Raw genomic sequence first — 115343 nt, 5'->3', positions numbered from 1 at the left:
GAAGGAGATGGGGAAGAGTGAGAAGATATCAAGTCATCCTTCAGCTGTTCGGAACTTTCTTGAGAATTGGCCCTTCTACGTTCGGTGGAGGCTACGCAATGATTCCAACAATCGAACGAGAAGTGATGGAGAGAAGAAATTGGATCGATGAGCAAGAGATGTCCAATCTTATCTCTTTATCTGGATCTGCACCCGGCGGAATCGGGGTGAACGCAGCTGCTTTTGTAGGTTATCGGAAAGCGGGCCTAACAGGAGCGGTTGCGGCTGTACTAGGCATTACACTGCCTACATTTCTAATTGCCATTGTATTAAGTTTTTTGTATCTTTTTTTCCAAGACAATATCAAGGTACAGGCTGCTTTAAAAGGAATTCATGGAGCTGTTCTTGCTTTGATCCTTATGGCTGCTTATCGCATGTCCAAACAAGCAGTGTTGGATATAGCTACGGCTTGTTTAACCCTTTTACCGGTTTTGATCTTGTTTTCGATCTCCATAAGTCCTTTATATATCATTGGTTTTGGCATTTTGGCAGGTATTCTGCTGATCAAAGGCAAGAAATATCTAGGAATGAAAGTATGCACGGAAAGAGAAAACAAACTAGCTCCAGATGATCCAGACTCAGACTATTCGGAATATTATATTTAGGTCGAAAAGTCTTACAACTAGGAGTGTTTCTTAGATGCTTTGGAATATATTTTTCACGTTTTTAAAAATTGGGTTTGTTTCTTTTGGTGGCGGTTACGCTGTTATTCCAGTCATTCAATATGAGGTGTCAGACCATGCTTGGTTAACCTCCAGTCAATTTCAACAAGCGGTTGCACTTGCCAGTATGGCACCGGGATCTATTGCAACGAACATAGCTACTTTAATTGGGTACAAAACAGCAGGAATCCTTGGTGCAGTCTCGGCTACTCTAGGTATGATTCTCCCCTCGCTTGTCATTATCATTTGTCTAGCATCTTTATTTTTTCGCATCCAGCATTTTACTTGGGTTAACTCCTCTCTGTATGGGTTAAGACCAGTGGTTACGGGACTTATTTTATATGCAGCGATTCATTTCTTTTTGCCAGACCAGACCGAAACTTGGTTGTCTTGGCACATGATAGGAACAGTCCTGATCTGCGGAGCTAGTATTGTACTTCTATATAAGTACAAACTACATCCCCTCATACTTATTGTTGCGGCCGGTGCTGGAGGTATCGTATTGTTTTAAATATTGCTAAATGAATTATAGAAAGTGGGTGTAGATAGCTTGAACCAACAAACTCCCTGTTGCTCGGTTAGTAGAGACAAAGCTAGCTTGACTAGCGGTTACGATAAAACAGAGTTTACGCACACCTTATCCGGCACCACTAGTATGGTCTGGGATCAACTGGTCACGATTCAGGGAGGATCATTTTTGATGGGTACGGATACACAAGAAGGTTTTCGCGCAGATGGGGAAGGACCTATTCGAAAAGTTGAGATCGATTCTTTTCAAATCTCTCCCTATACTGTGACCAACGCTGATTTCCAGCAGTTTGTAGATGCTACAGGTTACCTGACAGAAGCCGAGCGTTTTGGCTGGTCGTTTGTTTTTCATCTATTAGTCTCGGAAGACACCAGACGGCACGTTACAAATGTCCCTGTTGGTGCGCCTTGGTGGCTGGTTGTGGAAGGTGCTAGCTGGAAGTGCCCTGAAGGATTGGATTCTGGCGTACAAGATCGAATGAATCATCCTGTGATTCACATTTCATGGCATGATGCGGCAGCTTATTGTAAGTGGGCGGAGGTTCGACTACCCACGGAAGCAGAGTGGGAATATGCGGCCCGCGGCGGGCTAGCACAGAAAACCTATCCATGGGGGGATCTTCTGAAACCGGGTGGCATACATCGATGTAACATATGGCAGGGGAAATTCCCTACTCATAACAGTGGGCTAGACGGATATATAGGTACGGCACCCGTAAATGCTTATGAGCCGAATGGATATGGTCTATATAATATGGCGGGGAATGTATGGGAATGGTGCAGTGACTGGTTCAGTCCTACTTATCACTTAGAATCTTCTGCCCTCAATCCTCACTACCTACTTCCTACGGGGAAAAGATCCATGAGAGGTGGATCCTACTTGTGCCATCGTTCCTACTGTAATCGTTATAGAGTTGCGGCAAGAAGTTCCAACACACCAGACAGCTCTACAGGAAATTGTGGATTCCGTGTAGCACGCAGTTTGCAAAAGGACTAAAAACGGACCTATTCTATGAATTTAGGGTATACAAAATGAGGGAATTCGGCGGAACTCCCTCATTTTGCCATAGCCATATAGAACTAAATATAGAATGATCATGCAACTATAATTTTAATCGCAGTTCTTCAATAGACACTCTTCGCTGTCCCGCAGACCTGGGCTCGGCAGAATCTATGATGGGAGCTTCTTCTCCTGCTTCAATCATGCGAGTGATAAGTCTCAGCTTAAGCTCATCGGCAATTTCTCGATACGATTCAATTCCAGCCAGATTCGTGAGCTCATAAGGGTCCGCTTGAAGATCGTATAGCATGGTCTCTACATAATGTGTTGAGCTAGGCGCATTCCAACCGTCCAAACTAGGCGCGGTTACGCTATATTTCCAACGCTTTGTTCGGATCGCTCTTCCAACCTGCGATTCACTAATTTGCAAAAATATTTCGTCAGGCCATTGCGTAGGGGCCCTTTGAACAAGAGGCATGAGCGAGTGTCCTTGCATTTCGGCTGGAACTTGAATCCCGGCTGCATCTAATAATGTCGGTGTGAAGTCTAGTAAGCTAACCATCTCACGGATCTGTCCGCCTTGCATAAACCCAGGGCCATATAGGGCCGCAGGGATCCGGATGGAACTGTCATGAGCTGTACGCTTGTATTCACCATTGCGGGTCTTGAAATGATTCCCGTGATCTGACGTGAATAAGATAATGGTGTTCTCTGTCAGATCAAGGCTCTTTAAGGCATCTAACAATCTACCGAGCGCTTCATCCAAGCGTTTTACCATACCATAATATCCTCCTAGATGCTGAGCATGTGAACCTCCTAATGCTTTTAGATCCGGTGGAGTCCAGCGATCTGTGAACATGTCCTCATACCCATCAGGAGCCGGATAGTTATCGGTATGATTCTGATGATGAGGCTCGATGTAGGACAGAAATAAGAAAAAGGGTTGTTCCTGATGACGATCAATATAACGTATAGCGGCATCGGTCTGTGCATCAACTCGATATCCAGGCAACTTTACTTCATTACATGCATTGTCATAGAGGACTGTACTATACGCGTCTGAAGAGAGTTCAAGCAAATTAGCAGCAAGCCAATAATCGTATCCACCACGTTCTTCAGGTGGAACAGGTTCATGTTCAGCTAGATGCCATTTGCCAATATACCCAGTCTGATAGCCAGCCTCATTGAAATAATGTGCTAGTGTACGGCGATCGGGTGGAAGTGGAATTTCATTGCGATAGCAGCCTGTCGTAGTGGCATACATACCGGTCTGGAGACAAGAACGCGCCGGCCCACACACGGGTTGGCAGGTGAACGTGTTATAGAGATGTGTTCCTTCTCTGGCTATACGATCGAAATGAGGTGTCAAACCTAAAGGATTCCCATGAACACCCGTCGTGTCCATGCGCTGTTGATCCGTGAAAAATACGATGACATTCGGTTGATCCTTTGTTACTGACATCCGCTGCACTCCTTGTAATATGAATTTGCAAAGGTGATGATTGTAATCTATGAATAAATATAATGAATAACCCTATTTTTTATTAGTAATTAATCAAAGATATAATATAAAAAAACAAAGATATCGTCAGATTAGCGAAGAAGGTGACCTCTATGAGTTATGATCAAATCCACCATACCGCCACGGAAGAATATGATATATCCTTGTACTTTGTATATGAGTGGAAGCGAGATAAAGAATGGAATTTCCATCAATACCTTATTCCTGTGACAACAATCTGGTATATTCTCAAAGGGAATAGAACGCTTTACATAGGAGATCAAGAATACGTTGTTAAGCCCGGATGCATCGTTATTTTGCCATCCAATCAGAAGGTTACAACCACCCATCTTGATGGTGAAATAGAACCGATTACCTACGTCTCTATGGGAATTCAAGCATTGATAGGGGGGATGGAGTGGTGCGATTTATTTGGTGTTCCCGTAGTAGTACTTGCAGAAGAAGGTCCCACCACTAAGGAATTAAAGAAAGTGTGGTTAGAACTTGCGAAAGTCTATTACAGAAGAAGTGAGCCTAGGCTCGTACTATCCGCAAGTGATATTGAATGTGCCTTATGGTTAGAGGCTAAGACCAAATTATGTCTGTCCATGTTCATTCAGCTTACTCGTCCATCTATGTCTACACCTTCCCCGATCTCTGACAAAAGAGTAAGAGAAATGTGCACATATATTCGCGAACATTATGCTAGCGATCTAAGCTCGAAAGATTTAGCCGCGGCTGTCTGTTTAAGTGAAGGTCATATGCGTGAGCTGTTTCGCCGATATATGTTGATGTCACCGCATCAGTACATTTTGGAAGTTCGGATGGAAAAGGCCAAAGTATTCCTTGGTACATCTATGCTTTCTCTGGCAGAGATTGCCGAACGTGTTGGCTTCGAAGATCTCAGCTATTTCATCTATACGTTTCGTAAGCGTGAATGCATGACTCCGAACGCCTATAGAAAATCTCTTTATCCTTGGAAGGGATAAAGTATTGCCACTACAAAATTTTGAAAAGAAGGTTTGTGCATAAATTGATTAAAAAGAGTATTAAAAACAAAATCATTCTTTCCTTCTTACTAGTGTTAATTCTTCCAACTACATTAATTAGCTATATGTCTTATCGTATCTCGGTGAATATACTTGAAGAGAAATTAAGTGAATCTTTTTTGACGAATCTTAGCTTCATAGGTGAGAATATTGACAGGGAATTAGGACAGTGGGAGCAGATATCGAAATTCATTAATGTTAATCCCGTCATTCGTAATATTTTGATGACTTCTTACAAAAATGATCTCGATTTCTACTATGATATGAAACGTGTAGATGAGCAGCTTGAAACCTATTCGATTAATACGAATATTTTTGCCTATGTTTCTTCACTAGTTGTCATCGGACGAAATGACAGGAATCTTCTATATGGAGAGGATGCTACTAGTCTGGACATCGACCGCATTAAAGAACAACCGTGGTTTAGTGAAGTGAACAAAATGAAAGGTCAAGTGATGTGGCTGGGCATTCATAAAAACATCGCTAATTATCGGGTACAAAATGAAAGCGTTATCGCACTTGGACGAGCGATCAAAGGGGAGAAGAACGATTCCATCATGGGCACGCTCTATCTAACCTTTAGAGAGTCATATTTTACAGGCTTGCTCAAAAATATGAAGTTGTCCGAAGGTGGTAGACTATACATTGTTGATAATCGGGATCATATCGTATTTGATTCGGATAACAAACTCCTGAATGAACCCTTTCCCGGTATAGAACGTATCCGAGAACAACATGACAAGGGGTACCTCACAACGGATGGGAATACAAAGGAACAGCTGATGTTAGCACAAGTACCCATTGCGAAGTATGACTGGAGAGTGATTGAGACGATTCCCTATTCCTCACTCAACCAAGGTACCGATAAAATCTTTCGAAATACGGTAGGTATTTTTCTCATTTCGTTTGTTATCACGTCAGTAATCTGGTTGTTTGTGTCCTCACAAATCGTACGCCCGATCCGAACATTAACGAACTCTATGAAAAAGGTTCAGGATGGAGATTTGACGGTGCGGGTAGATATAGAACGTCCCGATGAAGTAGGGATTATGAATAAACATTTTAATTTCATGATAAGACGAATTCAGGAATTATTTCATTCTAATCTAGAGGCGCAAGAGAAGAAGAAAAATGCGGAGTACAAAGCGCTTCAAGCACAGATCAATCCACATTTTCTATACAATACGCTGAATACGATTCGCTGGATGGCCATTATCCAGAAATCAGATAATATTCGAGAAGTTGTTGAAGTTCTTGGAAGATTGCTGAAAAATACCATCAAACATGATGAGCCTTTTATAAGAGTTGAAGAAGAAATATCAAATTTGAAAGATTACGTGTATATTCAGAAAATCCGATATAATAACCATTTTGATGTGAAATACGATGTTGATGATGAACTACTTGGCATGCCCTGTGTAAAATTCATTTTGCAACCTATTGTTGAGAATGCAATCTTTCACGGCATTGAGCCGAAGGAAGAACCAGATGGAGAAATTATCGTCTCAATGAAGCATCGGGAAGATCAACTTATTATACGAGTTCGAGATAATGGGGTCGGGATGTCCCAAAGTGCATTAGAGGAACTTCAAAGGCGTATGGACCATCCTTTACCCGGAGGCGGAATCGGGATGTCCAATGTAAAAGAAAGATTGAAGCTGACTTATGGGGAAGAAAGTACTTTTACTATTCGAAGTGAACAGAACAAGTTCACTGAGGTTGAAATGATTATACCCGTTACTTTAACCAATACATCATTGCAGGAACAAAGCGAGGTGAAGTAATTCATGTATAAGGTCATGATTGTCGATGACGAGATGTTAGCCAGAGTAGGAATCAAATCCTTAATTCGTTGGGAAGAGAATGGATTTACTGTAGTTGGGGAAGCGGAGAATGGGAAAAAGGCCTATGACAAGCTGATGGTGAATCCCGTAGATATCGTCATCACTGATATCAAAATGCCAGTAATGAACGGAATTGAGTTAATCTCTAATGTTCGACAGCATTATCCAGACATCAAGTTTATTGTACTTAGTTCTTTCGATGATTTTGACTATGTTAGAGAAGCCTTGAAGAATGGTGCAGAAGACTATTTCATTAAATTACAGATGGAACCGGATAAACTGTTAGATCAATTGAAGAAAATTGCGGAGAAATTGGACCATGAAGGCATTCAAAAGAAGCAGATCGCACAGCATGATAGACTGAGGAACAAGGAGATTGACCTATTAAGAGAAAAGCTATTCAAAGATCTAGCCTACGGCTGGATTCATACAGAACCCGAATATCTGCAAAGAACAAAGGAAGCTGAACTTGAACTATTTGAAGGTCTTAAGTTATCTCTGGTATTTCAGACAGATGGTATGGAGATCTATGAGAAATACGGAAATGACGAAATTCACCTGCTGAATTATGCAATTCTGAATATATTACATGAAATTTCTTCAGGTCATAATCAGTGCTACTCTGTATCCATGCATCCAAAGGAATTTTTGATGTTATATTTTGCTCCCCCACATCAAGGAATAGAAGAGACATTGAGACAAGCTTGTCAGCTGGCCGAAACAATAAAATATGCTCTTAAAAAATATCTGAATTTTTCTGTCTGTATCGCCATAAGTGAGCCCGTTCACCATTTTATGAATATCAAGCAAAGCTATAGACAAGCAATGGAGACTTTAAGCTTGCGATATGCGCATTCTGAAGGGACGACCTTCTTATATCGAGAGATTAACTCTCTGAGTGCTACTTCAGAGGCGACAGATATTGCCAAAGAAATACGCAATTTGGAGCTGTATCTCCAGCGACATGAAGATAACCATGTTATTAAAGTTATGGATAACCTTCGGTATTTATTAGCTAATATGAATGGTTATTCGCTGGAGAGTCTGAAGGTGTATTGTGCACCGATTGTATTTCTTTTGTCATCTCGGTGGGGTGAGGAGGCATCGGCTTGGATGGACAATCACCTCAAGGGGATGGATCATTGGAGCTCTAAGAGTGACATGATTAAGTGGCTGGAAAAGGTACAAGAGACATGGGTAAAAGGAATGGGAACTCTCTCCGATGGTTCCCGGCTCATTCAATCAGCCATGCGTTTTATCCAGCGTAATTACTCAAACAGTGTGACACTGGAGTCCGTTGCGGAGTATTTACAGCTTTCGCCCTCTTACTTAAGCAACTTGTTCAAAAAAGAAACAGGGCGAAACTTTATTGACTATGTGACCCACCTTCGCATTGAACAGTCCAAAATATTACTGCGGACAACCGAATTGAAAATTTATGAAGTGGGTCACAAAGTCGGATATGAAAATGAGCATTATTTCAGTAGAGTGTTCAAGAAGATAGTGGGCTGTTCTCCAGTCCAGTATAAGACCGATACCACTTTGTAATAGAACGCGGCTGGGGATAATATCCGGCTGCGTTTTTTGATGGGAGTTTTTTGAGTCATTAATATCTGACCTACAAGAGTTCATATCGTAAATATGTACATGAAATCATTAAAATGTGTATCCTGTTCGGCAGCCAACAAAAACAAATAAATGTAGAACTTAAATAATGACATTAGATCTTTAGGATGTGCATGTTAACAAGCCTGGGTACTCCTTATAATTTGAGGAGAACATGATTATAACGACACGGAGGGGTTATTGTGGGTCCACAGAAAAAGAAAAGTGCATTTGTTGTTCTCCTGGCATCGATGTTGTTAGTTACGGCTTGTGGGAACGGTTCCAAGTCTGATTCGGCATCTACAGATTCTTCAGAGCAGGGCAAGAAAAAGGAAAGAGTCGTAACGGTATACGAAGATGCAAAGCGAGCAGAAAGTGTTGAAGTGAAGAAGAAAAATGAAGATTTCACTAAAGCGACTGGAATTAAAGTTGAAATGAATGTAGTACCGGGCGACGGAATAGAAGTCTACAAGAAAATTGATGTGGATATGATTTCCGGGGAAAAAACAGATGTTATTCGCCTGACCAACCCTATTTTAATTGATAAGTATGGGTCTAACGGCTGGTTGTATTCATTAGATGATCTGATGAAGAAGGAAAATTATGATGCTAAAAAAATCTATGGTGATTATTTACCGAAGTTTGCCGATGGAAAAACCTATGTGTTACCTGACCAAGCGGGCAAATGGGCCGTATACTATAACAAGAAAATTTTTGATGATGCCGGCGTCCCTTATCCTTCAGGCAACTGGACATGGAATGATTATATCGCGACAGCAAAGAAATTAACGAATTCAGCTAAAGGCATCTACGGATCTTATATGTTGGATTACGATAATTATATGTACATGTTAGCCAGACAACATAATGTAAGCGGTTATAAAGCAGACGGAACCTCTAATTATGACGATCCGGCATTCAAAGAGGCACTGAAATTTTTCGGAGATCTGGGCAACGTAGAGAAAATTCAACCTAGCTGGTTAGAGTTCAAATCCAAGAAGCTCTCATGGGACGGTTTCATGTCAGGCAGTTACGGCATGCACTTTATCGGGACTTGGTACACCAATCAGTTCAAAGATAAGACAACTTATCCAAGAGACTGGAAAGTGGGCATCACCCAACTACCTGTACCTGCGGACGGCAAAGGCAATAACAATTTCGGCATTGTAGCGGGTTACGGAATTAACAAAAATGCTGAACATGCTGAAGATGCATACACCTATGTTAAATGGATGGCTGAGAATAGTTACAAATATAATGGGAATCTTCCAGCCCGTGTTGATCTTAGCAAAGAAGATATCAATAAGCTATTCCAGAAAACATCAGATGAATTAGGCGGAGAAATATCTGCGGAAGAACTGAATAAAGCATTGATCTCTAACGATCTTGGCTTTGTAGATGAGAAAATTACAGGTCCTGGATCTACAGAGTACAGCAACATTATATTGCAAGAGGCCGATCTGTATCTGGTAGGGCAAAAATCATTAGATGATACGATTCAATCTATCAAAAAGCGTGCGGACCAAGCGATTAAGGATGCCGGCGGAAAGTAAATTTCATTCTAGAGAAGGATTCCGATGGCGATAAGCCTAGGAGTCCTTCATCCTTCATAAGGAGCTATCAACATGAACCGAAATGCAAAGACAGCTAAGTCTAGTCTATTATCAAGAGTTTCTCAACTTGCCTATCGGGAGACGGGAGCCGCCTTAGTCTTCGTCCTTCCTTTTATAATCGGATTCCTTATATTTAACGTGATCCCTATGGTGTATTCCGTAATCATTAGCCTTATGAATTACAACTCTTTCAAGCCGCTCAGTATGGTGAAGTTCGTTGGGCTGGATAACTACGTACGGGTATTCCATGATCCAATCGCGTTGAATGCTTTTGTGAAAAGTTTTCTTTATACGTTGTTCTACGTACCGGGTCTAATTATTTTTTCTTTTATTTTGGCCAAGTTGCTCAATCGAACTTTTGCTCTACGAGGATTTACACGTACTCTAATTCTGATGCCCTATGTAGCTAATGTAGTGGCCGTATCTATTGTGTGGTCCATATTGCTAGATCCTTTTGGTGGACCCGTGAATCAGATTATCCAAAGTCTAGGCTTTGAACCTCCGCTCTGGTTAAGCGGCATGAAGACTGTGCTACCTACCATTGCCGGCGTGAATGTATGGCAGAGCTTGGCTTTTCAGACGATAGTATTTCTAGCTGCGATACAGGGTGTCAACAAAGATCTATATGAGGCCGCTGACATCGATGGGGCGGGGCGTTGGAGAAGATTGTGGTCCATTACACTTCCGGTGATCTCACCTACTACTTTCTTTTTGGTCATCACAAGCATTATTAACTCGTTCCAAAACTATGCATCTGTCAGAATGTTGACGAACGGGGGGCCCGGTACTTCATCACGAGTCATTTCTCTGAATATCTATGAAGAGGCCTTCACCTTGAATCATTACAGCTATGCATCCGCACAAGCCATAATATTATTTGTTATTGTACTTGTCATCACGATTATTCAATGGAAAGGACAGAAGCGATGGGTACATTACTAAGAAAAAGTCTGTTCAATGTCATGATGCTGCTGATTGGCTTAATCATGGTAGTTCCGTTTGTGTTCATGATTTCTGCTTCCTTAAAAGCACCAGCTGATGTATTTATTAATCCGATGAAAATCATACCTGACCACATCTATACGCTGAATTATGAGACCATTTTTCACCATAAATATTATTTCCAGTGGTATTGGAATTCGTTCAGTACCGTTGTACTGACTGTGGTCATTCGAGGCCTGCTAGTTACTATGGCGGCGTATGCTTTTGCAAGACTTACCTTCCCAGGTAAAAACATTTTGTTCTTATTCCTAATTAGCGCCATGATGATTCCGGCGGATACGACGATTGTAGCCAAATTCATGCTCTATAAGTATCTGGGACTGATTAATACCCATTGGGTTATTATTCTTCCTGCTGCATTTGATGTATTTTTCATCTTCTTACTTCGTCAATTTTTTATGGGTATTCCAAAAGATCTAACAGAATCTGCCTTGATTGATGGAGCCTCTCATTTTGGAATTTATTTCAAAATTATTTTGCCGTTAGCTGTACCTGCCTTAATTACAATGGGATTGTTCACCTTCATTTGGACATGGAATGATTTTATTAGTCCCTTTATTTTCATTAATGACATCCAAAAGCAGCTAGTTACTGTAGGTTTGGAGTATTTCCAACTGGAAGCCGGCAAGAACTACGCTCTGCAAATGGCAGGAGCATGCCTAATTGTCGTTGTTCCCATTTTCATTTTTGCAGTACTGCAAAAGTATTTTGTTCAAGGGATCGCCATGTCAGGAATTAAAGGTTAATACCAACCAGAATTGAGATCACTTTGTGGGGAGGAAAGATGCATGCTAAGTGAAGATTTGCCAAAAATTTGGTATGGCGGAGATTACAATCCAGAGCAATGGGACGCAGCCACAATGGAAGAAGATCTGCGCATGTTCAGACTTGCAGGTATAGATGTCGTTACCATTAATGTATTCTCTTGGGCGAAGTCACAGCGAGATGAACATACATTTGACTTTTCTTGGCTGGATTCAATCATGAACCGTCTTGAGCAAGACCATATGCGGGTGTGTCTAGCTACTAGTACAGGGGCTCATCCCGCTTGGATGGCCAAGAAATACCCAGATATTCTTCGCGTGGATTATCAAGGGAGACAACGCAAATTCGGGGGGAGGCACAACTCCTGCCCGAACAGTCCGACGTATCGCACATATTCAGTAATGATGGCAGCTAAGCTTGCTGAGCGTTATAAGGATCATCCAATGCTTGCTGCTTGGCATATTGCTAATGAATATGGTGGCTATTGCTATTGTGATCGATGTGAGGCGGAGTTCAGAGTGTGGCTGGAGCAGCGATACGGCACACTGGAGAAGCTTAACACGGCCTGGAACACTGCATTTTGGGGCCATACTTTCTATGCATGGGATGAGATTGTAGTACCTAACGAACTTAGTGAAGAGTGGGGTGGCAATCAGACGTACTTCCAGGGCATCTCCCTAGATTATCGTCGTTTTCAGTCGGACAGCTTGCTTGCATGTTACCAACTTGAATATGAGCAGTTGAAAAAGGTTACGCCGAATATACCCATTACAACGAATATGATGGGAACCTACCCAGAGCTGGATTATTTTAAGTGGGCCAAGTATATGGATGTTATTTCCTGGGACAACTATCCTACTATGGATATGCCAGTAAGTATGACCTCTATGACCCATGACTTAATGCGGGGTCTGAAAAGCGGGCAACCCTTCATGCTTATGGAGCAGACTCCTAGCCAGCAGAATTGGCAGGCGTATAATGCGCTCAAACGTCCGGGTGTGATGCGATTATGGAGTTATCAAGCTGTGGCTCACGGAGCTGACACTGTGATGTTCTTCCAACTACGGCGTTCCATAGGCGCTTGCGAAAAGTATCATGGTGCGGTAATAGAGCACGTAGGGCATGAACATACTCGCGTTTTTCGGGAAACTGCAGCGCTCGGCAAAGAACTACAGCAAGTAGGAAATGCGTTAATAGATTCTCGTTCCAGAAACCGGGTTGCGATCATGTTCGACTGGGAGAATCGTTGGGCGGTAGAACTATCGAGCGGACCGAGTGTGGCCTTGAACTATGTGGATGAGGTCCACAAATATTATGATGCACTGTATCAGCTTAATATGGGAACAGATATGATCAGCGTGGAAGAGAGTTTGGATGCTTACGATCTAGTCATTGCTCCAGTTATGTACATGTTGAAGCCAGGGTTTGCAAAACGTATAGAGTCATTCGTGGCACGTGGAGGTACATTTGTAACCACATTTTTCAGTGGCATCGTGAATGAACATGATCTGGTTACACTTGGCGGATATCCGGGGGAACTGCGGAACGTACTCGGTATTTGGGCTGAGGAGATCGATGCCCTGTATCCGGGCCAGACGAATTCCATTGTATTCACGCAAGAGCTTGGAAGTCTTCAAGGAAGCTATCCATGCGGCATATTGTGCGATATCATCCACGCGGAACATGCAGAAGTGCTTGCTGAATATGGCGCTGATTTCTACCGCGGAACACCTGCCTTGACCCGTAATTATTTTGGTAAAGGACAAGCGTACTATGTAGCTAGTAGTCCAAATGACGTCTTTCTTCAAGGATTACTTAAGCAATTATGTACGGAACAGGGGATTAAGCCTCTACTGAACACGCCTTCTGGGGTGGAAGTTAGTGAACGAGTAAAGGGAAATACATCTTATTTGTTCGTGTTGAACCATAATCATGACAACATGACTATTCCATGGAATGATGAGCCACGCCACGATATATTGACGGGCCAGACGATAACTAGTGAGCTTAGCATAGCGGGCCGTGGGGTCATGATTCTTGAAGGTACATTGAATTAATTCATAGTTGTTTTTAGCATTGTAAAAGTAATCAATGTAAAAAAGAATCCATATTCTTGTTGCTACAAGAATATGGATTTCTTGAATAAAAGTAATTTTCATATTGTTTCTCTACACTACAAATTGAAAGCGCTTAATATTTATGAGGGAGACTTTTATGACAAGAAAATATCTACTGCTAAGTATATTCGTTATTTTTATCGTCGTATCCACGTTTACATTCGTTGAAGCTTCAAAACAAAAAAGAGCTGTACAACCTATATCAAAGAATGAACATAACGCTCATAACGATACTAGCCACATTGTAGCTTCCGTTAATGGTATCCCTGTTGAGCAAGAGGAATTCAGTCTGATTAAGCAATTGACTGAAAGGATCGTACCCAATTCAGGTGGTACTGCGAATCAGAAGGTTCTAGATCAGCTTGTGAAATTAAAGGTAGCAGAGCAGATTGCCGTTCAATACGGCCTGTTACAAGACAGTTCGTATGCAGCATTTTTAGCTGAATTTAATCAAGAGAATGAGAGAAGAGCAAATGCAATCAAGAACAAGGAACCCATCTATGGTCCCACACAGTATTCTAAATTAGCATTCTATGATTATCGCAACTCTGTCATGATGAATGCGCTCCAATCCACTTGGTCTAAGCAAAATATGAACATTAATGAACAACAACTAGTAGATTATTACAATCAGCAACGCGAGGCGTTAGCGAAAAAGCAAGACACGATACAGATGTATACCATCATCCAGCCTAAATCTATGGGTAAGCAAGCGAAGCAGAATATGTACGACTATCAGCAAAAAGCTAATTCGAGCAAAGCTTTCACTGATCTTTTTCAGCAACTTGAAAGTAAAAAGGGTATCGCTAAAGTGGAGACCATTCAGGAAGACAACTATAAAGAAATCTCAAAGTATCGCAGTGAATTTTACGATCGTGTGAATGAATTACCTGTAGGAAAGATCAGTCAAGTTATTGAAGAACCAGAAAGTTACGCTCTAGTCATGATTACAGCTCGTCAACCAGGAGGATATAAGTCATTGGCTGAGATCCGAGAGGAGGTGATTCAGAGATATACCGATGCATGCTTTGCATCTTTTCTGGAGCAGCAAGTGAAAAAGGCAAATGTACAAAACCAAGCGAATCTCTAAAGTTTATTACACCATGAAGGAGCGAATGATGAATGATTACTACACTGATACGTAGTTTGGGTCTTACTATGTTTTTAATGTTGTCGGGAGCGGCTCTGTCTGCCGTAACGGCTTCAGCAGCCACTTATTATATGGATTCGGTTAGTGGAAATGATGCCAACGCTGGGACAGAAGCGAACACAGCTTGGAAATCTTTAGCCAAAATTAATGCACTGACTGCTCAGCCCGGAGATAAAATATTATTAAAGCGCGGAGGAAGCTGGACAGGAACCCTCTCTCCAAAGGGTAGTGGGACAGCCAGTGCACCGATTGTTATGGACAATTACGGAACAGGAAATTTACCCTTAATTAATGGAAATGGTAATGAAGCCACCGTATATTTATACAATCAACAGTATTGGGATATTAACAATCTCGAAATTACCAACAGCAATGGAACAAGCTCCAGACGTAACGGCATCTATGTGGTGAATGAGGATGCGGGGACACTCAAGCACATCCATCTAGTAGGGAATAACATCCATGATGTTGCTGGCAATAACGTGAAGGACGGTAATGGTAGCTCAGGAATCAAAGTACGGACCATTGCTGGAAAAGTAAAATCGAACTATCAAGACATCCTAATCGATGGTAACACGGTAGGGCCTAGAGTCGATCGGACAGGAATCGATATCAATACGGATTATTGGTGTCGCCCAGATAGCGGTTGTGGCGGAACGAATAACTGGTATCCAAGTTCTAATGTGATGATCTCTAACAATTACGTCACCGATGTAGGTGGGGATGGCATCGTTCCGATGGGTACGCAAGGTGCTGTCGTTCAGTATAATACGGTCAATGGATTTAACATGAGATCAGGTAGCCCGAATGCTGGCATTTGGGCATGGAATGCAGACAATACTGTCATACAATATAACGAATCATTCAATGGCCACAGTACACAGGACGGACAGGGTTTTGATGTGGACTACGGTCAAACGGGTACCCTCGTACAGTATAACTATAGCCATGATAACGACGGTGGTTTTATCCTTATCTGTCAATCGGGCAGTGCAAAAAATGATAGCGGCATTGTGCGATACAACATCAGTCAAAATGATAAAGCAAGGGTATTTCAATTAGCGGGACCAACTACGAACACCCAAGTCTATAACAATACGATCTATCTTCCACAAGGAAGCACAACTAGCCCTATCTATGTGAACAGTTGGGATGGATATACCAAATCTATTTCGTTCATGAATAACATTTGGATGCTTCAAGGCGCAGGGAATTGGCAAGATCTTTCTAAGATAGGGAATTTTACATTTAACTATAATACGATAGCTGGCGTTCATTCTTCAGGAGAACCTGCGGATGCCAACAAATTAACTTCCAATCCATTACTTGCAGATGCAGGCAGCGGTCAAAGTAGAAATGCGGTAGATGGCTACAAATTAGTCTCAGGCTCCTCCTCAATCGGATCAGGTGCCGTTATTGCTAACAATGGTGGCAAAGATTACTACGGAAACGGAGTATCTTCCACTTCAACACCTAATCGTGGAGCTTATAATGGAGCCGGTGTTAGTGGTCCGGCGAATCTGATGATTAATGGAGGCTTTGAACAAGCAACGTTAACCCCTTGGTCCAATTGGAATACAGCATCCGTAGTAAGTGGCAGCTCTAATAGCGGAGGATATGCAGTTCAACTGTCAGGGGGACCTGGATCTGCGGAGCAACTGGTGTATTTGGAGCCTAATTCTACGTACACATTTACAGGTTACGTCAAGACAGCCGATGTCAGCCAGCCTGTACGAATGGGTGTGAAGAATTATGGGGGTGCCGAGCAATATTCCGTAGTTTCCAATTCAAGCTATACCAAGGCGACCATTACTTTTACTACAGGTTCTAGCAATTCCACTGCAGTCGTATACATCTACAAACCTTCAGGGAGTGCAAAAGGCTATGGTGATGATTTTACGATCACTAAAAATTAGGATAAGGATCAGATGACAATGACAAAACAGCCGAATATATTGTTTATATTGGCCGACGATTTGGGTATGTGGGCGCTTGGAGCCGCAGGAAATCATGAAGTTCTAACGCCGAATATGGACAAGCTTGCCGAGGATGGGGTCTGGTGTGACAACTTTTACTGCACATCTCCCGTGTGCTCTCCGGCAAGAGCTTCCATTTTAAGTGGGAAAATTCCGTCTCAACACGGAGTTCATGACTGGATTCGTTCAGGGAATATGAATAAAGAGAAACTTGAGCCAGCATTTAAGGATCATCCGCTTTTCAAGGAAGAACACAAGGCTATCGATTATTTGGAAGGGCAGACTACTTATCCTCAGCTTCTTGCTGAAGCGGGTTATGTATGTGCGCTGAGTGGTAAATGGCACCTTGGGAATAGTCTCAAGCCGCATCAAGGATTCACCCACTGGTACACGATTGCCCGAGGGGGGTGTCATTATATGCAGCCCGATATCGTAGAGAATGGGAATGTAGATTTTAAAGAGGAATATGTAACGAATCTCATTACAGAAAATGCGATACATTGCATAAATGAATTCTCGCAGGGAGATCGACCCTTCTATTTAAGCGTTCATTATACGGCACCTCACTCGCCATGGGACCGATCCGATCATCCCGAGAAATATATTTCGATGTATGACAATTGTCTGTTTCATTCCGTACCTGAACTTCCGATACATCCGAACCAAATTCCAACAGCTCCTTATGGAGAGGGGGAACGTCGGAAAGAACTACTTCGAGGGTACTATGCTTCCATTACAGCAATGGATGACGGAATTGGTCAACTCATGGCCGAGCTTGAAGAGAAGGATATGAGGAAGAATACGCTTATTATTGTTATGAGTGATAACGGAATGAACATGGGGCATCATGGGGTATGGGGCAAAGGCAACGGAACCTTCCCGCTGAACATGTTCGATACTTCCATTAAGGTGCCCGCTATATTTAGCTATCCTGGGGTGATTCCTTCTGGAACGATTTGTGAGGAACTGATTAGCCAATATGATATTTTTCCTACTCTGCTAGAGTATGCGGGCATTCATTATCCGAATGAAGAGCGATTGCCTGGTAAAAGTTTTGCTGGATTACTAAGAGGCGAAGCAGATTGCTTTCGGGATGATGTCGTCATATTCGACGAGTATGGCCCAGTTCGGATGATTCGTACAAAAGAATGGAAATATGTGCATCGTTATCCTTATGGTCCTCATGAATTGTATCATTTGAAGGATGATCCTGATGAAGAGATCAATAAGATCGATGATACAGATTGTGAAGTCATAGTAGATAATCTTCGTAACCGTCTTGGCGAGTGGTTTAGCACTTATGTAGAGCCTAACAAAGATGGCATATACGCTCCAGTTACAGGGTATGGGCAAGTGAACCTAGCTGTTCCGGGCTTACGAGAGGGTAGCAGTTTTGCTTATAAAGTGGACAAGGAATAGAAGAATCCACACCTACCAGCATCTTCGATATAACCGTATTCTCTAGTGCAGAGAGTACGGTTTTTTCTTTTCTCTTCATTTCTTGGGGCAATCTTTTAGAGGGAAATGGTTCCATTTATGCTGGATTAGGGTACTTATACATATATGATTGACAACCTGTATATACAAGACTATGATTTAGGGTAAGAACAACATGTATATACAAGATGACGGAAAGGTTGGGTTCACATTGCAAATGAAGCCGAACGAGAATCAACCTCAAGACTGGTGGAGACAATCTGCCGTATATCAGGTCTACCCGAAGAGCTTCAATGATACAACAGGGCGTGGAACCGGTGATATACGTGGGGTTACCGAGAAGATTGATTATATAAAGGGTCTGGGAATCGACATTGTGTGGCTTCAGCCCGTATATGTGTCTCCGCAGCAGGATAACGGTTACGATGTTGCCGATTATTACAACATTGATCCAGCTTACGGGACGATGGAAGATCTAGATGAACTCATTCGAGAACTGAAAAAAAGAAATATGCATCTTATGCTGGATATTGTAGTCAACCATTCCTCTACGGAACATCGTTGGTTCCAAGAGGCGAAGTCTTCCCGTAATAATCCCTACCGAAATTATTATATTTGGAAAGACCCTGCAGAAGATGGAGGCCCCCCTAACAATTGGCAATCCAAATTCGGAGGCCCTGCTTGGCAGCTAGAAGAAGAAACTCAGCAATATTACTTAACTTTATTTGATAAGACCCAAGCGGATCTCAACTGGGAGAACGAGAAGGTCAGACAAGAGGTTATAGAGTTGCTCAAGTTTTGGACTAAGAAGGGCGTAAGTGGATTTCGGATGGATGTCATTAATTTGATCTCCAAAGATCCTAATTTCCCGAATGACGACGGCTCTGTGGCTCCAGGGGATGGACGGAAGTATTATACCGATGGCCCTCGTGTGCATGAGTATATTAAAGAATTAAATGAAAACGTATTCAGTCAGTATCACATGGTTACAGTGGGAGAAATGTCTTCCACTACGCTTGAAGAATGTATTCGTTATTCGAGTCCTGCCCAGCAGGAGTTTTCAATGACATTCAATTTCCATCATCTGAAGGTCGATTATCCAAACGGGCAGAAATGGGAGCTTAAGCCCTACGATTTCGAAGAACTAAAATCGATACTTTCTACATGGCAAACAGGCATGCAGGAGGGAGGCGGCTGGAATGCATTATTCTGGAATAACCATGATCAACCCAGAGCTTTATCTCGGTTCACAGATGACGAGGAGTATCGCAACGAGAGTGCAAAGCTGCTAGCTACTACACTCCATGGATTGCAAGGCACGCCTTATATCTATCAAGGTGAAGAAATCGGCATGCCAGACCCGAAATGGAATGATATGAGCGAATTCCGAGATATCGAGTCGCTAAATATGTATGAGATTCTTTTGCAAAAAGGAAAAACGCCCGATGAAGCTGCCCACATAGTACATGTTCGCTCCAGAGATAATTCACGCCTTCCTATGCTGTGGAATGACAGCGATCAAGCTGGATTTACTACGGGTACGCCATGGATCAAGATCGATGAAAGATATCCTATCATTAATGCACAATCCCAAGTGGAAGATCCTAACTCGATATATCATCATTACCGGAAATTAATTGAATTACGTAAGAACATCCCGGTGTTTATTAATGGAAAATACACGCGACTTGATGGAGGCCATCCAGAGGTCTATGCCTATGCAAGAAGCAATGGTCAGCAGTCCCTTGTCGTCATCTCGAATTTCAGCAAAAATAAGGTGGAATTCACACTTCCAGAAGAGTGGATTCAGGATCTTATGAGGAATGCGTCAGCAGAACTCCTGTTAGCAAATACGGAGGAAGTACCGGAATTATCTCCTCTCATTGCAATGCAACCATACGGTTCTTATATGTGGTTAATCCAATCTTAATTTCATAATACGAATAAATAGGAGTGTATGGCTATGGCGAAAATAGATCGCAAAGACGTAGAGCGGATCATTGAAGCTGTCGGAGGCAAAGACAATATCGAAGCTGCTACGCATTGTGTAACACGGTTAAGGTTCGCCCTTGCGGATGAAGGCAAAGTGGATGCCGAAGCGCTGGATAACAATAACCTCGTGAAAGGGCAGTTCTCTTCGCAAGGTCAATTCCAAGTCGTTATCGGACCAGGCATTGTCGATCAAGTATATGACGAAATGATTGCCATTACCGGGGGAGACCGAGCTTCTAAGGATGATGTAAAAACGCTTGCAAGTAAAAAGCAAAATCCGCTTCAACGGGCGATCAAGACACTCGCTGATATATTCATTCCGATTCTGCCAGCTATTGTTATGGCGGGTCTCTTGCTTGGGATCAACAACATTTTAACGGGCCCGGGCATTTTCTATGATGGACAATCACTTATTGATGTACACAAACAGTGGGCAGATGTGGCTTCGATCATCAACTTGATTGCCAGTACAGCCTTTACTTTCCTACCGGTCTTAATCGGTTGGTCTGCGGCTAAGAAGTTCGGGGGTAACCCGTTACTCGGGATTGTTCTAGGTCTGATTCTCGTGAATCCGAGTCTGCTTAGTGCTTATCAATACGCAGATGCAAAGCTAGCTGGTACCGTTCCTGTATGGAATTTATTCGGATTTAGTGTCGAGAAAATTGGTTACCAAGGTCAAGTCTTACCCGTACTTGTGTCAGCATTTATTTTAGCTAAGATCGAGAAATTCCTCGACAAACGGGTACATGACTCTATTAAATTACTTGTCGTGGCGCCTGTTGCCTTGCTGGTTACGGGTTTCCTAGCATTTACCGTGGTCGGCCCTATTACTTTCGCTATTGGTAATTTGCTTACAACCGGCCTAGTTAGCATCTTTAACTCTTATTCAGCAATTGGTGGTCTAATCTATGGCGGATTATATGCTTTACTGGTCATAACTGGTATGCATCACACGTTCCTTGCTGTGGATATTCAATTAATCGGAAGCAAGGGGGGGACATTCCTGTGGCCGATGTTAGCTTTATCTAATATTGCTCAAGGCGCAGCAGCCCTAGCGATGATGTTTATTTTAAAAGAGCAAAAAGCAAAAGGTTTAGCCGCAACTTCTTCCATCTCCGCTTTCTTAGGTGTAACGGAGCCAGCTATTTTCGGTGTGAATATACGCCACAAGTATCCTTTTATTTTTGCTATGGTAGGTTCCGGAATAGCAGGAGTCTTGCTAGCAGTAAATAACGTGCTGGCTTCTTCCATCGGAGTAGGGGGTATTCCTGGATTTTTGTCCATCTTCCCGAACCAATGGGGAATTTTCTTCATAGGTATGGCTATTGTACTAGTGATTCCTTTTACCGCAACGCTGTTGTATGGTAGGCTCCAGTTGTCTAGACATGGTACAAAGGTCGAAGGTAGTAAGAATTCAGTAGTGAGTGACAAGGTACAATCCACTCCAACCGCAAAAAGTCTAGATACAGTCGATACACAATCTGAAAAAACTCTGCATTCGGATCATTCTTCCGTAACTATTGTGGCTCCGATCCATGGACAAATCGTACCTTTATCTGAAGTACCTGATCCTGCTTTCTCGGAAAAACAGATGGGGCAAGGGATTGCAATTCTTCCTTCTGAAGGAAAAGTATATGCGCCATTTGACGGTACGGTAGAGCACCTCATTAAGAAGAGCAAACATGCGCTTATCCTTGCGGGTACGAATGGAATTCAGATTTTAATCCATGTAGGAGTGAACACGGTATCTCTGAAAGGAGAAGGCTTTACCGCTCACGTAGAGAGTGGGTCAAAGATTACCAAAGGTCAGCTGTTGCTTGAATTCGATAAAGAACGTATTGAACAAGCAGGACTGTCCGTAATTACACCGATTCTTATTCCAGATGGTCAAGAAGCTATTGTGGATGTTAAAGAGTATGCTGGGGAAGCGATTCAGGGCACAAGTCCAATACTAGAGGTCACCCTAGATCATTCTAAGGTCCTTACCCCAACCTCTTAAATTAATGGTATAAAACATGGTACACTATTGATGGTGATAAGCGATGACAAACAATATATTTTTGACACTTTACAAAGACTACAAGGAACAAATTGACACGGGAACTCTTAAGCCAGGGAGCAAACTCCCGTCGGAGAATGAGCTTGCGGACACCTATCAGACTACCAGAGAAACGGTACGCAAGGGACTGAATCTGCTCGCACAAAATGGTTATATCAACAAGGTAAGAGGCAAAGGATCATTTGTGCTAGACAAAGGTAGAATGAAGTTCCCTATATCTGGCTTGGTTAGCTATAAAGAGCTTGCTGCACAGTTAGGCAAACACAATCGTACTCTCGTGTATGTAACGGAGTGTATATCGGCAGGGAGCGATATCGCTAAGGAATTGCAGATTACCCCGGATCACTTGGTGTGGAAGATTGTTCGTGCTCGGGAAATTGAAGGGGAACGGATTATACTAGATATCGATTATTTGCTTGCGGATGTCGTGGTGGACATGACCCTAGCTATTGCAGCAGATTCTATTTATCAATATCTAGAAGAGCATCTTCATCTGAACATTAGTTATGCGGAGAAAGTCATATGCGTGGAGAGGACTACAGAGATCGATCGTCAGTATATGGATCTTGGGGAGGATACTCATGTGGTTGTGGTTCGTGGATATGTTCATTTGGATGATACGACTCTCTTTCAATACACCGAGTCGAGACATCGGTTAGACAAATTCCAGTTTGTAGATTTTGCAAGAAGGATAACCATGCCGGAAACCTAATTATAGTTAAGAAGACTTTAAGACCGTTTTCCAGAGAAAACGGTCTTTTTGTGGGCTCTATAGATTCTTTTTTTAATTTATCTTTTATGTTGAGAAGCTCGATATGTGTACTAAAAACACTTAAACTAAACCTTATAAACAACTCAATAATTATTGAATTGAAATTTCAGTGTTTAATGATATAAAAAATGCTAGATAAGAATCATCTAGCATTTTTTATATGATACTAATATTCTAGTTAATTAGAATACTTTCGACATTTCCTGATTTTACATAATCTATTTTACCGCCGTGATCCCAAGTATCTGTATCTAAATCTGCAATTTCACTAGGATATTTAACTGCATTTCCATTATTGTATAAAAATCTCATATTACTCCATACGGCTGCAGTTTGAAAAGGAACTCTAAACTTTTGTAAATTATTCGTTACACCATTCATTGCAATAGTAGTTAGACGCTTAACTGATTTTCCTGTTGATGTTGTTCCTGGAAAGTTAACCTGATAGATTTGTGAACCAATGATATATCTTACACTTAACGTAGCTTCATCGTATTTATAGTAAACTTTATAATTACTGATAGTAGCCCCATTATCATAACGATGTTTACTATCATAATATACTTCTTTAGTATTATCTTGCCCGTTAGTGTCTCCACTTCCTACTTGATGAGCTGCTCTAGCATGAAATATTGGATACCAGCCTGGTGTCATACCGAATGTAAGTTGTCTAGTAGCTACAAGACCTACTTCGGCAATACTAGGATCAATGCCTGTATACAAATAAGCGGCTTCAGTTTTTTTGCCATCAGTTGTATCGAGAGCTGCCGTAACATCATAAGTAGGCAGGGTGATCGAATCGGCAACTACACCCGTATATGAATTTGCTAAACTTTTGCTTGCTGGAGTCTGAATTCGATGAAAAGCTCCAGTACTTGCTCCTGAGGGCACAGTAGTTGGATTCGTGATTGTGCTGAGTGGAGATATATTTAATCCATTAACTTTAGGTTTTTGCAAATCTGATTTAATTGGTTCTGAAATGTTATCGTGAACAAAACGCTTTACCACCTTGCCATCTTTAGAGCTATCTGCATCAACAAGTACTCCGCTGGTATTAAATGTGAGCTCAACTATCTCCGCATTTTCAAGTGTTTCAATTCGATTTTCAAGATCTACACTCTTCATACCCAGAGTCTTGGTATTACCCTGAGAAAATGCGATCTCATCTTGAATAATTGCGTTCCGGTATTTCTCAAACTTGTCTGTTGTAGGTATGGATGTGGATTCTGCAAAAACAGGATTTAGTGCACTTGATAGGAGAGTTGCTGTGGCTGCGATGACAACTGGGAATTTTAGTAGATTGAATTTCAATGATTTCACACTCCGTTTTCAGGATATTAGAGGATCGGCCGATTCTCTTAGGTTATATATTACATATATTTCCCTTTTTTGTCTATAAATATAAGTTAATTACCTTATATTTACTCAAAAACGACTATATTCGACTCTATTAACTGCTGATGTGAAGTTTCATAATGATAACTAGGATTAAGAATACTTAATTCATTGTTTAAACAAAGGCTAAAGTGAATTGCGATTAGAAAGAAATTATAACTTTATGTCTGATCGATTAATCTAGATAAATTCAATTTAAGACATGATTTATAGATTTGCGTATAAATGACTAAATAATGATTCGAGACCAGAAGAATAAAGGACTGTCTCCGGATGAATACCGATTACAGTCCTCTATCGAAGAATATAGTTATTATTTAGTCAGAAATTAATTCTCTAGTAAGATAGTTCCATTAAAAAAGTAATAGTTATTAATAATTAACGGTAAAGGTTCCTGAGAAACTCGAGGTAACATAAATTTTGTGATATCCATATAGTTGTGTTCTTAAAGAACCTGAGCCTTTTATTGTATTTAAATAGTTATAAGAACCACCTGGTGTGATAGCATAAACTACAAAATCGCCACCACTAGGAGCAGTAACATTAACCGTGACAACCCCATTAAAATAGATATCCGTTGTAGGATCTCCGACTGTTCCATAAATTAATCCTCGTGGCGATACCTTCGTATTTGAAGACTGAACTTCCTGAGCTGTGGAGTGATTAGTGCTAGTAATGGCCTCATCAGCGAAAGCGGCTTGCATTGGGGATAAGAGCATAGCAATAGTACAAAATCCAGAAACTGCTAATTTTTGATAACTTTTCACTATTAAACATCTCCCTATTTTTTTTTTTACTAACAATAAATATAATACATTATTTAACTTGTAAAATAAAGTAATTAATTGTAAATTAATTGTAATTTATATTTGTTTATGTATTTTAAATCATAGTTTGTAACAATAAAATCAGAGATAAAGATGGGAAAGAGCACCATTTTAAAAAATATTAGAATTCTCATTGGTATAGAAATATATCACTAGTAAAAGATTAGAGTAATAAGTGCAATCTCAATTTCCCATTATTATTTTATCTAAGACGTTATCATGTCAATGATAAGTGGACTAACATTCTAAGTGAACGTTTTTCGCCTTGACAAGCCGGGAAGTTCCCAGTGGTAATGTCAGCTGACACTTATTGAGAAAGATAATAAATCTTGGTTTGCCTCAATTGGTCTTGAATGGCCTACCTTAGGTGCTATTCCGAAATCGGATTTTAACCGCTCAAGAATCTCCGAACCCTGGTTTCTGGGTTCCAAATGACTATGTGGAGATCAAAGTTGCCTTGCGAGGAAGTGCAAAATCAGAAAGAGGTTTTCGTCCATGGTTTCTACCTGAAGCCGAATACTATTATGAAGTCATTGAATGGGGTGGTGTATAGGAATGGAGCAATGGCAATGTGAGAACAAACGGTGTGTCCTATTTAACAGTTACCCTGTGGTGGGTGTCATCTTTAAATCCTCCTCATCTGAAGGCGATGATTTCTTGAGAAAGGCTCAATGATGTGTACCGAGAATGTGCATTTCACAGTGGAATCCCAGATAAGGGTTTCTTCCAACTTCTGGGTTGAAATTCTTTTGCAAGATGGCGGGAAAATAAAGATCATAAAAACCTGAGAGAAGGGCAAAAAGAACCTCCATTGTTTGATGAATACTGGAATAACAGACAAGTGAAGCTCTCCAATATTTATGTGCACATATTGGTTTGCTAGCTGGTCCACCCAATATATGCATAATTGCGGAGGATTTGGAAGGTTTCAAACAAGCTTCAACCGAAGAGAAGTGGCTGTATGTCCATGGTCGCAAGGAGTGGTAAAATTATTACGCGCGAGAGTCGCTGGAACTTCAGAAAAAGTTTTGGCCAATTTCTCGTAACTAAATGGAAAAGAAATGGCTTTGCAGAACGAACCGTCTATGGATGAGACCAAATTAATATACATAGGCGAGGAGTACGATTCATTCCTGATAGTTCCAGTAATTATCCCCAAAAAAGATTAGTGGAATTTCTAGATTCATTATATAGCTTAACAAAGAAAAAGCTTGAGAAATCAGGCTTTTCTTTGTTATATAGAAACATTTGTTAAGAGATACTAGATTAGTTTTTTTTATATCTAGACACATGTATAAGACTATAGATTTAGGATTAAGACTTAGTCTAGGGTCTGACAATGATGTGTCATAGCTTCGGAATGACCTTCCTTGCGGCAAGGAAAAGCCATGTACATAGAACAAATGGCATCGTTAGAGTGGGGAGCCCAAAGGGAAGAAGCCAAGTATCTATACTGGCCGTAATAGGTATTGTTAAGACAGCAGCAATGATACCCGTCAGAGGAGCTAAGCGGCTCTTCGTATCAAAAACAGCCGCAACTGCAATGATGGTCAACACAGCATTATATCCGTAAAGTCCTAAATTAAGCAGTGTAACTTCTGCTCCTAGACTATAGGCTGTTATCCAAGCAAGGGCTGTTCCTATGATTGCATATAGACCCAGCTTCCACCCAGCCCAAAACACCCCGATTAAAATCAAAATACCAGACCAGATAGTGTCCTGAAAGTAGACTTGCCCCACGCCGTTAATGAGCCCATGCATCAAATTCAATGTACCTTCAGGATGTAACTGCCAATGGGAAAGATCTTGGGGAACCAGAGATGGGGTTAATTGAAACCTGCCCAAGCGGTAAGACGCAAGCAGTAGAAACCAAGTAAGAACAATGTAAGGAAAGGTAAGCACGGGGACTTTCGAATTTCGCATTACATGCATCATAGCAGCGGTGAAAAAAACTGCTACAGCTGATCCCGCTAAAGCGATAACCCAGCGTAAATCCCCTTCCAAATTCAAAAATAGCGCAATTCCCGTTAATACCGAGTTATATCCGAGTAGTCCTTGGTTAACAATAGTTCTATCCGTGCCTCCGAATCTCCCAATCACACTAGCTAACAACGCAGATAGCAAGACAATAATACCGAGTGAAGTAGAGGAGATCATTATAGCAATTAAAATAATAAGCCCCGAAATTGCATTGTCAATTAATATGACTTGGGAGATACCTTTGAGTGAGGCTGAAATAATAGAAAAAAACGTTCCATTACGAAATGAATCCCGATTTTTCGCTTGCATAATGATCTCCTTATTTTGGTATGGTTGTTTGTTTACTCAAGTTCATTAACGACGAAGAAATTTGACTTGTATACTCTGTTTATTATATATATAAAAATGAGTTTACGCCTAAAATTATATATGTAAATCATGATATATTAAAAATTTTAGGCTATCAAATTTATTTTAATGTATTTCTTATGATGTGGCTTAAAACAGCGGAATTAAACAGAAATTGAAAACCAATTTTTTGAAATCTAAGGAGGCTAAACGGTGCAGTTATTACCGCGTGAGGTTGACAAACTATTGATTGTAGTTGCCGCTGATCTTGCTAACCGAAGAAAAGCAAGAGGACTTAAGCTGAATCACCCTGAAGCCATTGCTTATATAACCTATCAAGTATTAGAAGGTGCTAGGGATGGAAAAACCGTAGCAGAATTAATGGAATACGGAGCAACCATTTTGTCTCGTGAAGATGTGATGGAAGGGATTCCAGAGATGATTGACGATATACAGGTCGAAGCGACTTTTCCGGATGGAACAAAACTGGTCACCGTGCATAGTCCAATTAGATAAATAGTAGAGGAGGAATATTTGAATGATACCTGGTCAAATTTTTTTGAAGAAAGAAGATATCGTTTGCAATGCTGGGAAAATGGCCTCAAAAACTACAGTCAAAAATACAGGAGATCGTCCAGTTCAAGTAGGCTCTCACTTTCATTTTTACGAAGTGAATGAAGCTCTCCAATTCAATCGTGAAGACGGATTCGGGAAGCATTTAAATATTCCTGCTGGGGCTGCAGTTCGTTTTGAACCTGGTGATGAAAAAGAAGTTGAATTGATTTGTTATGGTGGAGAACGCCGAGTTTATGGATTTAATAACAAAACAGATGGATCCGTAGAAAGTGGGTGCTCCCAATGAGTTTTAAGATGCCACGAACTCAGTATTCTCAAATGTATGGACCTACAACAGGGGACTCTATTCGGCTTGCTGATACTGAATTAATTATCCAAATCGAAAAAGATTATACAACATATGGTGACGAAGTTGTATTTGGCGGCGGGAAAGTAATTCGTGACGGGATGGGGCAACACCCTTTGATTACTCGTGCAGATGGCGTCCCGGATGTGGTTATCACGAATGCAATTATTTTGGATTACACAGGTATTTATAAAGCGGATATTGGGATTAGAGATGGTCAGATTGCCGGAATCGGTAAGGCTGGTAACCCTTTAGTTATGGATAATGTGGACATCGTCATTGGAGCTTCTACAGAGATTATTGCAGGTGAAGGTAGGATTGTCACTGCCGGCGGAATCGACAGCCATGTTCATTTTATCAACCCTGGGCAGATAGAAACGGCTCTTTCCTCTGGTCTTACTACGCTTATTGGTGGCGGTACTGGACCCGCTGCGGGATCTAAAGCAACTACTGTCTCTCCTGGAGAATGGAATATCCATCGCATGCTGGAAGCAGCGGAAGGTATGCCCATGAACATAGGTTTTACAGGAAAAGGACAAGCAGCAGCGGAAGAGCCATTGGCGGAACAAGTGCGGGCAGGGGCCATTGGGCTGAAAGTCCACGAGGACTGGGGTGCTACAGCATCAGCACTTGACCATGCCTTACGGGTAGCAGATAAGTATGATGTACAAGTGGCGGTTCATGCGGATACTTTGAATGAAGGCGGGTTCATGGAGAACACGATGGCTGCTATTAAGGATCGCGTTATTCATATGTACCATACAGAAGGTGCGGGCGGGGGACATGCTCCAGATTTAATTAGATCAGCCAGTTATATGAATGTTCTTCCTTCCTCTACCAATCCCACGTTGCCTTATACGGTGAACACAATAGATGAACATTTGGATATGTTGATGGTGTGTCACCATCTAAATCCTTCTATTCCTGAAGATCTTGCTTTTGCAGACTCACGAATTCGGCGCGAAACGATTGCGGCAGAGGATGTACTTCAAGACATGGGTGTATTCAGTATGGTTAGTTCGGATGCACAGGCTATGGGACGAATTGGTGAGGTTATTTTACGAACATGGCAAACGGCTGACAAAATGAAAAAACAACGAGGTACGATGGAAGGTGATCATGAATTTTCTGATAATCATCGTGCAAAACGCTATGTGGCTAAATATACAATTAATCCAGCGATTACGCATGGAATCTCAGAATATGTAGGTTCCATTGAAATTGGAAAAATGGCTGACCTTGTCCTTTGGCAGCCTGCCTTCTTCGGAGTAAAGCCTGAAATGATTATTAAGAATGGCATGGTCGTTCAAGGCATCATGGGTGATGCCAATGCTTCTATACCAACACCACAGCCTGTCATCTATCGTCCGATGTATGCACAATATGGAAAAGCACTTTACAAAACCTCTGCAACTTTTATTTCTCAGGTCGCCTTCGATAACAAAGTTCATGAACAGTTAGGCTTAGAGAAAATCATTCTTCCCGTTCGTGGTATACGCAAATTAACTAAAAAAGACATGAAGCTTAATGCTGAAACTCCAGAAATTACGGTGGATCCGCAAACTTACGAGGTTAGAGTGAATGGACAATTAATAACTTGTGATCCTGTCGATGTAGTACCGATGGGTCAACGATACTTCCTATTTTGAGGTGAAACCATGATTATTGAGAAAATTGTAACCCATATTGACAGCTTGCATAAAGATGAAGTCGAAAAACGTCATATGGAAAAAGTGTATCTAGACAGTGCTGATTTAGTAAAGCGAATTCAGAGAGTCAAAACAGATCATGGCAAAGAAATCGGTATTCGTCTGAAAGATCAGCGTGATCTTGTGGCCGGAGATATTCTATTCATCGATGATACAAATATCATTATGATTGATGTTTTGTCTGATGACTTACTCGTAATTAGTCCGCGCAGTCTGAAAGAAATGGGGACCATCGCTCATCAATTGGGGAATCGCCATTTGCCTGCCCAATTTGAAAATGAGGAGATGCTGGTTCAGTACGACTACTTAGTGGAAGATTTACTGAAACAACTGAATATCCCTTTTGCACGGGAAGAGAGGAAAGTAAAGCAGGCATTTCGTCACATTGGCCACAGCCATGAATAATAATACGCTTTCCTTATTTCAGCTGTGTGATACGAACTTTCCAACGGGGGCTTTTAGTCACTCTTATGGACTTGAAAGTTATATTCAAGAAGATCAAGTGCATGATCAAGTGACACTTTCCAAGTGGCTTCATGTGTATGTTCATGAGCAGCTTGTCCATTCCGATGGACTTGCTTCTCGAATAATATTTGATGCCTTAGAGGAAGGCGATTTAGATAAGATATGGAAGCTGGATCGGATGCTAACTGTACAAAATTTGCCCCGGGAAACGAGAGAAGGCACACAAAAAATGGGCGATCGGATGTTAAATCTAGTTAGTTCATTATACGATGTACCTATACTCTCTCAATATAGGGAACGGATTAAACAGAAGCAGAGCTTTGGACATCCTGCGATTGTCTTTACTATAATTGGGCACCATCTCGGAGTTGCTAGGTCAACAACGATTCTATATTACTTATATTCTGTTATCTCGAGCCTCGCGCAAAATGCCGTCCGCGCTATTCCTTTAGGTCAGACAGCAGGTCAACTTGTCATTCAACAATTTCAGGGTGTATTAACGGAAGCAACGGACAAAATTCTGAGTCTGGATGAAGAGGATTTCGGAATTATTTCACCAGGGCTGGAAATGTCCCAGATGAGACATGAACGTGTACACATTCGGATTTTCATGTCCTAAATAACAAAGAAAGAAGTGTATGTATATGGAACCTATTAGAATTGGAGTCGGAGGTCCTGTTGGAGCAGGGAAGACCATGCTTGTAGAGAAATTGACTCGGCATTTAGAGGGACAAATCAGCATGGCTGTTGTAACGAATGATATTTATACCAAAGAAGATGCCAAATTTCTGATGGCTAATGGTGTATTGCCAGCGGATCGGATTATTGGCGTGGAAACAGGGGGATGCCCTCATACCGCAATTCGTGAAGATGCTTCCATGAACTTTGCTGCTATTGATGAATTGAAAGAAAAGCATCCTGATGTTGAGCTTATTTTTGTGGAGAGCGGCGGCGATAACCTTGCAGCTACCTTCAGTCCTGAGCTGGTTGATTTCTCTATTTATATTATCGATGTTGCCCAAGGGGAGAAAATCCCACGTAAAGGTGGACAAGGGATGATTAAATCGGATTTATTTATTATCAATAAAATAGATCTAGCACCTTATGTAGGAGCAAGCCTGGAAGTTATGGAATCGGATACGAAAATATTCCGTGGAAATAAACCGTTTGTATTCACAAACTTAAAAGATAATACGGGTCTTGATCAAGTCATCGACTGGATTAAAGAGAATGCGTTCTTAAAGGGATTGGAATAGAATGAAGGACTGGACAGGGATTCTGCGATTAGAAGCTGAAGAACGAAACGGAAAAACTGTCGCCAAGAATGTGTATTTCCAAGGGGCTTTCAAAGTGATGCGTCCTATCTATCACGACGATTCTGGACAAGCCTGTTACTATATACTGAATCCAGGTGGAGGTTATTTAGACGGGGATCGTTATCAGATGAAAATTGCACTTAGAGAGCAAGCCCGTCTAACCTTAACTACACAATCGGCTACTAAAATATACAAAACACCGACGAATCCTGCATATCAGGAGACAGAAATTACCCTTAAGAAGGGTAGCTATCTTGAGTATATAACTGATCCGCTTATTGGTTATGCACGTGCAAGATACAAGCAAAAAACGGTAGTGAAGATGGAGACGGGAGCTACGTTTCTGTATTCAGATATTATTACCTCCGGTTGGTCTCCAGAAGGGGCAAAGTTTAGTTATGATCTACTCCAATTAATCACTGAAATTTATATTGAAGATGAACTGGTCATGTATGATCATATTAAATTGAATCCGACTTCACAAACTATGAATTCTCTGGGGTTCATGGAGGGCTATTCTCATTTGGGATCGATGGTGGTGGTTGGAGAACAAGCGAGTCATGAACTTCTTGATCAGCTGTATCAAGCCATTCGTGAAGATACGACAGAGTATAAAGTAGGACTGTCCTTTCTTCCTGTGGCTGGAATTATCATAAGAATACTAGCCAATTCGACTCAAACCATAGAAAGAATTCAGACAACATGTCACCATATCATTAATCAACATTTTTTTAATACCACACCTTCTTTTTTAAGAAAATATTAATGCCGACAACCCAGCAATCGTAATGATTGCCGGGTTTTATTAGAGTGCGGAATATTAGAGCTATGAGTAGAGAGGTATATTTGTAGACATCTGCAGATACAATATTTGAGGGCGGAAGTTAAATTGGACAATTGAAAAGACGAAAGGTAGATCGAATGAAATATATATGGAATCGTTATATGTTAATAGTCTTGATCATTCATGTGCTTGGAATTTTTGCTTTACTAACGGTAATTCCTACACATCCATCTTTTGTGGGTATGGGGATTGCTGCATATGCCTTTGGTCTTCGCCATGCATTCGATATTGATCATATTGCTGCTGTGGATAATACCATCCGTAAATTAATTGCCCAAAAGAAAGATTCTAGAGGAGTAGGATTCTTTTTCTCATTAGGACATTCTACTGTGGTTTTCTTATTGGCAGTGTTAACAGCAATCTCTGTTAAGTTTGTTGCTGAATACATGCCTAAGATGCAAAAAATAGGTGGTATTATTGGAGTAACAGTATCAGGCGTGTTTCTAGTCTTTTTAGCTATCTTAAATTTAATGTTATTTATTCAACTATGGTCTATGTTCCGTAAAATGAAGGAAGAACGAGTAAGTGAATCTGAACTTGAGAAAATGTTCGAAGCGAAAGGTTTTTTCACACGTTATTTGGGCTCATTTTTTAAATTAGTAACAAAAAGTTGGCATATTTATCCGATAGGTTTTCTATTTGGACTAGGATTCGATACAGCCACTGAAATATCATTATTAACCATGTCTGCTGGTGCAGCGAACAACCATTTCCCAGTCCTCGGAATCATTGCCCTACCGTTATTATTCGCGGCAGGAATGAGTTTGTTCGATACGCTTGATGGTATGATGATGACACAAAGTTATGCTTGGGCAAACGATAGACCCATTCGAAAAGTCTATTATAATATGATAGTTACTGCGATTTCTGTCATTGCAGCACTAGCTGTTGGCGTTGTTGAATTGGCTCAAATAACAACAGATAAACTTCACCTATCGGGGGGATTCTGGGATGTTATTGCGTCGATCGACTTCGGGAATTTAGGATATTTCTTAGTCGTAGCCTTTTTGTTGATTTGGGGTATAGCCGTTTTTATATGGAAATACTTCAAGATTGAAGAGCGCTATCATGTAAAATAATATGAACTTTAACCGGTAATATACTAGTTCATAGCTCATTTTAGTATTAAATTTCAATCAATTAAATTACTACTATTTCGCAACAAGAAGAAGAGGCGCTCCAAAGGCCTCTTTTTCTTGTTATGAGTGTCTATCAAAATATGGATGAAGTTGGCTCTCCCATCCGAATCTGTCCTTTATATACTTTTGGATATTGGTCAGCACGTATAAGATCAGATCGTACAATCTGATATAAAAATCCTAAAATAAATTGATATACTGAGAAGCTTGATTCATCAAGTTGTTCCGTGAAGCTCTATTATTATGTCTGGTTTGATCTGTAATTTGTTGCAGGGCGGAGAAGAGTAATCGAGAATGAATACTGTCTTCGCGGAACTGATATGCGAACCACTGCAGATCGCGAGGCTGTCTAGCATACAGAATTTTACGTAAGCAACAGGACCACTTTACCCAATCCACGGGTGTCTCCGATGTTTGGAGCCCAATCATTTCACTTGATAGTTCACCATAATCTGTATTTAGAATGAGTTGGACTTGGAAATATATATGTCCTTTTTCCTCTATAGACAAAATAAAGAGTTCCAATTCCGTGATTTGAACGACTTGCACACTGCTGTTAAGAGCGGGTAGTGCTTCTGCTATTTGTCCGAGCATGATTCAATTTCTCCCTTTTTCGCTTACGAGGTTAGCTGTCGGATTCGGACGAGAGAGCCGTCCTACCAGCATATTTTTATTCTGGATTCACCCCTTAACACAATTAGATCTGTGTTCGTGTTGGTTCCCCCGATGCTCTTCTTTTGAAGGCATTCAGCGTAATATTAGGCTATTCATAGATAGCTTTTTGTCCTAAGATCTCGATCTTAAATGTGAACTTTTTTCTTGTAAAACTTAACCTAGGTCTGTCTTTTAGCATTCAGATTGATTTTTGATCAATTCAAATCTAAGGCATGAAGTAATCTTGACCGTATCTTAAGCTTTGTTGCATCGACTGTAAAGTTAACCATTCCTGTAAAAAGGGCATATTCCTTGCTATAGGTTCACCAATGAATTTGTGACATAAGTCATCGCAGATTTACTGGGTATTGCTTCATAATACAGAGAATATCATTGTTTTTTATAGTTTTTTTACGCATTTAGCGTATATATTTTCTCTATATTTACATGCCTTTTAAATCCTTACTAAGAGATTACTCTTGACGAATTTCTGCTATCGCATTTACACTGACGATGATTTAAGGATTTAAAAAGATTGGAGTTGAAACCATTGGAGCCATTGATAAGTATTGTCATGCCTACTTATAATCGAGCGCATATCATTTCTGGTGCAATCGAGTCCATACTGCGTCAGTCCTACGCTAATTGGGAGTTGATCGTCGTTGACGATCGAAGTACGGACCACACGAAAGAGATGATTAAGGAATGGACTACTCGGGAGTTGCGAATTCATTATGTATGCAACGAACGAGAAAAAGGCCCAGGTGGTGCACGGAACACGGGCATGCTGGCGGCGAAAGGCGAATATTTAGCGTTTCTTGATTCCGATGACGAATGGTATCCTAATCATTTGAGTGATAGCCTAAGGACGCATGTGCTGACGAATGCGGAGATCAGTTTTGCGCTTTGGGTGGAGCAGCATGGGGAAACAATATCCTATAATTTCGATCGTCCGATTGAACGGAATTTGCTACAATCGATGGGCGCTACATTCGGAACGGCGGAGGATGGAGCAACAATTATTTTTGAGAAAGGGTTATTTGAGGCTTTCTTATCACATACGAGAAACTTTTTCCAACTGAATACGATGGTATTTCGTAAAAGGCTTCTAGACGAAGTGGGACTAATTAACGAACAATTCTATCTCGGAGAGGATACAACCTATTTGCTTCGTTTTTTTGACAACTACCGAATTGCACTGCAAACCAAACCTCATTCCATATATCGAGAGTCACCCGATAGCCTTTACTTTTTCTGCGACCGCTGGCAACTTGATCCCGATACCATTCATCTTAACCAAGACATCTATAAGAAGATTGAAGGACTAAGCTTCAAATCAATTAAGGTGCGCGAGCATATTCGTAATATGGTAATTCAGTCTAGTTCGATTAGTAAAAAATCGAAACAGCTTTCATATATTGACATGGGCATTTCTAGTAAATATTTTACACTGAGTTATCTCAACCGTTACGACCGCAACACAGCACTGTATTATTGCCGACAATCGCTACGATATAAAATAACTATTTTTAATTTATTTTTGTATGTCAAGCTGCTGAGTTTCAGCAAAAAAGGCCATGTTTTTCTGCATCATGCCCTTAATTTATGGTAGTTCCCAGCACAATATTAAAAGAATTTATCCCTGTATTATAAGATTGTCGCCCTATCTTAAGTAAAGGTTTACCTCTACTATAAGGGTAAGTTAATTGCTATTTTCCGACAAAATACTTTAACTCATTACCGCTACACTTGATCACACAATTGTACTTCCTCCTTCACAGCGCTAAAGCGATTGAACAAGTTTCTGCGTTGTACAAACCACGTTTTTTGATTCTGTAGTTAGATTTGCAACTAACTAGAATTCGCACATTATGTAACCCTGCCTTACTAGTACAACCTCTTCCCTTAGTAATTCGCTTATCCAATCAGCTTGAATCCACATCATCCATGTATATTCCTTAATCACCCTCATCATCAAGACTTGCCCTCAGCCTCTTATAAGACAATATCTATGTTTATTCTCACAAACTACTCCACGAGGAGCGTGTATTCATGTTTAGAGAGATGCATAAGTCTAAAATTCATCGTGCTGTTGTAACGGAAGCCAATCTGAATTACGTAGGAAGCATAACGATCGATCAGGACATTTTGGATGCCTCCAACATATTGGAGAATGAGAAAGTGCAAGTGGTCAATATAAATAACGGAGCTAGACTAGAGACTTATGTCATTACTGGCCCTAGAGGCTCAGGTGTGGTGTGCTTAAATGGCGCCGCTGCAAGACTAGTACAGCCGGGAGATCTTGTCATTATTATTTCTTATGCTCTGATGGAAGAAGCGGTAGCCCGCACATATCGTCCGCATGTTGTCATCATGGACGAGCATAATCGCATCGTAACGGAGGATTATCAAGAACTGCATTCCACAACGGTGTGATGAAAAAGACAGATCGGAGGGCTGCCGACTATGAGAAGCATCCGTAATTTGTCCAGCGTATTGCTGGCACGTAAAGATGATCATGCAGGTATTGTATTCTGTGAAAGTGGTCAGGAGCGTTATGTGTCTTATGGCGAGTTGTTAGCCAAAGCACAAAGGATGCTCCACAAGCTGTATGAACAGGGTCTTACAACAGGAACTTTTGTCGTCATGCAGACAGAAGATAACGAACGTTTTATTACGCTATTCTGGGCATGTATCCTCGGAGGTATGATTCCCGTTCCCATAACGGCAGCACGTACAGACGAAGGACGTAAAAAGTTGATCGCAGTCTGTAAGCAACTTGAAAAGCCAAGGCTGCTCTGCGAAGCAGAGTTCTGGCCCGGAATACAAAGCTACGCCTTGAAGAACGAAGAGACGGAACTACTTGGACTGTTCGAACGAGGTAACATCTCCTTTGCAGATCTCGTTGCTGATGATGCTACAGATCTACCCGATATTGCAGCATATGAGGCTGCAGAGTCGGATATAGCATTCATTCAATTTACATCAGGTTCTACAGGAGATCCGAAGGGGGTTGTACTTACCCACGGTAATCTTTTATCGAATCTGCGAGCTATCAGGCATGGCGCGAAATCGACTGATAAGGACTCTTCATTAAGCTGGCTACCGTTAACGCATGATATGGGATTGATCGGATTTCATCTTACGCCGTTGTTCTGCGGTATGCGTCAGTTGCATCTACCGACTTCAACCTTTGTATTGCATCCAATGAAATGGCTGGAACTAACGCACAAACATCGGGTAACGTGCCTTTCCTCCCCGAATTTCGGTTACGTGCATTTTCTGCAACATTGGAAGCCCGAAAGTGCAGCCGCATGGGATTTATCCTGCGTTAGACTCATTTTTAATGGAGCAGAACCAATCTCGGCAGATCATTGCCGCAATTTTCTGAACACAATGAGACCGTATGGTCTAAAAGAAAATTGTATATTCCCAGTATACGGACTGGCTGAAGCCAGTCTTGCGGTTACGTTCCCTGATACGGAAGAGAACTTAACCACCATTCAGCTTGATCGCCAATCGCTTACTTTCGGACAGCCTGTAACTATAGCTGCGGCAGAAGATAATACGGCTATTGAGATTGTAGAGCTGGGCTTTCCCGTTGAGGAATGCGAGGTCCGTATTTGCGACGAAGAAGGCAATTTGCTCCCAACAGATACTGTAGGCTTGATTCAGATTAAAGGACAGAACGTCACAAAAGGATACTACAAGCGACCTGACGTGAATAAGCAGCTCATTTCACCAGAGGGTTGGCTTCATACAGGGGATTTGGGCTTTATGCTGGAGGGGCGTCTATATGTCACCGGCCGCATGAAGGACGTTATCTTCATCAACGGACAAAATGTGTATCCACATGATCTTGAAGCGTTAATCAGCCAAGTGCAAGGCGCTGAAATGGGCAAAACCGCGATTACAGCTATTCAGAATACGATAACTAAACAAGATGCAATTGCTGTGTTCATTCAGCACCGTGGTAAGACCAGCGGATTCGTTCCTCTTATGATCGAAGTAAAAAAAATATTGAACAAATCGGCAGGGCTCGATGTAGCCTTTGTAGTCCCTGTACGGCGAATTCCAAAAACAACTTCCGGTAAAATTCAACGCTATGTCTTAGCGGAAGCGCTACATGAAGGTGATTTCTTGGTAACGCTTTCAGAGTTAGCTGGATTGGAGTCGGCCGCCACAACCGAGTGGATTCCTGCAGAAAGTACAGACGTGCTCCAACTAGAACAGAAGGCAGAGCCGGCCTCAGAGATAGAGCAACAAATTATATCTATATGGCGCGAAGTATTGAAGAAGGAGCATATTGGCCGCAACGATGGTTTCCTTGAGCAAGGTGGAAATTCTCTTAAAGCGGCTTACGCTGTAGCCAGGCTACAAGAGACACTAGGTATGGAGCTTACGCTTACCGAATTATTTTTGCATGAGACCGTTAGCTCACTAGCTGAATTTATTGTAGATAGCATGCAAAAGGGCAAAAGTAATGACGCTACGCCACCGCCTGTAGTTAAAGTAGAGGAGCGAGTGAAGTATCCCGCAAGTTCAGCCCAAATGCAGCTGTTCCTTTTGGAAGAGCTGAATCCCGGATTGCTCAGTTATCATCTGCCTTTTGTGATCGAAATGAAGGGACCGCTTGATCTTGAACGTTTCAGAGAAGCTTGGGAGGCTTTAATCAAGCGTCATCCTGCACTGCGCACCTCTTTTTTCATGGAGGAAGATCAAGTGGTGCAGTGTATAGAAGAACATGTTGAAATGCCCCTTATCCTCATCGACGGAAGAGAGTGGAGGGATTCAGAGTTTGAATCTCATGAGCGCAATTTTCTGAGATCCTTCTCTCTGAATGAGGCACCCTTACTTCGTATGGAACTTGTACGCAAAGATCAGGAAGCACATGTCCTTTTATTGGATATTCATCACATTATAACGGACGGCACATCGATGGGAATTCTGATGTCTGATCTTGCAGCATTATATGACGGCAATACGCTTAATCCCATGTCTATTCATGGCGGAGATATGGCACTTTGGGAGGCTACTATTGGAAGAGGGTCTTGGCTGGATCGTCAGCAGTTGTATTGGAAAGAAATGTTCCAAGATAGCGTACCTTCAACTGTGATGCCTTCACTATATCCAAGGCCACAAGCACCAACTTATCGAGGAGCTATCGTTCGATTTCAGCTGGAATCCGATCTTTCTCAATCGCTAAGAGATCTGGCTAGACAAGAAGGGGTAACGCTATACGCATTGCTGCTTTCCATCTATTATGTATTGCTTGCAAAATATACAGGGGAGATGGACATTACCGTGGGTACCGCGGCGGCGCGACGTGCACGGCCCGAGATTCAAGGTATAGTGGGAATGTTCGTCAACATGATTCCGATCCGACTTCAAGGGCAAGGCAATATGCGATGGAATCAATGGATGAAGCTGGTTCATGGAAGGATTTTAGCGTCGATTGGTCATGGGGATGTTCCTTTTGAAGACATAGCAGAGCTTGCCAATGTGAATCGGGAATATGGACGAAATCCGTTGTTCGACACGGTATTCACACTTCAGAATATGGAATTACCGGAATGGCGGAGTAAGGACATAATCTATACCCCTAAAACGCTGAATCATGGATTTTCCAAGTTCGATTTACTATGGGAATGTGCGGACCATGGCGATGGTATTTCGTTTACTTTGGAGTATGCATTGGACCTCTATGATGAACAAATACCAATCCAACTGATTCGGCATTACATGACACTTGCTAGAAAAATTGTAGATCAACCCCATAGGTTACTTGAAGATGTGGATCTCATGGATACAGTTGAGCGTAACGCAATATTTCAGCATAGCTGTTCATTGGCTATACCGCAACGGGAGCTGTCTCTACATAGGCTGTTTGAGTTACAAGTAGCAGAGACTCCTCAGCACATTGCTGTTCATATGGACACGGAGACGTTCACATATAGTGAGTTAAATGCACGGGCCAATCGATTAGCACATGGGCTTGTGCACAGGGGAGTTATACCCGGAACTAAAATAGGACTGTTATTGCAACGTTCACCTGAGCTGATTGTGACTATATTGGCTGTGCTTAAAGCCGGAGCGGTCTATGTACCAATTGACCCCCATTATCCCGAAGAGCGGATGCTGTACATGCTACAAGATACGGGAGCCCAAGCTATCGTGATTATGGCCTCAGCGAAGGAAAAGATTAGTGCGTTAGCACAAGGAAGCCTCGATATCATTGAAATGGATGGGCTTGATTCGCAATGGACTGTGGACTCAGATCACAATTTGAATATTGACGGCTCGGCACATGACTTGGCCTACATCATGTACACATCGGGTTCAACGGGGAAGCCCAAGGGCATTATGACTTCGCATCGTAATGTATCTCGAATTGCAACAGATACTGATTACATCCATATTAGCGAACATGATGTAGTTTTACAGCTCTCCAGTTATGTCTTTGATGGATCTACATTTGATATCTATGGAGCACTGTTAAATGGCGCGAAGCTTCGGTTAGTCCGTGAGGAAGAGGCTGCTGATGTCATGCGCCTGAATGAGCTGATTCAGGATGAAGGAATCACGCTATTTTTTGTGACGACAGCACTTTTTAATACCCTCGTTGAACATGGACTTAGTTCAATGCATGGCCTGCGTCATATTTTGTTCGGTGGAGAACGGGCTTCCTTCCCCCATGTCCGCAAAGCATTCCAAGCACTGGGTCCGGGCGTATTATTGCATGTCTATGGTCCTACAGAGACGACGGTATTTGCTACTTGCCACCGAATTATGGACATAGGCAATGAACAAGGAAGGAACTCTATTCCTATTGGCTTACCTATAGCACGTTCCACGACTTTGGTCATGAACAATCAGGGGCAGATGCAACCGAATTGGGTGGCTGGCGAATTGTGGATTGCAGGCGATGGTGTTGCATCTGGTTATGTGAATTTGCCTGAGCAGACCAAGCTTAAGTTCCTCCCTCATCCATTTCTTGAAGGAGCCACGGTCTACAGAACCGGCGATTTAGTTCGACGGCTGCCAGACGGGAGTTTGGAATTTCTGGATCGTATCGACAGTCAAGTGAAGCTAAGAGGTTACCGAATCGAATTGGGGGAAATCGAGAATAGATTATTGGAATGTACAGGCGTTCGTGAAACCTTTGTCATGCGGGTTGAACATGAGGGCGGACCTTATTTATGTGCTTATATCGTAACGCAGCAAGGTGAAAGTATGGCGGGTATACGAAGTGAACTGGCAGACAAGCTTCCGGCATTTATGATACCTACAGCATGGGTGTCGCTGGAAAAATTGCCGCTTAACAGGAACGGTAAGATAGATAAGAACCGTCTACCTGCCCCAGAACGCGTAGTTTCATATGAACGACCTGCAACCCGTACAGAGAGAATTGTAACAGATTTGTGGCAAGACATTTTGCGCGTGAAGCAAGTGGGTGTCCTTGATGTTTTTTATGAGCATGGAGGTCATTCATTAAAAGCCGCTGCATTGTCTTCAGCTGTTTATAAGAAATGCCAAGTGCGGATACCGCTTCAAGACATGTACAAGTTAACGACAGTTAGAGCACAGGCCGCATGGATTGATCAGGCAGTTAAGGAGTTATATGAGCCGATAGTTGAGGCGCCAAAAGCTGCATACTATCCACTCAGTCCATCCCAACAACGAATGTTTTTGGCTGATCATTTGACTGATATAGGAATAACCTATCACATTCCTCTTGTTCTAAAAATTTCGGGGGCACTGAATGAATCCGTATTGGAGCAGTCCCTTCATAAGCTAATTGAACGGCATGAGCCGCTGCGTACTTCATATCAATGGATCGACGGAGCCCCGGCGCAGATTGTACAGGATTCACCACTATTTATTATGCAAAGGACAGCGCTTGCCAAGAAGACATTATCCGAGGTGAGTAACGAATTTTTCAAGCCTCTTAATCTTAACGTTGCTCCGCTAATCCATGCTTGTTATTGCTATCCTGATTCGGATGCAGCAGATGCAGTGGAGGCTTATCTACTGCTTAATATTCACCATATCGCTGCGGATGGGATCTCCGTCATGTTGTTGCTGGAGGATTTAACTGCTCTAATCGACGGTAACGAGCTTCAGCGCTTGACTTTGCATTACAAGGATTATGCCTGTTGGCAGAATCAACACTCGGATACCGAGCGGTCCAAAGCTTCCCAGACGTTTTGGGTTCAGCAGCTCCAAGAGCCTCAAGATTTGCTGGATATGCCGCTGGATAAGCCAAGGGGAGAGCGACAGACGTTTGCAGGAAATACGCATACCTTTCACATCCCGTCTTCATTAATTACACGACTGAACCCGATATCGGTTCAAGCAGGTGTGAGCATGAACAGCATGCTTTTTGCGGCGTATACCTTACTGCTCAAGGGAATGACGCATCAATCGGAATGTACAATTGGCTCATTGGCTGCTGGCAGAACTCACCCGGATACGGATCGAATGATAGGCATGTTCAATCAGTTCCTACCGATTCGAATGAAGGTCGTGGACGAGTTATCATTCCTATCATTTACTCAGGAGACACATAGACGATTGCTTGCATGCTATGAACACGGCGAGATCAGCTTTGAGCAGCTCATGGAAGCGGCCAACTATGCGCATAATCCTTCCCGGAATCCGTTATTTGATACGATGCTTATTCTTCATAATCAGATCGAAGATGAGACGCTTGAGGTGGGCGGAGACGGTTGGAAGATGGAAATTCTACCTGTTAATCATGGCACGTCTAAGCTAGATTTCAAGCTTGATTTGTATCATGACATGGATGGAGGTCTGCGGGGTGAGCTGGAGTACAACACGGGACTGTTCTTGAGTGGAACCATGAAGCGATTAGCGGAAAAACTGGTATACATCTTGGAGCAAGCGGCAGCTAATCCAGACTTGATCTGCGGGGATGTGAGCATAACGACACCCGCTGAAACTGAGGCCATTCATTCATGGAATGATACAGATCATGTCTATCCGGTAGACACGACCATCCATGAGCGATTCGCCGAATCCGCACGCCGTTGGCCAGACCGCACCGCTGTGAAATCTGCGGAAGGATCTCTAACCTATGAACAGCTACATCGTCGCTCCGACCGTATGGCTGTCTTACTTAGAAGTAAGGGAGTAACGACCGAGACCATTGTGCCGATTGTTGCTCAGCGTTCCCTATCTTTAATGGTTGCCATTATGGCGGTGCTGAAGGCAGGTGGAGCTTACCTACCCATTGATCCACAGCATCCAGCCGAACGGAACCATGCCATTCTGGAAGATAGCGGATCTAGGCTGATGCTTGTAGGGGCGAAGTGGTTAGATATGCTACCTGCTTTTAATGGAGAACAACTGGATTTAGATATGCTTGTAGCAGCTACGGAAATGGAGGTGCCCTTAAGTGAAGAGGAATCCAGTATGCCTCAGCAAGGGGGACCCGAACATTTAGCGTATGTCATATATACGTCAGGTTCAACAGGCAAACCCAAAGGCGTGATGATAGAGCACCGAGCGGTAATCAACCGATTGAACTGGATGCAGGTAGCTTATCCGTTGGAAGCACACGACGTCATCTTGCAAAAGACACCCATTACTTTTGATGTATCTGTGTGGGAACTATTCTGGTGGAGCATAGCCGGCGCTTCGCTTTATTTGCTAGAGCCTGGTGGAGAGAAAGAGCCCGCGGTCATGGTACGAACTATAGAGGAGCAGGCCATCACCGTTATGCATTTTGTCCCGTCGATGTTGAATTTGTTTGTGCCCTATGTAGCCGAACGTGGCAAGGGACATCAGCTAGCATCACTCAGGTATGTATTTGCTAGTGGCGAAGCATTGAAGCCTGCTCATGTATCTAGTTTCTATGAACTAATGGAGCGAAGTAACAGCCCAGCTCAACTTGTTAATCTATATGGTCCGACGGAAGCTACGGTCGATGTCAGTTATTACAATTGCTTAGACTCAAGTAGGGCTCTTGTTCCTATCGGCAAGCCCATCCACAATATTCAGCTCTACATTGTAGATAAATATATGAATCTGCAACCCATCGGCGTGTCTGGTGAACTATGTATTGCTGGAGTGGGTCTAGCCCGTGGATATTATAATAGACCAGATTTGACGGAGCAGAGTTTTATTCCAAATCCTTTCGCCCCAGGTACGAAATTGTATCGTACGGGTGATCGTGCACGGTGGCTGCCTGATGGGAATATAGAGTATCTGGGACGTTCCGATCATCAGCTCAAGCTACGTGGACTTCGCATTGAATGCGGAGAAATTGAACAGGCCCTATTGATACAGACGGCCGTTCGCGACGCGATTGTGACAACGGTCATCGACCCTGCCGGGGACATGGCACTTTGTGCATATCTAGTCCCTGTACATGGAACTGATGATCTGGAGCAGATGATTCGTTCCGCACTTCAGACACAATTACCGGATTACATGATTCCTTTGTATTTCATAATTATGGATGCGTTGCCGCTAACAACAAGTGGCAAAGTAGATCGCAGCAAGCTCCCTCAACCTCAGTTTTTTGAATCCGCGGCTGAAGGAGAAGGGCTCAAGGGACTAACGGAACAGCGACTAGGTGAACTTTGGCGAGAAGCGCTCGGTCTCTCTGCAAGCGAGTTAGACTCTACAGTCGTCTTAGGCAGAGAAGCCCATTTCTTCCAGATGGGTGGACATTCTTTACGTGCAGCGCAGCTCGCAGGCTTAATTGAACAGGATTACGGCGTCTTATTTTCCATGAAGGATGTGTTTGATGCTCCCGTACTAAAGGATATGGCAGCAGTTATTGACCATGCGGAGTCAACGTCCTCCTCGGTCCTTACTCAGGCGGAAAGCCGGCCGTACTATCCATTGTCGCTCGCACAAAATAGGCTGTTCGTATTACATCAACTTTATCCTAATTCTACTGCTTACAATCTGCCTCTTGCTCTAAGCCTCAAAGGACCAATCCATTTTGAAAGGTTACAAGGAGCCATTCAGGCACTGATGGAGCGGCATGAACCGCTGAGAACCTGGTATGACTGGGAAGAGGGAAAGCCGATACAACTTGTTAAGGAAGAGATATCGTTCGAACTCGCCCTACATCACGTGCAAGCTGCAGATGATCTGAATTCATTGGCACGCGCAGTCATTCGTCCGTTCGATCTGCGCAAGGCTCCGTTGCTTCGAGCATTCCTTGCGACGGATGGGGAGAACCAGCATACGCTGATGCTAGATATGCATCACATCGCTACAGATGGCGTGTCGATGTCTGTGATGGCGAGAGATTTCGAGCAACTGTATCGCGGGAATACGTTAGAGCCATTGCACATTCAATATAAGGATGTTGCTGTGTGGCAGCAACAATGGATGGCTTCTGAGGCGAGACAGCGGCAAGAACAATATTGGAAGCATCAGCTAGCTGGCCCACTTCCTTTATTGCAGTTACCGACCAATTATGTACGCCCACTTGAACAAAGCTTTGAAGGAGCCAAGCTTGTGATGCAGATTCCAGCAAGGCTGGCTGAAGGCATTCAAGTGACAGCAGCGCGTTGGAACGTTACTCCTTTTCATATTTGGCTGGCAGCATACCATACCTTGTTGCATTTGATGACAGGGCAAGATGACCTCATAGTCGGTACACCTATTGCTGGACGTTTCCATCCCGCCATGGAGTCCTTGGTAGGTATGTTTGTCAATACGTTACCTATTCGGAGCAGACCTTCTAGCGAACTGTCTTTCTATGCATTTGTTGAGCAGCTCAAAAAAACTACGATTACCTCTATGAATAACGGGCTGTTGCCATTTGAACATATGGTAACCATGCTAGATGTGCCGCGCGATGCAAGTCGTAATCCATTATTCGACACGATGTTTGTTATGCAACAAGATGTACCTTCACTCGGTGAAGATACGTTACATTTTGAAGCACTAGTCGTGGATAACCACGTATCCAAGCTCGATCTGACTTTCGAAGTGGTGGATAAAGGCTCACAAGGTGCAGGTCTGACGATTGAATATGCTACTGCGCTTTTCAAAGAAGAACGAATTCATAGGTTGGCAGAATGGTATGTGCGAATTATAGATAGTGTATTAAATGAACCGATGTTGCCGCTTGGACAAATCAGTCTACTTAATCCTGAAGCAGCAAGGGAACAAAGTGAAGCATTCAATCGAACATTTGCGCCTTATGCATGCGAAGATACGATAGAGATGTATCTGGAAAGGCAAGCCACATTTACCCCACATGCTCTTGCGGTCGTAGCAGAAGTAGGAACATTAACCTATGCGGAATTAGATCAGCGTTCGAACCGACTAGCCCATGCACTCAGGAAGCGAGGTATTGAACCAGACGACTGCGTAGCCATTTGGATGGATCGTAGTCTCGAGATGATGATTGCCATCTATGGCGTGCTGAAGGCGGGCGGGGCTTATGTGCCGATTGCACGGGACTTCCCGCTGGAGAGAGTTCGCTATATGCTAGACAATTTTGAGGCTAAGCTTGTTCTGACAAAGGGGAAAGCTTCCGAGGCGCTGGAGCGGATAGGGCAATGTATGGATGTACACGAACTGTTAGCGCAGGAGCAAGCGATTCATCCCGTGGAGAAGATGCACAATGCTCATTCACTCGCTTATGTCCTTTATACTTCTGGATCTACGGGTCAACCCAAAGGGGTCATGATTGAGCATCATTCCGTCGTTAACCGGATTGGCTGGATGCAACATCAATTCGAATTAGATCACAATATGGTCATTTTGCAAAAGACCCCGATTACGTTCGATGTATCTGTATGGGAGCTATTTTTATGGAGTTTCGCTGGAGCAAGACTTGTCCTTCTATCTCCGGGTGGTGAGAAAGATCCTGTACAAATCTTGAATACAATAGCTAAGCATGGCGTAACAACGATGCATTTTGTGCCATCCATGCTACATCTGTTCTTAGAGAATCCAGGTTTGCTACGCGAAGAGACAAGACTTGAAAGTCTTAACCATGTATTCACAAGCGGAGAAGCATTGCTAACAGATCAGGTTCTTCGGTTCCGTGAGCGCATTACCGTTCCATTCGGTACTAAGCTTGTGAATTTGTACGGCCCAACCGAAGCGACAGTAGATGTGTCCTATCACGATTGCACAGAGGATGACGGTCTAACCGATTCTTTGTCCAATCAAGTGCCCATTGGTAAGCCGATCGACAATATTCACATTCATATTCTAAGCGATACTATGCACGTTCAGCCTGTCGGGATTGCTGGGGAACTATGGATATCCGGTGTAGGGTTAGCTAGGGGGTATCGGGGTCGAACGGATCTGACGGAAGAGAAGTTTATTCCACATCCGCTAGCCGCGGGAGGTCGAATGTACCGAACAGGGGATCTAGCTAGGTGGCGTCAAGATGGAACGATTGAATATCTAGGCCGGATGGACCATCAGGTGAAGTTGCGTGGACAACGTATTGAATGCGGAGAAATTGAACATGTCCTACTCGGTCATCCACAAATTACGGAAGTCGTGGTCTTGAAAAAAGTCGCTACTAGCGGAAGCGAATATTTATGTGCTTATATGACCTGTAACGAATATGCAGGGGATCAAGCACTACGAGAATATGCAGCTCAGCGTCTACCTGAGTATATGATTCCTTCTCTATTCATTGAACTGACTTCTTTGCCCTTATCTTCAAATGGCAAAATTGACCGTAAGGCGTTGCCAGAGCCTGAACTTGCAGTAAATACGGACACGCCATGGGTCGAAGCGACAAGCGATATCGAATTAGCCATTACCGCGGTATGGCAGGATATATTGCAAAGAAATGATTTCGGTATTCACCATCGATTTTTTGATATAGGCGGAGAATCTCTTCTATTAATACGTGTGCATCAACAGTTGGAAGCATTATACCCTGGTGCGCTAGGTGTGACGGATTTGTTCACCTATCCGACCATTGCTTCTCTGGCGAATTATCTGGAATCAAGACATCGTGAGCTTGCCTATTGGAACTGGGGTGGCATTGCACTAACAGATGCATTCCTTCCTAGCGGCTATGCCCCTGAACGTACGGGTACTATTCAATTTCAACTGGACCCGAAGGTTGCAAAAGGAATGTCAGAACTTGCCTCCTTCTATGCAGTGAGCATGAGTACTGCGGCGTATGCTGTCTACCTGTACTTCTGGCGAAGCGAGTCAGTGGATACCATGCTTGTGCTTCCGTGCATTTCAGATAATGGACTCATCGTTCCTAATACGATTGACTTTGCGGAAGTAAGTGACCTGCAGGGTCTGGTACAACAGGCTACCATGGAAAAGAATGTACCTGAAAGTTATTCTGCGCGGCAGATCAGATTACAAGTTCAATCCAGCGAAGCAACTACTTTATATCCGCTGTATGCAGGTGCTGTCCAGCATCCATTTAGAGACAAAGAAATACTGTTAGAGACATTCGATATGGTGTTGTATGTGGATGGCGGCACCACACTCAGTGGAACCGACTTACCCAAGATGAGCGGCGCATGGATGTATAATGCCCGTCGTGTAAGTAAAGAGAACATGATGCACTGGGCTTCTGCTTATTTGGAACTGTTATCGAATGTCACGGAGCAATTTCTTGCAACAAGACGTGTAATATCAGCGGATTAGCTGGTGGCGAGAGATAGAATACATGAGAACGAAAGCGTTTTGGTTTTTCTAGTCTAAGTAGAAAGGAGATTTCCTGTGAAAAAGGTAGGGACCATGCTAGGAAATATTGCTATGTATTTCGGCGTTTTTTATGCGCTGCTCTATCTGCTTCGCTCGACTTACAATTTCGAAGTCACGTTGTCTTTCGCTAAGTTTTTAAGTAGAAATCAGGCCATGTTCATGGCCGTTCTGTTCACTTTGATTACGCTTGTGTATCTACTCATTTTTCGAATTAAAGGTTGGATATGGCCCCACGCAGACAACAATCTTTTTCGAGTAGCGGGCTTTAGAAGACTGAGTGCCCCGCGAGTATGGCTTATGGTCGGTATGGGACTGGCTGGAAGCTTATTCAGCATCGGCCTTATCGTGATTGACGATATTGCCCAGCTATTTCCATCCGTACCTGCATTGGTCGACGATCTAATCAAGGGAGACTCCGCAGTCTACGTCATTATGGGAGCCGGTATACTTGGTCCTACGTTTGAAGAGTTGTTATTCAGGGGCCTCCTATTCCGTGAACTTCGCAAAGTTATGCCCGTATATGTAGCTTTAGTGTTACAGGCTGCGGCTTACGCCTATTTTCAGCCAAGTATGGCTTTGTCCGTAATTAGCATCGGTTCAGGAATCATTTATGGATCGTTGTATTTACGTACACGATCCCTGTGGGCTCCTATATTGGTTCAGATTACAGCTATGAGTACCATTTTCTTACTAAAATACGCGGGATTCTATGCGTGGTATGACAAATTAAATGAAGGTGTACTGTACTTTATTACAGCAGTCTGTCTCATGGCCTTAATTGGAGGTTCCATCTATGTCTGGCGGACCTCGGATCAAGGCCATGACTGGATACGGGTAGCTAAAGCACGGATGGCAGATACGCCATCGGCAGCACCAAAAGGAGGTTAGTCATTTGAAGGCTTGGGGAATCATGCTGGCCCGTGTGGCCGTAGTCATCGGATTGTACTTTGGGTGGTTTTTTACAGTGACGACCTTGTTTTTTGATTATGTGTATCCAAGAAGTACTTGGTTCGAGAGAAACACAGTAACCGTCATTATTCTTAACGATATGGTAGGTTTGCCCCTCATGCTGTTGGCTTGGAGATTACTATTCAAAGAAAATCTTTTTAAAGCGGCACAATTTCGTCTGATGAACGGTAAGTCTGTAGCCATCGCCTTATGGATTGGACTTGGAGCGGGTCTATTCACGGTTGCCTTCTCCAGATTACCCGCTATTGCATCGGATAAGTACAAATTCCGCGAATTGTTCGATTATCTGAATCGTGCAGAATGGTACGTATTTCTGATCTTCCTTATCCTTGGAAATATTTATAAAGAAACGTTATTTAGAGGTATTTTGATGAATGAGTTCAGACGTGTGCTCCCTGTCTGGGTAGCTATTATCATTCAAGGTGTATTATACGGGGCTCTGTTTTTTCTAGGTGATATCCCTCTTTCGTTATACGGATTTTTAGGAGCAGTTATTTTTGCACTTTTATATGTCTGGTTCAAATCCATTTGGGCGCCTATTACTGCGCAAATCGCCTGTCAGGGAAGTCAATATGTGTTGTGGCATTACGGTCCACAGACAACGGAGGTCAGCCTTATGTATGCTTGGATGATTCTAGCTGTCGGCATCATTACTGCGGGCATATTCCTTGCAGTGAAGCATCGTCCTTCAGCCTCGGAACCGGTAATGACCAAGGGGGTAACTTCAGCGTGAAGGGATGGAAGATAGCGGGGAATACCTTGTTGTATTTGTTCATATATGCGGCAGTTGTGATGCTTGTGAATCAGATATTATACCATGGGATAAGCAATCCTCAGCTAAAAGACTGGATTACAAATCATTCCGGCATTGTATTGATCGTAGCAAATATCATCGTCCTTGCCGTCTATCTACCCTTACTACGCTGGCAACATATTTCCATGAGCGATTTGGGATTTGTTCCTGCAAGCAACTATGCCTTCCTATTGAGTGCAGGGGCGGGCATCTGGCTCGGCTTGTTCATTGCTGCATTCACCCATCTACCTTGGATCCAAGCCACGTTTCCCGTCCTATCGGATCTGGTCCATTTTGTTGCAGGTGGGTCGTTAATTATTTTTGTAATGGGTAGCTTGATATTGGGCTCACTGCTTGAGGAATGGCTTTTTAGAGGCATGCTGTTCCATACACTACGTCAACGTCTTTCGGTGGGATGGACGGTTTTGCTTCAAGCTTTATTATTTGGTGCAGTATTTATGAATGTAACGACAGGTGCATTTGCAGCATTAGGCGCCATCGTCTATGGAGCTATTCGGGCAGGATCTCAGTCACTTTGGGGGTCACTTCTAGCACACGCATGTAGCACCGCAACTTTGTATATTATGCTGCAATGGGCAGAGCATTGGTCGCCCGGTACGTTAGGTATGTTAACTTTGGTCAGCGGAATTGGAATCGTAGTTCATGTGTTGTTTTTACTGTACGGGAAGCGTCATAGGGGGAGAAAAGAACAGGCAGTCGGCTATTCCATGATTAGCTAGGAGGGAAGGGCGCCATGTTTCAACTCAATTTGCTGGATATGCACAAAGATACCTCAGATCAGAAGGTGAAGAAGGGCGGATCTATATCTAATGTATCACTGAAAGATATTGCCATTGTCGGGATATCGGCCAAGCTGCCACGCGCAGACTCGCATGAAGCTTTCTGGGAACTTCTGCGTAACGGTGAGGATCTAGTAAGTGAATTCCCACAGGTTCGAAAAGAGGAATTGAAACCTTATTTGCGTCATGTGGAGGAGCGGTACAATTCGGTTTCATTTTTTGACGGCGCCTATCTTGAAGATATTACAGGTTTTGACTATTCGTTTTTTCGACTTTCGCCTAAGGAAGCTTCACTTATGAGTCCAGCGCAGCGTCTGTTCCTGCAGACGGCATGGGGAGCGCTTGAACATGCGGGATATGGCGGAGATGCGCTTCATGGATCACGTACAGGCGTGTTCGTCGGTTATAACGCAGATGCGCTTCATGATTACAAACGAATTATCGAAACGCTGGATTCGGATGCTTTGTCCATGGCGGCTCCAGGCAACCTGAGCTCCATGATTCCGAGCCGAATCTCGTATTTGCTTAACCTGCGAGGAGGAGCAATCAGTGTGGACACCGCTTGCTCCTCCTCGCTGGTAGCGGTTCATTTGGCTTGTCAATCGTTACGAAGTGGGGAATGCGAAGCAGCTATTGCAGGTAGTGTCAAAATTAACTTGCTCCCCCTAGATATTGGCATAAGGCTAGGCATAGAGTCTAGCGACAATCGGGCCCGAACTTTCGATGATGCCGCAGACGGAACGGGCATTGGCGACGGGGTCATTGCGCTAATGTTAAAGCCTTTGTCGCGTGCACAAGAGGATGGCGACCATATCTATGCTGTCATTAAAGGCAGTGCAATGAATCAGGATGGTAGCTCGGTAGGGATTACGGCCCCGAACGCCTTAGCTCAGGAAGATGTCATTGTACGTGCATGGCAGGATGCGGATATTGATCCGGAGACCGTTACATATATGGAAGCACACGGCACCGGGACCTCACTAGGTGATCCCATTGAAATCGATGGACTGACACGCGCTTTTCGAAGATATACGGACAAACGGCAATTTTGTGCGATCGGTTCTCTAAAAACAAACCTAGGTCACCTCGATCACGCCGCCGGGATAGCAGGACTGCTAAAGGCTATCCTTTCGCTGGTCCACAAAGAGCTTCCGCCGACCCTTCATTTTCGTTCCCCAAATCGAAATATTTCATTTGTGGATTCTCCAGTATATGTTAATGATGAACTAACGTCATGGGAGATTGAAGGAAGCTCAAGACGATGCGGAGTGAGTGCCTTCGGTATGAGTGGGACCAATTGCCATATTGTACTGGAAGAGGCTCCTCCTCAGTTATCTTCTAATCGTCCCAATGGACCAGAATTATGTTGTCTTTCCGCTCATAGTATGTCTGCGCTTCAGGAGTTAGTCGTGCGCATGCGAGATTACACTTTTGAACATAATGCCAATCTATCTGATCTATGTTATACGCTAGCTACCGGTAGGGGAGCTCATCGCTATCGTCTAGCGATAATCGTGCATAGCTGGGAAGAACTTGCTGAAACGTTAGATATGTTGGTAGGGAAGGGTCTGCAAGACAATATATCACCGAATGTTCGATTTGGAATGGTTCAGATGGATAACTCTACTCACATGCGTCCGTCCGCTATATCTCGTGAACTAAACATCACTTTACATGATATAAGCGAGCATTATGTTCTAGGTGGTGAGATGGATTGGAATACGCTATATCAGGGTCAGTCTCGCTTGCGTATGCCACTTCCAACTTATCCTTTCGATCTTCATCATTGCTGGATCGAGGAATCAGGTGGCGGAAGCAAGCCTACATTCTTTCCTAGTATGGAAGGAGACATTCCAGAGGACTTGAGGCAAGAAATGAACGATACGTTTGCCAGATGGCAAGCAAGGCTGGAGCAGAATGAGAACAACATGATTCAGCATCCTAAGAGAGTTGAGCTAACTGGAGAGCGATCCGGTCATATATGGGAACAACAAGTTGCAGATGTCTGGGGAGAGATGCTTGGATATCATACCCTGCCTGTACACGCTGGTTTTTTTGAGCTTGGTGGAGATTCAATCATTGCTCTCAAAATTGTAAACCGGATTGGTGAGCTTGCAGGTGTCCAAATTCACGTGGCGGATTTACTGACTCATCCAGACCTGTCTTCGTTCTCAGAGTTTATTGAACAGAGACTGAAGCAGAACAACGCAGCAGCGGAGCCCTTTATGAAAGCAACATACGATGCACATGAGGGTACCCAAATGGGGAATTCACAATTGGAACCGTTACTACAAGCTCCTTTGCAAACCTATTATCCAGTTACTTCACCACAAAAACGTATGTATCTACAGCAACAGACGATGCCGGAGGATCGTAGCTACAATTTACCGGAGTTGTTGCATCTGGATGGGAGCCTGGATAGCGACCGATTGGAGTCTGTACTTCAAGCCATTGTGGAGCGCCATGAGACCCTCCGAACGACTTTTCACATTATAGACGGAGAGATTATGCAGTATGTTCATGACGCTATGCCATTTCACTTAACACGTATGGAGGTCACTGAAGACACATTACAAGATGTGTTGCAGGATCTGTTCCAACCCTTTAAGCTCGATACGGTTCCACTGCTCCGCGCAGCCTTGTTAACGCTGAATTCAGAGCGTCATGTACTGTTTTTGGATATGCACCATATTGCATCCGATGGCATGTCAGCCGGCATTCTTTTAAAGGATTTAATGACTTTATATCAAGGCGGTTCCTTACCTCCATTACCGTTGCAATACAAGGATTATGCAGTGTGGCAACAGCATCAGCCACGTTCGCTACATTCCGAGAATTATTGGCGCGAGCAATGCCAAGGAGAGTGGCCGACACTTGAGCTACCGACGGATGCCCCGCGCCCACCTGTAAAAAGTAGTCATGGGGAGACCTTCGACGTATATGTAAACGCGGATGTGCTGGCCGATGTGCATAAGCTCGCCGCCGAATCAGGCGCAACTCCCTTTATGGTATTACTGTCAGCCTATTATACTTTTCTTGCCCACTACACGGGGGCCGAAGATATTGCGGTAGGCACGCCGATTGCAGGCCGCAACAGACGAGAGTTCGAAGCAATCGCCGGGATGTTCACCGGAACGATAGCTTTACGCGCGTATCCGTGTGCGGACAAGCCGTTTCGTATCTTTTTATCTGAAGTTAAGGCATTGGCTACTGGGGCTTATGCTCATGCAGATTATCCATTTGAAGAAATCGTGCAGTGGGTAGATCGAAGGGATGCCAGCCGGAATCCACTCTTCGACACCATGTTCATCATGCAGAATCTTGGGTTATCGTCTACCTCATCCGAGCATTTATCATATCGCCACGAGCGTTTTGCACATCACACAGCGAAATACGATCTGATGATACAGGCTGTAGAGGAGAATGCTCGACTAAGACTTGTTGTGGAATATAACACCGACTTGTATCACAAAGAGACAGCGGAGCGGTTCCTACGGCATTATGTTCAGTTATTGCGCACCATAACCATTTGTCCAGATACCCCGTTAGGCGATATAGATATGTTAACGCAGGAAGAAAGAGGGTATCTCTTGACGCTGGGAAGAAAGGAAGCCGATTTCTCGGCGCCGCGTTGTCTGCATGAATGCTTCAAGGAGCAAGCGCTGGCTCATCCCGATGCGCTGGCCGTGTCTTGTGGGGAATCCTCGCTTACTTATCTTGAATTGGATCGCCGAAGTGATAGGTTAGCGCTGACGCTTCAAACTCAAGGTGTGGGAAGAGGAAGTGTGGTTGCTGTTATGATGGAGCGCTCGATCCCCATGCTGACAGCTATGCTTGCCGTGATGAAGGCGGGAGGCGCTTATATGCCTGTAGACCCGCATTATCCCGAGGAACGCATAGTCTATATGCTGGAGGACAGCGGAGCAAAGCTTGTATGTATAGATGGATTAGATTCGATGAAATCTACCGTCTGTATACCTTCTTTCATACAGAAGATAGATTTGTCGGATGATACCGTTCTCTTGGCCGAAATGGAAGTAGACAGGCTGTCGCTATCCGATCCTACAGATCCGATGTATGTAATCTATACATCAGGCTCAACAGGCCAACCCAAAGGCGTCGTCGTATCCCACCTAAGCTTTTATAATTTCGGCTGTTCCCTTAAGCAATTCTTCCAAGATCAATATGGTCCAAAAGATCGTTGCTTAAGTCTGACTAATATTTCGTTCGACGTCAGCGTAGCAGAACTATGGATGCCACTTATGTACGGGGCTTGCACGGTGCTGTACCCGGAGCCCAAATGGCTTGATCCGCGGCGTATCGCCGAAATAATTACGGAAGAGCAAATTACATTTGCTTATTTGCCCCCATCTCTATTAAAAGAAGTCGCGAGATGTCTAACTGAGTCTCCTGCAGCTCTTCACTTAGACAAAATGCTCGTAGGCGTAGAACCCATCCTAGATGATACGTTGGAACTTTATACGAAGCTTAATCCTTCTATCCAGATTATGAATGGTTATGGTCCTACTGAAGCGACGATATGTTCTACGATGTATCCATACAAGCCCGGTGCTTATCGAGGTGCATACGTGCCAATCGGCGGTCCGATGCATAATGCGGAAATATATATTTTGGGATATGGGGGTCAACTGGCCCCAATCGGTGTTGCTGGAGAGCTTTATATTGCAGGCCGATGTCTGGCTGATGGGTATCTGAATAACCCGGATCTGACTTCAGAACGATTCATACCTCATCCGTACCGAGAAGGACATGTTATGTACCGGACAGGAGATATTGCAAAGTGGTTGCCAGATGGTCATGCAATGTATGTAGCAAGGATAGACCAACAGGTGAAAATTAGAGGGGTACGTATAGAATTAAATGAGGTACGTTCACAATTGTTGTCTCTTCCTGAAATAGAGGATGCGATTGTAGTCGTACATATGCAGAAGGATGAAGACAAAGAACTGTGTGCCTATATTGTCACATCGGGTCAGACATTGTCCTCACGAGAATGGCGAATGAAATTAAAAGAGAAGCTGCCGGAGGCTATGATTCCATCCTTTCTTATGGAGATGGATGCCATTCCTCTTACACCAAATGGAAAAGTGGACCGCAGTGCTTTGCCTGAGCCCATAAAAGGAATGAGCACGCAAGAAAATAAGACGTTACCGACAGATGAGATGGAACAACGCATTGCTGTGATCTGGAGGGAGGTACTTGGAGAGACGATCGAACCTATTGGCATCTATGATGACTTCTTTGAGCTTGGCGGCCATTCTTTGAAAGCGGCCGTGCTTGCAAGTAGATTACAGCAATTAACAGGCGCTGTAATTCCGCTAAGTCTACTATTTGAACGAACGACTATATCAGAGATGGCAACTTGGATCAAAGAGCACAAAGAGCAAGAAGGTGCATCTGGCACGAGTAGGTCGATTCCCAAAGCTGAACCGCGAGCACTATATCCCATGTCGCTGGCCCAGCGGAGACAATTTATGATGCAGATGCTAGCCGGAGATGCCACGATGTATCATGTGCCTTTTGCACTCCGTTTGCAGGGGATCTTAGATATTGATCGGTTGGAACACGCATTCACAGAACTCATCGCTCGCCATGAAATTCTGCGGACAAGCTTTCATATGATTCAGGACGAGTTCAGTCAAAAAATCCATGCTCCTTATGCATTCAAGGTGGAAGTGTTGAATCATTGGATGGACATGCAAGAAGAAATCTTGTCACATACGGAGCTTAATCTCTCTGAAGTGACAAAACGGATGAATACGTTCCAGCGCCCGTTCCATTTAGACAATCTGCCTATGCTGCGAGTGGGTCTAATAGAGCTTTCCGCTAAGGATCATCTGCTGTTATTGGATATGCATCATATCATTACGGATGGTGTATCCGCGGGAATACTGGTAAAAGAGCTCTCGCAATTATATGCAGGTAAAGATGTACCTGAGTTACGTGTGCAATACCGCGATTATGCGGTGTGGCAGATGGATCATTCAACGGATCAGGAACATGAGGAATATTGGATGGACATATTCAAAGGGAATACTTCGGTGTTGCAACTACCGACCGATCGCCCGCGGCCTATGATCCCAAGTTATAAAGGACATCGCCATCGGTTCCGCCTGGACAAGCAGACCACGGCGAATGTAAGAACTTTGGCAAGGGAATCCAAGACGACATTATATACAGTGTTGCTTGGTGCTTTTGCCGCACTGCTAGCTAAATATAGCGGTCAAGATGACATTATAGTAGGGACGCCTGCCGCTGGCAGAACGCATGCAGATACTCAAGACATCATCGGGATGTTCGTCAACACGTTAGCGCTGCGAATTAGACCCGAAAGAGATAAATCGATCGGCGTCTATATTAAAGAGTTACACCACCATGTTATTGATGCACTTTCGCATCAGATTTACCCGTTCGAGGCACTGGTTCAAGGGCTTCATATCGATGTGGACAGTAGCCGTAATCCTTTATTTGACGTTATGTTTATCCTGCAAAATATGGATCGGGTAGCGATGGATGCAGGCGGTCTCACCTTTGCGGAAATACCAATAGATACGGGCACCAGTAAATTTGATCTGACCCTTGAAGCGATAGAACGAGATACAGAGATTGAGCTACATTTCGAGTATGCTACTGAACTATTTCAGGAGGAAACGGTGCTTCGCTTGGCAGAAAGCTACACAATGCTTGTTCAGCAAATGTGTATTTCGAGTATTCGCACAATCGGGGAGCTTGAGCTGCTAAGTGACAGCGAGCGATTACAAATGCTCGCGATGATGAGAGAGAGGAGCTTACCCGTACAGACCACACACCAACAGGGGAGGCAGGCTAGGATGGAGATTCAAGAGGATATCAACCGGACAGACCAGCAAAAAAATGCACTATCTTCCTCAAAAGTTACTACAGCGTGGATGGGCTATGTGCAAGCCGTAGAACTTCAGGCAGCAAGAACCCCAGATGCGATTGCTATTCATTTCGGCGTGGAGACGGTGACGTATGCAGAGCTGAACGAACGTGCTAACCGGCTAGCTCATACATTGCGTGCAAGGGGTGTGGGACCTGAGCGCATCGTTGCACTTATGGCATCCCGCAGTCCATTGTTACTTATTGCCATCTTAGGCGTTCTGAAAGCTGGGGGGGCTTATGTCGCTATAGATCCCTCTTATCCAAAAGAAAGAGTGGAATGGATGCTTGAAGATTGCGGCGAAGCGTTCCTGTTGACGGAAAAAGAATATGCAGGATTTGCAGGACGAGTCGCCAATGAGTGGTATTTAGACGATCCTGCACTATATGGAGCGGACAGAGGAAATCCAGAATCCATTCATCGGCCAGAACACCTAGCTTATGTGCTGTATACTTCTGGCTCCACAGGGCGTCCGAAAGGTGTGATGATTGAACATCGTGGTTTGGATCATTTTCTTAGCGGGTTCAAGAAAAGACTTCCATTTGAAAAAGGTCAAGGTATCTTGGCCATGGCCTCCGTTTCTTTTGATATTTTTGTTGTTGAAAATCTACTTCCCCTCACGATAGGGATGCGAATTGTGCTAGCTAATGAAGAGGAGCGGGGCGATGCCCACCTCTTGCAAAACCTGATTCATACACATGATGTTGATGTATTACAAATTACGCCATCACGATTCAAATGGTGGATGAATCAGTGTAAAGAAAAGGATGGTCTGCGCAAGCTGAGCATCGTCATGATTGGGGCGGAGCCCCTAACGAAGGATGTGCTTCATAGACTTCGTTCTGCTACGAATGCTCGTCTGTTCAATTTGTACGGTCCGACAGAGACGACAGTCTGGACCTCAATCCAGGAAGTTACGGACGGAGAAGAAATTTCAATCGGTACGCCAATTGAAGGCTCCGTTATGATGGTACTAGATGAAGATCTTAGACTGCAACCTCAAGGTGTCACAGGTGAAATATGTATCGGTGGGCCAGGCGTCGGGCGCGGGTATCTCAGTCATTCCGAGTGGGATGTTGCGTTCGTACCGAATCCATATGCCTCAGGTGAACGCATGTATCGCACAGGGGATTTAGGTCGCTGGCTTGAAAATGGACAGTTTTCCTATGGAGGACGAAGAGATTTTCAAGTGAAAATCCGGGGGCACCGGATCGAAATGGGTGAAATTGAGCAGGTACTCCTTCGTCACGAACAAGTACATGAATCCGTCGTTACTGCATTTCAGGAGGAGGATGGAGAATATGCACTTTGTGCCTATATTGTCGTGCAAAATGTGGATTCAAGCGTTGAGGGGAAATTTGATTCAACTTTAGCCGCTTCCTTGAAATTACAATTGCGTGAATATCTCAGCGAAGTATTACCTTCGTATATGGTCCCTACCTTCATAGTCTTTATGGATGCGATTCCGCTTACACCCACGGGGAAAATTGACCGAAGAGCCTTTCCACAGCCAGGACCCACAGATATCCATGAGCTAGTATTGGTGCCATTAGCCACGGATACGGAGCATAAGCTAGCGGAGATTTGGAAGGAATTGTTAGGTGTAGATTCTATTGGCGCCAAGGATAATTTCTTTGAGCTGGGTGGCCATTCTCTAAAGGCCGCAGGTATGATCAGCCGTATTGCTGAACGCATGGGTATTCAGTTACCTCTACGCGATATTTTTAGCAATCCAACGCTAGAAGGGCTAGCTGAACATCTAGATATGAATGGTAGTGTAACAGCAGCAACCATTCCACAACAGCCTGACTCCGGTTATTATCCTATGTCAAGAGCACAGCGTCGCCAATTCATGATGGGACTGATCTTGGGTGAATCCACAACGTATCATGTGCCGTTCGCCGTTCATATGCAGGGCAAGCTCGATGTAGAAAAATTAGAGGAAGCATTTAGAATCATAATTCGGCGTCATGAAACGCTCAGAACTACGTTCCATCACGAGGAGGACGAATTCCGTCAGCGTGTACATGCAGGGTCTGAATTTACACTGGAACGAAATGCCAGACTAAGAATGGCGGCGGGTAAATTGCTTGCTGAAGGCGGAGATCAAGATTTATTTGGTGGGATTAGTCTATTGATGAAGCGCTTTATTCGTCCATTCAACCTAGGGAGTCTTCCGTTATTCCGGGCTGGACTGATTACACTTGGTGAGGAGCGGCATCTATTACTGCTGGATTTTCACCATATTATCACGGACGGTGTCTCTGTCAGCATATTGTTGCACGAACTGACCCATGTCTATGGTGGGGGCCATTTGCCTGAACTTGATATTCAATACCGAGATTACTCCGTATTCCAAGAACAACAAATGGGCAATGAGCATTATCAGGCACACGAACGTTATTGGCTGGAAGCATTTGAAGGAGAACTTCCAACACTTGAACTTCAGAAGACCCAGCCAAGACCCGAAATGCAACATGATGAGGGCGGTCTAATTAACGATATATTAACGGAAGAGAAGACACGGAAGATTAAGGCATTTGCGCAAGAGCGTGGTACGACGTTATATACGGTGCTTCTCGGAGCTTATTCGATGTTATTAAGCAAATGGAGTAAGCAAGAAGATATCATTGTAGGTACGCCCGTAGCTGGTCGTAACCACGCACAACTTGAGGGTCTCCTTGGCATGTTCGTCAATACGGTCGCCATACGCAGCTTCCCTGAATCATACAGGACCGTAAGTGATTATCTGTCTGAGTTACATGAGGATGTACTGCGAGCGCTTGAGCATCAGGATTATCCGTTCGAAGATCTTGTACACAAGTTAGGGATCGAACAAGACCGAAGTCGCAATCCACTGTTCGATACGATGTTCATATTACAAAATATAGATCGTGTTGCTTATCAGACGGGAGGTATCACATTTGAGCCTTTGGCTTTCGATCCGGGTGTAAGCAAGTTCGATCTGACGCTTGAAGCAGCCGAGCAAAATGGCAAAATGGGTCTTTCCTTGGAGTATAGGACAAGTCTTCTCAATGAAGAGATAGCTATGGAGCTGATGAAAGATTATATGGCGATTCTGCATGTGATCGTTGAAGATGGGGCAAGCCAAAAAATAAGTGCCGTGCTTACGAAAGTAATGAATTGACTATTCCTACATTTTAAAGCTTAAGGAGCTGGCAAATGATGAAGACAAAGCTGTCATTAGGAAGGAAACCCTTTAATGAATTCTGGATGAACTGTATGCTTAATCAAGCCTTCTCCATTGCGGTATCGGAGGAGGCAAGTTACAAGGATGCGGCCTATTTGAACATATATCGCTATTATCCTTGGGAAGCTGCAACGGATAAGGATTTCCGCTATCCCACCATCGATGCCTTATATTATATGGACGATCCAGCTCGATTCCCGTTATCTCAAGTAATCCAGACCATCGAGCCGGGAACTTTTCATAATCCAGAGAACTTATTGGAGGAAATTCGAACTACCCTGGATCATGGACGCAATTTAAGCATAAATGTTGATTTGTATGATTGGCTGCCCGGCAGCTTAGCTTGGAAAAGATTTCATTGGTATCATTATTCACTGATTAATGGATACGACAAGGAGCGAGGCGTGTTCTACGTCATTGACGATACGCTGGCTGGTTATGAGGAGTATGAAATACCGGAAGAAAGATTAATCAAAGCTTACACCCATTCGGAATACAACGTTAATCCTAGTTATGATGGTCCCGCTTATTATGTGTATAATCTGCAAGATTCGATTCAGCCTTATGAGTTGAAGCTGACTGAAGTGCTGGACAATGCAGAACGATTAGCGCGGGAACTTCGTAAATTCTCCATGGTGGGCATGTGGAATGTAGATGCCGATCCTGAAAAAAGACAAGCTCATTTAACTTATGGACTTGTAGGCGTCAATATCATCTGTAATCGACATATTGCGAATACGCTTTTGTTCCAATCTTTGCGGGAGAAAGGTCTGATTGATGAGTCTCTGTATGCATCACTGTCCGAACAGGTAGAGTGGGTGAAAGACGGATGGAATGTAGTGAAAGACCGCTTTATCACAGGGGATTTTGTGCGAGATAGAGAGCTCGCCTATGCGGAAGAGTTGTTGGCCAAAGAGAGAGCATTTTGGATTACTCTTTTGGAGGGTGCGTAGATATCACAGGCTTAGTATGTAATCTAGGAGGGGGAGCGAATGTCGGTACCTTTGATTTGTCTGCCCTACGCAGGGGGATCAGCACAAGTCTACAAGCGATGGATGAATAGGCTACATCCTTCCGTGCGGCTCGTCCCAGCAGAATTAGCAGGAAGAGGAAGCCGTATGAAAGAGCCATTCTATATGGACGTGGCGGAAGCCGTACAAGATTTGTTGCCTCTAATACGTCAGACGGCGCTTAACTCAGATAGCTATGCTCTGTTTGGACATAGTATGGGCTGTCTACTAGGATATGAGGTTTTGCATGCTCTGTTCGAGGAAGGAACACCGTTACCTAGTAAGGTTTTCTTTTCCGGCAGAGGGGCGCCGCATTGTGAGCATGAGGGGAGACGCCAGATCTATAGGCTGCCGGATGATGAGTTTCTGAAAGAGTTACAAAAGTTTGGCGGTATGAAAAGCGAACTGTTTGAGCATCCCGAGCTTTTGAAAATATTTATGCCCATCTTAAGAGCAGACATCCAACTTGTTGATGAATATGTATATCACAAGCGGCCCCCTCTACCCCTTCGACTAGATATTTTAAATGGTCAAAATGATGACTGCATAACAGGACCACTCAGTGAATGGGAACTCCATACAACGTTAGGCTGTGAGCAACATGCTTTTGACGGCGGCCATTTTTATCTGGATGAACGTGAGCAAGATGTCATTGCACTCATTAACAAAAGGTTATCCGAAGCGCATGCAACGACTAGATTTTGAGGAGCGTGATGAATAATGTTGAACAAACACGCCATTTGGTTGCCAGGTCAGGGCTCCCAGCATATCGGAATGGGCAGATCCCTAAGTGAACGATATTCAGTTGTGAACGATACGATGGACGAAGCAAGCGAAGTGCTCGGCATGCGCCTGGATAACCTAATGTATCATGGTCCGCTACCCGAACTGACGCGTACAGACAATGCTCAGCCAGCTATTCTAGCCCTAAGTATAGCTATGTACCGCATTTACAGCGAGGAATGGGGATATACTCCAACGATGGCAGCCGGGCATAGTCTGGGTGAGATTACAGCACTTACCTGCGCAGGTTCAATTACATTCCCCGATGCGTTGAGGCTTGTTCGCCGGCGCGGGGAGTTGATGCAAGAAGCCGCTGCTGGTGGAGCAGGTACTATGGCAGCAGTAAAAGGTCTTCATCCCGATATTGTTGCTAGAACATGCTCGGAGATTCGTGCAGAGCAGGCAGAACAAGGATATATCGTTGTAGTATCCAATATTAATTCTGACCTACAAACGGTGATTTCAGGACATACACAAGCCGTGCATCTGGCCTCTGCCAAGCTTACCGCTCAAGGAGCTGTGTTAATTCCTTTGCTTGTAAGTGCGGCATTTCATAGTCCGCTAATGGAGCCCGCGGCATCTGAGTTCGCTGAATTGCTAAGTTCCATTACATTTAAAGAAATGAAATTTCCAGTAGTATCCGCATTAACGGGTGTGCCTTACCACGATTCAACAGAAATCGCAGATCGGTTAGCCAGAGGATTGACGGAGCCCGTTAATTGGCCTGCTGTTCTAGCTTATCAAAGACAACTTGGTGCTAATGATGCTGTGGAGCTAGGCCCCGGTCGTGTATTAACAGGTCTTGCACCAGCTGAAGCATTGCGGGTGTTTACTTTTGAGCATCTAGAAGATGAGACGAAGCGGGCCGCCGTAATTAAACATAATTCCCCGTATTCTATAGATATACTTCATCGCTGTCTAGCTATTGCGACATGTGTTCGTAACCGAAATTGGAATGTGGCCGAGTACGAACAAGGCGTAGTTATGCCTTATCGTGGGGTTCAGCAGTTAATAGAACGCATGAACGAGACCGGAGATTCGTTGGAGGAAAAGCATGTTCAGCAGGCATTAGCGATGCTAGAATCGGTATTTCGAACCAAAGGAGCAAGTATTGAAGAACAGAAGCGACGTCTTTTAAGATTAAAAGAAGAGTTCGGAATACAGGAGCTCGTGAACACTTCAAACCCTTCGTTCTTGGTTACAGTCTAATGGAAAGAGCATGGGTAGGAGTGGAGAACAGAATATGAAGCTGATTGATAAGAAATGGGAATTAGCCAAATGAAGCATTTGCCAGAAACGCCGTCTCCAGCAGAAATTTTACAAGCATTGATCCGCTTCATTACAACCAATCCTCCAGGCGAAGAAGCCGCCTGCATTATGTATATCCGACAGTTGCTTGAGGATGCAGGTATAGAGGCGCAGATCTGTGCGCTTGATCCTGCTCGTCCCAATTTGCTTGCTAGATTAAAAGGGAATTCAGACGAAGCACCGCTCTTGTTATACGGGCATATCGATGTTGTGGGGGTAGACAAGCAAGCTTGGAGCTGCGATCCATTCGGTGGTGTGATGAAGGATGGGTTCATTTGGGGAAGAGGCGCTCTAGATATGAAGGGTGGGGTAGCCATGCTCATATCATCCTTTATTCGTGCGCATAGGAATAGATTGCCCGTTCGAGGTGATGTGATTCTAGCCATTGTGAGTGATGAGGAAGCCGGAGGCGAATACGGAGCTTCTTTTCTGGTAGAGCACTATGCGGATTATTTTTCGGGTGTGAAGTACGCACTCGGTGAATTCGGCGGGTTCTCATTTCATACGCTCGGCAGAACCTTTTATCCCATTATGGTAGCAGAGAAACAACTATGCTGGCTGAAAGCTACGATTCGAGGTGGAGGAGGGCATGGTTCCCTGAGTACATCAGGTGTTGACTGTATGGCGCAATTGGGAGATTTACTTCAATCGCTCAGCAGAACAAATCTACCGATACGTGTAACTCCAGCCACCAAGCTCATGATTGACGGCATGGCTGATGCGCTACCTATACTCCCCAAGCTCTTACTTAAAGGATTGCTGCGTCCTCCTCTGAGCGGTCTTATCTTGAAGTTGCTAGGAGAAAAGGGGGAGACTTTCACCCCACTTTTACGAAATACAATCAGCGCAACGGTCCTTCGCGGCGGTGAGAAAATTAACGTTCATCCTAGCGAAATCACGGTGGATTTAGATGGACGAACATTGCCCGGTGTAACTGTACAGCAATTCATCGATGAACTGCGGCAGTTCGTAGTAGATGAGTCGATCGAACTGGAGGTATTGCGCCACGAATCCTGTAATGCGGTGCCTAACATGGGGTTGTTCCCTTTGCTGTCCGAAGTATTAAAAGAAGCAGATCAGCAGGCCATCCCCATTCCCATGCTGTTGCCTGGCGGAACGGATGGAAGGTGGTTCGCAAGACTCGGAATTCAGACCTATGGATTTCTGCCTATGCAACTCCCTAAGGACATGGCTTTTACCCAATATATTCATGCGGCGGATGAACGAATACCTGTAGAAGCAGTCGAGTTCGGTACAGATGCTATTTACCGGGTGCTGGAGCGGTATGGAGCATAGCTCATGTCAATGGATGAATTATTTGCAGAATGCTAGGAATACGTGAACTTATCTAGCTACATAGATAAATAGATAAGTTCAAGAAAGTACATGCTGTTTTTGACTTCCTATGTGAAGTTATTATTAGAGAACCTTCAATGAACTTCCAAGTCGAAAGACGGGGAGGTACATTGAAGGTATTTTTTTATCTGCCTACTACAATTTAATTTGAAAATTGAGCTCTAGTTATTTCCATAGATTCATTTAGAATTATTTTTGAGTCTTTTGCGAATAATACGATTTAAAAATAAGGGAGCATACCCAGAACATGCATCGCAAAAGAAATTTAAAAATGCAGAAAGTAGATTTGTCGCATCTTGAACAATATAGTCAACTGTTGCGTTATGTATTTCAAGTTACGAACAATGATCTTCACAAACATGGCTGGAAAGAAAACGAGATTCTGAATGAAAAATCACCTGTTTTACAACAAGCTGATGTACTTGGATGGTTCGATGGAGACAAACTAATTTCACAGGTGTCCACGTACCCCTTTGAAGTCCGTATATTTAGCCAGACCTACGCTATGGGCGGTGTAACAGGTGTGGGTACTTTTCCAGAGTATTCGGGTCAAGGCTTAATGAATAAATTACTCCTGCAAGCTCTCACCAATATGCGTGAAAAAAAACAATCCATTTCTTACTTGTATCCCTACTCCATACCATACTATCGCCGTAAAGGGTGGGAGATTATTTCTGATAAAATTGTTTTCGAAGTTCAAGATTATCAATTACCCAAAAACAAACCGGTTCCTGGTGATGTAGCACGTGTTGATCCTGAAAGCCCAGATGTGAAGATGGCTTATGAACGCTTCTCACTGCAAACCCATGGAGCTATGATTCGAAAAGATCTTGCGTGGAGTGAGTATTGGAGGTGGGATTCCGATGATCTGACCGCAGCGGTCTACTATAATGAGGAAGGCCAAGCCGATGGCTACATTCTCTATTGGATTGAAGAAGAAGTATTTCACGTGAAAGATATGATTTTCATTCATGAAGAGGCGCGAAGTGGGCTCTGGAATTTTATTAGTGCGCATTTCTCCATGATCTCTAAAGTAGTAGGTAACATTCATACCGATGAGCAGCTTGCATTTCTGTTAGAAGATGCTGACATTAAGGAGACAATTTCACCTTATTTCATGGCACGGATTGTCGATATTGAGCAGTTTATTTCTAAATATCCGTTCAAACCTGCTACGATGGACAGAGAATGGACATTCACTTTGCATGATCCTCTGCTGTCCTGGAATCAAGGAACAATAACATTACAAATTGAACCGAACGGATGCGGCAGAGTTATTCGAAGTGATAGTCGTCGTTGTGAAGATAGCATAAGTATTCAGACCCTGACAACCATGTTGCTAGGCTATAAGCGCCCAGAATATTTGCATAAGATTGGTCGCATCAAGTGTAATCCGGAAACACTGGATTTATTAGAAGATGCTATTGAACAACAGGCACCATATTTCTCAGATTACTTTTGATGTTAACAACATTGAACTAGCTAATGCACCTTAAATGAAGTACTTGAATATAAAATACACACATACCTAATGGTGAAAAGCTTGATATATCATGCTTTTCTTTTTTTATGGTGGTACATGTATCCTACTTAAATATGCAAAGATTTAGCTTCATATTATGTAGGCGAAATATGGTGGGGATGGATGAACGGCGCGAATTTGAGTGGATTCGTTCTCATTAGCATTCTTATGAGCCGCTTGTCTTACAGGAGTTGGCATCTTGGAGTTATGTTAGCTATAGGTAGCGGATACTCTAAGTATTCAAATGTTATATATTTTTGTATCGGTTGGATTTGCACTATCCTTCTTAAGTGCCCTGATCTATCTAAAGAATATGGCACAAAAAAACAAGTATAAAGATATAGAAGGAACGGTTATGTAGGATTTCAGCAAATCCAAATGTTAGTTGGAGTAGATTAACTTACAAAAAGACTATCCAGAACCTTTAGATAGTCTTTTTGTATTAGTTGTACGAAACAAATGGAACCATGCCTATAATGAAAGACAATATAGACGTTACAAAAAGTAAGATTTTATTTATCCACCACGGAAAGTGTTTTATAAAAAATCCTAGAATCATGTTCACTACTAAGCTTATTAGTAGTCCAAAAAAAGAATCAGATAGGAGAAAAGGTAAATCGAAAGCTGTGTCTAATATTGTGACTTTTTTTTGTTTTTCTTTGTTAAACATCCATCCTGATTTGAACAAGTAGTAACCGAAACCCCAACATCCCAGCAGAATTAAAATTTTAAACCACATAATTTCCCCTTAATCTTGTGCTAAACAACGCAATATGAAAGCTATTATAACTCAAATTGATTGTACAGTTCATTTATGTTCAGTAAAGAGAGGTAGAATATGAAAAAAAATCATCATATTTGTTGCATGGATCAGTACAAAGAAGAAAGAGATCCTTAGCGTTACCCTTATTACCGAATCAAAAAAAATTAATACCTAAACAAAATAAGTAGAAAACAGAGTTCTTATCAGATGATAAGAACTCTGTTTTGTATATACAACAATAACTGGACTTACGAAGCTGTTTAAATTCAGTTCATACAGCTATTTTAGTCTATATAACAACATTATAATTTCACAGATTAAAAAAATAACGGACATGGAGGCGTAAATATGAAAAAGAATATTCTAATTAGCGGAGCAAGTTTCGCCGGTCTTTCAACAGCTTTTTGGATGAAAAAATTGGGTTATCAAGTAACCATTGTTGAGATTGCCAAAGGTCTCAAAAAAGGAGGCACACCTGTAAATATTCGCGGGAATACCGTCGACATCATGAGTCGTATGGGGCTTTTGAAGCAAATCCAATCCAACCAAATTAAGATGGAAGTAATGGAATACAAAAATTCCGACGATGTCACGGTAAGAGTGGATTCCATGCAAAGGGGCAGTGAACAGCTTGCGGAAGAATACGAAATCGAACGAGATGTATTGCTTACAATCCTGTTCGAGGCTGTTGAAGATGATGTTGAGTTTCTTTTCGGGGAAAATATAGTATCTATTCAGCAAAAAAATGACGGTGTCGATGTAGCTTTCAAAGGGGGACAGAGCCGTTCATATGATCTGGTATTCGGTTGTGATGGTATACATTCGGCCGTAAGAAAATATTGTTTCGGTGAGGAGACGCAATTTTCGCATTTTCTTAAAAATTACTTCTCAATCACGATTATAAATAAGTTGTTGATTCCAGAGAACACGTCCCAGTTGTACAATGAGCCGGGTAAGGCAGTTATGTTGAATGCATACAACAATAAAACGGATATCGTGCTTTGCTTTTTTTCAGAAAAAGAGATCCCTTATGACTACCGAAGCGATGAACAGCAGCGTAAGATCATTATGGATCAGTTCTCTGAAGTAGGCTGGCGTACCCCGGAATTGTTGGAAGAAGTAAAGAAATCGACCACGTTTTATTTTGATAAGCTGTGCCAAATGAAGATGCAGTCTTGGACCAAGGGCAGAGTAGCCTTAGTGGGTGATGCTGGATACTGTGCTTCTCCGGCAGCTGGCATGGGTGGGTCGCTAGCTATAGACGGGGCAGCAGCCTTGGCTGATGCCTTTCACACTACGAATGGAGACTTTGAGCTAGCATTTCAAGATTATAATAAGCGTTTTCGTCCTTTCATTGAGGAAGTGCAAGAGAATGTAATCAACTTTGGGATAGATTTTGTTGTTCCACGAACGGAAGAAGCCATCCAAGCAAGAAATGCTCAGCAAGGGTAACACCTTAGCTTTGTGAGGCACATTTTATTTGATTGCGAGTATACCTTTGAATATTAAGATACTAATTAAGATGTAATCAATAATACGTACAACCTACTTAGTAAACCAATGAATAATTAAATTGCTTAATACAAAAACAGCCAATTGATTGATACGGCTGTTTTTGGGTTACAATACAAGACTCAAATTTTAATTTTGATTCATATCCTTGAAGTAGCCATATTGGTAATTTGTGTTCAAGACTTGCTTTTTATTTTAAAAAGATTTATCATTGACCCATCAAACATTGACGGGTCAAACAATTAAGGAGGTCTTCATTATCTCTACTTGTCCTAAGGATGATCTTTTGTATCTGCTCATGCATCTAAACAAGCATATTTCGACCCACTTTGAACGATGCGCTGGGGTTAGCCCTAACCGGTTAGAACTTCTTTGCAAATTAACGGGTGGCCAAATTAGCCAATCAGATCTGCAGAAAGCCGTCTCTATTGATCCAGCCGCGGTAACTCGTCATGTTCAGCAATTAGAAGTGGAAGGACTACTTCTACGAACTAGATGTGAGACCGATAACCGGATTACATTAGTTCAGCTAACGGAAGAAGGCAAAAAAAAGTTAGATATATTTAAAACGGAGAAAGATCGATTTCTGGAAGAATTACAGACAGATCTTACAGAATCCGAACGAATTGGATTTGTTCAAGCTCTACGGAAACTCAATGGCCAAATTCAACACATGAAAGAAACGAGCAAGACCCAATAAGGATAGAGAATAGGAGAGAAACAACATGAATAACGATATCAAAAGCAATGATTTTAAAGAAATTATTTCTTCCCGGCGCTCTGTGCGCGTCTACGACCCTGCTTTTAAGATTAGCCGCGAGGAAATGACTGAGATTCTGGAAGAAGCGACTTTAGCTCCATCATCCGTGAACCTTCAGCCTTGGAGATTTCTTGTAATTGAAAGCCCTGAGGGTAAATCTAAACTTGAAGAACTTGCACCAGGTAACAAGCCCCAAGTTACAACTTCATCTGCTGTGATTGCCGTTTTTGGTGATATGAACGCGTTTGAGAATGCGGATGAAATTATGAGCAATGCTGTGGACAAAGGATTTTTACCTCAAGAAATAAAAGAACAAGTTATGGCTAACTATACGGATCTCTTCGGACGGATGTCACCACAAGTCTTCCGCGAAATGATTGTTATCGATAGTGGACTAGTGTCCATGCAGCTTATGCTTGCTGCTCGTGCTCATGGATATGATACGAATCCGATTGGTGGTTATGACAAATCTAGAATAGCGGAAGCCTTCGGCATGGATAAGGAACGCTACGTACCGGTTATGCTCATCTCGGTAGGTATAGCTGCCAAAGAGGCACGTATGACAACACGTCTTCCAATTGACCGTATTGCGGATTGGAAATAAGCTGAAGTAGACAAAGAGAGTTCTTATCCTTAGGATAGGGACTCTCTTTTTTAATAACAGAACACTAAAATGATAATATTTTAGATATATCAGTCATCTATAACGCCACAAATTTCAAGAAATGAGGAAGCTTTTTCTACAATCTCATAAGATAAGGCAAAATTTTAGATAGGGTCACACTTGCAAAGAAAGATGCAATAGCCAAAAAAGTAAAAAAGAGCAGGTTTGACTTTTGCATATATTTTATGGATGAAACTAAGAAAAATATAAATAGTCCCGCACTAGCCGTAGCGATGATATCCATAACAAACCTCCAATAAAACTAGACTAAAATAGAATTATTTCATAAGGCTAATTAAATAAACAATGTTTACGTAGAGAAGAAATACTCATTCTTTCCAGAGCTGCTCCAGCATAATGACAATTAATGTCCCTACGAGAAGGCCATTGCTTAATACATATTGTAATGAGGCAGGGATACCGTTAAAAGCAATCTCTGGAAGAAACATAATGCCTATGCCGAGCAACAATCCAATACCTAATATCGTTAATCGACGTTGATCTAATGATTCACGCAGCAGGGTCTGAAATGAAATTCCTATCATCTGAACAAATGCGGCTAAAAGTGCAGCATTGGCGATAGGACCAGGGATTAAGGAGATAAAATTAACGATGGAGGGAATCAGCGAAATTCCTGCTAATATAAGGCCTGCTATAAGGAATGACTTTACTTTTTTCTGTCCCGTTAGTCGAATGAATCCTGCGGATGCAGGTAAGGGAACAACGCCAATGGTAGAAAATATGGATGAAATCATATGGGATATGCCTCCAATCCATATACTACGAGTTAGAACTTTTTTCTCACTTTCTTGAGATAATGGAGCTACTTGCTGTACTGCTGAGATAGCAGATATTGTATTTGCAACTAATAGAAATGTAAATAAAATTGCCGTTAAAGTCATACCCAGATCAAACTTAGGTGTACCCCAAGCAAATAGCTCTGGTAATTGAACTAAGGATGTACTGGAAGATCGATGAGATAGATCCCCAAATACAGCATATAGAATCCATCCACATAAGATTCCGAGTAATACCGCATAGCTTTTCACCCACCCTTTTCCCTTAATGGATAGGACGGTAATCATAGCAAATACAAAGAAAGCAATCGTAGCTGTTATGTAATTCGGACGAGAGACTGCCCCTTGTAAGCCCATCATTCCTTTAAGAAATACACCGCTCAGTTGAAGAGCCAAAATTAGAAGAAACGTACCCGTAACCAATGGTGTAAATATACGTAGTATTCGATGCACCAGACCTGTGACACCAAGAAAGAAGAGTAGAAGACCTGCAACAAGGAGACCTCCTTCTAAAATTTGAAGAACATCTGCTGCACGCTGTCCTTGATGCATACCCACTTGTCCCAAGATGACAAATATACTTACCCAGGAACCTGCTGGACCATCTGCAATCGGATAGCGATGCCCTAGCCATGCTTGTAGACATGAACTTACCCCAACAACTAAAAAGGTTCGTTGCATTAATGCGGATATTTCTGCTGGTGATAGCTGGAATATGCCTCCTATAATTATAGGTAATGCTAAAGCATTAGCTAAAAGAAACACAAACCACTGTAAAATACTAACACTATTATCTATATACTTGTTAATCAGAATCATCTCCCTCGCGCAAAAGAATCTATAGTAAAAATCCATCCATTTTATCAATAGATTAAAAAGGATGGACTTATATATTGTAGACGTAGGTTTAAATCTCAAACCAATTCAATATTGTTATTCAAGTATTTTACCACGTACGGAAAGGCAAGAATTTTCCGTTCAGTGTAATCACGATACGAGGGTCTCCACCTTTAGGATCCTCTTGGGTGTCTACACCTAGGTTGAAGTTAATTGCACTCATCACACCTTCGCCCGCTTTTTCCAAAATCAATTCTCTAATGGTAGGTGCATATTGCAACATCATTTCATAGAGACGATACAAGATGGGGTCCGTTGGAGGCATTTTCATGATCTCACCTCGAAGGGGAACCACAGTTAAGGCTTGAGCTACTTCTTCATCTAACTCTAATAATTCAGCGATTTTGTCTGCTTCTGGACGTGTCATGGTTGCTTGTCCAAGCAATGCGGTTACGACCCAAGTCTCCGAGTTCTCACTTACCTTTGCAATTTCTTCCCAAGTTAGACCCTTTGCAATTTTTGCATCCATAATTTGTTGCGTAGCTTCTTGTCTGTTCATATTGTATAACTTCCCTTCGTTTAAAAGTATATATTTACTGTTGCATGTCATGTAGAGCTTTATATCCATCAACGATCAAATCCAATTTACCTGTGTGAGGATCAATTACTAGACCATGTACAGGAACATCTTTTGGAATGAGTGGATGATTTCTTACTAAGTTAACATTAGCTTGTGTTGAATTTTGGACATCATGAAATCCAAATAACCATTTCTCAAGGTCAACACCGGCATATTCAATTGCGGATAAAATTTCTGGTGTAGTCACTCCACGGTCTAACATCTTTTGAATGGTTCCTTTTGGATTCGTCTGACTTGCACCGCATCTTTCATGCCCAATAAGAAAGATTTCATCTGCATTTAGATCATACACGGAAGCTACAACACTTTGCATCACGCTATCGAAAGGAGAGGCAATTTTACCCCCTGCATTTCGGATCACTTTTGCATCCCCATCGTGTATATCCAAAGCTTTGGGAAGTAGCTCAATCAGACGAGCATCCATACAAGAAACAACAACCATGCGTTTTTTTGGCATTTTTGGAGCTTCGTTAGGCAGATACTGCTTGTCTTGTACAAATTGTTCATTGTACTCTAAAATTTCTTGTAATAACATTTCTTTAACCTCCTGTTAATCTTGATGTATTTCCTCTATGCTATAAGTGGTGTGGAAGAGGATAGATTAAGTATAGGGAATCGGAAGAAGAAGCAGAATAAGTTGGCGTAACACTTTTGGACGTTCTGCTTTCGCCATGAAAGGATGAATTACAATCATTGATCAGACAGATATAGAGATCCTAAAAATATTAGGACAAAACTCCAGAATTCAATGGAAAGAACTCGGTCAACGCATTCATTTAACGGGGCAGGCCGTTGGAAATCGAATTCGAAGATTAGAGGATTTAGGAATTATTGAACAATATACAATAGCCATCAACCGAATTAAATTAGGACAAGTGGTAACTGCATTCATCACATTGTTCGTGCAGACAGCAAATCATTCAGGATTTCAGAGTCTGTTTCAAGATGAAGCTATTTCTGAAGTACATCGTGTAAGCGGAGAAGGTTGTTATTTATTAAAAACCCATTTTGCATCCAATGAAGAACTAGATATGTTTCTAGAACGACTATTAAAGTACGGGAATTACCGTGTAAACCTATCTATAGGGAAACTGAAATGAGATAGCTGAAGCTAATTTTTTAGCTATTTGAATTTAATTTCACTTCTAATAGTAAGAGCCTTACTACAATTTATGTAGTAAGGCTCTTTATAATTTGTTGACTAGAAAAAATATGTTCTAGAAAAACAGTAGGGGGCGGAAGCATGTTCTTTCAGATAGTTCGTCATTGTGGTACAGAGTCGCGAACCACCTGTACTTCAGCTTTATAAGTTTTGCCGTGATATTCCGCTGTAATGTGGGTAATTCCAGCGCGCACCCCGTTAATTACTCCATCCTTATCATAATCAACTACGGCTGCATTTTCACTTGTAAATATGGATCCTTTGGTAACTTTATGAACGTTACCATCTTTATCTTTGAAATAAGCAACTGTATCTATTGAGGTACCTACCGTTAAAGAGTATTCCTCAGAGTCCAGATAGAAGGTTCCCTCGGTGTCATCCCTCACTTCAACTTGAAGCTGAGCCTCATGTCCCTGATAAAGAGCATGGATTATAGTGTTGCCTGGCTTGGTACCGGTAATTACACCCTTGGAATCTACAGTGGCTATATTCTCATCTTCTGAAGAGAAGGAGACAAAGTTTTTCAATGCTTTTTCCGTTCCATCGGAATAACGTGCTTTGATATAAACAGTCGTTTGCTCGCCACTAACAAGCTTAGCTTTTGGATTAGGAATGAAGATGTCAGTCACGACAGGATCTGCTGGGGGTTGATCGCTTCCAGCAGTCTTGGTCACTTGCAGCCTGAATTTATCACCACTGACTTTAACAGGACCCATAAGTACGTAATTCCCATCATTCGTAGCCGTTGCTACGTCAAGATTAGCTAGCTGGGTATCCGCAAAATAAATGTTGTCCGTAATCTCTCCGTTGCCATTAAGCTTCAAAGCAATGGATTTAGTCTGTGTATTGGGATAACTTCCCGTGCTTTGCTTGCCAAATAATATATAACCTTTACCATTCGGTAAAATTTTATAATAATACTGGCCATCTAACGTCTCATACGTTTTTTCCCAGATGACTTCACCCGATGCGTCAAGCAAAGTTAAATAATTAATATTATTTGGTCCTCTGCTTGCGACAAGAATTTGGTTCTGCTTGGTTGTAATTACCGAGTAAGCTTCGCGGCCAATGGGCAGAAATTTTTTGGTCCATACCTCATCGCCACTAGGGCTCAGCTTGGTGACAATCGCTCTATCATTTTCGTTATCTCCAATATAATTTTTGATCGTACCTACAGCGACTGCACCCCCGTCTGAGGTGGCTTTGATATCATTGTAGTTCTGATTGCTTTCACTCTCGAACTGAAATTTTTTGTGCCACAATAGTTGACCATTCGCATCCGTCTTAAGTACATAAGCTTGGTCCGCTCCTGAAATGGATAGGGTGGCTCCTGTGACCACAAATCCACCGTCGGTTGTCTCATCTAGCGAATCTCCCGATTTATGTCCTCCACCATCAAATGCTTTTTCCCATTCCAGATGACCTTGTGCTGTTAATTTTGCTAGGTATATCAGATTACGGGTTCTTTCATCTTCAACGGTTGTCACCCCACTGATTACAAAGCTTCCATCTCTAGCCTCAATGGCTTTGATGGGCTCCGTGTATTCAGCAAAGCCATGCTGAATTTTTTGCTGCCATTCTAAATTACCTTGTGCATTCAGTTTAATAATAGAGGCTTTGGTATTTGAATACATTGAATCTTTCGTATCCGCTGTCAGGATATACCCTCCATCTGATGTAGAGAGGATACTTCGTTCTCGGAAATAATAGAGGTCTTTGCCATATTGGTAGGACCAGAATTCGGCATCCCCAAGATTAGGATTTGTAGTGACTTGTATATCTAATTTAGCCTGCTGGCCTTTAAAGTCCGCATAGATCGTAGTATTGCCTGGCTTAATTCCGGTAATAAAATTGTTGGCATCTACTGCAGCTATACTATTGTCATCTGAGGTGAGGGAAATGGAGTCTTTGACCACTTCTTTGGTTCCATCCGAATAAGTTGCGGAAATGATTGCAGGCGTATGTTCTCCCACAGTTATCGACTTTTCTGTTCCCTCAAAACTAATCAATTCCACAGTTCGTTCTCCCGGCTGGCTGTTAGGTCCAGCGAGTTTGGTGACCTGAATAAAGCGTGCTTCATCCGTACCCTTTACTCCACCTAATAACACAATCCCGCCATCCTTTGAAGTGGTGAACGCTGTCATTTCATTAAATCCCTTGACTGTGAAATGGGTCTTGTTCAAGGTTTTCCCGGTAGGGTCTACTTTTAATAATTCGTATCTTCTGGATGCTTGGACATTAGAATATTCAATATATTCTGAGAGAAGCGCATATCCCTCATCAGTGGGATAGATCTTTTTGTAATATTCACTTTCTGGAGTGATATCAAGCTTTTTTTCCCCTAGGATATTTCCGTCTGCATCAATCTGGGTTAAAAATTGATCATCCCTAGACGATTTGCTATAGACGACATATCCGCCTTCCCGGGAAGGGACAATAGAAGAGGCTTCGCGTAGGGAGTTTGGTGTAGTCAACCGTGTGGTCCAAAGCTCATCTCCATTCGCATTTAGTTTGGTGATCAAAGCTCCTTTGTTCGGATCGTTGAAATAATAGTCATATTGCCCGCCTACAGCGATGGATCCGCCATCCGGTGTAGCTATGATATCCGCATAGTGCTGCTCATCGCTATATTTAAGCTTCTTGATCCACACTTGCTTTCCCTCGGCATCTGCTTTAAATACAAAAGCAAACTGACCGTTCTCACCACCAAAGCTTTGTCCTGTAATCACGAAACCTCCATCTTTAGTCTCAGCTGAGGCCAAGGAGTAGGCACTAAAGCCAGGGTCGTATTCTTTTTCCCATTCTATCGCACCTTGAGCAGTAAGTTTGATCAGCAAAATATTGTGCTTTCCGTATCCGCTCTGGCTACTTCCAATCACTAAAAATCCACCGTCTTTGGTCTGCATAGTTGAATCTGCTGAAGTGAATTTGTCTTTATCCTGCTGCATTTTTTGTTCCCATTGGATTTTGCCCGCTGCATTCAATTTCAGTATGTAAATTCTTTCCGATGTAATGCTGAAATTTCCGGTCACGATATAACCTCCATCTGATGACGAGGCAATGTTACTTCCCCTTACAAACTGCTCATCCATGCCGTATTGGCGCGACCATTCAATTGCGGGTGTATCGGTAGTTGAGGCGGCATAACTAACACCGACTGTGATACTAGAGACGAGCGTAAGGAAGAGAATAATAAAAAAGGTTCTACGACTAATGGCATATAGCATGCTTGGACACTCCCTCCATAGTTTTATAATGATGATGTCTGAATATTTGATACTCTACCCTCATTATTTAGGAAGTTGAGGAGATTGAATATCCCTCGAATTTCGTAATTTTTAGTATAATTAGACTGGGGGATTAGAACTAAAAATTAGAAAAAAAGTGCCTGTATGAGGAAAAATTAAGAAAATTGTATATTAAGGAGGATGTGCCATGAAGTCTATATTGCTAATTGGACAATCTAATATGGCTGGAAGAGGGTTCATAGCGGATGTTGAACCTATCTATAATGAACATATTCATATGTTACGTAATGGTCGGTGGCAAATGATGGCTGAACCCCTTCATTCAGATCGTCAAATTGCAGGTATTGGGCCCGCGGCATCTTTTGCTCAAGCTTGGACAGAAGATCATCCCGGTGAATCCATAGGCCTCATTCCGTGTGCAGAAGGAGGAAGTTCTATAGATGAATGGGACATCGAGGGAGTACTTGTCAGGCACGCGATATCTGAGGTTAGCTTTGCTAGGGAGACAAGTGAACTGATTGGCATTCTGTGGCATCAAGGGGAAAGTGATAGTTACGGAGATCGTTACAAGACGTATGAAAATAAATTGATCTTATTATGTAGACATCTTAGAAATGTATTCAATAGACCGGATCTCCCAATCATGATTGGGGAATTAGGTTCTTACCTAGGAAAGCGTGGATGGGGTAAACATGCTGTGCAGTTCAAGGAAATCAATCGTATTTTATCCCAAGTCGCTCACACTGAACACAACTGCTATTATGTATCATCAACAGATTTAACAGCCAACCCAGACGGTATTCATTTGGATGCTCTATCACTAAGAAGATTTGGACTTAGATACTATGAGGCATTCTCAAAACAGCAACATGTATTAGATAGACTGGATGGAGAAGAGGAGTGGATAGAAAAAAGATCAATCCGAACACTATCCAAAAATGAATATATATATATTCAAAACACGAAGCTTGCCTTGGGAGAATTGAGTTATGATGAATATATGTCCAAAATAGCTGAACTAGGGCTCTAATTCATTTTGCTAGAGATAATTGCAATTGTACTAAGTAGAATTTAATCTATTTAGTAGCGTTTCTCAAAGAGAGCCACCTATAAATAAGGTGGCTATTTGTTGTTTGCTTATTGATCCTGCCCAGAACAGATAATAACAAGAGCTAATGAATGTTCAATAAAATTAATGGATCAGAATTTTGGAAATAACACTTAGAAGCTACACGGGTTGTTGGACAGCCAGAAGTGCATTGATTCGGCCCTGTGTCCAGTAGGTTCCTGTTCCTGGTATCGCATCACAGGTATACATAATGCAATCTCTTACATTGGTGTTAGTTCTGCCTTGAGATGCAAGTAGCGCAGCCAATCCAGATACATGTGGAGTGGACATGGAAGTTCCGCTTAAATAAGCGTAAGAGCTAGTCAAGTAAGTCGATAAGATTTGATCTCCTGGAGCAGCAACATCCACCCAATATCCGTAGTTAGAGAAAGATGATTTAACATCAGAAGCATTCGTTGATGCAACGGATACAACACCCGAAAGAAAGGCGGGATACACGGGAGTAGAAGAATTATCATTGCCAGCAGCTGCGATAACGACGGCACCCCGGTCCCAGGCATACTGTACAGCGGCTTGAAGAAATGAATCGTTCGCTGGAGATCCGAGACTTAAGTTAACAACATTTGCACCGTTATTAGCAGCATACACGATTCCATTAGCTACGCTCGAAGTGAGTCCACTTCCATTGTTATCTAGCGAACGAATAGGAATAATAGAAGCTAGTGGAGCCATGCCAGCAATCCCCACGCCGTTATTTGTGGAAGCAGCTGCGATACCGGCCACATGTGTTCCGTGTCCGTTCCCATCAGCCGTATTGGTATTTCCATCCACATAGTTGTATCCGGGCAATAATTTTCCTGCAAGTTCAGGGTGATTTGGTTGAACTCCTGTATCTACAACAGCTATCTTAATAGTCGAGGAACTTTGTGTAATGTTCCACGCGCTAGGGGCGAGAACTCTTTGAGGACCATATTGATAATTTGCGAAGTAAGGGTCGTTTGGAGTGTAGAATGCTTTATATACGTGATTCGGTTCGGCAATTTCAATGTGTTCACTTTCTGAATATTGCTTAAGCATGCTGCGCATGGTTTGATGTGAAGTAATTCGGTGAAAACCTAATTCATGAGAGGATTCTATAACTGAGGATCTTGTTTTTTTGTGCAGAGCGTCTTTAATCTCCTGCGGTGTGCCTTCTTTGAATTTGATGATAAGCTCATTTTCTGCGTGTGGGTGAAACTTACATTGTTCATGTAAATTCATAACCTATTCCTCCTCTAATAAAACTAATAGATTCGGAATAGTGTATTAAAATAATAGAATTCAGCTTGGACTCATTATGAAATTAATGAATTCGTTTAATTATAAATAATTTCAAGCCTTTGTAGAGTCATAGACTTGAATAGAACTTAGGCGTTGAAGAAACGGAAAAGCTCAAAGTTGAAATGAGAACATTAATATTGGTTATTTCAAAGTGTATAAAAAAAGCTAGGCTAATTAGGCCAGCTTTTTTTAGTATCCTAGGTAAAATATTATGAAGCATAGTCTCTTAAGTAGTTAGGGGTTGAGTATACGAACATAGAGATTAGATGTCCAGTTTACGACTGCCGATCATTTTTACCATTTCCGGATCACGATGAGAAAAGAATAAACTTTCTTTGGTATCCATTGTAGCGATTGCAAGCATGTCTTCATCACTTAATTTGAAGTCAAAGATAGTAAAGTTCTCTTCCATTCTCTCTTTACGAACAGATTTCGGAATGACAACGACTTCTCTTTGAACTAACCAACGCAGAACCACCTGAGCAACGGATTTATTATGTTTCCTAGCAATCGATGTTAGCAGTTCATTTTCAAACATGTTATTTCTGCCTTCGGCAAAAGGTCCCCAAGCTTCAATTAGAACTTGATTATCCTTCATGAATTGGGCAGCTCCTAATTGCTGACAGAAAGGATGTGTTTCGACCTGATTAATAGCAGGTGTAACTTGATTATGAAGAATGAGATCAATTAGACGATCGCTTTGGAAGTTGCTGACTCCAATGGCTTTAACTTTTCCTTCTCCGTACAGTTCCTCCATGGCTCTCCATGAACCGTGGACATCTCCAAAAGGCTGATGAATTAAATACAAATCCAAATAGTCAAGCTGAAGTCTTCTCAGCGAAGCTTCAAATGCTTTTTTAGTGCGCTCAAAGCCAGTATCTTGAACCCAGAGCTTAGTTGTGATAAACAATTCTTCTCTCGGCACACCGCTTTTTTTAATTGCTCTACCTACAGCTTCTTCATTCAGGTAGGAGGCAGCAGTATCAATCAATCGATAGCCAGTGGAAATCGCATCAAGCACACTTTGTTCGCATTGACTCAAATCTTGAATCTGATAAACCCCGAAGCCAAGGATCGGCATGTTAACCCCATTATTTAAAGTAATCGATTGCATTCTACATGTTCCTTTCTAGATTAGTTGGTCTGTAGCTATAATAATTTCGAGGTTGAAATCCGCTTCCTTACTTATTATGCGCCGACATTTAATACAATCGTTAACACAATTGTATTAAATGATTGCCTAATCATATCAATGGGTATTCTCCGTTAATCAGCAGAGAAAGCTATATTCTTCGATGTATCGTAAATTTCCTTGATACGTTTGATGTCCGATTTGGGAGGAGCACCGAACAAACGGGAATATTCCCGACTGAACTGGGAGGCGCTCTCATAACCGACATGAAAGGCAGCCTCTGAGGCTTCCGCGGATTCCGAAAGTAATAACCGACGAGCTTCTTGCAATCGGAGTTGTTTTTGAAATTGGATGGGACTCATGCCGGTCACCTGTTTGAAGTTGCGATGAAACGAAGGGATGCTCATATTGGCAGTTTCGGCAAGTTCTTCAATTCGAAGGGGATGATTGAAATATCGAGTTATATGTTCAAGCGTTTCCATGATTCGGTAATTATTGCTGCCTTCTATGGCTATTTGTCTTAAAGTGACGCCATATGGACTTTTAAGAAGTGCATATAGGACCTCTTTTGTAATCAAGGGAGCAAGAAACGGAATATCATCCGGTCTGTCGAGTAATTTGACCAATCGAAGTGTTGCATTCATAAGAAAAGGTTCCATCTGACCCACAAACAAGGCGCGGTTTGCTTGATCTTTGGGTTCGATCATTAAATTTGACTCATTTAGGATCTCTAAAATCTGTGAATGCGTAAATTCTAGTTTTATGCTCAAATAGGGCAATTCAGGTGTAGCTTTAATAATTTTCCCCATAACAGGGAGATCCATAGAAGCAATGAGGTAGTCTGTTAGGCCATACTCAAAACGTTCGTGCGCAAGATATACTTCTTTTAGCCCTTGAGCGATGACACAAAAACACGGTTTGAAAATCCGGTGAGAAGGTTCAGCCATTCTCGACATTTGAATAATATATAAAGCTGGAATGAGTGTTTCGTGTACTCCATCTTGGACAGAATACTTTTGTATAAGCTTGGCCAATTCTTTTTGTTGTCTAAAAATATTTTCCATAAAATGCTCCTTTTTGTAATCTTTTATTAAGGATAAGATTTTATTTTTTTAAACCAGCTGCAAAGAATGGACCATTCACCGAAAGGGTCGTTAAGATTCGTGCCATTTCAAGAGGAGACTCTTTTGTGCCACTTTCCAGCCATTGTTGAAATACGCCTATTATTGCAGTTCCCATATAAGCAGCTAAATATTGTCCGGGAATTAGGAAATCTTCTTCCTTTAAAAAAGCATTCGGATTATTTCCATAGAGGGTTTCCCACATCAAATCTTTCAATTTAGTTTGAAAAGATAAATCCCCTTTAGGACCTAAAACTGCTTTCATAAATCCGCTATTTTTATGTAAATATTCAAATAATGAAATAGTAAAAGTAAAGGGCATTACCGTGTTTGAGTCAGTCTCAAGTGCGGAAATAACACTTGGATAGCTTTCTTTTGTAAGTTGGGAGAGATCAAGCATAACGTCCTCTTCGCATTTGGTCATGAGATCAAATTTGTCTTGATAGTGAGCATAAAATGTACCTCTGTTAATGTTCGCCTTCATGGTTATGTCTTTAACTGTAATTGCTTTAAAACCTTTTTCATTTATCAATTCCACTAGTGCTTGCCGAATCGATTCCTTTGTGCGAATTACACGTAAATCAGCCTTCATATTCCGCAACTCAATCCCTCCTTATTTTTATCCAACACTGTGATTAAAGCTGTTCCATTACCAACACATTGTCCGTTTTTGATTATTGAACAGAAGCTAATCCTATTTTATACTTTGAAATGTAATAGTTAAACAACAGGTTGTCCTTTAAATGCGACATTAGAAATGGATTTAATTAAATCGTATTATACTCAAAGGCGGGAATACTGATAATAAGTTAAAAGAATTTACAATAAAAAAATTTGTATGGAAGGATGTATTCTCAATGAACAAATTTTTGGGCCGTCCTGATCTGAAACCGACACATCCTAATGACACAAAACCAGGTCTGAACAAAATAGTCATGACAACTGCACATTATGGAAATCAAGAGGTAATCATGGAGAAAGACGTTCCTATTCAAATGCGGGATGGGGTCACTATATACGTCAATATTTTCCGCCCGGACAAGCCGGGGAAGTTCCCGGTGGTCATGAGCATGGATCCTTATAATAAAGATGGCTTACCTCCTTATGAAACATTTCGTCAAGTCTGGCCGACGGTAGGGACAATCGTCACATCACTTTTTGCGCCATTTGAGTCACCTGATCCCGGTTTTTGGGTTCCCAATGATTATATATTGATTAAAATTGCCACGCGGGGTAGTTCGAATTCAGAAGGTGACCTCTATCCATGGACGAAGACGGAAACACAAGATTATTATGAAGTTATCGAATGGGCGGGCGTTCAGGAGTGGAGCGATGGCAATGTGGGGCTAAATGGAGTGTCCTATCTGGCCATGACTCAATGGCGGGTGGCCGCTTTGAATCCTCCTCATCTGAAGGCGATCATCCCATGGGAAGGGACTTCTGATTTGTACCGGGAATGGTACTTTCACGGCGGAATACCTGAAACGGTGTTCTCATCTGAATTTGAGAAGTTGCAACATACCCGGTGGCCAAATAACAATATAGAAGAGATGGTAGCGGCGCAAAAAGAACATCCGTTGCTCGATGAATACTGGGAAGAAAGAGCGGTTACCTTGTCTGACATCAAGGTGCCCATGTTGGTATGTGCGAGCTGGTCTACTCAAGGATTGCATAACCGAGGTACCTTCGAAGGATTTAAACAGTCTTCATCCAAAGACAAGTGGCTACTAGTTCATGGCCGCAAGGAGTGGGAAACCTACTATTTACGTGAATCACTGGAACAGCAGAAGGAATTTTTTGATTATTTTCTGAAGGGCATAGAGAATGACTGGATGGATACGCCTCGTGTACGCTATGAGGTCAGCGAGAAATTTTATAAGGGACACATTCGTATTGCAAATGAATGGCCACTCCCCCAAACCAGCTATTCCGAATATTATCTGAATGGAGTAGAAATGTCCTTACAGCAAGAACCTGTTCGGAACGAAACCAGACTCACCTATAATGCCGAGTTCGGTCAGACGGAAAACAGGGACTTAAGGTTTACTTTCACCACCGACAAGGATATAGAGCTGACTGGCAATATGAAGCTTAAACTCTGGGTCTCCGCAGACGATACGGATGATATGGATATTTTTGTTGGGGTTAAGAAGTACGATCGACGTGGTAATGAAGTATTCTTGCCCGACTTTAACCATCTTGAACAAGGTCAGGTATCTAGCGGATGGTTGCGGGTTTCCCATAGAGAGCTGGATTCTGTGAAATCGACTCCTTATCAACCTGTACTTAAGCACAAAAGATTACTAAAACTTAATAAAGATGAGATTGTGCCGGTAGAAATTGAAATATTGCCTTCAAGCATATTCCTTAAGAGCGGGGAAAGTCTGGTGCTGGTCATCCAAGGTAGCGATATCATCATCGATGACAACCCGGCAGCTTCAAGAGGGTATGGGCATAGACAGACAGTGAATAAAGGAAATCATTCCGTGTACGTCGGCGGAAAGTATGATTCTTTCCTTTTGGTACCGGTCATTCCCAATCAACATTAATTATCTTTACTAGAATAGATAAGGTCTAGAGTGTTCTTTCTGAGGATATTTTGGAGCTTATCTTTTTCTTTTAGGCGGAATTATATATTATTTATTTGATAAGGATTTTAGCCTTATAACACCATATTGCTGATCTACAGAATTCGAAAAAGTCAACAGAGCAAGAAGTTACAATAAGCTAAAAATTAAAGAGGGCAAAGCCCTTTAGTCATGGAGGAATTTTACAATTAATCTATACATTGGTTTCGATACTGATTTGGTGTCATGCCTCTATATTTCTTAAAAACTTGAAAGAAATATTTATCATCGTTATAACCGACTTGATGCGCTATTTCCGTGATTTTTAAGCTGCGGTCACTTAGATACTCGCTGGCTTTTTCTATACGAAATTGATGCAAATACTCAAGAAAATTCATATTTAATTCTTGCTTGAACAATAGACTCAGGTATCCTGGGCTAATGAAAACTTCGCGAGCTACAGTTTCTCGGCTAATATCCTTGTTGTAGTTGGAATGGATGCATTTTAGAACGCTTTGGAACAACTTGTTAGCGTTTTTTTGTGTACTTCGTTTATCTGAAATAGACAACAATAGATCATACAACAGGTTTTGAATAACATCTAAGCTGGATTGGGACATGATATGAGATAACTTGATTAAATCCTGTCCGAATATTTCGCCTGTATTTAAATTCCTCTCCACACAATCCCTGTATAAAGTAAAGACTAAGGCAATCATTGATCTCACAATATGTTCTTTGGAGCTACTTTCCGGATGTAGTGCATGTCTGAATTGTATCAGACGAGCAAGCAAGTCTTCGCGTTTCCCTTGAAGCAGAACTTGCAAAATAGCTTTTTCTTCAACTAAGGGATATGAAGTTTGATCCAGATCATCATCAATGGTTTTGGTATAATCTACAATTTTGGCTCGGCCAAGATAATACCTATTGTTGAGCGCTCTGGTTGCCTCTCGGTAGGAGGTGTACAAATGCTTGGCAGATGCTCCGAGACTACCTAAGCCAATGGAAACAGTGAAATGAAGATACTTCTGTATGTTGGTTTGGATTTGCTGAGCTAGAAGGATATAATCATCGGAACTCACCCATTCCCCACTATTCATAATGATTAAGATGTCATCTTCATGCTCCAATCCAGCACAAATATAGGAAGGAGATATCGTTTCTTCTGCAATATTTTTGAGGCTGTATTTATATAATTCAATATCCTCAGGGCCAAATTGCTGCTGCAAAGAATGGAAATCATCGATCTGCAGGACGATCGTACCGAAGTAGGCTAATGGAAAATCAATCTGATTCAGTCGCAATAGGGACAGCAGTCGATGTAAGGGAGGATTGGGAGTTGTTACTAGTCTTCTTAATGTATCTTCTTTTAAAAGGGGGAAGCTCTCCCGAAATCCTTTGCGAAGCTTCTCCAGTGTATCTTCTTGATGCCTTTCCAATTCAATCATATGAACTAATTTTAGAACAGTATCCAATATCTCTTGGGTGCGGCTAGGCTTAAGCAAATAGTCAGTAACTCCAAATGTTATCGCTTTTTTTGCAAATGAGAAATCGTCGAATCCACTCATCACCACACATTTGATATGAGAAAAATGTGTAGAAACATGCTCAATTAAAGCTAAACCATCCATTTCAGGCATTCGAATATCCGTAATTAGAATGTCAACATTCATGACTTGCAATAGCTCAAGCGCTTCGATCCCATCTCTAGCTTCTGCGACTATGGTTACCCCGTATTTTTCCCAATCGATTAAAGTACAAATTCCTTTACGGGCGCGTTCTTCATCATCTACAAGCATAATTTGAATCATTATATTCCCTCCTTACTTTCACGAATTGCGGGAAGGTTTAATTCCACGGTTGTACCCTGTCCCATACTGCTAATAAAGCGAAGTTGATAGTTGTCATTGTAGTAATACTTTAGTCTTGCAATAATATTGTGTATCGCATATCCGCTGGTATCGTTATCTGTGTTGATGTTGCTTGCAGGTTGTTCCATAAGTAATTGCTGTATAGTCTCCTCGCTCATTCCTACCCCGGAATCCTTAATCTGGAATAACATACGACTTCCAATTAACTCCCCGCTAACACTGATAGTTCCACCGCCTCGCTTTTGTTCGATGCCATGAACTAACGCATTTTCTATGAAGGGTTGAAGAATCAACTTCATAATCACGTAAGGATTAAGTTCTGACGAAATATTAATCTGGTAGGTTAGGGAATCCTTAAATCTCATTTTTTGTAGAGATAAATAGAGTTCGAGCATTTCGCTTTCTCTTGCCAAATTCGTCATACTTTTACCTTTGTTCAAATTCAAGCGAAACAAGCGAGACAAATGGATAATCATCTCACTAATCTGAGATTGCCCAGCTGATTCAGCCTCCCAAAAAATCATATCTAGTGTGTTGTACAAAAAATGAGGATTAATTTGAGATTGTAGCGCTTTCAATTCAGCTTCTTTTTCTTTTAGCTCCAGTACATAAACTTCGTCCACTAATTTTTTTATGTTTTTAACCATTTTGTTATAGCCCCGGCTAAGATGCCCAATTTCATCACGATATTTAATATCGACACGTTCATCAAAATGTCCATTTTGAAATCTTTCCATGGAATAGACAAGATTTTTAATAGGGGAAGTAATAATTCTGGTGAGAACCATCATAAATGGCAAGCTCAATAACAGACAAGCAACAATCATAATAAAGACAAACGTTTTGATTGAACTAAGTTCCTTCGTCAAGAGAGAAAGAGGGACCAGATATACAACTCTCCAGCCGTTTTCATTTATAGCACTATATGTAACAAGCATATTTTTTCCATGTACTTTGGTTATCGCATCGCCAGATTCATAAGTATGTAATAGATTCGAGATAGATAAGCTAGAGGAATTCATAGAGATAGCTTCCATACCAGCTTGCAGCAGAGTCGAACCCTTCTCATCTAAGATTAAAATACCATGTTGATCATCATATAGATTCCTCAAGTACTGTTCCTTTATCGTTTTTAGGTTAATCCCTGTGAAGACAAAGCCGATATGGTTCCCATTGTGGATGTCTCGAACGATACGCGTCATACCAATCTTTTCATTTCGATTATTCTGAATAAATAAAGTGCTGGAGTCATTAAGAGAAAACCAATAGGAGGCACCATTTTTTTTAAGAGCATATTGATATATTTCGGTAAGTTGAATCTGCTTCAGGCTGCCTGAACCATTGCTTCCGTCTGTGGCTTCTTGAAAAATAGGATAATCTTCAGCACCATAAAGAGCTAAATAATCGAAATTCTTCGAAAATAGCATCTGATTCATAATTGAAGCCGTTTGACCTAAATATAAAGAGGTCTGTAATCGTTTAGATACTCTGTTTTTTGTAACTAAGGATTCCTGTATTTCAGGTGCTAGACTAAAAACGGTAATCCAATCAGAAATGTTCCGCTGCATGCTTGTCATATTGTTTCTAATTTCATTGACCACACCGAGATTAGTCAAGCTAACTTTATTAACGATTTGCTTGCTAGAGATTTGGTAACAGTAATAACCGAATGTAATAGAAATCATGATGATAAGTATGTAGAAAAATATAAAAATTTTATATTTCATATTCAAATTCATATAAAAATTTTTCATAATACATTTCCTCATTTCTATAGAGCACTAAAACAATACTAATCTTAATGTGAAATGTGTTCAATATGAAAGGTTGATCATTCGACAAATTTCAACTTTCTTCGTTTTTTCTCTACTGACGATAATTTAAAGGCACGTTATGATTCATTCAGGCAATATGAAGTCATTATTAATAAAAAGGGGATAAAGAATGCATATGACAAGTAGATACCACAAGAACACACTGGTCGCTATTTCCACTTTAATGGTTGCCATGTTGGCAGCATGCAGTAGCGGTGGTAGTACTAAAGCAGGATCGGAGAGCAGCGATAAAGATGCAAAAATGGTTACCTTACGTCTATTCACCAATCAGCCTGATCGTAAGACTGGCCAGGGTTTGGCCGAACAAATGGTAGTCGATAATTATATGAAAGAAAACCCGAACATCAAGATTGAGGTCGAAGCCATTGGGGATGAACCTTTTAGAAATAAGCAGAAGGCTTATATGGCATCTAACGAGCCCATAGACATTACGATGGTGCATAGCGGCGCCGATCTGAACACCTTGGTCCAAGCTAAGTATGTAAGGGAGCTAGATCCTAAAGAATATGAAGGAGACAACTATAAGTTTTTCAGTGGGGCCTTCAAATCATATACATTTGATAACAAAATCTATGGACTTCCTCGCAACAGTGATTATGAAGTTATCTACTATAACAAAAAATTATTTACTGATAATCACGTAAAAGTACCTACAACTTTTAATGAACTGATTGAAGCTGCAAAGACGTTTCGAGCAAATAACATCGTACCTATGTCTACTAACGGTAAAGAATTATGGACTTTTGGCTTAATGTATCAGGACTTTGCTCAGCGAGTGAGTGGAGATCCTAACGCCATATTAGATGCAGTAGACCATAAGAAACCGTTCACTCAAGATCCAAGTTTTATGAAGACTGCGGAACTAATGAAACAATTGATGGATGTAAAGATGTTTCAAGATTCATATATGACGGCTGATTATGGTACTTCTCAGAACTTATTTACCCAAGGGAAGGCTGCGATGTGGTATATGGGTTCGTGGGAAGCAGGTATGGCCAGTAATGAAAAATTGTCTGCTGAATTCCGCAGCAACCTTGGAGTTATGAGTGTGCCTAGGGTTGAAGACGGTAAAGGCAAGGCTACGGATTTGCTAGCATGGAACGGAGGCGGGTATGCACTCACAACATCGTCCAATCATCCAGAAGAGGCCAAAAAGTTCTTTGATTATATGATGAGAGCAGATCAATGGGCTAAAGCGGCTTGGGATACAGGTGCAGCTGTACCTGCGCAAAAATATCAATTAACAGGGAAAGAAAGCGAAGTCCAAAAACAACTAACAGATATCCTCATGAATGGGACTTCCATGCCAGGAGCTTCTTTTATCGATTTTGGTACCCCTGGATTTAAGGATGAGGCACAAAATGCACTGGGTAAATTTTTCGCTGGCTCTTCTACGCCGGAACAACTAATTAACGAGTTTCAGGCGGCTGCAGATAAACAGAAACACTAGACATAGTATAGATGTGTAATTATGGGCAGGTTCGAGCACCTGTCCTTAATTATATCTAGGATTGGAGTGACCACGATGCGAAAAGTATTAAGCAACAAGGTAGCTATTTTTTTGTTCGTATTTCCAGGGATAGTTTTGTTTGCCCTTACATTCTTGGCTCCTATTGTTCTAAGTTTTTATTATTCCTTTACAGATACACTTGGCCCCGGTACGCAACTTACTATGGTTGGATTTGAGAACTACAAAGAATTGCTGTTACATGATTCGAGGTTCTGGAGATCACTTTTAAATGCAGTTTTGTTGGGACTTGGTTATATCATTTTGCAACATCCAGTATGCATTCTGTTTGCTATCCTGTTGGATAGGCTCGGGGGTAAGGCTGAGAAGATATTCAGGACTATCTTTTTTATCCCTTGCGTCATTTCCGTTGTGGTCATTTCGAGAATGTGGCTCAATCTTCTGGATCCTTCCTTCGGTATAGTGAATAAATTATTAGATATCGTCGGATTAAGCAGTTGGAAGCATGCTTGGTTGGGAGATACATCGACTGCACTCATTTCTTTATTATTCATACTTATATGGTCTGGCTTCGGATGGGGATTACTCTTTTATTATTCAGGTATTAAAGGCATTCCCGAGGATTTATATGAAGCGGCACATTTAGATGGAGCTTCTGGTATCAGACTACATTGGAAAATTACGATTCCGTTACTTGCACCGGTCATAGCAGTTCAAGTTACGTTAGCTATGATTACAGCTCTCAAACAGATGGAAACCGTATTCCTCACTACGAATGGCGGACCTGGAGATGCAACCCAATTTTTAGGCGTCTATTTATATAACAAGGCCTTTTCTGCAAGTCAGTATGGTTATGCAAATGCCATTTCTATTTTGTTCATTATTGTATGCCTTTTAGCTACGTATTTAAGTAATAGATTTATCCCAAGTGAGAACGCTTAATATTTTGCGGGACGGAGGTAGTTAACATGAAAACTTGGAATAGATCAATCGTATGGATTCTATTTCTCACGGTCGCTTTTGGACAACTATTCCCGCTAATATGGCTTGTAGATTTTTCTTTTCTGAAAAGTAGCGATTTCTTTGGATCAGCCATATTAAAATGGCCTACCTCCCCGGAATGGATAAATTATACTAACGCCTGGATCGACGGGAAATTCCCTAAGTATTTGTTTAATAGTGTGCTAGTATCGACTACCACAATTGTATTAACTGTCGTCTTTTCATTATTGCTTGGCTATGCTTTTACCCGCATGCAGTGGAAGTTGCGAGGTCTATTTTTCTCCATTATTCTTCTTGGCATTATGATTCCGATCCACGCTACATTGATTCCGAATTTCGCTATCTTTAAAACGATGCATCTAACTGATTCCTATCTAGGTTTGATTCTTCCTTATACGGCCGTATCCGTTCCCTTAGGTACTTTTATTTTATCAGGCTTCCTACGGAGTCTGCCTAAGGAATTAGAGGAATCTGCCGTCATAGATGGTTGCAACATTTATCAAATCGTATTTCGTATCATTATGCCATTGACCATGCCAGCGCTCGTTACTATTGCTGTGACTACATTCATTAGTTGCTGGAATGAGTTCATTATGGCAGCAACCTTTTTGAGTAAGGATTCCTTAAAGACTTTGCCTTTTTCTGTTATGAACTTTGCTGGGCAGTATTCCTCAGATTATGGCTCCCAATTTGCTGTCATGGTACTGACCTCTATACCTGCTATTGTCATTTATGCTCTGTTCAATGAGCAAATCACCAAAGGGATTACTGCAGGTGCGGTTAAAGGTTAATACCTTGAGTTTCTGAGATGCAAATACTGTATCGATCGACATGGTCCTAAAGCAGATAGAATCTATGGCATCAAGTTATGAGAAATTACAAAAGGAGAGGATAGAATGAAAATTCATTTTAGCGGCGAATACGCTAGTCTACTAACCGGTTTATCCCGTTTAGCAGATCGCCTTGATCTCCATATCATTTCAGAGAATCATGCAGATGCCGTCACTTTGGCATGGCAGCAACGTGAAGGACCTCTGGAGGTCGAATGGAATGGTCAAGCAGGCATAATTCGATACGAAAAAAATCATCATGCCTTCCGTGCCTTTGGTTTATGGGCGGAGAAAATAAATACTGTATTTTGTAATATGGATTTGCAGCAGCAGTCTTTTAGCATCTGTGAAACACCTCAGTTCCAATCAGTAGGTACCTTGTTCGATGTATCTCGTAATGCTGTACCCACCGTGAAATCTATTCAAAGTGCTTTGGTAACGTTGTCTTTAATGGGTATAAATCAAGTCATGTTATATACCGAGGATACCTATGAAGTTGATGAATATCCTTACTTTGGCTATATGAGGGGGCGTTATAGTCAACAGGAGTTACGAGAGATTGATGACTTTGCTTATGAAATGGGAATTGAGGCTATTCCTTGTATTCAGACACTGGCTCACTTAACGGAAGCTCTTAAATGGAACTATGCTGCTGAAATCAAGGATACTTCGGATATTTTATTAGTCGGAAAGAAGGAAACCTATACATTTATTGAACACATGATTCGCTCTGCTTCGTCACCCTTCCGAACTAAACGCATCCACATTGGCATGGATGAGGCACACCAGCTAGGATTAGGGAAATTTCTAAAACATAACGGCTACCAGCAACGCTTCAAATTAATGAATGATCATTTGCAACATGTGCTGCACATAACAGAGCGTCTTGGGCTAGATCCTATGATCTGGAGCGACATGTACTTCCATCAAGGTCCGCGCAATGGAGAACTTTACGAAGATGACGTAATTCCAATGGAGGCCCTCAAGGAGATTCCAGAGGGGATCAGCCTGATGTATTGGGATTATTATCACACGGAACAGGATTTCTACGAATCTTCTATTCAAAAACATTTTGATATTGGCCGGCCCTTAATTTTTGCTGGTGGTGTATGGACTTGGAATGGTCTTGCACCCAATATGGGAAAGATGCTCTCAACCACGATCCCAGCGCTCCAAGCTTGTAAGAATAAGGGAGTACAGGAGGTCGTAGCTACGATGTGGGGGGATAATGGGGCTGAGACGCCATGGATGGCTGCATGGTTTGGCCTTCAACTTTACGCAGAATATGCATATGCTGAAGCTATAGATGAAGGAAGACTAGAATCTAGATTTCGTTTTTGCACGGGAGGAGAAGCACGTGACTTTCTGAATCTTGGCCTTTTTGATGAGACGCCGGGTGTAGAGCCGGGGAATGGAAGAGAGTCCAATCCATCTAAGTTTTTACTGTGGCAGGATGTTCTAATCGGGCTCTATGATGCAAATATAGCAGGCATTCCACTTGAAGATCACTATCGTGACTTGGCTGAGCGTCTTGAGGTCTCAGTACATCGTAACCCTAATAATCGACATATGTTCGAATGGTACAGGGAGCTAGCCAAGGTTCTAAGTAAAAAATGCACAATGGGATTACGTCTTAAAACGGCATATGAGCAAAAACAGCGCCCCGTCCTTGAACAATTGAAGCAGGAGATACAGAGTCTAATCCCTCAGATGAACCGACTCCGTCAACTCCATCAAAAATTGTGGTTCCAAGATTTTAAGCCATTTGGTTGGGAAGTTATCGACATGAGATATGGTTCGATACTGATTCGGCTTCAGAGCACCGTTGAGCGAATGGAAGACTATTTACAAGAAAACGTGAAATCGCTTCCAGAACTTGAGGTCGAACGACTTCCTTTCGATGACGAATGGGGATTTAGTGATGGCACACTAGGAAGAGGAACTTATCACCAAATTGTAAGCGCCAACTGTATGTTTAACCCTGCATAATTCTAATCTAAATGAAGAGGAGCAATCTCAATGTCTATGACTAAATTGATTAAATATCTGGCCCTTCTTTTCATCGCAGTTGTTGTGTTTTCTCCAAATAAGGTTATGGCAGCTAGTAACATCATCGTACCAGGAACACCATGGAATGATACGAATGGTAATTTTATTCAAGCGCATGGTGGTGGAATGATTAAGGTGGGGAGTACGTACTACTGGGTTGGTGAAGACAAGACAGGAATTACCGATAGTGGTAAGTTCAGAGGCGTCAATATTTATTCCACTACAGATTTTGTTAATTTCAAATTTGAAGTTCAAGCACTAAGTCCGCAGGTATCTGGTGATTTGACGAACGATCGTATTGTAGAACGTCCCAAAATTATATATAACAACAGTACCAACAAGTTCGTGATGTACATGCATATTGATAACTCATGTTATTGTGACGCTAAAGTTGGGGTTGCAACCAGTTCCTCCATTACTGGACCTTGGACGTACCAAGGTTCATATCGGCCCCTGAATCATGAAATTCGTGATATGACCATTTACAAAGATACGGATGGTGCGGCTTATCTAATGGGAGCAACGGATGCAAATGCGAACTTTACAATATTCAAATTAAGTTCGGATTATATGAGTGTATCCAGCATCGTAAATTCTTGGAGCAATGTATACTTGGAAGCACCCGCAGTAGTCAAAAAGAATGGGATGTATTTCATCCTAACCTCTAGACAAAAGGGTTGGGATCCTACAACCCAGCAATATGTATCCGCTACCTCTATGGGAAGTTCTTGGAGTGAGTGGAAGACCATTGGCAACAGCAATAATTATAATTCACAATCCACATTCGTCATGCCTATTGAAGGTACCAGCGGTACGACGTATTTATACTTAGCTGACCGATGGAATCGTTATAATTTGCAGGACTCTCGGTACGTCTGGTTGCCATTAAGAATTGAAGGCAATCAAATTGCGTATGGTTGGTTCGATCATTGGAATCTGGATGCCACAGCAGGTCTTTTCAGCATACCTTCTAGCTTCACCACAATGAATACAAATTCTTGGTATAAAATTGTCAATAGAAATAGTGGATTAGTCTTAGATGTAAGTGGCAAGTCTACTGTGGATGGAGGTAATATCATTCAATATACGGATAATGCGGGATGGAACCAGCATTGGAAGTTCGTACCCATTGGAAATGGTAACTATCAGCTAATCAATCGAAATAGTGGCAAGGTGCTAGCTGTCGCTAACGGTACAATTGCTTCTGAAAGCAATATTATTCAGTGGGGTAACACAGGAGAGGTATCCCAGCAATGGTCTCTACAGAGTACAGAGGGCGTATATTTTAAAATGATGAATATGAACAGTTTGAAACCAGTGGATGTAATTGGCTCTTCAACTAACCCAGGTACGCAGCTTATTCAGTGGGATGATCTCTTGCAGAATAATCAGCAATGGTCAGTAGTACAGGTGAATTAAGATAGAGGATATTTTGTCATAGCCACTAATATTAATGGGAGAATTGGCCCTTCAATATTAGTGGTTTTTTATGTGGAATTTGGATCATCCGATATAAAGAGAAAGAAAATTCATATTACGATTACTGTTGTAAATTTCAGAGAAATGTAGGAGGATTGTTATGGATGAAATGTTATTTATTACATTCATCCAAAGGGTATGACCCTCGGTAATAAAAGTCGGCGACGGGCGGATAAAGTATTGCATTTAGCCTAATCATTTATATTTAATTACGACGGTAAGCAAAGTATCTTCTCAACTGGAACACATCATACCTAATATATTTATAATTTCAGGAGGTCTACATGTATGATTAAAGTTAATGCACGCGCTACATTCAGTCCAGAAGGTCCATTCTCACTGACTACGATCGAGCGCCGAAATCTCCAACCCAAAGACGTCCTTATTGAAATTAAATACGCTGGCATTTGCCACTCTGACATTCACACTGCACGTGGAGAATGGGGACCCGTGAACTATCCGCTTGTTCCGGGACATGAGATCGCCGGTATTGTAAGTCAAGTGGGTTCGGAAGTAACTAAATATGCTATAGGCGACAGGGTAGGGGTAGGTTGTTTAGTTGACTCCTGCGGAGAATGCAGTCATTGTCACCAAGGAGAGGAGCAATATTGCCTCAATGGAAATACGGGTACCTACGGATCTACAGATCGATATGGACAAATTACGCAAGGAGGATATTCCACCCACATCGTGGTAACTGAGGATTTCGTTGTTCAGATTCCTGACAATATTCCGCTAGATGCCGCAGCACCTCTTTTGTGTGCTGGAATTACGACTTATTCGCCACTGCGCCATTGGGGAGCGGGACCCGGTAAAAAAGTTGCCGTTGTAGGACTTGGTGGGCTCGGACATATGGGAGTTAAAATCGCCCATGCCATGGGAGCAGAGGTGACTGTATTATCACAGTCATTGAAGAAAAAAGAAGACGGTCTCCACTTAGGAGCGGACCACTACTATGCAACAAGCGACCCAGAAACATTCAAACTACTTGCCGGTTCGTTTGATCTTATCGTGAATACGGTAAGTGCGCAGATTAATATCGATGCCTATCTTTCTCTCCTAGCATTGGATGGTACCTTAGTTAATGTAGGTGCTCCTGCTGATCCGTTAGCAGTGAACGTATTCTCTTTGATTGCCCATCGCCGCTCATTTGCTGGATCCATGATAGGCGGAATTCGCGAAACACAGGAAATGCTCAACTTTTGTGCTGAACACAATATCGCTTCTGAAATTGAGGTCATTTCTGCGGACCAAATTGATGAAGCTTGGGAGCGGGTGCTCGCTTCAGATGTTCGGTACCGATTTGTAATCGACATTAGTACAATGGGGCAAGAATAAATTATTAATAACCACTGAAGTCTATAGTAGCCATAAAGATGTAAAAACCGACTAATAACACCTCCAAGAAAAAGGAAATCTGTCATAGGACAGGGGGACTACTTGGAGGTGTCTTTTATATAAGTTAAATCTGAACTTCGCAATATTATGGTGTTATACTTTATTTAGGTAAATAGTTAATAACTTTGATTTAATTTGAAATTGAGGTGAACAAGCAACTGTGAAAAATAGAAACATAACAGGTACGGTATTGTCCTTAATATACTGTTTTGTCCTTTATGCAATATTAAGTGATGCTCCTCCCGGTAAATTACCAGAGCATCCGCTATGGGTGGACACGATGATTCCATTTGGAGCTACTGTAATTACCTTTCTTTTTAATTATGTGATTAAGTTCGATTTTTTCAAAAAAAAGAAATAGATATAAAGAAATTGAGACTCATTAGTACTACTATATTCCACAATTTATAGAGAGAAAACAAGAAGTGTCGAACTAATAATTAGATCTAGAATAGTAAGGGTCGAAAATGAGACAAAGAAAGCCTAATAAATGAGGGATCGAGCGGAAGAGCTAATAAGACATAGTAGTAGAATAATACATATTAATGAGCAGGCTAATGCAGCCTGCTTATTTTATTAAAGTAACTTCGAAGAAGTTTAGTTTCTTACTGAACCTTTTTTCCTGTGAGAGCGAAATAAGGATTGTAACATGTTAGAGAGGGGGCCCCCATGAATGATAAAGAATTAATTCCATGGCTTGAAAAAGCAGCATTGGGCGATGAGTCGGCTTTTCACCTTGTATATCAAGCGACTCAGCAAGACGTCTATCGGACGATTGCTTTTCTCGTCTACAATAAACAGGACATTGAGGATATTGTGAATGAAGTGTATATGCGAATGTGGCGTTCGTTTCACACATACGACTCAAGCCGTAAGTTCCGATATTGGTTGCACGGGATCACCATACGCCAAGTCCAAGATTGGAAAAGAAAAGCCTGGCGGCGAATTCGACTCTTTGAACGAAATCGCCAGATGACCATTGAACAGTTAGAGTGGACGGACAAAGCTGTTCTGAAATCTGAAATGCAGCATGAACTTTTCTGTCTAGTCCGCCAGTTGTCGTATAAACTACGGGTGGTCATCATCCTACGCTATTTTCACGATTATGCTCTAGAAGAAATTGCTGACATACTACAGATACCAGTGGGTACTGTGAAATCCAGGCATCATCTGGCAATGAAAGAACTTCGAAATCGTTACGAAATGACGGGAGGAGAGATGTATGTCCATTGACAAGCAATTGCGTGAAGAGCTTGGCCAAGCGGCAAGTACAATGCAAGTCCCACCCGAATTGTATGGACGTGTTCAACAGTCCTATCAACATTATATGAATGAAAAGAGAGGTAGATCCCCTATGAAAAAACGGATGTTAGTAGGCATTGTGGCAGCAGTATTCTTGATTCCGTCTGCCGCACTTGCTGCTTCCTATCTGGCCGATGATATTTTTGGTTCCTCTTCGACCATTGAGCAACGCGGTGCTACACAGGAAGACTATCAAGAAATTGAAGGAATGCTTCAGACAGCAAAAGGAAAGCTCACGAAAGACGAATTCAAGGAGTATATGAATTTGTTAAAGCAGTTGATGCAATTAAAGCTGAAAATTACTGATAAAAATGGGGTGAAACATGAGCAGAATCTGACCCAAAAAGAACAGAATCAGATTGAAAAACTCAACTCCAGGCTAGAGTTCTATTTTGAAAAGATAAACGGAACCGCCAAACCTTAATAAATGAAGCAGGGACTCATAAGAGTTAGATGAATCCCTTTTTTTCGCACAGGGGGTGTTAGATCGTTTTCTGACTCATTGTATGTTGGAGGGATTCTATAGACAAGTCTAATAAATGTAGGAGAATCCAATTGTTATAAATTCTAATTTTGAATTGTGGTTAGATAGGTTCATATGCTCTCAAGGAAATAGGTATTGGGAATGGGGAATGCGATCTGCAGAAAATTACTATAGGTTATACTCAAGGGTACCAATATAACTTAACGATGAGAAGCCTGAGGAATCAGGCTTTTTTGGTATGCAAACACATCTATAGCGAAATGCAAAGTGCATATGGCACTACGGTAAGCTCACCTTACAAAAATGTAAGTTAACTGTAAGGTGAATCGATGGCTGGAATTAGTCTAACGGGATAAGATTGGAAAAGATGAAAATTGAGATTCACAAAAGGAGAATTGAGATGAGACTGTTTGAACTGTTGCTTTTTTTGTCAAACATCGGCTTATTATTATTGATAGTTCTATTAAAAAAGGAACTCCGTCGAATTTCAGTATTCGTTACGAGCGGCATCGCTACACTTTTACTGATTATTCATTGGATGGTGGAAGGATACAGAATTCAGCTATTTTTCCCATATTGGATAACGATCATTGCTTTAATCGCTTCTAGTTATAGCTATTGTAGAAAAACCAACCCCAAAAAGTTCCCGAGGTTCATCTCAAATTCAGCCTATACCCTCATAGGGATAATGCTGATCGTAACGGCAATTCTCCTATATGCCTTTCCTGTGTTTAGACTGCCTGAACCTACAGGTGAATTTAAAGTAGGAACGCAAACACTTCATTTCATAGATCCCGATAGGGAAGAGACTTTCGACGAAGAAAGCAATAGTAAAAGAGAATTGATGGTTCAGGTATGGTATCCAGCTCAAGCTGGCGCTAACAAGTACGCTCCTTTTATTCCAGATACCCAAATTTTACGTTATATGGCCGCGAACTATGGGCTTCCAGGGTTTTCTTTTCAACATCTAAGGTATATAACCAGTCACGCTTCCTTAGGGACGGAAGTCTCATCTGCACAGACTTCATATCCGCTCATTCTTATGAACCCCGGTTTCGGGTCCTCTAGATTCCTCCATACGTCGCAAGCTGAAGATCTCGCGAGTCACGGTTATATAGTAGCCGTAATTGATCACACCTACAATACATTTGCAACTAAGTTTCCGAGCGGCCGAATCACGACCAGCACAACCAACAATTTATTCTCTCCAGACCATGATTACCAGACGGAAAGTAAAAATCGTGACAAGTTAGGAAAAGTATTAACCGGCGATGTGACGTTTGTGCTGGACCAATTCGAGCTCATTCAATCAGGGAAGATTCCGAATCATCTAAAGGGTAAAATTGATCTTAAGCATGTTGGGGTATTCGGTCATTCCATCGGCGGAGCAACGGCCTATGATGCCTCTTATGATCCACGAATTGCAGCGGGAATAGACTTAGATGGGGGACTTTATCGACTGCGTGAAAGGGAGGGGTTTCGAAAGCCGTTTTTGTTCATCTACTCCGAAAGCGAATTTGAAAAGTTAAAAAGAGTAATGGAAAAGCGAGACTATACGGATGCAGAGCTTAAAGATATGGACTCAACAAGAGATTGGATGGATCAAGTAACGGAAGATAAGCATTTGGAGCTCGAACGGATGCGCGAAACAGTCGATCAGGGGGGACAGGTTCTCTATATAAAAAATACGAAGCATCTAAATTTTACCGATGTACAGTTCATTTCCCCGATATTTAATATGCTGGGTATTACAGGGAAAATTAAGCCGGACAGAGCAAACTACGTTATTAATACCTATATGCTGGATTTTTTCGACATGTATCTGAAGAATCAAGGCGGAAGCTTAATGAAAAGGCCCGATAGCCGCTTCCCGGAAGTAAAATTTATACCCACGTTATAAATTAAGGAATAGGTTTTCCAGATAATCTCGCTATCCGCAGTGTCAGCATACTTAATTTAGGGGTAAGGGGTATGCTATACTGAAAGAAAGGGAGGGTGTCCGATGAGTGAAGAAACGAAACTTATGGAACAAGAGATGGAGCAAGATGCGGATCGCTGCACACATGGCGATGGGGATCGTAAGAGCCATCATTCCGATAAAGCCAAGAGCGGTCTACTCAACCGATTGAATCGAATCGAGGGACAGGTTCGCGGCATTAAAGGAATGATTGAAAAAGATACCTACTGTGATGATGTGTTGAATCAGATTGCCTCGGTGCAAGCTTCATTGAACGGTGTCGGCAAGCTTCTGCTTGAATACCATATGAAAAGCTGTGTGATCGAACGAATTCAAGAAGGGGATTCGGAAGTATTAACGGAATTAATGACGACGATTAATAAACTGATGAAATAAGAATCGAACCATTTGCAAGCAGCAGTGATGCTGCTTTTAGTGCCGATAACTAACATTTCTTAAGATATAACCAAAAAAAGGACCATAATTTCATGGCCCTTTTTTAATGATTTTAAGTAATGTGAACAGGATTACGAATTTACTGATTTAACGAGCAGAGGTGGAGGAATCAACCATCCCTTTTTCTTAGTCAAATGCAATATCTTAATCCCTATGGCTGCTTTAGTGAGGTGATATTTAGCAAATAGAGCCCCGATATCTTCCCTAATTGTTTGTCCCATGGCCTGACTACATGCCACAAGTCCCGCAGCGGTGTCCGCTGCAATTCTAGCAGCAATCTCAGGATCTGTGAACCGAGCCCCTACAGGGATATCTTCAAGTTTGGCTTCAGGTCGATTTGGCATTACAGGTGTAGCTGCAATACCCTGTTCAATGAGCAATGTATCCAACTCACTAATTTCAAGCTCTGATTGATCTATTAGAGTTCCTAAAATTTTTTTAAGATCATCATCGCCCGCATGATACAAATAAGCCCTATAAAAAGACAAAGCTCCCTTTGCAACCATTGAAGCTTCCCAAACTGCGAAAATTTCTCCATAGTGCATAGGTTCTTCTTTGGGATTTCCGCTTAAAATTCCAGTCATGAAATGTATGCTCCTCCGTAATTGTATTTGAACATGCACTAGCATGCCCATATTAAAAATCCCTTATTACTAAATGGCGGGGTCAACCCTATATGAAACACTTTAATTAACGTACTTTCCATAATCGGGAACAGCTATTTGATCAAATTCATTAACAAGTTTATTGAGGCTTGATGTTAGCAACTCCCCGGACATGGGTACACCATGACCTGTTACTGCAACCACTGGATTCAAATCTTTAAGTTTAATGACAGAACTTTTAGCTGCTTTCCAGTCTGTGGTTAGATAGCGAGGAGGGCCGCTTATTTCCATTTCTTGATTGAATACTTTATACATATATTCCTGTTTGACAGTAGTAAATGCGTCACCTGCTATTAAAGATCCGTCACTCTTCCGAAAAAATGAAACATGACCTGGCGAATGTCCAGGAGTATGAATCCATTTAAAATCAGGCATATGGGGTACAGATCCATTAGAAGGTAAGGGTGTCACCCTGTTCCCAAGGTCTATAGGTTCATTCGGAAATGAACCAGACATTTTAGCTATTAAGCCACCTTCTACCGATGGATCTGGCTCAGGATAAGCTTCTTTTCCTGTGAGGAAGGGCAGTTCTAAAGGATGCGCATACACTGGAATGTTCCAATGCTTAATTAGTTCAATTAAACCTCCGACGTGATCGAAGTGTCCGTGAGTCAAAATTACAGCTTTAGGCCTGCTATTCACTCCAAAACGATGATCAATAACAGAGATTATTTCGTTTGATGACTCTGGCATTCCCGCATCAATCAACACGAATTCTTTATTTTCTGGGTGACCCACCAAACAGATGTTAACGATTTGAATTGTGTGACAAAATAAATCGTGTAATATTTCTACCCCTATACCATTTCCTATGGATGATACAGGGATGAATTTATAATCTGAGCCATAATTTAATTCTTCTTGTTCCATCGTTCAACCTCCTCGATCTTATTAAGCTACTTAGAAATAGTGTTCCCAATGGTTGAAAAATATTCGCCCCAGCTTCCTTTGTCAAAGAGCTGTAAAGATGCTTGTTAGCTTTTGTGTAGGTTTTCGCTTGAAAATCAGTTTTTGAATTGCACCTAGAAATATAATGGTTATATAGGTACTGGACAATTTCATCTACCAAAGATATGCTTTCAAAGTATAAATAAATTAAAGATTTTCGCTTAATTTCCACGATGGAAAACGGGGGAACCAACAATCTATAACTCACTAGTGGAGATGATTAGGGGTGAATCCTGATCACGGATATGTTCATAATATCTGTTCAGGTAGGGCTACTCTCAAGGCCCGAATCCGGCAGCTAACCTCGTAAGCGTAAGAGAGGATGAGTGTCATGTGATTTCGAGATCACAAGAATCTTCTGTGGTCTTTTTGCTGTGTTTGACTGCTGCCAATATGATGGTGAATTACTAGGTATTCTATAGAGAAAAGTGAGTGGTGAACAAGTGATCACATTTTTAAAAAGGTTTTTAATTGGCAGACCTTTAAAATCCACGGCATTAGGTGAGCAAAAATTAAATAAAAAGAAAGCATTAGCCATACTTTCTTCAGACGCATTGTCTTCCGTCGCATACGGTCCAGAACAAATGTTAATTGTACTAGGAACAATAAGTGCAGCGGCCTTCTGGTACTCCATTCCCATTGCGATGGGTGTACTTGTCTTGTTAACCGCACTTATTTTGTCTTATAGGCAGATTATTTTTGCTTATCCTCAAGGCGGAGGAGCCTATGTTGTCTCAAAGGAAAATTTGGGAACCTACCCAGGTCTAATTGCCGGTGGTTCGCTATTGGTAGACTATATCCTAACGGTGGCTGTGAGTGTATCTTCAGGTGCGGATGCGATTACTTCAGCTTTTCCAAGCTTGCTTGAGCATAAAGTAATTATTGCAGTTGTATTCGTTATACTCATTACCATATTGAATTTAAGAGGCGTAACGGAATCGGCTTCTATTATGGCCTATCCAGTGTATTTATTCGTGTTAGCTTTAATCATTCTGATCGGTACGGGTCTATACAACATCTTGATGGGCAATGTTCCTGCAGAATTGCACGCACCGCTTGGCACGCCGATAGCAGGAATCAGTCTATTTCTACTGCTGCGGGCATTCTCTTCGGGTAGTTCCGCGTTGACGGGTGTGGAAGCTATATCCAATGCAATTCCGAATTTTAAAAGCCCTGCGGCTTCCAATGCTGCCAAAACCTTAGTCGCAATGGGGACTATTCTAGCTTTCATGTTTTCAGGCATTGTTGTATTAGCTTACTATTATGGCATCTCTCATCGTGCCGAAGTCACTGCTGTTTCTCAAATTGCGGAACAAATATTTGGACGAAACGCGATCTACTATTTTATTCAGGGAACGACTGCATTAGTTTTAATTCTAGCCGCTAATACAGGATATTCCGCTTTTCCTTTACTGGCGGTGAATCTTGCAAAGGATAAGTTTATTCCGCGAATGTTTACTATGCGAGGGGATCGACTCGGTTATTCCAATGGCATTATCATATTGGGTGTACTCTCCATTGTTCTGATTTATATATTCGGAGGGGACACAGAGCAATTAATTCCTTTGTATGCTATAGGTGTTTTCATTCCCTTTACTTTATCCCAAACCGGGATGATGGTTAAATGGCTGCGTGAAAAGCCTACAGGTTGGATTCAAAGGTTTGTCATCAATACGGTTGGTGCTTTAATCAGTTTTATTGTTACTATGGTTTTCTTTTTGACCAAATTCACTCAGGTATGGCCCGTATTAATATTCTTGCCTCTTCTCCTACTACTTTTCCATCGAATTCATAAGCATTACGAAGCGGTTGCGGATCAGCTTAGAATAACGTCCTGTGAGCCGGGAATGCGAATTGAAGGTAATGTAATCATTTTACCAGTCGCTGGGATCACGAATGTAGTTTTGAATTCATTAGATTATGCAAGGTCGCTTTCTCCACAACAGATTATTGCTGTATACGTTCCTTTTGAAAGAGAAGATGAATTAGCTTTCGAAGAAAAATGGAAGAAATTTCAGCCGAATGTGCGATTAGTAACACTATATACGCCTTATAGAAGCATACTCCAACCCTTGACCAAATTTATCAATACAGTTCAGTGGAAGGCAGCGGAATCAAACCATAAGGTAACGGTGATTATCCCACAGTTCATTCCCAAGAAAGGCTGGCAAAACATCCTTCACAATCAATCTAGTTTGCTACTTCGTGCCCATCTACTGTTCCGTAAAGATGTTATTGTCACTACGGTGCCTTATCGTCTAAAAAAATAACAAGAGACAATGAAGTAAGGTAAGTAGTAAGTAAAAGGCCCAGCTCCCTAGAATTTTAATGGAGTTGGGCTTTTTATTTAATATAATGATTTTAAGAGGATGAAGAAAGGATTCGTGGGAAAAAAGTCACAGCCCAGCCCGTATAGATTCAAAAGGTTTCATTTATAGAAAATTAGGAGGACAAAATATGAAAGATGAAGTGCTAAGTACAATAGAAGGTATCTATAAGAATGGTGATTTGGGTTATATACTGAGTAAATATATTGATAGAGATTATTGGAATCATGATTTATATCGAATTGAAGGATTAGAATTTGATAATCTTACAGATTTTAATTATGCAAAATGTTTTTCCTACTTTATTTATCAATCAGTTGGAACAAAACTAACCATAGGCGATAGAGACCTAGACAACTATGTAAAAACAAATCTAGAGTTACACGGGATGTTGTTTTATATTTCTTTAGTTGCACCTTATGTAAGTGTCCAATATGTTCGTTACTTTTACGACAATGGAGACATTAACTTAGAAGAAAACGAAACAAATGCAAAAAAAGAAACTCAACAATTAGGTGTGAAAATTTTGGGATTATTAAATGAAAAGGGAATAACTCATCTAACAAAAGATATACTCGAAATTGTGGTTCCTTCTGTTTCACTAGAACTTAAAGAAAAAAATCCTACAATTTTTCATTGTTTATTTGAGGATAGTTATCTATAAAACCTAACGGGCCAAAAAGTTGTTTCAAAGGAGAGATCGAACTGGATACGACTGAATTAATAAAATTTGTAAATGAAAAGAAACCTTTGATCGCCCGATACCACTACATGCAAAATTTTAATGGAGAGGCTGTGAACGATGTATTAACATTTGAAAAATATTCAATACTCACAAGAAAAATATTCAATACTCACAACAGATGATTGATAAAAGGTAATTATATTAAACGTTCGACGCGGAAAACTCAAATCCAGTCGAGTTCCAGCAAGCAGGCTGGCAATCCATTATGAACATTTCAAAGTCTATACCGAACAAAACTAATCATCACAAAGAAGACGCCGGGGAAGATGCTCGGCGTCTTTCTTATTAAACCCTAGTATAATTTTACTCTACGTTAGTCTTAATTTTGTGCAGCAACTGTATTCATGTAGTTAATAGCCCATAGATGACCGTCTATATCCACGAAACCCCAATGATACATAAACTCATAATCTTCAGGATCAGCGTGTAATTTCCCGCCCAAGGAGACGGCGGTATTCACAATTTCATCAACCTTTTTCCGGCTCTCGAAAGCCAAAGCGATCGTCATCTGAGCGTACCTGCTTGTATCAACGGATTCCTTCTCCGTTAGCGTATTAAAGAATTGATGATGAATCAACATGACCTGTAGGTTGTCACCAATGATAACGGCTACCGAATTCTCATTTTCAGGGAATTGCGGGTTGATCTCGAATCCGAGTCCGGTGAAGAACGCTTTTGATTGTTCTACGTTTTTTACAGGCAAGTTGAAGCTCGTGAAAGCGGACTTTAATACCATTTTCAAAACACCTCTTTGTCAAATTAGTTTCTTATATATAGACGCTATAAGTTTCTGGAATTCATCGGTCTTAGAATTCAAAAGTATCAATTTCTATTTACAGATCAAAAATCAGTGTAAATAATTTCGGAAAAATTGAACTACTTATGCAGTGGGTGGGAAAGAAGATCAGAGTTGAAAACTTTTCAAGATAACATCCTTAAATAAGCAAAACGGAGAAATGAGTAAAGCTTTTGAAGGGTAGGAGAAAGCTTAATACTTATCACAGATAATTCCAGACTAGGTGGACGCAGCTTCGGCCCTTAGAGAACCTAGTACCAATAAAACGGCTTTTTTTTATCGGTACAATTCGATGTCTCAAGCTAAGGACAAGATCATAGTCCGAATACCGATCAGATTGAGCATCTAATTAAAAGCGAATAAGGAAAACCGCTATATCGGGTTCCGAGAGCGGAGAAGGTGAGTAGGATTATAATCGAGCCAACGATGGCTGGAACACTATGAAATTCTCCAATTACCGATTTCTTGGGTCCCAGCACTTCCTGTTGAGCAGACCCCTAGTAGTATTTCTCTTTACCGAATTCACTACATGTTATGTCGATCTCATTGGAATACATCACACTTCCAGTTAGTGGAGGAATTTAAAACCTCTGTGCTAAGATGAAAGTATATTATGATTCAAGCTGGGAAAAAGGCTAGAAGGGGTGCAGATTGAAAAAAATACTTGTCATTGATGATGAAGTCGCAATCAGAGATTTGATTGAGCTCGTACTAAGAAGAGAAAACTACGTCGTTCAAACGGCTGAGAACCGTAAAATAGCCTTGAATATGCTGGATGCTTTTCAACCGGACCTAGTGGTGCTTGATTTGATGTTGCCTGACTGTTCGGGATACGACCTGTGCAAGGAAATCACCGAGAAACTTGCTGTTCCTGTAATTATGCTCTCTGCCAAAAATGAGATAATCGACAAGGTGTTAGGACTAGAGCTGGGAGCAGAAGATTACATGACCAAGCCCTTTGACAATCGTGAATTGCTCGCTCGGATCAAAGTTATTTTGAGGAGAATTGAGATTAGGGAATCAGGTAAAGGAACAGAAGTTAAATCTAGTTGCATCATTCATGAAGAGCTGACTTTTGATCTGGAAAGCCGAAGGGTGCTGAAAAACAATGTTCCCGTGTCTTTAACGGCCAAAGAGTTTAAAATTCTGGAAACGTTACTCCAAAGGCCACACAAAATCTTTACCCGCGATGAGCTGCTACAGATCGGATGGGGATTTGACTTTATGGGAGACAGTCGCAGCGTGGATATGACCATCATGAGATTACGGAAGAAGCTGGAGGATAATGCAGACGAACCGAAGTATGTCAGGACCATCTATGGATTTGGCTATCAACTTGGAGGTGTTGAGGCCTGAAGTATGCAACCCGGTTACTTCTGAATTATTTATGTTTTTCTGTGCTGTCCTTTGGCATCATCATTTTTGCGGTGAATAAAGCCATCGATTATTATAGCTTCACTACCATTGAAAAACAGATGATGGAGAAGGCAAATCTGTTCGAGTTATCCTTCCGAGAGGTGTTGGCACAGCATAGATCATCTACGGGAGACCCGCAGACAAAAGAAATCGTCAGACTTGCTCTGGAGAAGCTGAAAGCTTCAGGTAAGGAAGTACGTATTTATAATAGTTCCAAGCATTTGCTGGGCTTGGCTGTGGATGGCATCATCATTAATGATGGCAACCCTCTTATTCTAAAGAAAAATATTGAGATAGCCCTGAGCGGTAGATATGCATACTCCGTAACGGAAGATCATCTGCTTTATTTTGCCACTCCCATTCAGGATCAATATTATCAAAACGCTTATGTGTATGAGTTCGTGGAGGACATATCCTACTTTTATGTGATTATGAATCAAATTCGTTTTATCCTATTTGCGGGTGCAGGTGGATTTTTTATACTGATTACATTATCCAGTTTATGGATTGCCCGCAACACAACTAAGCCGATTAAGCTGCTACTTGGCGCTACGCAAAGTTTCTCTAGACAAGAGTTTCGGAGAGTTCATCTACACCGAAAAGATGAATTGGGCATGCTGGCAGATGGGCTGGACTCTATGGGGCGGCAACTTCATGATTACATTCAGTACCAGAAACAATTTGTCTCCAACGTATCTCACGAGTTAAAAACACCCTTGGCAGCAATTCGTGGTTTCTCACAATACTTGTATGAAGGGGAGAATGAGAATAAGGAATTGCAAAAAGTTTATGCTCATCTGCTGCAGGAATCGGATCGGCTGACGCACTTGATTAATGAACTGTTGTTGCTATCCCAATTCGACAAGGTGGGTTCTAACAAACTGGAAGTCGAGAAGACGGAAATAAACGGACTGATGCAGCAAGTCGCAACGAGTATGGGTGCCAAGGCTAAAGATAAAGGAATTAAGATTGTATTCATGGATGCTAAAGCGAAACCGGAGGATAAGCATATAATGGGAGTTCACGCTAACGTGAATTCCATGCTGATGTCCCATGCCATCGCCAATCTTGTGGAGAATGCCATCAAGTATTCAGTTAGCTCATCGCTAATCGAATTGAAATTGGAACACACGTCAAGCGAAATAGTTATACGAATACGTGATGAAGGTATCGGTATCGCAGGCGATGAGCTAGAGAAAGTGCAGGAACGCTTTTATCGGGCGAAAAATGCAAGCACAGCGAACGGTTCAGGTCTTGGACTTTCCATTTGCAAAGAAATTGTAGAGCGGTTTCAAGGATATATCGACATCGAGAGTCAAATCGGGGAAGGAACGACCGTTACGATTGTGTTACCTCGTGTGTAAATATTTAACGTTACAGGATTGATACAATTCTGTTATGAGACTAACAAATCTTTTTTTTATAATCACTTCATAAGCAGAAATCATATATGTATGGAGGGATCATTGATGAAATGGATAAACAAAGTTGGAGCTATTATATTACTAGGTATTTTATTAACAATGGCACTGGCGGGCTGTCAGTCCAATAGTGTCAAGTCGCCAGAAGTGACTGAGAACTCGGCTGAAAAAAACGCGTCGAACGAACAGGCTAAGGGCGAAGGAGCCTCGAATTCTACTACGCATGCTCCAGAAAATTCCGAAGGACAGAGCGCTGAAACTATTAAGGAAGGTTCCTTGGAGAAGGAAGGTAATGTGGTGCTGAAAGAGCTTGCTTTTGTGTATCATGATTACACCATTGCGATTTCAGATACTGCGAATAAAGATCAGATGGAACAGATGCTGGGGAAGGCCGATAAACTAAAGTCTCATACGTACAGTGCCAACGATGGAACAAACATGGATACGTTAATCGGTTTCACAGAAAAGGTGTATACATATCCTGGACTGGAGATTAAAACAATCAGTATACCGGAGGGCAAACAAGACTCCATCTTTCATATCAAAATTACAGATCCTAAGTATGCGACAGTACGAAATATTAAAGCAGGAGATAGCCTGGATACTCTCAAAAATGCCTACCCTGACGGCAAACTGCTTGGTCATGGAGCCCCTAACGAAGAGGATGACTTTCGTTATGAGCCATCCAATCATGTGGATGTGATGTCGTTTCGAATCAAGGATGCCAAGGTGGAGAGCATTCAGATCTACAGTCTACTGGACTGATAATGGGAAGGCCATCGCTACCAAAGTTATTGATTTTTATAGTTTTATATTCGTATAGAATACTCAAAAAAACAAAAGCGAGTTTAAATTTGTTTATGGATATTCAGAGAATTACAAAATACAATTGTCGCTTAGAATTCACGTTTTAAAAACAATATAGTCTTATGTCCAATGACACAAATCTGCCTAAATAACTCATTGTTGAAAAGTTTGATGAATCAGGCTTTTTTTGTGTAGTTTAATGATAATTTTACAATAAGTTGAAGTGTTCGGTAATAAAGATATTTCCTCCATAGAGCTATATTAATATTCGGTTTGAGGCTGTCTGCATCATTGCATATAATGAGAGTATACCTTTTCTGGGGTGAGATCATTAAGGGAGGCCGCGATGCAAGAGACCGTATTTGATGAAATATTATTTGCAAGCTTAAAACCAGGTTTAACGTCGTTCTGTTACCGCATGCTTGGCTCCATGGATGATGCGGACGACGCCGTTCAGGAGACGAGTATTCGGGTATGGCAAAGCGTAAGCACGTTCAGACAGGAGTCCTCGTTCAAAACTTGGGTCTATCGAATTGCCTCCAACTTGTGCTTGGACAAGCTGAGACAATCCAAAAGCCGTGCGCTTCCTGTTGATCTGTTCGACCCAGCCATCGCCATCGTCGAGCCGTATAGTACATTGCCGGATACTGCCTGGATCTGGCCCTCTCCTGATTTTGGTGGTAATCCGGAGGATCGGCTCGTCCGCAGAGAAACTCTTCAACTGTGTTTTATTGCTCTCCTACAGACTTTACCTCCTCGGCAACGCGCGGTTCTTATTTTAAAGGATGTATTCGAATGGCCCTCCAAGCAGATTGCACAAACGTTGGTAATGTCGCCAGCCGCCGTGAACAGCGCCTTGCAAAGAGCCCGAGAGACGATGGATCGTTCGCAGCTTCGCTCGCATAAGCTCAGCAGCATGGACATTCAACCGGATCAGAAGTTACTGTCCCGGTATGTAGAGGCCTTCGAGAAATTCGATATTTCTGCTCTCGTCGCATTATTCCATGAGGAAGGCTCCATGTCGATGCCGCCCTTTGAGATGTGGATTCGCGGCAAAGAACATTTGTCCGCCTTTTATTCGCTTACTCGCTGGCATTGTGAAGGTTCTCGATTTGTGCCTCTTAAGGTGAATGGTGGATATCCGGCATTGGCCCAGTATATGCCGAGCAAAGAGGACTCTAGCCTGGTGCCTTGGGGCATTCACGTGATTGAAACCAAAGAAAATCAAATTTTACACGTTCAAAATTTCATTCATATGCCATTATTTTCGCGATTTGGGCTGCCTGAGCGATTTGACCGATGAATTTCGTCAATGACTTACGTCTATATCATTGAAACAACCAAACGATAAATAGTATGAGAGAGGTGTGCATTTAAAATGGAAACGAATCAACCGACAAAAGTAACTGTGCAAGCTGTCATTCAAGCCCCTGTAGAGAAAGTATGGGCCTACTGGACTGAGCCGGATCATATTATGAAATGGAATCAACCATCTGAGGACTGGCATGCACCGAGAGCCGAAAACGATTTGCGGGTAGGCGGTAAGTTTTTAACAAGGATGGAAGCGAAGGATGGAAGCATGGGTTTTGATTTTGGCGGCATCTACGATGTCGTAAATCAGAATGAAGCAATAGGCTATACGATAGAAGATGGAAGAAGAGTCGTTATCCATTTTGAAAGACAAGAAAATGAGACGAAAGTTGTCCAAACGTTTGATGCGGAAAGCGTACATCCAATTGAATTCCAGCAAGCAGGCTGGCAAGCGATTTTGGATAATTTCAAAACCTATACCGAAAATAACTAATCACTTAGGAAGAAGACGCCGACATATGCGGCGTCTTTCTTTTTATATCCTAGTATGAATTCAGCCTTAACCCTATGTCGCATCTAAGTTCATGTAATTAATAGCCCACAGATGGGCGTTCATGTCTACGTGTGATGAGAGTTTACGGACCATTAAGTTGAAAATCTTTTATTAACTTTCATGGATTGGAATTCGGTAGGTGTTATATCGAAATATTGCTTAAAATGAAGGACAACTTGTGTCACAGATAAATGCACAAAAGTGCCTACCTCATGGTTGGTTGCGTTAAGTATGTTAAAGGATAGAATTTATGGAAGGAAGAATATACGAGCATAGATCTATACGGAGTACTGTTTGGTCCTCATGAATGATACTGAAAATGAACTGACGTTCCTTGATTTTATTGCATTACGATAAGTTTTTGTCGGTTAAGCTATAATTAGAAGAAACAATGGTCCGCGGGCTACGTGGATCATTTGCAATTAGACAATTTCCTTGGAGGTTGACAGCTATGAACGCTTCTTCAGCAGACTCTATCAAGATCACGCCAGGCTTCTGGTCAAGCCTAAGAGGAATAGGAATAGATCCCCTTGACGTAATGCGCAGAGCCCGTTTACCACTAACCGTCATCAACGAACCGTTAGTCACGAATGCCCAATATTACTCGATCTGGCAAGCCTTTTCAGAACAAGTCGGAGACACCGCTATGGGGATCGTCAAGCTTGCGACCGCCTACGAGACTGCTCAGTATCCGCCTGCCGCCTTGGCGACCTTTCATGCTCGCGACTACCGGGACGCGCTGAACCGAATGGCGCGCTATAAGCAAATGTGTCCTCCGGAAAACTTGCGAATTCGTGAAGAAGGCGAGCAATGCTCGATTGAATTAGAGTGGAAGAATGGTGCGCAACCCGGACCGCCCGTGCTTGTAGGCATCACACTCGCCTATTTGATTGAACTCGGGCGCAGGGGAACTGGCCTTCATCTTAAAGCTCATTCTGTTGAATTCACACACCCCATGGGCGACATTCAAGCCCTTGAAGGTTATTTCGGTTGCCGCGTTCGAACGAGGACAGACTGCAATCGGCTCGTGCTGAATCGCGACGATCTGAGCCGTCCTTTCGCGTCGTACAACGCAGAACTTCTCGACATTCTAACCCCCACCTTGGAACGTACGCTGGATGAACGACAAAGTCAGCTCACAATGAGCGCTAAGGTAAAGTGGATCTTGTCTCGATGCTTAACGCGAGGACGAATAGATATGCAAACCGTAGCCTTCGAACTGGGGTTGAGCGATCGCACCTTGCAGCGTAGGTTGACAGTGGAAGGTTCAAGCTTCAAGCAGTTGCTGGCGCAAACCAGACACGAACAGGCCCTCGCTTACTTGGCAGACCCGTCATTGGAGATCAAAGAGGTCGCTTTTCTCGTGGGCTACGAAGATCAGAATTCGTTCTACCGTGCGTTCCGCTCATGGGAAGGAGAGACCCCCAGCAATTGGCGCGTCGCGCAAGAAAATGGACGTGTGTCGCTAGTTACAGAGTAGACGAAATTAAGTATTATAATTTCTATCCTAGACATAAGGAGTGCAATCAGATGGATATGGGATTGAAGAATAAGACAGCTCTAGTAACGGGTTCAACCAGAGGCATAGGAAAAGCAATTGCCCTTGAACTTGCCAGAGAAGGCGTTCACGTTCTTATAAATGGTCGGAACAACAGTGATGTAGAGCGCGTGGTTTTAGAGTTCAAAGCGGCATTCCCGGAGACGGAACCTCAGAGTGCAACAGCGGATCTCGTCGATGCTCGGCAAAGAGAAGCTTTATTTGCGAAGTTCCCCCACGTAGATATTCTCGTGAATAGCATGGGCATATATGAAATCATGTCTTATGACGACATAGACGATGCCTTATGGGAGAAATACTTCCGCACGAACGTTCTCGCCGCCAACAGCTTAACCAAGCATTATTTAACTTCTATGCTGAACCGCGAATACGGCCGCATTATCTTTATTGCGAGCGAGGAAGCCGTCATGCCTTCTGGACAGATGCCTCAATACGGCATGACCAAATCCATGCTGTTGTCATTGTCCAAGAGCTTGTCCAAGCTGACCCGCGGCACGGAGATTACGGTGAACACAATCCTACCTGGACCGACCCTCTCCGAGAACGTGCAGCAGATCATTGAGAGTATTTATTCGAACGAAGAGATGACCTTCGAGGCTAAAGAAAAAGACTTTATGACGAAGAACCTGCCCCAATCTGAAATCGAAAGATTTATCAGACCTGTAGAGATCGGCCGATTGACTGCTTTCGTCTGCAGCCCAAGGGCCTCCTCCTTCAGAGGTTCTCCGATCCGCATGGACGGAGGTATGGTACCGACGATATTTTAATTTTGATACTAATAGGTACTATATTAAAAAAACAAAACAAAAGAAGGCAACCGATTATCGATCGGTTGCTTTTTTCGTTAAGCTATTCCAAGAGTGAGTGGTTTTCTTTTCTTATAAAAAGATATGGCCGAAACGCCTCCCCTTCGACACAGAAATATAATTCCTCGTTTTCTATTTCAAGCTGGATCATTCTAGCCAAATGCTTTGTTTGAACTCAATATGGAAATCCAG

Annotated in this window: 80 protein-coding genes, 1 pseudogene and 2 riboswitches; of the genes and pseudogenes, 62 read left to right on the top strand and 19 right to left on the bottom strand. The window is 42.1% G+C overall.

The window, feature by feature from the left end; all coding sequences use genetic code 11:
• Positions 1-17 precede the first annotated feature (17 nt).
• Genes J2Z69_RS05380 through J2Z69_RS05370 form a run of 3 tightly spaced genes read left to right on the top strand, consistent with a single transcriptional unit; the run spans position 18 to position 2226 of the window.
• Complete coding sequence (locus J2Z69_RS05380; protein WP_342591552.1) at positions 18-644, top strand: chromate transporter; 627 nt, start codon at positions 18-20, stop codon at positions 642-644.
• A gap of 34 nt (positions 645-678) precedes the next feature.
• Positions 679-1212 (top strand): chromate transporter, encoded by a 534-nt coding sequence (locus J2Z69_RS05375; RefSeq protein WP_209859835.1) that lies wholly within the window; start codon positions 679-681, stop codon positions 1210-1212.
• A 39-nt stretch (positions 1213-1251) separates the two neighbouring features.
• Entirely contained in the window at positions 1252-2226 is a 975-nt protein-coding gene (locus J2Z69_RS05370; RefSeq protein WP_425354977.1) for a formylglycine-generating enzyme family protein, read from the top strand.
• A gap of 106 nt (positions 2227-2332) precedes the next feature.
• Here J2Z69_RS05370 and J2Z69_RS05365 read toward each other — a convergent pair whose 3' ends face one another.
• Positions 2333-3691 (bottom strand): sulfatase family protein, encoded by a 1359-nt coding sequence (locus J2Z69_RS05365; protein ID WP_209859834.1) that lies wholly within the window; start codon positions 3689-3691, stop codon positions 2333-2335.
• Positions 3692-3843: 152 nt separating this feature from the next.
• Here J2Z69_RS05365 and J2Z69_RS05360 point away from each other — a divergent pair, with 152 nt between their 5' ends.
• From J2Z69_RS05360 to treR, 13 genes are all read left to right on the top strand, one after another.
• On the top strand, positions 3844-4719 hold the full coding sequence (locus J2Z69_RS05360; protein ID WP_209859832.1) for an AraC family transcriptional regulator: 876 nt from the start codon (positions 3844-3846) through the stop codon (positions 4717-4719).
• 20 nt (positions 4720-4739) lie between these two features.
• A complete protein-coding gene (locus tag J2Z69_RS05355; protein WP_209859830.1) occupies positions 4740-6563 on the top strand; it encodes a sensor histidine kinase in 1824 nt (607 codons plus the stop codon).
• Between the two features lie 3 nt (positions 6564-6566).
• Positions 6567-8171 (top strand): response regulator, encoded by a 1605-nt coding sequence (locus J2Z69_RS05350; RefSeq protein ID WP_209859828.1) that lies wholly within the window; start codon positions 6567-6569, stop codon positions 8169-8171.
• A 260-nt stretch (positions 8172-8431) separates the two neighbouring features.
• Positions 8432-9781, top strand: a complete 1350-nt coding sequence (locus tag J2Z69_RS05345; RefSeq protein WP_209859826.1) for an ABC transporter substrate-binding protein — start codon at positions 8432-8434, stop codon at positions 9779-9781.
• Positions 9782-9853: 72 nt separating this feature from the next.
• Positions 9854-10783: a carbohydrate ABC transporter permease gene (locus J2Z69_RS05340; protein ID WP_209859824.1), complete on the top strand. Its 930-nt coding sequence runs from the start codon at positions 9854-9856 to the stop codon at positions 10781-10783.
• The gene (locus J2Z69_RS05335) at positions 10768-11589 is read left to right on the top strand and encodes a carbohydrate ABC transporter permease (protein WP_209859822.1); all 822 of its coding nucleotides are present in this window, start codon (positions 10768-10770) and stop codon (positions 11587-11589) included. The genes J2Z69_RS05340 and J2Z69_RS05335 overlap by 16 nt, the downstream gene beginning before the upstream one ends.
• Before the next feature lie 42 nt (positions 11590-11631).
• Entirely contained in the window at positions 11632-13665 is a 2034-nt protein-coding gene (locus J2Z69_RS05330) for a beta-galactosidase (RefSeq protein ID WP_209859820.1), read from the top strand.
• A gap of 157 nt (positions 13666-13822) precedes the next feature.
• Positions 13823-14815 carry a peptidyl-prolyl cis-trans isomerase gene (locus tag J2Z69_RS05325; protein WP_209859818.1) on the top strand — a complete coding sequence of 331 codons (993 nt, stop codon included), beginning with the start codon at positions 13823-13825 and terminating at the stop codon, positions 14813-14815.
• Between the two features lie 32 nt (positions 14816-14847).
• Complete coding sequence (locus tag J2Z69_RS05320) at positions 14848-16791, top strand: carbohydrate binding domain-containing protein (RefSeq protein WP_209859817.1); 1944 nt, start codon at positions 14848-14850, stop codon at positions 16789-16791.
• 12 nt (positions 16792-16803) lie between these two features.
• On the top strand, positions 16804-18270 hold the full coding sequence (locus J2Z69_RS05315) for a sulfatase family protein (RefSeq protein ID WP_209859815.1): 1467 nt from the start codon (positions 16804-16806) through the stop codon (positions 18268-18270).
• Positions 18271-18463: 193 nt separating this feature from the next.
• Complete coding sequence (treC, locus tag J2Z69_RS05310; protein ID WP_425354976.1) at positions 18464-20218, top strand: alpha,alpha-phosphotrehalase; 1755 nt, start codon at positions 18464-18466, stop codon at positions 20216-20218.
• Positions 20219-20251: 33 nt separating this feature from the next.
• Positions 20252-22279 (top strand): PTS system trehalose-specific EIIBC component, encoded by a 2028-nt coding sequence (gene treP / locus J2Z69_RS05305; RefSeq protein ID WP_209859813.1) that lies wholly within the window; start codon positions 20252-20254, stop codon positions 22277-22279.
• 43 nt (positions 22280-22322) lie between these two features.
• Positions 22323-23051: a trehalose operon repressor gene (gene treR, locus J2Z69_RS05300; protein WP_209859811.1), complete on the top strand. Its 729-nt coding sequence runs from the start codon at positions 22323-22325 to the stop codon at positions 23049-23051.
• A gap of 234 nt (positions 23052-23285) precedes the next feature.
• On the opposite strand, the gene J2Z69_RS05295 is transcribed toward treR, so the two are convergent.
• Both J2Z69_RS05295 and J2Z69_RS05290 read right to left on the bottom strand, forming a co-directional pair.
• Positions 23286-24431, bottom strand: coding sequence for a hypothetical protein (locus J2Z69_RS05295; RefSeq protein ID WP_209859810.1), 1146 nt, complete (start codon positions 24429-24431; stop codon positions 23286-23288).
• Between the two features lie 446 nt (positions 24432-24877).
• On the bottom strand, positions 24878-25273 hold the full coding sequence (locus J2Z69_RS05290; RefSeq protein WP_209859808.1) for a hypothetical protein: 396 nt from the start codon (positions 25271-25273) through the stop codon (positions 24878-24880).
• A 309-nt stretch (positions 25274-25582) separates the two neighbouring features.
• Here J2Z69_RS05290 and J2Z69_RS19455 point away from each other — a divergent pair.
• Positions 25583-26317 (top strand): annotated as a pseudogene (locus tag J2Z69_RS19455) (CocE/NonD family hydrolase); the annotation flags it as partial.
• A gap of 363 nt (positions 26318-26680) precedes the next feature.
• On the opposite strand, the gene J2Z69_RS05280 reads toward J2Z69_RS19455, so the two are convergent.
• Positions 26681-27622, bottom strand: a complete 942-nt coding sequence (locus tag J2Z69_RS05280) for an urea transporter (RefSeq protein ID WP_209859806.1) — start codon at positions 27620-27622, stop codon at positions 26681-26683.
• 252 nt (positions 27623-27874) lie between these two features.
• Here J2Z69_RS05280 and J2Z69_RS05275 point away from each other — a divergent pair, with 252 nt between their 5' ends.
• The 8 genes from J2Z69_RS05275 to J2Z69_RS05240 all read left to right on the top strand — a co-directional run bounded on the left by J2Z69_RS05275 (position 27875) and on the right by J2Z69_RS05240 (position 33996).
• Positions 27875-28177 (top strand): urease subunit gamma, encoded by a 303-nt coding sequence (locus tag J2Z69_RS05275; protein WP_209859805.1) that lies wholly within the window; start codon positions 27875-27877, stop codon positions 28175-28177.
• A gap of 22 nt (positions 28178-28199) precedes the next feature.
• A complete protein-coding gene (locus J2Z69_RS05270; RefSeq protein WP_209859803.1) occupies positions 28200-28523 on the top strand; it encodes an urease subunit beta in 324 nt (107 codons plus the stop codon).
• Positions 28520-30232 carry an urease subunit alpha gene (gene ureC, locus J2Z69_RS05265; protein WP_209859795.1) on the top strand — a complete coding sequence of 571 codons (1713 nt, stop codon included), beginning with the start codon at positions 28520-28522 and terminating at the stop codon, positions 30230-30232. Before J2Z69_RS05270 ends, ureC begins: the two co-directional genes overlap by 4 nt.
• Before the next feature lie 9 nt (positions 30233-30241).
• Positions 30242-30697, top strand: coding sequence for an urease accessory protein UreE (gene ureE / locus J2Z69_RS05260; RefSeq protein ID WP_209859793.1), 456 nt, complete (start codon positions 30242-30244; stop codon positions 30695-30697).
• Positions 30690-31376, top strand: coding sequence for an urease accessory protein UreF (locus tag J2Z69_RS05255; protein ID WP_209859790.1), 687 nt, complete (start codon positions 30690-30692; stop codon positions 31374-31376). The genes ureE and J2Z69_RS05255 overlap by 8 nt, the downstream gene beginning before the upstream one ends.
• Positions 31377-31401: 25 nt before the next feature.
• Complete coding sequence (gene ureG, locus J2Z69_RS05250; protein ID WP_209859788.1) at positions 31402-32013, top strand: urease accessory protein UreG; 612 nt, start codon at positions 31402-31404, stop codon at positions 32011-32013.
• A 1-nt stretch (position 32014) separates the two neighbouring features.
• Positions 32015-32839 (top strand): urease accessory protein UreD, encoded by an 825-nt coding sequence (locus J2Z69_RS05245; protein WP_209859786.1) that lies wholly within the window; start codon positions 32015-32017, stop codon positions 32837-32839.
• A 155-nt stretch (positions 32840-32994) separates the two neighbouring features.
• On the top strand, positions 32995-33996 hold the full coding sequence (locus tag J2Z69_RS05240) for a HoxN/HupN/NixA family nickel/cobalt transporter (RefSeq protein ID WP_209859784.1): 1002 nt from the start codon (positions 32995-32997) through the stop codon (positions 33994-33996).
• Positions 33997-34236: 240 nt separating this feature from the next.
• Here J2Z69_RS05240 and J2Z69_RS05235 read toward each other — a convergent pair whose 3' ends face one another.
• The gene (locus J2Z69_RS05235; protein WP_209859782.1) at positions 34237-34650 is read right to left on the bottom strand and encodes a hypothetical protein; all 414 of its coding nucleotides are present in this window, start codon (positions 34648-34650) and stop codon (positions 34237-34239) included.
• 5 nt (positions 34651-34655) lie between these two features.
• Positions 34656-34819, bottom strand: a riboswitch (cyclic di-AMP (ydaO/yuaA leader).
• Positions 34820-35260: 441 nt separating this feature from the next.
• Between J2Z69_RS05235 and J2Z69_RS05230 the strand changes: the two genes are divergently transcribed.
• From J2Z69_RS05230 to J2Z69_RS05160, 15 genes are all read left to right on the top strand, one after another.
• Complete coding sequence (locus J2Z69_RS05230) at positions 35261-36322, top strand: glycosyltransferase family 2 protein (protein WP_209859780.1); 1062 nt, start codon at positions 35261-35263, stop codon at positions 36320-36322.
• Between the two features lie 440 nt (positions 36323-36762).
• The gene (gene panD, locus J2Z69_RS05225) at positions 36763-37146 is read left to right on the top strand and encodes an aspartate 1-decarboxylase (RefSeq protein ID WP_209859779.1); all 384 of its coding nucleotides are present in this window, start codon (positions 36763-36765) and stop codon (positions 37144-37146) included.
• Positions 37147-37176: 30 nt separating this feature from the next.
• Positions 37177-49341: a non-ribosomal peptide synthetase gene (locus J2Z69_RS05220; RefSeq protein WP_209859776.1), complete on the top strand. Its 12165-nt coding sequence runs from the start codon at positions 37177-37179 to the stop codon at positions 49339-49341.
• 75 nt (positions 49342-49416) lie between these two features.
• A complete protein-coding gene (locus J2Z69_RS05215) occupies positions 49417-50289 on the top strand; it encodes a CPBP family intramembrane glutamic endopeptidase (protein ID WP_209859774.1) in 873 nt (290 codons plus the stop codon).
• A gap of 4 nt (positions 50290-50293) precedes the next feature.
• Positions 50294-51103, top strand: coding sequence for a CPBP family intramembrane glutamic endopeptidase (locus J2Z69_RS05210; RefSeq protein ID WP_209859772.1), 810 nt, complete (start codon positions 50294-50296; stop codon positions 51101-51103).
• The gene (locus tag J2Z69_RS05205) at positions 51100-51903 is read left to right on the top strand and encodes a CPBP family intramembrane glutamic endopeptidase (protein ID WP_209859770.1); all 804 of its coding nucleotides are present in this window, start codon (positions 51100-51102) and stop codon (positions 51901-51903) included. The genes J2Z69_RS05210 and J2Z69_RS05205 overlap by 4 nt, the downstream gene beginning before the upstream one ends.
• Before the next feature lie 14 nt (positions 51904-51917).
• Positions 51918-62033: a non-ribosomal peptide synthetase gene (locus J2Z69_RS05200; RefSeq protein ID WP_209859768.1), complete on the top strand. Its 10116-nt coding sequence runs from the start codon at positions 51918-51920 to the stop codon at positions 62031-62033.
• A 38-nt stretch (positions 62034-62071) separates the two neighbouring features.
• Positions 62072-63049, top strand: coding sequence for a cysteine peptidase family C39 domain-containing protein (locus J2Z69_RS05195; RefSeq protein WP_209859766.1), 978 nt, complete (start codon positions 62072-62074; stop codon positions 63047-63049).
• A gap of 39 nt (positions 63050-63088) precedes the next feature.
• Positions 63089-63811: a thioesterase II family protein gene (locus J2Z69_RS05190; RefSeq protein WP_209859764.1), complete on the top strand. Its 723-nt coding sequence runs from the start codon at positions 63089-63091 to the stop codon at positions 63809-63811.
• A 15-nt stretch (positions 63812-63826) separates the two neighbouring features.
• On the top strand, positions 63827-65098 hold the full coding sequence (gene fabD / locus J2Z69_RS05185; protein WP_209859762.1) for an ACP S-malonyltransferase: 1272 nt from the start codon (positions 63827-63829) through the stop codon (positions 65096-65098).
• 54 nt (positions 65099-65152) lie between these two features.
• Positions 65153-66493 carry a M20/M25/M40 family metallo-hydrolase gene (locus J2Z69_RS05180; protein WP_209859759.1) on the top strand — a complete coding sequence of 447 codons (1341 nt, stop codon included), beginning with the start codon at positions 65153-65155 and terminating at the stop codon, positions 66491-66493.
• A 307-nt stretch (positions 66494-66800) separates the two neighbouring features.
• A complete protein-coding gene (locus tag J2Z69_RS05175) occupies positions 66801-68015 on the top strand; it encodes a GNAT family N-acetyltransferase (protein ID WP_209859757.1) in 1215 nt (404 codons plus the stop codon).
• A 1171-nt stretch (positions 68016-69186) separates the two neighbouring features.
• Entirely contained in the window at positions 69187-70290 is a 1104-nt protein-coding gene (locus J2Z69_RS05170) for an FAD-dependent monooxygenase (RefSeq protein WP_209859755.1), read from the top strand.
• Positions 70291-70561: 271 nt separating this feature from the next.
• The gene (locus J2Z69_RS05165; protein ID WP_245338953.1) at positions 70562-71050 is read left to right on the top strand and encodes a MarR family winged helix-turn-helix transcriptional regulator; all 489 of its coding nucleotides are present in this window, start codon (positions 70562-70564) and stop codon (positions 71048-71050) included.
• A 25-nt stretch (positions 71051-71075) separates the two neighbouring features.
• Entirely contained in the window at positions 71076-71714 is a 639-nt protein-coding gene (locus J2Z69_RS05160) for a nitroreductase family protein (RefSeq protein ID WP_209859753.1), read from the top strand.
• Between the two features lie 389 nt (positions 71715-72103).
• Here the strand turns inward: J2Z69_RS05160 and J2Z69_RS05155 are convergent, their stop codons facing one another.
• The 3 genes from J2Z69_RS05155 to J2Z69_RS05145 all read right to left on the bottom strand — a co-directional run bounded on the left by J2Z69_RS05155 (position 72104) and on the right by J2Z69_RS05145 (position 74583).
• Positions 72104-73384, bottom strand: coding sequence for a purine/pyrimidine permease (locus J2Z69_RS05155; RefSeq protein ID WP_209860519.1), 1281 nt, complete (start codon positions 73382-73384; stop codon positions 72104-72106).
• 133 nt (positions 73385-73517) lie between these two features.
• Positions 73518-73967, bottom strand: a complete 450-nt coding sequence (gene cynS / locus J2Z69_RS05150; RefSeq protein WP_209859751.1) for a cyanase — start codon at positions 73965-73967, stop codon at positions 73518-73520.
• Between the two features lie 34 nt (positions 73968-74001).
• A complete protein-coding gene (locus J2Z69_RS05145) occupies positions 74002-74583 on the bottom strand; it encodes a beta-class carbonic anhydrase (RefSeq protein ID WP_209859749.1) in 582 nt (193 codons plus the stop codon).
• A gap of 148 nt (positions 74584-74731) precedes the next feature.
• Between J2Z69_RS05145 and J2Z69_RS05140 the strand changes: the two genes are divergently transcribed.
• Positions 74732-75148, top strand: a complete 417-nt coding sequence (locus J2Z69_RS05140; RefSeq protein WP_342591562.1) for an Lrp/AsnC family transcriptional regulator — start codon at positions 74732-74734, stop codon at positions 75146-75148.
• A gap of 163 nt (positions 75149-75311) precedes the next feature.
• Here the strand turns inward: J2Z69_RS05140 and J2Z69_RS05135 are convergent, their stop codons facing one another.
• On the bottom strand, positions 75312-78437 hold the full coding sequence (locus J2Z69_RS05135) for a hypothetical protein (RefSeq protein ID WP_209859747.1): 3126 nt from the start codon (positions 78435-78437) through the stop codon (positions 75312-75314).
• 208 nt (positions 78438-78645) lie between these two features.
• Here J2Z69_RS05135 and J2Z69_RS05130 point away from each other — a divergent pair, with 208 nt between their 5' ends.
• Complete coding sequence (locus tag J2Z69_RS05130; protein WP_209859745.1) at positions 78646-79488, top strand: sialate O-acetylesterase; 843 nt, start codon at positions 78646-78648, stop codon at positions 79486-79488.
• A gap of 198 nt (positions 79489-79686) precedes the next feature.
• Here the strand turns inward: J2Z69_RS05130 and J2Z69_RS05125 are convergent, their stop codons facing one another.
• From J2Z69_RS05125 to J2Z69_RS05110, 4 genes are all read right to left on the bottom strand, one after another.
• Complete coding sequence (locus tag J2Z69_RS05125) at positions 79687-80787, bottom strand: S8 family peptidase (RefSeq protein ID WP_209859744.1); 1101 nt, start codon at positions 80785-80787, stop codon at positions 79687-79689.
• Between the two features lie 322 nt (positions 80788-81109).
• A complete protein-coding gene (locus J2Z69_RS05120) occupies positions 81110-81961 on the bottom strand; it encodes an aldo/keto reductase (protein ID WP_209859743.1) in 852 nt (283 codons plus the stop codon).
• Between the two features lie 152 nt (positions 81962-82113).
• Positions 82114-83043 (bottom strand): AraC family transcriptional regulator, encoded by a 930-nt coding sequence (locus J2Z69_RS05115; protein WP_209859742.1) that lies wholly within the window; start codon positions 83041-83043, stop codon positions 82114-82116.
• Between the two features lie 40 nt (positions 83044-83083).
• Entirely contained in the window at positions 83084-83701 is a 618-nt protein-coding gene (locus J2Z69_RS05110; protein WP_245338952.1) for a TetR/AcrR family transcriptional regulator, read from the bottom strand.
• Positions 83702-83957: 256 nt separating this feature from the next.
• Here J2Z69_RS05110 and J2Z69_RS05105 point away from each other — a divergent pair, with 256 nt between their 5' ends.
• Positions 83958-85649 carry a CocE/NonD family hydrolase gene (locus J2Z69_RS05105; protein ID WP_209859741.1) on the top strand — a complete coding sequence of 564 codons (1692 nt, stop codon included), beginning with the start codon at positions 83958-83960 and terminating at the stop codon, positions 85647-85649.
• A gap of 227 nt (positions 85650-85876) precedes the next feature.
• Here J2Z69_RS05105 and J2Z69_RS05100 read toward each other — a convergent pair whose 3' ends face one another.
• Together J2Z69_RS05100 and J2Z69_RS05095 are read right to left on the bottom strand one after the other, a co-directional pair.
• Positions 85877-87478, bottom strand: coding sequence for a response regulator (locus J2Z69_RS05100; RefSeq protein ID WP_209859740.1), 1602 nt, complete (start codon positions 87476-87478; stop codon positions 85877-85879).
• Positions 87478-89223, bottom strand: coding sequence for a sensor histidine kinase (locus tag J2Z69_RS05095; RefSeq protein WP_209859739.1), 1746 nt, complete (start codon positions 89221-89223; stop codon positions 87478-87480). Before J2Z69_RS05095 ends, J2Z69_RS05100 begins: the two co-directional genes overlap by 1 nt.
• A 259-nt stretch (positions 89224-89482) precedes the next feature.
• On the opposite strand from J2Z69_RS05095, the gene J2Z69_RS05090 reads away from it, so the two are divergent.
• The 10 genes from J2Z69_RS05090 to J2Z69_RS05045 all read left to right on the top strand — a co-directional run bounded on the left by J2Z69_RS05090 (position 89483) and on the right by J2Z69_RS05045 (position 101738).
• Entirely contained in the window at positions 89483-90823 is a 1341-nt protein-coding gene (locus J2Z69_RS05090) for an ABC transporter substrate-binding protein (RefSeq protein WP_209859737.1), read from the top strand.
• 75 nt (positions 90824-90898) lie between these two features.
• The gene (locus J2Z69_RS05085) at positions 90899-91783 is read left to right on the top strand and encodes a carbohydrate ABC transporter permease (protein WP_209859735.1); all 885 of its coding nucleotides are present in this window, start codon (positions 90899-90901) and stop codon (positions 91781-91783) included.
• Between the two features lie 26 nt (positions 91784-91809).
• The gene (locus J2Z69_RS05080; RefSeq protein WP_209859733.1) at positions 91810-92634 is read left to right on the top strand and encodes a carbohydrate ABC transporter permease; all 825 of its coding nucleotides are present in this window, start codon (positions 91810-91812) and stop codon (positions 92632-92634) included.
• 105 nt (positions 92635-92739) lie between these two features.
• A complete protein-coding gene (locus J2Z69_RS05075) occupies positions 92740-94662 on the top strand; it encodes a beta-N-acetylhexosaminidase (protein WP_209859731.1) in 1923 nt (640 codons plus the stop codon).
• Positions 94663-94692: 30 nt separating this feature from the next.
• Positions 94693-96141, top strand: a complete 1449-nt coding sequence (locus J2Z69_RS05070) for an RICIN domain-containing protein (RefSeq protein ID WP_209859729.1) — start codon at positions 94693-94695, stop codon at positions 96139-96141.
• A gap of 348 nt (positions 96142-96489) precedes the next feature.
• Entirely contained in the window at positions 96490-97539 is a 1050-nt protein-coding gene (locus J2Z69_RS05065) for an NAD(P)-dependent alcohol dehydrogenase (protein ID WP_209859727.1), read from the top strand.
• 729 nt (positions 97540-98268) lie between these two features.
• On the top strand, positions 98269-98832 hold the full coding sequence (locus J2Z69_RS05060; RefSeq protein WP_209859725.1) for a sigma-70 family RNA polymerase sigma factor: 564 nt from the start codon (positions 98269-98271) through the stop codon (positions 98830-98832).
• Entirely contained in the window at positions 98822-99325 is a 504-nt protein-coding gene (locus J2Z69_RS05055) for a DUF3600 domain-containing protein (protein ID WP_209859723.1), read from the top strand. Before J2Z69_RS05060 ends, J2Z69_RS05055 begins: the two co-directional genes overlap by 11 nt.
• A gap of 460 nt (positions 99326-99785) precedes the next feature.
• Positions 99786-101285, top strand: a complete 1500-nt coding sequence (locus J2Z69_RS05050; protein WP_209859721.1) for an alpha/beta hydrolase family protein — start codon at positions 99786-99788, stop codon at positions 101283-101285.
• 135 nt (positions 101286-101420) lie between these two features.
• Positions 101421-101738, top strand: coding sequence for a metal-sensitive transcriptional regulator (locus J2Z69_RS05045; protein ID WP_245339063.1), 318 nt, complete (start codon positions 101421-101423; stop codon positions 101736-101738).
• Between the two features lie 131 nt (positions 101739-101869).
• On the opposite strand, the gene J2Z69_RS05040 is transcribed toward J2Z69_RS05045, so the two are convergent.
• Positions 101870-102382: a DUF3231 family protein gene (locus J2Z69_RS05040; RefSeq protein WP_209859719.1), complete on the bottom strand. Its 513-nt coding sequence runs from the start codon at positions 102380-102382 to the stop codon at positions 101870-101872.
• Positions 102383-102484: 102 nt separating this feature from the next.
• A complete protein-coding gene (locus tag J2Z69_RS05035) occupies positions 102485-103333 on the bottom strand; it encodes an MBL fold metallo-hydrolase (RefSeq protein WP_209859718.1) in 849 nt (282 codons plus the stop codon).
• Positions 103334-103559: 226 nt separating this feature from the next.
• Positions 103560-103739: riboswitch (cyclic di-AMP (ydaO/yuaA leader) on the top strand.
• A 115-nt stretch (positions 103740-103854) separates the two neighbouring features.
• On the opposite strand from J2Z69_RS05035, the gene J2Z69_RS05030 reads away from it, so the two are divergent.
• Both J2Z69_RS05030 and J2Z69_RS05025 read left to right on the top strand, forming a co-directional pair.
• A complete protein-coding gene (locus J2Z69_RS05030; RefSeq protein WP_209859717.1) occupies positions 103855-105681 on the top strand; it encodes an APC family permease in 1827 nt (608 codons plus the stop codon).
• Positions 105682-105868: 187 nt separating this feature from the next.
• Positions 105869-106402 carry a hypothetical protein gene (locus J2Z69_RS05025; RefSeq protein WP_209859716.1) on the top strand — a complete coding sequence of 178 codons (534 nt, stop codon included), beginning with the start codon at positions 105869-105871 and terminating at the stop codon, positions 106400-106402.
• 400 nt (positions 106403-106802) lie between these two features.
• Here the strand turns inward: J2Z69_RS05025 and J2Z69_RS05020 are convergent, their stop codons facing one another.
• Positions 106803-107219, bottom strand: coding sequence for a VOC family protein (locus tag J2Z69_RS05020; RefSeq protein ID WP_209859715.1), 417 nt, complete (start codon positions 107217-107219; stop codon positions 106803-106805).
• A 711-nt stretch (positions 107220-107930) separates the two neighbouring features.
• Between J2Z69_RS05020 and J2Z69_RS05015 the strand changes: the two genes are divergently transcribed.
• The 5 genes from J2Z69_RS05015 (at position 107931) to J2Z69_RS04995 (ending at position 112727) form a co-directional block, all read left to right on the top strand.
• Positions 107931-108635, top strand: coding sequence for a response regulator transcription factor (locus tag J2Z69_RS05015; protein WP_209859714.1), 705 nt, complete (start codon positions 107931-107933; stop codon positions 108633-108635).
• 41 nt (positions 108636-108676) lie between these two features.
• A complete protein-coding gene (locus tag J2Z69_RS05010) occupies positions 108677-110059 on the top strand; it encodes a sensor histidine kinase (protein WP_209859712.1) in 1383 nt (460 codons plus the stop codon).
• 105 nt (positions 110060-110164) lie between these two features.
• Entirely contained in the window at positions 110165-110881 is a 717-nt protein-coding gene (locus tag J2Z69_RS05005; RefSeq protein WP_209859711.1) for a hypothetical protein, read from the top strand.
• Between the two features lie 388 nt (positions 110882-111269).
• Positions 111270-112226 carry a sigma-70 family RNA polymerase sigma factor gene (locus tag J2Z69_RS05000; RefSeq protein ID WP_209859702.1) on the top strand — a complete coding sequence of 319 codons (957 nt, stop codon included), beginning with the start codon at positions 111270-111272 and terminating at the stop codon, positions 112224-112226.
• Positions 112227-112301: 75 nt separating this feature from the next.
• Positions 112302-112727, top strand: a complete 426-nt coding sequence (locus J2Z69_RS04995; RefSeq protein ID WP_209859701.1) for an SRPBCC family protein — start codon at positions 112302-112304, stop codon at positions 112725-112727.
• A gap of 408 nt (positions 112728-113135) precedes the next feature.
• Here the strand turns inward: J2Z69_RS04995 and J2Z69_RS19375 are convergent, their stop codons facing one another.
• Positions 113136-113375, bottom strand: a complete 240-nt coding sequence (locus J2Z69_RS19375; RefSeq protein WP_342591567.1) for a hypothetical protein — start codon at positions 113373-113375, stop codon at positions 113136-113138.
• On the opposite strand from J2Z69_RS19375, the gene J2Z69_RS04990 reads away from it, so the two are divergent.
• Together J2Z69_RS04990 and J2Z69_RS04985 are read left to right on the top strand one after the other, a co-directional pair.
• On the top strand, positions 113263-114267 hold the full coding sequence (locus J2Z69_RS04990; protein ID WP_342591561.1) for an AraC family transcriptional regulator ligand-binding domain-containing protein: 1005 nt from the start codon (positions 113263-113265) through the stop codon (positions 114265-114267). The two genes, J2Z69_RS19375 and J2Z69_RS04990, sit on opposite strands and share 113 nt — an antisense overlap.
• Before the next feature lie 50 nt (positions 114268-114317).
• Positions 114318-115112, top strand: coding sequence for an SDR family NAD(P)-dependent oxidoreductase (locus J2Z69_RS04985; RefSeq protein ID WP_209859699.1), 795 nt, complete (start codon positions 114318-114320; stop codon positions 115110-115112).
• Positions 115113-115343 lie beyond the last annotated feature (231 nt).

The organism is Paenibacillus shirakamiensis (genome assembly GCF_017874255.1).
Classification (GTDB): Bacteria; Bacillota; Bacilli; order Paenibacillales; family Paenibacillaceae; genus Fontibacillus; species Fontibacillus shirakamiensis.
The sequence above is the reverse complement of the archived record's forward strand: the minus strand, read 5'-3'. Positions and strand labels throughout refer to the sequence as shown.

What these genes read in the sequence shown, in the direction of transcription:
- J2Z69_RS05375 (WP_209859835.1), top strand. Translation starts at nt 679, where the DNA reads ATGCTTTGGAATATATTTTTCACGTTTTTAAAAATTGGGTTTGTTTCT.
- J2Z69_RS05365 (WP_209859834.1), bottom strand. Translation starts at nt 3,691, where the DNA reads ATGTCAGTAACAAAGGATCAACCGAATGTCATCGTATTTTTCACGGAT.
- J2Z69_RS05360 (WP_209859832.1), top strand. Translation starts at nt 3,844, where the DNA reads ATGAGTTATGATCAAATCCACCATACCGCCACGGAAGAATATGATATA.
- J2Z69_RS05350 (WP_209859828.1), top strand. Translation starts at nt 6,567, where the DNA reads ATGTATAAGGTCATGATTGTCGATGACGAGATGTTAGCCAGAGTAGGA.
- J2Z69_RS05340 (WP_209859824.1), top strand. Translation starts at nt 9,854, where the DNA reads ATGAACCGAAATGCAAAGACAGCTAAGTCTAGTCTATTATCAAGAGTT.
- J2Z69_RS05335 (WP_209859822.1), top strand. Translation starts at nt 10,768, where the DNA reads ATGGGTACATTACTAAGAAAAAGTCTGTTCAATGTCATGATGCTGCTG.
- J2Z69_RS05330 (WP_209859820.1), top strand. Translation starts at nt 11,632, where the DNA reads ATGCTAAGTGAAGATTTGCCAAAAATTTGGTATGGCGGAGATTACAAT.
- J2Z69_RS05325 (WP_209859818.1), top strand. Translation starts at nt 13,823, where the DNA reads ATGACAAGAAAATATCTACTGCTAAGTATATTCGTTATTTTTATCGTC.
- J2Z69_RS05320 (WP_209859817.1), top strand. Translation starts at nt 14,848, where the DNA reads ATGATTACTACACTGATACGTAGTTTGGGTCTTACTATGTTTTTAATG.
- J2Z69_RS05315 (WP_209859815.1), top strand. Translation starts at nt 16,804, where the DNA reads ATGACAATGACAAAACAGCCGAATATATTGTTTATATTGGCCGACGAT.
- treC (WP_425354976.1), top strand. Translation starts at nt 18,464, where the DNA reads ATGTATATACAAGATGACGGAAAGGTTGGGTTCACATTGCAAATGAAG.
- treP (WP_209859813.1), top strand. Translation starts at nt 20,252, where the DNA reads ATGGCGAAAATAGATCGCAAAGACGTAGAGCGGATCATTGAAGCTGTC.
- treR (WP_209859811.1), top strand. Translation starts at nt 22,323, where the DNA reads ATGACAAACAATATATTTTTGACACTTTACAAAGACTACAAGGAACAA.
- J2Z69_RS05280 (WP_209859806.1), bottom strand. Translation starts at nt 27,622, where the DNA reads ATGCAAGCGAAAAATCGGGATTCATTTCGTAATGGAACGTTTTTTTCT.
- J2Z69_RS05270 (WP_209859803.1), top strand. Translation starts at nt 28,200, where the DNA reads ATGATACCTGGTCAAATTTTTTTGAAGAAAGAAGATATCGTTTGCAAT.
- ureC (WP_209859795.1), top strand. Translation starts at nt 28,520, where the DNA reads ATGAGTTTTAAGATGCCACGAACTCAGTATTCTCAAATGTATGGACCT.
- ureE (WP_209859793.1), top strand. Translation starts at nt 30,242, where the DNA reads ATGATTATTGAGAAAATTGTAACCCATATTGACAGCTTGCATAAAGAT.
- J2Z69_RS05255 (WP_209859790.1), top strand. Translation starts at nt 30,690, where the DNA reads ATGAATAATAATACGCTTTCCTTATTTCAGCTGTGTGATACGAACTTT.
- ureG (WP_209859788.1), top strand. Translation starts at nt 31,402, where the DNA reads ATGGAACCTATTAGAATTGGAGTCGGAGGTCCTGTTGGAGCAGGGAAG.
- J2Z69_RS05245 (WP_209859786.1), top strand. Translation starts at nt 32,015, where the DNA reads ATGAAGGACTGGACAGGGATTCTGCGATTAGAAGCTGAAGAACGAAAC.
- J2Z69_RS05240 (WP_209859784.1), top strand. Translation starts at nt 32,995, where the DNA reads ATGAAATATATATGGAATCGTTATATGTTAATAGTCTTGATCATTCAT.
- J2Z69_RS05235 (WP_209859782.1), bottom strand. Translation starts at nt 34,650, where the DNA reads ATGCTCGGACAAATAGCAGAAGCACTACCCGCTCTTAACAGCAGTGTG.
- panD (WP_209859779.1), top strand. Translation starts at nt 36,763, where the DNA reads ATGTTTAGAGAGATGCATAAGTCTAAAATTCATCGTGCTGTTGTAACG.
- J2Z69_RS05220 (WP_209859776.1), top strand. Translation starts at nt 37,177, where the DNA reads ATGAGAAGCATCCGTAATTTGTCCAGCGTATTGCTGGCACGTAAAGAT.
- J2Z69_RS05200 (WP_209859768.1), top strand. Translation starts at nt 51,918, where the DNA reads ATGTTTCAACTCAATTTGCTGGATATGCACAAAGATACCTCAGATCAG.
- J2Z69_RS05195 (WP_209859766.1), top strand. Translation starts at nt 62,072, where the DNA reads ATGAAGACAAAGCTGTCATTAGGAAGGAAACCCTTTAATGAATTCTGG.
- J2Z69_RS05190 (WP_209859764.1), top strand. Translation starts at nt 63,089, where the DNA reads ATGTCGGTACCTTTGATTTGTCTGCCCTACGCAGGGGGATCAGCACAA.
- fabD (WP_209859762.1), top strand. Translation starts at nt 63,827, where the DNA reads ATGTTGAACAAACACGCCATTTGGTTGCCAGGTCAGGGCTCCCAGCAT.
- J2Z69_RS05180 (WP_209859759.1), top strand. Translation starts at nt 65,153, where the DNA reads ATGGGAATTAGCCAAATGAAGCATTTGCCAGAAACGCCGTCTCCAGCA.
- J2Z69_RS05175 (WP_209859757.1), top strand. Translation starts at nt 66,801, where the DNA reads ATGCATCGCAAAAGAAATTTAAAAATGCAGAAAGTAGATTTGTCGCAT.
- J2Z69_RS05170 (WP_209859755.1), top strand. Translation starts at nt 69,187, where the DNA reads ATGAAAAAGAATATTCTAATTAGCGGAGCAAGTTTCGCCGGTCTTTCA.
- J2Z69_RS05160 (WP_209859753.1), top strand. Translation starts at nt 71,076, where the DNA reads ATGAATAACGATATCAAAAGCAATGATTTTAAAGAAATTATTTCTTCC.
- cynS (WP_209859751.1), bottom strand. Translation starts at nt 73,967, where the DNA reads ATGAACAGACAAGAAGCTACGCAACAAATTATGGATGCAAAAATTGCA.
- J2Z69_RS05145 (WP_209859749.1), bottom strand. Translation starts at nt 74,583, where the DNA reads ATGTTATTACAAGAAATTTTAGAGTACAATGAACAATTTGTACAAGAC.
- J2Z69_RS05135 (WP_209859747.1), bottom strand. Translation starts at nt 78,437, where the DNA reads ATGCTATATGCCATTAGTCGTAGAACCTTTTTTATTATTCTCTTCCTT.
- J2Z69_RS05130 (WP_209859745.1), top strand. Translation starts at nt 78,646, where the DNA reads ATGAAGTCTATATTGCTAATTGGACAATCTAATATGGCTGGAAGAGGG.
- J2Z69_RS05125 (WP_209859744.1), bottom strand. Translation starts at nt 80,787, where the DNA reads ATGAATTTACATGAACAATGTAAGTTTCACCCACACGCAGAAAATGAG.
- J2Z69_RS05120 (WP_209859743.1), bottom strand. Translation starts at nt 81,961, where the DNA reads ATGCAATCGATTACTTTAAATAATGGGGTTAACATGCCGATCCTTGGC.
- J2Z69_RS05115 (WP_209859742.1), bottom strand. Translation starts at nt 83,043, where the DNA reads ATGGAAAATATTTTTAGACAACAAAAAGAATTGGCCAAGCTTATACAA.
- J2Z69_RS05105 (WP_209859741.1), top strand. Translation starts at nt 83,958, where the DNA reads ATGAACAAATTTTTGGGCCGTCCTGATCTGAAACCGACACATCCTAAT.
- J2Z69_RS05100 (WP_209859740.1), bottom strand. Translation starts at nt 87,478, where the DNA reads ATGATTCAAATTATGCTTGTAGATGATGAAGAACGCGCCCGTAAAGGA.
- J2Z69_RS05095 (WP_209859739.1), bottom strand. Translation starts at nt 89,223, where the DNA reads ATGATTTCTATTACATTCGGTTATTACTGTTACCAAATCTCTAGCAAG.
- J2Z69_RS05090 (WP_209859737.1), top strand. Translation starts at nt 89,483, where the DNA reads ATGCATATGACAAGTAGATACCACAAGAACACACTGGTCGCTATTTCC.
- J2Z69_RS05085 (WP_209859735.1), top strand. Translation starts at nt 90,899, where the DNA reads ATGCGAAAAGTATTAAGCAACAAGGTAGCTATTTTTTTGTTCGTATTT.
- J2Z69_RS05080 (WP_209859733.1), top strand. Translation starts at nt 91,810, where the DNA reads ATGAAAACTTGGAATAGATCAATCGTATGGATTCTATTTCTCACGGTC.
- J2Z69_RS05075 (WP_209859731.1), top strand. Translation starts at nt 92,740, where the DNA reads ATGAAAATTCATTTTAGCGGCGAATACGCTAGTCTACTAACCGGTTTA.
- J2Z69_RS05070 (WP_209859729.1), top strand. Translation starts at nt 94,693, where the DNA reads ATGTCTATGACTAAATTGATTAAATATCTGGCCCTTCTTTTCATCGCA.
- J2Z69_RS05065 (WP_209859727.1), top strand. Translation starts at nt 96,490, where the DNA reads ATGATTAAAGTTAATGCACGCGCTACATTCAGTCCAGAAGGTCCATTC.
- J2Z69_RS05060 (WP_209859725.1), top strand. Translation starts at nt 98,269, where the DNA reads ATGAATGATAAAGAATTAATTCCATGGCTTGAAAAAGCAGCATTGGGC.
- J2Z69_RS05055 (WP_209859723.1), top strand. Translation starts at nt 98,822, where the DNA reads ATGTCCATTGACAAGCAATTGCGTGAAGAGCTTGGCCAAGCGGCAAGT.
- J2Z69_RS05050 (WP_209859721.1), top strand. Translation starts at nt 99,786, where the DNA reads ATGAGACTGTTTGAACTGTTGCTTTTTTTGTCAAACATCGGCTTATTA.
- J2Z69_RS05045 (WP_245339063.1), top strand. Translation starts at nt 101,421, where the DNA reads ATGGAGCAAGATGCGGATCGCTGCACACATGGCGATGGGGATCGTAAG.
- J2Z69_RS05040 (WP_209859719.1), bottom strand. Translation starts at nt 102,382, where the DNA reads ATGACTGGAATTTTAAGCGGAAATCCCAAAGAAGAACCTATGCACTAT.
- J2Z69_RS05035 (WP_209859718.1), bottom strand. Translation starts at nt 103,333, where the DNA reads ATGGAACAAGAAGAATTAAATTATGGCTCAGATTATAAATTCATCCCT.
- J2Z69_RS05025 (WP_209859716.1), top strand. Translation starts at nt 105,869, where the DNA reads ATGAAAGATGAAGTGCTAAGTACAATAGAAGGTATCTATAAGAATGGT.
- J2Z69_RS05020 (WP_209859715.1), bottom strand. Translation starts at nt 107,219, where the DNA reads ATGGTATTAAAGTCCGCTTTCACGAGCTTCAACTTGCCTGTAAAAAAC.
- J2Z69_RS05005 (WP_209859711.1), top strand. Translation starts at nt 110,165, where the DNA reads ATGAAATGGATAAACAAAGTTGGAGCTATTATATTACTAGGTATTTTA.
- J2Z69_RS05000 (WP_209859702.1), top strand. Translation starts at nt 111,270, where the DNA reads ATGCAAGAGACCGTATTTGATGAAATATTATTTGCAAGCTTAAAACCA.
- J2Z69_RS04995 (WP_209859701.1), top strand. Translation starts at nt 112,302, where the DNA reads ATGGAAACGAATCAACCGACAAAAGTAACTGTGCAAGCTGTCATTCAA.
- J2Z69_RS04985 (WP_209859699.1), top strand. Translation starts at nt 114,318, where the DNA reads ATGGATATGGGATTGAAGAATAAGACAGCTCTAGTAACGGGTTCAACC.